This is a genomic window from Gelidimonas diazotrophica, from assembly GCF_055694025.1.
In genome coordinates, this window is sequence record NZ_CM146349.1 from 3,508,201 (window position 1) to 3,623,543 (window position 115,343).

The 115,343-nt window shown below is 57.5% G+C and carries 98 protein-coding genes, 1 tRNA gene and 1 pseudogene (1 of these 100 running past the window's edge); 34 read left to right on the top strand and 66 right to left on the bottom strand.

What is annotated here, in order from left to right:
* From KGFNPO_RS16295 to KGFNPO_RS16315, 5 genes are all read right to left on the bottom strand, one after another.
* On the bottom strand, positions 1-192 hold the 5' portion of the coding sequence (locus tag KGFNPO_RS16295) for a DUF1840 domain-containing protein (protein WP_472632275.1). It extends 135 nt beyond the left edge of the window; only the first 192 of its 327 coding nucleotides appear in the window; the start codon lies at positions 190-192; its stop codon lies beyond the left edge, outside the window.
* 79 nt (positions 193-271) lie between these two features.
* Complete coding sequence (fahA, locus tag KGFNPO_RS16300) at positions 272-1,573, bottom strand: fumarylacetoacetase (protein ID WP_472632276.1); 1,302 nt, start codon at positions 1,571-1,573, stop codon at positions 272-274.
* Between the two features lie 11 nt (positions 1,574-1,584).
* Entirely contained in the window at positions 1,585-2,127 is a 543-nt protein-coding gene (locus tag KGFNPO_RS16305; RefSeq protein WP_472632277.1) for a VOC family protein, read from the bottom strand.
* A 56-nt stretch (positions 2,128-2,183) separates the two neighbouring features.
* Positions 2,184-3,257, bottom strand: coding sequence for a 4-hydroxyphenylpyruvate dioxygenase (gene hppD / locus KGFNPO_RS16310; RefSeq protein ID WP_472632278.1), 1,074 nt, complete (start codon positions 3,255-3,257; stop codon positions 2,184-2,186).
* Positions 3,258-3,678: 421 nt separating this feature from the next.
* Positions 3,679-4,188 (bottom strand): Spy/CpxP family protein refolding chaperone, encoded by a 510-nt coding sequence (locus tag KGFNPO_RS16315; protein ID WP_472632279.1) that lies wholly within the window; start codon positions 4,186-4,188, stop codon positions 3,679-3,681.
* Positions 4,189-4,373: 185 nt separating this feature from the next.
* On the opposite strand from KGFNPO_RS16315, the gene KGFNPO_RS16320 reads away from it, so the two are divergent.
* Positions 4,374-5,102: a response regulator gene (locus KGFNPO_RS16320; protein ID WP_472632280.1), complete on the top strand. Its 729-nt coding sequence runs from the start codon at positions 4,374-4,376 to the stop codon at positions 5,100-5,102.
* Positions 5,099-6,442: an ATP-binding protein gene (locus tag KGFNPO_RS16325; protein ID WP_472632281.1), complete on the top strand. Its 1,344-nt coding sequence runs from the start codon at positions 5,099-5,101 to the stop codon at positions 6,440-6,442. The genes KGFNPO_RS16320 and KGFNPO_RS16325 overlap by 4 nt, the downstream gene beginning before the upstream one ends.
* A 151-nt stretch (positions 6,443-6,593) precedes the next feature.
* Here the strand turns inward: KGFNPO_RS16325 and KGFNPO_RS16330 are convergent, their stop codons facing one another.
* The 3 genes from KGFNPO_RS16330 to gstA all read right to left on the bottom strand — a co-directional run bounded on the left by KGFNPO_RS16330 (position 6,594) and on the right by gstA (position 10,806).
* On the bottom strand, positions 6,594-9,125 hold the full coding sequence (locus KGFNPO_RS16330; RefSeq protein ID WP_472632282.1) for a mechanosensitive ion channel family protein: 2,532 nt from the start codon (positions 9,123-9,125) through the stop codon (positions 6,594-6,596).
* An 84-nt stretch (positions 9,126-9,209) separates the two neighbouring features.
* Positions 9,210-10,016 carry a 4,5-DOPA-extradiol-dioxygenase gene (gene ygiD / locus KGFNPO_RS16335; RefSeq protein ID WP_472632283.1) on the bottom strand — a complete coding sequence of 269 codons (807 nt, stop codon included), beginning with the start codon at positions 10,014-10,016 and terminating at the stop codon, positions 9,210-9,212.
* A gap of 178 nt (positions 10,017-10,194) precedes the next feature.
* Positions 10,195-10,806, bottom strand: a complete 612-nt coding sequence (gene gstA, locus KGFNPO_RS16340; protein ID WP_472632284.1) for a glutathione transferase GstA — start codon at positions 10,804-10,806, stop codon at positions 10,195-10,197.
* A 392-nt stretch (positions 10,807-11,198) separates the two neighbouring features.
* Here gstA and KGFNPO_RS16345 point away from each other — a divergent pair, with 392 nt between their 5' ends.
* Positions 11,199-12,311 carry a lipid A deacylase LpxR family protein gene (locus KGFNPO_RS16345; RefSeq protein WP_472632285.1) on the top strand — a complete coding sequence of 371 codons (1,113 nt, stop codon included), beginning with the start codon at positions 11,199-11,201 and terminating at the stop codon, positions 12,309-12,311.
* A 268-nt stretch (positions 12,312-12,579) separates the two neighbouring features.
* Here the strand turns inward: KGFNPO_RS16345 and KGFNPO_RS16350 are convergent.
* A pseudogene (locus KGFNPO_RS16350) lies at positions 12,580-13,932 on the bottom strand (3-hydroxybutyrate oligomer hydrolase family protein); the annotation flags it as partial.
* Between the two features lie 236 nt (positions 13,933-14,168).
* Here KGFNPO_RS16350 and KGFNPO_RS16355 point away from each other — a divergent pair.
* The 3 genes from KGFNPO_RS16355 to KGFNPO_RS16365 all read left to right on the top strand — a co-directional run bounded on the left by KGFNPO_RS16355 (position 14,169) and on the right by KGFNPO_RS16365 (position 16,523).
* Positions 14,169-15,686: a B12-binding domain-containing radical SAM protein gene (locus KGFNPO_RS16355; RefSeq protein WP_472632286.1), complete on the top strand. Its 1,518-nt coding sequence runs from the start codon at positions 14,169-14,171 to the stop codon at positions 15,684-15,686.
* Between the two features lie 241 nt (positions 15,687-15,927).
* Positions 15,928-16,131 (top strand): hypothetical protein, encoded by a 204-nt coding sequence (locus KGFNPO_RS16360; protein WP_472632287.1) that lies wholly within the window; start codon positions 15,928-15,930, stop codon positions 16,129-16,131.
* 137 nt (positions 16,132-16,268) lie between these two features.
* Positions 16,269-16,523, top strand: a complete 255-nt coding sequence (locus KGFNPO_RS16365) for a hypothetical protein (RefSeq protein WP_472632288.1) — start codon at positions 16,269-16,271, stop codon at positions 16,521-16,523.
* A gap of 407 nt (positions 16,524-16,930) precedes the next feature.
* Here the strand turns inward: KGFNPO_RS16365 and gcvA are convergent, their stop codons facing one another.
* Entirely contained in the window at positions 16,931-17,833 is a 903-nt protein-coding gene (gene gcvA / locus KGFNPO_RS16370) for a transcriptional regulator GcvA (protein WP_472632289.1), read from the bottom strand.
* A gap of 113 nt (positions 17,834-17,946) precedes the next feature.
* On the opposite strand from gcvA, the gene KGFNPO_RS16375 reads away from it, so the two are divergent.
* Positions 17,947-18,312 carry a DUF2917 domain-containing protein gene (locus KGFNPO_RS16375; protein WP_472632290.1) on the top strand — a complete coding sequence of 122 codons (366 nt, stop codon included), beginning with the start codon at positions 17,947-17,949 and terminating at the stop codon, positions 18,310-18,312.
* Between the two features lie 303 nt (positions 18,313-18,615).
* On the opposite strand, the gene KGFNPO_RS16380 is transcribed toward KGFNPO_RS16375, so the two are convergent.
* Positions 18,616-19,050, bottom strand: coding sequence for a hypothetical protein (locus KGFNPO_RS16380; protein ID WP_472632291.1), 435 nt, complete (start codon positions 19,048-19,050; stop codon positions 18,616-18,618).
* Between the two features lie 177 nt (positions 19,051-19,227).
* Here KGFNPO_RS16380 and KGFNPO_RS16385 point away from each other — a divergent pair, with 177 nt between their 5' ends.
* Both KGFNPO_RS16385 and KGFNPO_RS16390 read left to right on the top strand, forming a co-directional pair.
* Positions 19,228-20,118, top strand: coding sequence for a DUF6502 family protein (locus tag KGFNPO_RS16385; RefSeq protein ID WP_472632292.1), 891 nt, complete (start codon positions 19,228-19,230; stop codon positions 20,116-20,118).
* Positions 20,115-21,530: a DUF5666 domain-containing protein gene (locus KGFNPO_RS16390; RefSeq protein ID WP_472632293.1), complete on the top strand. Its 1,416-nt coding sequence runs from the start codon at positions 20,115-20,117 to the stop codon at positions 21,528-21,530. Before KGFNPO_RS16385 ends, KGFNPO_RS16390 begins: the two co-directional genes overlap by 4 nt.
* Positions 21,531-21,607: 77 nt before the next feature.
* On the opposite strand, the gene KGFNPO_RS16395 is transcribed toward KGFNPO_RS16390, so the two are convergent.
* From KGFNPO_RS16395 to KGFNPO_RS16470, 16 genes are all read right to left on the bottom strand, one after another.
* A complete protein-coding gene (locus KGFNPO_RS16395; protein WP_472632294.1) occupies positions 21,608-21,736 on the bottom strand; it encodes a hypothetical protein in 129 nt (42 codons plus the stop codon).
* A 27-nt stretch (positions 21,737-21,763) separates the two neighbouring features.
* Positions 21,764-22,987: an MFS transporter gene (locus KGFNPO_RS16400; RefSeq protein ID WP_472632295.1), complete on the bottom strand. Its 1,224-nt coding sequence runs from the start codon at positions 22,985-22,987 to the stop codon at positions 21,764-21,766.
* A 1,002-nt stretch (positions 22,988-23,989) separates the two neighbouring features.
* Complete coding sequence (locus tag KGFNPO_RS16405; protein WP_472632296.1) at positions 23,990-26,635, bottom strand: DNA topoisomerase III; 2,646 nt, start codon at positions 26,633-26,635, stop codon at positions 23,990-23,992.
* A 211-nt stretch (positions 26,636-26,846) separates the two neighbouring features.
* Positions 26,847-27,323: a Smg family protein gene (locus KGFNPO_RS16410; protein ID WP_472632297.1), complete on the bottom strand. Its 477-nt coding sequence runs from the start codon at positions 27,321-27,323 to the stop codon at positions 26,847-26,849.
* Between the two features lie 340 nt (positions 27,324-27,663).
* Positions 27,664-28,617, bottom strand: a complete 954-nt coding sequence (gene fmt, locus KGFNPO_RS16415) for a methionyl-tRNA formyltransferase (RefSeq protein ID WP_472632298.1) — start codon at positions 28,615-28,617, stop codon at positions 27,664-27,666.
* 7 nt (positions 28,618-28,624) lie between these two features.
* Positions 28,625-29,842 carry a TerD family protein gene (locus KGFNPO_RS16420; RefSeq protein WP_472632299.1) on the bottom strand — a complete coding sequence of 406 codons (1,218 nt, stop codon included), beginning with the start codon at positions 29,840-29,842 and terminating at the stop codon, positions 28,625-28,627.
* Between the two features lie 12 nt (positions 29,843-29,854).
* On the bottom strand, positions 29,855-30,802 hold the full coding sequence (locus tag KGFNPO_RS16425) for an HpcH/HpaI aldolase/citrate lyase family protein (RefSeq protein WP_472632300.1): 948 nt from the start codon (positions 30,800-30,802) through the stop codon (positions 29,855-29,857).
* On the bottom strand, positions 30,795-31,904 hold the full coding sequence (locus KGFNPO_RS16430) for a cysteine protease StiP family protein (RefSeq protein ID WP_472632301.1): 1,110 nt from the start codon (positions 31,902-31,904) through the stop codon (positions 30,795-30,797). The genes KGFNPO_RS16425 and KGFNPO_RS16430 overlap by 8 nt, the downstream gene beginning before the upstream one ends.
* The gene (locus tag KGFNPO_RS16435) at positions 31,901-32,653 is read right to left on the bottom strand and encodes an HAD family hydrolase (protein ID WP_472632302.1); all 753 of its coding nucleotides are present in this window, start codon (positions 32,651-32,653) and stop codon (positions 31,901-31,903) included. Before KGFNPO_RS16435 ends, KGFNPO_RS16430 begins: the two co-directional genes overlap by 4 nt.
* Entirely contained in the window at positions 32,631-33,839 is a 1,209-nt protein-coding gene (locus KGFNPO_RS16440; RefSeq protein WP_472632303.1) for a phosphoribosyltransferase domain-containing protein, read from the bottom strand. The genes KGFNPO_RS16435 and KGFNPO_RS16440 overlap by 23 nt, the downstream gene beginning before the upstream one ends.
* Positions 33,836-34,858, bottom strand: a complete 1,023-nt coding sequence (locus tag KGFNPO_RS16445) for an ATP-grasp domain-containing protein (RefSeq protein ID WP_472632304.1) — start codon at positions 34,856-34,858, stop codon at positions 33,836-33,838. Before KGFNPO_RS16445 ends, KGFNPO_RS16440 begins: the two co-directional genes overlap by 4 nt.
* A 7-nt stretch (positions 34,859-34,865) precedes the next feature.
* On the bottom strand, positions 34,866-35,447 hold the full coding sequence (locus tag KGFNPO_RS16450) for a TerD family protein (protein ID WP_472632305.1): 582 nt from the start codon (positions 35,445-35,447) through the stop codon (positions 34,866-34,868).
* 270 nt (positions 35,448-35,717) lie between these two features.
* Entirely contained in the window at positions 35,718-36,419 is a 702-nt protein-coding gene (locus KGFNPO_RS16455; RefSeq protein ID WP_472632306.1) for a TIGR00266 family protein, read from the bottom strand.
* A 174-nt stretch (positions 36,420-36,593) separates the two neighbouring features.
* Positions 36,594-37,169 (bottom strand): TerD family protein, encoded by a 576-nt coding sequence (locus KGFNPO_RS16460; RefSeq protein WP_472632307.1) that lies wholly within the window; start codon positions 37,167-37,169, stop codon positions 36,594-36,596.
* 42 nt (positions 37,170-37,211) lie between these two features.
* Positions 37,212-37,790 carry a TerD family protein gene (locus KGFNPO_RS16465; protein ID WP_472632308.1) on the bottom strand — a complete coding sequence of 193 codons (579 nt, stop codon included), beginning with the start codon at positions 37,788-37,790 and terminating at the stop codon, positions 37,212-37,214.
* Between the two features lie 28 nt (positions 37,791-37,818).
* On the bottom strand, positions 37,819-38,880 hold the full coding sequence (locus KGFNPO_RS16470) for a DUF475 domain-containing protein (RefSeq protein ID WP_472632309.1): 1,062 nt from the start codon (positions 38,878-38,880) through the stop codon (positions 37,819-37,821).
* Positions 38,881-39,186: 306 nt separating this feature from the next.
* On the opposite strand from KGFNPO_RS16470, the gene KGFNPO_RS16475 reads away from it, so the two are divergent.
* Entirely contained in the window at positions 39,187-40,359 is a 1,173-nt protein-coding gene (locus KGFNPO_RS16475; RefSeq protein WP_472632310.1) for a transposase family protein, read from the top strand.
* 64 nt (positions 40,360-40,423) lie between these two features.
* Positions 40,424-40,500: transfer RNA gene (locus KGFNPO_RS16480), tRNA-Gln, on the top strand.
* Between the two features lie 315 nt (positions 40,501-40,815).
* Here KGFNPO_RS16480 and gabD read toward each other — a convergent pair.
* The 6 genes from gabD to gabT all read right to left on the bottom strand — a co-directional run bounded on the left by gabD (position 40,816) and on the right by gabT (position 48,873).
* Positions 40,816-42,270 (bottom strand): NADP-dependent succinate-semialdehyde dehydrogenase, encoded by a 1,455-nt coding sequence (gene gabD, locus KGFNPO_RS16485; RefSeq protein WP_472632311.1) that lies wholly within the window; start codon positions 42,268-42,270, stop codon positions 40,816-40,818.
* Positions 42,271-42,408: 138 nt separating this feature from the next.
* The gene (locus KGFNPO_RS16490; RefSeq protein WP_472632312.1) at positions 42,409-43,245 is read right to left on the bottom strand and encodes an ABC transporter permease; all 837 of its coding nucleotides are present in this window, start codon (positions 43,243-43,245) and stop codon (positions 42,409-42,411) included.
* A 21-nt stretch (positions 43,246-43,266) separates the two neighbouring features.
* Positions 43,267-44,559 (bottom strand): ABC transporter permease, encoded by a 1,293-nt coding sequence (locus KGFNPO_RS16495; protein WP_472632313.1) that lies wholly within the window; start codon positions 44,557-44,559, stop codon positions 43,267-43,269.
* A 111-nt stretch (positions 44,560-44,670) separates the two neighbouring features.
* Positions 44,671-45,720, bottom strand: coding sequence for an ABC transporter substrate-binding protein (locus KGFNPO_RS16500; protein ID WP_472632314.1), 1,050 nt, complete (start codon positions 45,718-45,720; stop codon positions 44,671-44,673).
* 39 nt (positions 45,721-45,759) lie between these two features.
* Positions 45,760-46,890: an ABC transporter ATP-binding protein gene (locus tag KGFNPO_RS16505; RefSeq protein WP_472632315.1), complete on the bottom strand. Its 1,131-nt coding sequence runs from the start codon at positions 46,888-46,890 to the stop codon at positions 45,760-45,762.
* 717 nt (positions 46,891-47,607) lie between these two features.
* Positions 47,608-48,873, bottom strand: a complete 1,266-nt coding sequence (gene gabT, locus KGFNPO_RS16510) for a 4-aminobutyrate--2-oxoglutarate transaminase (protein WP_472634514.1) — start codon at positions 48,871-48,873, stop codon at positions 47,608-47,610.
* A gap of 323 nt (positions 48,874-49,196) precedes the next feature.
* Here gabT and pdxR point away from each other — a divergent pair, with 323 nt between their 5' ends.
* Positions 49,197-50,690 carry a MocR-like pyridoxine biosynthesis transcription factor PdxR gene (pdxR, locus tag KGFNPO_RS16515; protein ID WP_472632316.1) on the top strand — a complete coding sequence of 498 codons (1,494 nt, stop codon included), beginning with the start codon at positions 49,197-49,199 and terminating at the stop codon, positions 50,688-50,690.
* Between the two features lie 72 nt (positions 50,691-50,762).
* Here the strand turns inward: pdxR and KGFNPO_RS16520 are convergent, their stop codons facing one another.
* Positions 50,763-50,933 carry a hypothetical protein gene (locus tag KGFNPO_RS16520; RefSeq protein ID WP_472632317.1) on the bottom strand — a complete coding sequence of 57 codons (171 nt, stop codon included), beginning with the start codon at positions 50,931-50,933 and terminating at the stop codon, positions 50,763-50,765.
* Between the two features lie 53 nt (positions 50,934-50,986).
* On the opposite strand from KGFNPO_RS16520, the gene KGFNPO_RS16525 reads away from it, so the two are divergent.
* Positions 50,987-52,105 carry a DUF4917 family protein gene (locus KGFNPO_RS16525; RefSeq protein ID WP_472632318.1) on the top strand — a complete coding sequence of 373 codons (1,119 nt, stop codon included), beginning with the start codon at positions 50,987-50,989 and terminating at the stop codon, positions 52,103-52,105.
* A 189-nt stretch (positions 52,106-52,294) separates the two neighbouring features.
* Here KGFNPO_RS16525 and KGFNPO_RS16530 read toward each other — a convergent pair whose 3' ends face one another.
* From KGFNPO_RS16530 to KGFNPO_RS16540, 3 genes are all read right to left on the bottom strand, one after another.
* On the bottom strand, positions 52,295-53,128 hold the full coding sequence (locus KGFNPO_RS16530) for a hypothetical protein (protein WP_472632319.1): 834 nt from the start codon (positions 53,126-53,128) through the stop codon (positions 52,295-52,297).
* Between the two features lie 293 nt (positions 53,129-53,421).
* Positions 53,422-54,642: a CaiB/BaiF CoA transferase family protein gene (locus KGFNPO_RS16535; protein WP_472632320.1), complete on the bottom strand. Its 1,221-nt coding sequence runs from the start codon at positions 54,640-54,642 to the stop codon at positions 53,422-53,424.
* 15 nt (positions 54,643-54,657) lie between these two features.
* Entirely contained in the window at positions 54,658-55,839 is a 1,182-nt protein-coding gene (locus KGFNPO_RS16540) for an acyl-CoA dehydrogenase (RefSeq protein WP_472632321.1), read from the bottom strand.
* Positions 55,840-56,202: 363 nt separating this feature from the next.
* On the opposite strand from KGFNPO_RS16540, the gene KGFNPO_RS16545 reads away from it, so the two are divergent.
* Positions 56,203-57,114 (top strand): LysR family transcriptional regulator, encoded by a 912-nt coding sequence (locus KGFNPO_RS16545; RefSeq protein ID WP_472632322.1) that lies wholly within the window; start codon positions 56,203-56,205, stop codon positions 57,112-57,114.
* A 13-nt stretch (positions 57,115-57,127) separates the two neighbouring features.
* On the opposite strand, the gene def is transcribed toward KGFNPO_RS16545, so the two are convergent.
* Positions 57,128-57,640, bottom strand: a complete 513-nt coding sequence (gene def / locus KGFNPO_RS16550) for a peptide deformylase (RefSeq protein ID WP_472632323.1) — start codon at positions 57,638-57,640, stop codon at positions 57,128-57,130.
* A 178-nt stretch (positions 57,641-57,818) separates the two neighbouring features.
* Between def and KGFNPO_RS16555 the strand changes: the two genes are divergently transcribed.
* From KGFNPO_RS16555 to KGFNPO_RS16580, 6 genes are all read left to right on the top strand, one after another.
* Complete coding sequence (locus KGFNPO_RS16555; protein ID WP_472632324.1) at positions 57,819-58,895, top strand: LysM peptidoglycan-binding domain-containing protein; 1,077 nt, start codon at positions 57,819-57,821, stop codon at positions 58,893-58,895.
* 25 nt (positions 58,896-58,920) lie between these two features.
* On the top strand, positions 58,921-60,054 hold the full coding sequence (dprA, locus tag KGFNPO_RS16560; RefSeq protein WP_472632325.1) for a DNA-processing protein DprA: 1,134 nt from the start codon (positions 58,921-58,923) through the stop codon (positions 60,052-60,054).
* Between the two features lie 432 nt (positions 60,055-60,486).
* Positions 60,487-61,935 (top strand): sigma-54 interaction domain-containing protein, encoded by a 1,449-nt coding sequence (locus KGFNPO_RS16565; RefSeq protein WP_472632326.1) that lies wholly within the window; start codon positions 60,487-60,489, stop codon positions 61,933-61,935.
* A 269-nt stretch (positions 61,936-62,204) separates the two neighbouring features.
* Complete coding sequence (locus KGFNPO_RS16570; RefSeq protein WP_472632327.1) at positions 62,205-63,509, top strand: acetate kinase; 1,305 nt, start codon at positions 62,205-62,207, stop codon at positions 63,507-63,509.
* Between the two features lie 80 nt (positions 63,510-63,589).
* A complete protein-coding gene (locus KGFNPO_RS16575; protein ID WP_472632328.1) occupies positions 63,590-64,465 on the top strand; it encodes a hypothetical protein in 876 nt (291 codons plus the stop codon).
* A gap of 14 nt (positions 64,466-64,479) precedes the next feature.
* Positions 64,480-65,544, top strand: a complete 1,065-nt coding sequence (locus KGFNPO_RS16580; protein ID WP_472632329.1) for a TAXI family TRAP transporter solute-binding subunit — start codon at positions 64,480-64,482, stop codon at positions 65,542-65,544.
* A 195-nt stretch (positions 65,545-65,739) separates the two neighbouring features.
* On the opposite strand, the gene KGFNPO_RS16585 is transcribed toward KGFNPO_RS16580, so the two are convergent.
* From KGFNPO_RS16585 to KGFNPO_RS16600, 4 genes are all read right to left on the bottom strand, one after another.
* Complete coding sequence (locus KGFNPO_RS16585) at positions 65,740-67,134, bottom strand: hypothetical protein (RefSeq protein ID WP_472632330.1); 1,395 nt, start codon at positions 67,132-67,134, stop codon at positions 65,740-65,742.
* A gap of 23 nt (positions 67,135-67,157) precedes the next feature.
* Positions 67,158-67,847 carry a C39 family peptidase gene (locus tag KGFNPO_RS16590; protein WP_472632331.1) on the bottom strand — a complete coding sequence of 230 codons (690 nt, stop codon included), beginning with the start codon at positions 67,845-67,847 and terminating at the stop codon, positions 67,158-67,160.
* Positions 67,848-67,849: 2 nt separating this feature from the next.
* Positions 67,850-68,212, bottom strand: coding sequence for a hypothetical protein (locus tag KGFNPO_RS16595; protein WP_472632332.1), 363 nt, complete (start codon positions 68,210-68,212; stop codon positions 67,850-67,852).
* Between the two features lie 235 nt (positions 68,213-68,447).
* On the bottom strand, positions 68,448-70,121 hold the full coding sequence (locus tag KGFNPO_RS16600; protein WP_472632333.1) for a hypothetical protein: 1,674 nt from the start codon (positions 70,119-70,121) through the stop codon (positions 68,448-68,450).
* A gap of 82 nt (positions 70,122-70,203) precedes the next feature.
* Here KGFNPO_RS16600 and KGFNPO_RS16605 point away from each other — a divergent pair, with 82 nt between their 5' ends.
* Positions 70,204-70,392, top strand: a complete 189-nt coding sequence (locus KGFNPO_RS16605; protein WP_472632334.1) for a hypothetical protein — start codon at positions 70,204-70,206, stop codon at positions 70,390-70,392.
* Positions 70,393-70,692: 300 nt separating this feature from the next.
* Here the strand turns inward: KGFNPO_RS16605 and KGFNPO_RS16610 are convergent, their stop codons facing one another.
* Entirely contained in the window at positions 70,693-72,063 is a 1,371-nt protein-coding gene (locus KGFNPO_RS16610; RefSeq protein WP_472632335.1) for a sigma-54 dependent transcriptional regulator, read from the bottom strand.
* Between the two features lie 679 nt (positions 72,064-72,742).
* On the opposite strand from KGFNPO_RS16610, the gene KGFNPO_RS16615 reads away from it, so the two are divergent.
* Positions 72,743-73,333 carry a uracil-DNA glycosylase family protein gene (locus KGFNPO_RS16615; RefSeq protein WP_472632336.1) on the top strand — a complete coding sequence of 197 codons (591 nt, stop codon included), beginning with the start codon at positions 72,743-72,745 and terminating at the stop codon, positions 73,331-73,333.
* Between the two features lie 121 nt (positions 73,334-73,454).
* Here KGFNPO_RS16615 and proX read toward each other — a convergent pair whose 3' ends face one another.
* Genes proX through proV form a run of 3 tightly spaced genes read right to left on the bottom strand, consistent with a single transcriptional unit; the run spans position 73,455 to position 76,997 of the window.
* Positions 73,455-74,474: a glycine betaine/L-proline ABC transporter substrate-binding protein ProX gene (gene proX, locus KGFNPO_RS16620; protein ID WP_472632337.1), complete on the bottom strand. Its 1,020-nt coding sequence runs from the start codon at positions 74,472-74,474 to the stop codon at positions 73,455-73,457.
* Positions 74,475-74,525: 51 nt separating this feature from the next.
* Complete coding sequence (gene proW / locus KGFNPO_RS16625; protein WP_472632338.1) at positions 74,526-75,764, bottom strand: glycine betaine/L-proline ABC transporter permease ProW; 1,239 nt, start codon at positions 75,762-75,764, stop codon at positions 74,526-74,528.
* Positions 75,765-75,782: 18 nt separating this feature from the next.
* Complete coding sequence (proV, locus tag KGFNPO_RS16630) at positions 75,783-76,997, bottom strand: glycine betaine/L-proline ABC transporter ATP-binding protein ProV (protein WP_472632339.1); 1,215 nt, start codon at positions 76,995-76,997, stop codon at positions 75,783-75,785.
* A 331-nt stretch (positions 76,998-77,328) separates the two neighbouring features.
* Here proV and KGFNPO_RS16635 point away from each other — a divergent pair, with 331 nt between their 5' ends.
* Positions 77,329-78,093, top strand: coding sequence for a class II glutamine amidotransferase (locus tag KGFNPO_RS16635; RefSeq protein WP_472632340.1), 765 nt, complete (start codon positions 77,329-77,331; stop codon positions 78,091-78,093).
* A 118-nt stretch (positions 78,094-78,211) separates the two neighbouring features.
* On the opposite strand, the gene KGFNPO_RS16640 is transcribed toward KGFNPO_RS16635, so the two are convergent.
* The gene (locus KGFNPO_RS16640; RefSeq protein ID WP_472632341.1) at positions 78,212-78,880 is read right to left on the bottom strand and encodes a flagellar brake protein; all 669 of its coding nucleotides are present in this window, start codon (positions 78,878-78,880) and stop codon (positions 78,212-78,214) included.
* 308 nt (positions 78,881-79,188) lie between these two features.
* Here KGFNPO_RS16640 and KGFNPO_RS16645 point away from each other — a divergent pair, with 308 nt between their 5' ends.
* Positions 79,189-79,533 carry a hypothetical protein gene (locus KGFNPO_RS16645; RefSeq protein ID WP_472632342.1) on the top strand — a complete coding sequence of 115 codons (345 nt, stop codon included), beginning with the start codon at positions 79,189-79,191 and terminating at the stop codon, positions 79,531-79,533.
* Between the two features lie 33 nt (positions 79,534-79,566).
* Here the strand turns inward: KGFNPO_RS16645 and metH are convergent, their stop codons facing one another.
* The gene (metH, locus tag KGFNPO_RS16650) at positions 79,567-83,379 is read right to left on the bottom strand and encodes a methionine synthase (RefSeq protein WP_472632343.1); all 3,813 of its coding nucleotides are present in this window, start codon (positions 83,377-83,379) and stop codon (positions 79,567-79,569) included.
* Positions 83,380-83,879: 500 nt separating this feature from the next.
* Here metH and KGFNPO_RS16655 point away from each other — a divergent pair, with 500 nt between their 5' ends.
* Complete coding sequence (locus KGFNPO_RS16655; RefSeq protein ID WP_472632344.1) at positions 83,880-85,268, top strand: FAD-binding oxidoreductase; 1,389 nt, start codon at positions 83,880-83,882, stop codon at positions 85,266-85,268.
* A 134-nt stretch (positions 85,269-85,402) separates the two neighbouring features.
* Here KGFNPO_RS16655 and KGFNPO_RS16660 read toward each other — a convergent pair whose 3' ends face one another.
* Positions 85,403-86,647 (bottom strand): MFS transporter, encoded by a 1,245-nt coding sequence (locus KGFNPO_RS16660; protein ID WP_472632345.1) that lies wholly within the window; start codon positions 86,645-86,647, stop codon positions 85,403-85,405.
* Between the two features lie 123 nt (positions 86,648-86,770).
* Here KGFNPO_RS16660 and KGFNPO_RS16665 point away from each other — a divergent pair, with 123 nt between their 5' ends.
* From KGFNPO_RS16665 to KGFNPO_RS16685, 5 genes are all read left to right on the top strand, one after another.
* Complete coding sequence (locus tag KGFNPO_RS16665) at positions 86,771-87,220, top strand: CBS domain-containing protein (RefSeq protein WP_472632346.1); 450 nt, start codon at positions 86,771-86,773, stop codon at positions 87,218-87,220.
* 161 nt (positions 87,221-87,381) lie between these two features.
* Positions 87,382-88,521 carry a PQQ-dependent sugar dehydrogenase gene (locus KGFNPO_RS16670; RefSeq protein ID WP_472634515.1) on the top strand — a complete coding sequence of 380 codons (1,140 nt, stop codon included), beginning with the start codon at positions 87,382-87,384 and terminating at the stop codon, positions 88,519-88,521.
* 165 nt (positions 88,522-88,686) lie between these two features.
* A complete protein-coding gene (locus KGFNPO_RS16675) occupies positions 88,687-90,333 on the top strand; it encodes an ExeA family protein (RefSeq protein ID WP_472634516.1) in 1,647 nt (548 codons plus the stop codon).
* Positions 90,333-91,046 (top strand): general secretion pathway protein GspB, encoded by a 714-nt coding sequence (locus KGFNPO_RS16680; RefSeq protein ID WP_472632347.1) that lies wholly within the window; start codon positions 90,333-90,335, stop codon positions 91,044-91,046. Before KGFNPO_RS16675 ends, KGFNPO_RS16680 begins: the two co-directional genes overlap by 1 nt.
* A gap of 200 nt (positions 91,047-91,246) precedes the next feature.
* Positions 91,247-91,945, top strand: a complete 699-nt coding sequence (locus KGFNPO_RS16685) for a Crp/Fnr family transcriptional regulator (RefSeq protein WP_472632348.1) — start codon at positions 91,247-91,249, stop codon at positions 91,943-91,945.
* 81 nt (positions 91,946-92,026) lie between these two features.
* On the opposite strand, the gene pstS is transcribed toward KGFNPO_RS16685, so the two are convergent.
* Positions 92,027-93,070 carry a phosphate ABC transporter substrate-binding protein PstS gene (pstS, locus tag KGFNPO_RS16690; RefSeq protein ID WP_472632349.1) on the bottom strand — a complete coding sequence of 348 codons (1,044 nt, stop codon included), beginning with the start codon at positions 93,068-93,070 and terminating at the stop codon, positions 92,027-92,029.
* Between the two features lie 85 nt (positions 93,071-93,155).
* The gene (locus KGFNPO_RS16695) at positions 93,156-94,427 is read right to left on the bottom strand and encodes a TIGR03862 family flavoprotein (protein WP_472632350.1); all 1,272 of its coding nucleotides are present in this window, start codon (positions 94,425-94,427) and stop codon (positions 93,156-93,158) included.
* A gap of 148 nt (positions 94,428-94,575) precedes the next feature.
* On the opposite strand from KGFNPO_RS16695, the gene KGFNPO_RS16700 reads away from it, so the two are divergent.
* The gene (locus KGFNPO_RS16700) at positions 94,576-94,866 is read left to right on the top strand and encodes a hypothetical protein (RefSeq protein ID WP_472632351.1); all 291 of its coding nucleotides are present in this window, start codon (positions 94,576-94,578) and stop codon (positions 94,864-94,866) included.
* Here KGFNPO_RS16700 and KGFNPO_RS16705 read toward each other — a convergent pair.
* From KGFNPO_RS16705 to KGFNPO_RS16770, 14 genes are all read right to left on the bottom strand, one after another.
* Positions 94,863-95,078 carry a hypothetical protein gene (locus tag KGFNPO_RS16705; protein ID WP_472632352.1) on the bottom strand — a complete coding sequence of 72 codons (216 nt, stop codon included), beginning with the start codon at positions 95,076-95,078 and terminating at the stop codon, positions 94,863-94,865. The genes KGFNPO_RS16700 and KGFNPO_RS16705 overlap by 4 nt on opposite strands.
* Positions 95,079-95,118: 40 nt before the next feature.
* The gene (locus KGFNPO_RS16710; protein WP_472632353.1) at positions 95,119-95,673 is read right to left on the bottom strand and encodes a YgjP-like metallopeptidase domain-containing protein; all 555 of its coding nucleotides are present in this window, start codon (positions 95,671-95,673) and stop codon (positions 95,119-95,121) included.
* Positions 95,674-95,688: 15 nt separating this feature from the next.
* A complete protein-coding gene (locus KGFNPO_RS16715) occupies positions 95,689-96,174 on the bottom strand; it encodes an asparaginase domain-containing protein (protein WP_472632354.1) in 486 nt (161 codons plus the stop codon).
* A gap of 114 nt (positions 96,175-96,288) precedes the next feature.
* Positions 96,289-96,954: a LysE family translocator gene (locus KGFNPO_RS16720; RefSeq protein ID WP_472632355.1), complete on the bottom strand. Its 666-nt coding sequence runs from the start codon at positions 96,952-96,954 to the stop codon at positions 96,289-96,291.
* Position 96,955: 1 nt separating this feature from the next.
* Positions 96,956-97,504, bottom strand: a complete 549-nt coding sequence (locus KGFNPO_RS16725; RefSeq protein WP_472632356.1) for a hypothetical protein — start codon at positions 97,502-97,504, stop codon at positions 96,956-96,958.
* Entirely contained in the window at positions 97,504-98,478 is a 975-nt protein-coding gene (locus KGFNPO_RS16730) for a DMT family transporter (protein ID WP_472632357.1), read from the bottom strand. Before KGFNPO_RS16730 ends, KGFNPO_RS16725 begins: the two co-directional genes overlap by 1 nt.
* A gap of 102 nt (positions 98,479-98,580) precedes the next feature.
* Complete coding sequence (locus KGFNPO_RS16735) at positions 98,581-99,306, bottom strand: M48 family metallopeptidase (protein ID WP_472632358.1); 726 nt, start codon at positions 99,304-99,306, stop codon at positions 98,581-98,583.
* Entirely contained in the window at positions 99,296-102,349 is a 3,054-nt protein-coding gene (locus KGFNPO_RS16740; protein WP_472632360.1) for a type I restriction endonuclease subunit R, read from the bottom strand. The genes KGFNPO_RS16735 and KGFNPO_RS16740 overlap by 11 nt, the downstream gene beginning before the upstream one ends.
* Positions 102,342-102,983, bottom strand: coding sequence for an ATP-binding protein (locus KGFNPO_RS16745; RefSeq protein ID WP_472634517.1), 642 nt, complete (start codon positions 102,981-102,983; stop codon positions 102,342-102,344). Before KGFNPO_RS16745 ends, KGFNPO_RS16740 begins: the two co-directional genes overlap by 8 nt.
* Before the next feature lie 32 nt (positions 102,984-103,015).
* Positions 103,016-103,732 carry an AlbA family DNA-binding domain-containing protein gene (locus KGFNPO_RS16750; protein ID WP_472632362.1) on the bottom strand — a complete coding sequence of 239 codons (717 nt, stop codon included), beginning with the start codon at positions 103,730-103,732 and terminating at the stop codon, positions 103,016-103,018.
* On the bottom strand, positions 103,729-104,922 hold the full coding sequence (locus KGFNPO_RS16755) for a restriction endonuclease subunit S (protein ID WP_472632363.1): 1,194 nt from the start codon (positions 104,920-104,922) through the stop codon (positions 103,729-103,731). The genes KGFNPO_RS16750 and KGFNPO_RS16755 overlap by 4 nt, the downstream gene beginning before the upstream one ends.
* Positions 104,919-107,324, bottom strand: coding sequence for a type I restriction-modification system subunit M (locus KGFNPO_RS16760; RefSeq protein ID WP_472632365.1), 2,406 nt, complete (start codon positions 107,322-107,324; stop codon positions 104,919-104,921). The genes KGFNPO_RS16755 and KGFNPO_RS16760 overlap by 4 nt, the downstream gene beginning before the upstream one ends.
* Positions 107,325-107,498: 174 nt before the next feature.
* Positions 107,499-109,019: a YifB family Mg chelatase-like AAA ATPase gene (locus KGFNPO_RS16765; protein WP_472632366.1), complete on the bottom strand. Its 1,521-nt coding sequence runs from the start codon at positions 109,017-109,019 to the stop codon at positions 107,499-107,501.
* Positions 109,020-109,023: 4 nt separating this feature from the next.
* The gene (locus tag KGFNPO_RS16770) at positions 109,024-109,263 is read right to left on the bottom strand and encodes an accessory factor UbiK family protein (RefSeq protein ID WP_472614041.1); all 240 of its coding nucleotides are present in this window, start codon (positions 109,261-109,263) and stop codon (positions 109,024-109,026) included.
* Between the two features lie 208 nt (positions 109,264-109,471).
* Here KGFNPO_RS16770 and KGFNPO_RS16775 point away from each other — a divergent pair, with 208 nt between their 5' ends.
* The 3 genes from KGFNPO_RS16775 to KGFNPO_RS16785 all read left to right on the top strand — a co-directional run bounded on the left by KGFNPO_RS16775 (position 109,472) and on the right by KGFNPO_RS16785 (position 114,057).
* On the top strand, positions 109,472-109,810 hold the full coding sequence (locus tag KGFNPO_RS16775; protein WP_472614042.1) for a P-II family nitrogen regulator: 339 nt from the start codon (positions 109,472-109,474) through the stop codon (positions 109,808-109,810).
* A gap of 70 nt (positions 109,811-109,880) precedes the next feature.
* Positions 109,881-111,206: an ammonium transporter gene (locus KGFNPO_RS16780; protein ID WP_472632367.1), complete on the top strand. Its 1,326-nt coding sequence runs from the start codon at positions 109,881-109,883 to the stop codon at positions 111,204-111,206.
* Between the two features lie 283 nt (positions 111,207-111,489).
* Positions 111,490-114,057, top strand: a complete 2,568-nt coding sequence (locus tag KGFNPO_RS16785; protein WP_472632368.1) for a chemotaxis protein CheW — start codon at positions 111,490-111,492, stop codon at positions 114,055-114,057.
* A gap of 73 nt (positions 114,058-114,130) precedes the next feature.
* Here KGFNPO_RS16785 and lpxO read toward each other — a convergent pair whose 3' ends face one another.
* Positions 114,131-115,030, bottom strand: coding sequence for a lipid A hydroxylase LpxO (lpxO, locus tag KGFNPO_RS16790; RefSeq protein WP_472632369.1), 900 nt, complete (start codon positions 115,028-115,030; stop codon positions 114,131-114,133).
* Between the last annotated feature and the right edge of the window lie 313 nt (positions 115,031-115,343).

Genomic DNA, 115,343 nt, shown 5'->3' on the forward strand with positions numbered 1-115,343 from the left:
CACTTTTTCCGACGCCGCGCGCAGCCGGCTGGCGGCGATTTCTGCTTCCAGCGTGGCAATCGCGCCGGCGGTTTCGGCGGCAGTGATGACGCCGCGGTCGAGATCCTTGTGCAGCAGATCGAGAATGCGTTTCGCGTGCTCCTTGTACATGATGACTTCGGCGGCGGCTTTGGATTTGAACGTGATCAGCATATCGATGCTCCGTGGGAGTTAATTCGTCCCAGTTATAGCACGACTTGCAATCCGCTTGCTGCGATTGCGCCGCGCGTTTTCATCCAATCGGGATGGCCGCCAATACGGTGCCCGAGCAGTCGCCAAAGCCGATGCGCCGCGCACCCGGCCGCTGGCAATAACCGCGCAGGATAACCGTATCGCCATCTTCGAGCCAGGTCCGGGTCTCGCCGCTGGCGAGCGTCAATGCCTGCTTGCCGCCCTGGCTGAGTTCCAGCAATGATCCGCCCTGCCCGGGCGTCGGGCCTGACAGGGTGCCGCTGCCGAGCAGGTCGCCGGCGCACAAGTTGCAGCCGCCTGCCGTGTGATGCGCGATCAACTGGGCCACGCTCCAGTAGGCGTCGCGGTAGTTCGAGCGCGTCAGGCGTTCGGCTGGAATTCCTGCGGCGCGCATCGCTGCGGTTTGCAGCCACACTTCCAGGCTGATATCGATGCCGCCGCTGGAACGATTTGCCGGCGAATCCAGATACGGCAATGGCTCCGGGTCCGCTTCCGGGCGCTGCAACGGGACCCGAAACGGTTGCAATGCTTCCAGCGTGACCAGCCACGGCGACACCGTGGTGGCAAAGTTTTTTGACAGGAACGGCCCCAGCGGCTGATATTCCCAGGCCTGGATGTCGCGTGCGCTCCAGTCGTTGAGCAAGGTGAAGCCGAACAGATGTTGCTCGGCGTCAAGCATCGAAATCGGCTCGCCCAGGGCGTTCGGGGTCGCGATAATCGCGCCCAGTTCCAGCTCGTAGTCGAGCCGTTTCGATGGCCCGAAAGTCGGCGTGGAAGCGCCAGCAATCATGGTCTGACCGCGTGGCCGGCGGAAGCTTTGGCCGCTGACGCAGATCGACGAGGCGCGGCCGTGATAACCAATCGGCACCCATTTGTAATTGGGCAGCAACGGGTTGTCGGGCCGGAATAGCTTGCCCACGGTCAGCGCGTGATGGATGCCGGTGTAAAAGTCGGTGTAGTCGCCAATCCGGCACGGCAAGCTCATCTCCACCTCAGCCTGCGGCGCCAGCGCGCCGCAGGCGCACCATTCGTCCTGGCGGGCGCTGCCGAGCGTAAGGCCTTGCGACACTGCCACGCGCAGCGCCTCGCGCACTGCGCGCCCGCTGCGCATCAGGCGGTTCATGTCGTCGGAATCGATCAATTTTGCGCGTTTCAGGTCGAGCACCTGGTCGCCGATCGCAATGCCGATGCGCCAGTCCATGTCGACGCCGGTGCTGCGGCGGAAGCGTCCGAACGGCAGATTCTGCAGCGGGAAATCGGTGGCCGGATCGTTGGCCGATGCCACCCAACTCAATAGCGCCGGATCGAGAGTACGGGTTAACGGTATGTTCGGTGTGTTCATTCGCGCCCTTTTCAGTGTTTTTTAAACTCGTTGGCATGCAGAAAAGCCGCATGTTTCGGTGCGCGCTTGGTGCGCGACCATTCTTCCAGCATGTCCCATTTCACCGCATCCAGTTTCACCAGCAGCGCCGCTTCTTCGGGATCGGGACAGGCCAGTTCAAGCCGGTGCCCATTCGGGTCGAAAAAGTAGATCGAATGGAACACGCCATGGTCGGTAACGCCCAACACTGCAACGCCATTTTGTTCCAGATGCGCCTTGAATTCGAGCAGCTCTGCGCGGTCCCTGACCCTGAAGGCGATGTGCTGGACCCAGTCCGGCGTGTTGGGGTCGCGTCCCATTTCGGGCTTGGTCGGCAGTTCGAAGAACGCCAGCACATTGCCCATGCCGGCATCCAGGAATACATGCATGTACGGGTCCGGTTCGTGGGTTGACGGCACCTCGTTTTCGGCAATCGCCAGCACGAAATCCATGTTGAGCATTTTCTGATACCACAGCACGGTTTCCTTCGCATCTTTGCAACGGTAGGCGACGTGGTGAATTTTTTCGATCTTCATGATGTTGATCCTCGGTTGGGCGCAGCGCATTGGCTGCGCCGGTAATAGGTTGATCGCTACGCAGCCTGAATCACGCCGCGTCTTATCTGATCGCGCTCAATCGACTCAAACAAAGCCTTGAAGTTGCCTTCGCCGAAACCGTCATCACCCTTGCGCTGGATGAATTCGAAGAACACCGGCCCCAGCTGCGTTTCGGAAAAAATCTGCAGCAGCAAGCGTTTTTCGCCTTGATTGCACACGCCATCGAGCAGAATGCCGCGGGCCTGCAACTCGGCGACCGGCTCGCCATGTCCGGGCAAACGACCTTCCAGCATTTCGTAGTAAGTAGCGGGCGGCGCGCTCATCAGCGGCACGCCGGCCCGGCGCAGGCTGTCGACGCTGGCGATCAAGTCATCCGTGACCAGCGCAATGTGCTGAATGCCTTCACCGTTGAATTGCATCAGGAATTCTTCGATCTGGCCGCCGCTACCGGCTTCCTCGTTCAGCGGAATGCGGATTTTGCCGTCCGGCGCCGTCATCGCGCGCGAGGTCAGGCCGGTGTACTCGCCCTTGATGTCGAAGTAGCGGATCTCGCGGAAGTTGAAGATGCGCTCGTAGAAACTGGCCCAGTAGCGCATGCGGCCGTGGTACACGTTGTGCGTCAGGTGGTCGATCAGCTTGAGGCCGTGGCCGACCGGATGGCGCGGGACGCCGTCGATGAATTCGAAGTCGATGTCATAGATGGCGCGGCCTTCCTCGAAGCGATCGATCAAATACAGCGGCGCGCCGCCGATGCCCTTGATGGCGGGCAGGCGCAATTCCATTGGGCCGGTCTGCAACTCCAGCGCTTGCGCCCCTAATTCCAGCGCGCGGGCATAGGCCTTGGGCGCGTTCTTGACCCGGAACGCCATGCCGCAGGCCGACGGGCCATGTTCGGCCGCGAAGTACGAGGCGACGCTGTGCGGCTCGTTATTGATGATGAAATTGATGTCGCCCTGACGATACAGCGCCACGTCCTTGGAGCGGTGCAGCGCGACCTTGGTAAAGCCCAGCAGCGCGAACACCGGTTCCAGCACATTCGGGGTAGGCGAGGCAAACTCGACGAACTCAAAACCCATGAGTCCCATTGGATTTTCGAAAAGATCAGCCATTTCAGTGTTCCTTGTTTAACGTAAAAATCGCGTAGCGATTCACTTCGCTCCCCTCTCCCGCAGGCGGGAGAGGGGTTGGGGGAGAGCATACAAGGGCGGTGCTCGCCTATCGGAACACGGGTGGCGCGCAGGAAATGCCGCGTACGCTGCGGGCCAGATGGTCGCCCACAAACAGCATGCTGCCCCGGCACGCCGCATTGCTCCTCACGCCCGAGAGCAGATGGCAGCAGAAGCGGCGGCGCGGAATGTGCATGATATTGACGGCAATCACCGGTTATTTAATGTGAATTGATATGAATATTATGCCCTTGCGCGATTCCTGGGTTAAGCGGCGCTTCGGCGTCTGTTTCCCGCAAAAAAAAACGGCGCTTTTCAGCGCCGTTTTGTATCAGGAGATTGGCTTACTTACCCTTACTTACCCTTACTTACCCATGCCGCCGCGATGATGCTTGCGGCCTTGGCCAAACTCGGCATCGAAGATTTTTTGCTGTTCTGGCGTCAGCACCGCATAAAACGTTTTCAATGCAGCCAGGTGGCTTTCCATCCGGGTCTGGCCTTGTTTCATCCGCTCAAGCATGGCTTCCATGCGTTGCGGAGCCGGCATCTTTTGCATCGCGGCGCGATCCGGACGCTGCGCCTGACGCTGCTCCATGGTAGGCGGCGTCATGCTGGCGGTGTAGGTTTTCCAGGCGGGCTCCTGGCTGGCGCTCAGTTTCAGCTTCGCATGCAGTTCCGTCTGGCGCTTGGCGCGTTTGGCCATGTGCTCTTGCATGCGCTCGCCGCGTTTTTCATATTGGGCCTGTTTATCTTGTTTGTCCTGCATCAGGCTGGTTTTGCCAGCGTTGTCAGACGGTGGGATTTGCGCCAGCGCGGTGCCGCCCAAACCCAGTACAGTCATGCCGATGATGATGCTCTTGGTAAATGTACGCATGGTATTTCCTCTTTTAAGTATGTTATGAACATGTGCACTGCACATGAAGCCACTCTGCGCCGCGGATGTATCTGGCAAGTGTCTGCTGTGCAGCTTTTTGTATCATTCTGTAATTTTTAGCGCGATTACAAGAAGATACAAAATGGCGCTTCCCTGCACGCGCAAGCCGCCATAATCTATCGCCTATGGAAACAATTTCTCACATTTTGATCGTCGATGACGATCGCGAAATCCGCTCGCTGCTGGCGGATTATCTGAACAACAACGGCTACCTGGCGCACAGCGCCGAAGACGGCCGCGCCATGTGGAAAACGCTGGAACAAGCACCGATCGATCTGATCGTGCTGGACCTGAACCTGCCGGGCGACGACGGCCTGACGCTGTGCCGCACTCTGCGCGCGAAGTCGCAGATGCCGGTCATCATGCTGACCGCGCGCAGCGAACCGCTGGACCGCATCCTGGGGCTGGAAATGGGGGCCGACGATTATTTGCCGAAACCGTTCGAGCCGCGCGAACTGCTGGCGCGCATCCGCAGCGTGCTGCGCCGCAGCCATGCGCTGCCGCCCAACCATGCCGACCTGAGCGCAGAGCGGCTGCTGTTTGCCGGCTGGACGCTGGACTTGACGGCGCGCCATCTGCTGAGTCCGGATCAGGTGGTAATCATGTTGTCGGGCGCGGAATTTCGCTTGCTGAAAATTTTCCTGGAACATCCGAACCGGGTCTTGAACCGCGACCAATTGCTGAACATGACGCAGGGCCGCGACGCCGATCCGTTTGACCGCTCGATCGATATCCAGATCAGCCGCCTGCGCCAAAAGCTGGGCGAAGATGCGCGCTCGCCGCAAATTCTGAAGACCGTGCGCAACGGCGGCTATGTGCTGGCGGTCACGGTGCAGGCGGAAAGCGCGCAATGAAAAATTTTTTCAACTCGATGACCGGGCGCGTGTTCCTGATTTTGCTGTGCGGCATGCTGGGGGCAATCGCGCTGACGTTCTGGCTTGCCGACAGCGAGCGGCAGCGCACCATCGGCCAGTTCCGCGAGGTGCATCAGGTCGAGCGGGCCGAACAATTGACGCTGGCGCTGGATGCGCTGCCGGGGGCCAACCGGCAAGCCTTTCTGGAAACCGCAAAACGGATCGGCTTGCGGGTCGAGTCGGCGCACTCCGGCGCCCGCGAATTAGCTGTGCCTTCGGCCTTCGCACTGGCGTTGGGCGCAGATCTGGGGCAGCAGTTCCGGGTCGCGTCGCTAGAGGCTAGCGGCGCCGATTGCCAGCCGCCGCACCGGCCGCGCACCGCACCGCGGCCGGCCCGCAGCCCGGACTGCGAAATCACCCGCATCACGCTGCGCGACGGCAGCTTGCTGCGGATGACGGTGTTGCCGCCGCGCAGCGGCATGCCGCCGCTGCACAGCGATTTTCTGCTGTATCTGGCGCTGTTCGTATGCAGCATCGGGGTGCTGGCGTATCTGGTGGCGCGCATGACGATGCGCCCGCTCAAGCAGCTGGCGCAGGCCGCCTTCGACCTGGGCCGCGACCTGAATCACCCGCCGCTGGCGCTGGCGGGCAGCAGCGAAATCCGCCAGGCCAGCAGCGCCTTCAATGCGATGCAGGGCCGCATCCGCGACCATCTCCAGCAACGCACCCAGATGCTGGCGGCCATCACGCACGATCTGCAAACGCCGCTGACGCGGTTGCGGCTGCGGCTGGAAAAAGTGGCCGACGACGCCTTGCGCGACAAGCTGATCGACGATCTGTCGGCGACCCAGGACATGGTGCGCGAAGGGCTGGAACTGGCGCGCAGCATGGCCTCAGCCGAGCCGATGCAGCGCCTCGATCTGGATTCGCTGCTCGACAGCGTGTGCAGCGACGCCGCCGATGCCGGCCAGCGCGTGCAGCTATCCGGACAGCTCGGCAAGTCGGTGCTGGCGCGTCCCAATACGCTGCGGCGCTGCCTGATCAATCTGATCGACAACGCGGTCAAATACGGCCAGTCGGCTGCGGTTAGCGTGGTCAGAGAAGCCGGCGGGGCGGTGATCCGCATCCGCGATCATGGCCCCGGCATTGCGCCCGACCAGCTGGCGCGCGTGTTCGAGCCGTTCTACCGGATCGAGACTTCGCGCTCGCGCCAGACCGGCGGCACCGGCCTGGGCTTGACCATCGCCCACAATATCGCCGAACAGCACGGCGGCAGCCTGACGCTGCGTAATCACCCGGACGGCGGGCTGGAAGTGGTGCTGACGCTGCCGCAGGGATAGAAAATACTATCCAATGTATTTTTATGGTGCGCATGAATATCATGCGCTACATGCCATGAAAATTCGCATACTCTCGTAGGGGCGGGTTCCAAACCCGCCCTCGCATTTTGACGGCGAAAGGGCGGGTTTGGAACCCGCCCCTACGGGCAGATTACGCTGGCGGCTCGTTTTGCAGCGTGCTGCGCAACTGCGTGAACACGCCATCGTCGACGCTGCGCAAATGCAAATCGCGCTGCTGGAATGGCATTTCAATCCGTGCTTCTGCCAGGGCCTTGCTGATGGCCACGCATAATTCGCTGCGAATCGGCAGAAAGCGCTCATATTGTCCGCTCCAGCAGCGCAACTTGAAATTCAGGGAATCGGTGCCAAACCCCTGGAAGTAGGCGTCCGGCGCCGGTGCATCGAGCACTTCCGGATGCGCGGTGGCCACCCCAATCAGCAACGCCAACACCTGTTCCGGATCGCTGCCATAGGCGATGCCGATTGGAATTTCGATCCGGCACTGGCGGTCCGACAGGGTCCAGTTGACCACATCGTTCGAGGTCAGGGCGGCATTCGGCACCACCACTTCGGAGCCATCCCAGGTGCGCAAAATACTGGCGCGAATGCCGATACTTTTGATCTCGCCGGAGCGCTGGCCGGTCTCGATGGCGTCGCCCACCTTGATCGGACGCTCGAACAGCAGCACCAGGCCGGACATGAAATCTTTGACCAGGCCCTGCAAGCCGAAACCGGCGCCGACGCCGAACGCGCTGATCAGGATCGTGAAACGGTCCAGATCGACGCCGGTGGCGACGATGGCCAGAATGAAGCCGGCCATCAGCAACACGTAATTCAACACCATCGACAGTGCATACGGGATGCCGCGGGCCAGCGCAATGCGCGGGAAGACGTCCTCTTCGAGCACGAAGCGCACCAGCCGCGAGAGCAGGAATGCGGCCCAGATAGTGCCGCCAAACGCCAGCACGTCGCCCAGCGAGATATGCAGCGCACCGATCGCGCTCTTGGTGGTGAGAATGCTGACAACGAAGTCGAAAAGCGGCTTGCGCAAGACAAAGATATCGAGCGTCGTCAAGACCCACCAGCCCAGCACCAGCCAGTGTGCAGCACGATGCAGCTGGCGTTCCAGCAAGTGTTTGTAGTGCCGCACCATGGCCAGCGAACGCAGCGGCCAGGTATACAGCGCCAGCGTGGACAGACTGACCAGCGCCCGCAACGCCGCATACAGGATCACGCCGGAATACAAGGTAGTCAGCATCGCCGCATTCAGGAAATGTCCGAGCTGCGAATAGCCCAGCACGTCGGCCGTCAGTGCGACTGCAAATACCAGCGTGGCGGCGCGCGCGATAAACAGCGACCACTTGTAATCCTTATCGCCGGTGACTGCGGCCGGCAGCCGGGACAGACGGCGCGGCCGCAGGAACCAGAACAGGAACAGCAGCGTGCCGGCCAGCTGCAGTTCGAACAGCAGCCGCTCCCCCAGCAGCGCCGCGCCGAATATTTCGCGCAGCCGGTTGACCACGTACAGCACCAGCAGCGCATACAGGAAAGAGGCCAGGTTGTGGTGGATCAGACGCCGCAGGATCACGATCGTCGGCGGCAGCGCCAGCGTCAGCAGCAACAGATTGAATTCGCGCGGCGCATACACCAGCACCGAGGGGCTGACGATGGTAAATAACAGCATCGCAATCGCGCCCGGATGTTCGAACACCCAGGCGGTGCCGGCCAGTTCCGGATCGGCCTCGGTGCGCAGCCGCATCTGGGTCCGGATGCGCCACAGCGCGACCAGAAACAGCGCCGCCAGCAGCAGCAGGAAAACGACGCTCTTATGGCTCGCCACCAGGTATTGCGCAATCGTCACCTGATTGGCTTGTATCGCACTCTTGAATTTTTGCAGACGGTCGAACTCGCCGTCGGCGCTGCTGTCAGCGCTCCAGATCGGCACGCTGTCGCGCAACAGCAAACTCTCCAGCGCGGCATCGGTGGCCCGCTTGAGCTGTCCGCGCTGCTCGGCCGCGCGGGTTTCGAAGCGGCTGACCTGGGCTTGCAGCGTCAGGATCTCGCCCCGCGCCTTGTCCACCAGCTGCTGCACCCGAGCGGCCTCGGACAGCACCGTATTCGACCGCTCCTGGACCGCGTCGGGGGCGCCGGTTTCACGCGCAACTTTACCCGTGGTCTGCCAAGTTTTTTGCAGGGCCTCCAGCTGTGCCAGATTGCCTTCGAGCAGGACGGCGCGGCCGGTGAGTATCTCTTCCCAGCGGCCCAGCCGGGCCAGCAGCGAGAGCCAGCGCGTATCGAGTTCGCGCAACTGCTCCTGCGAGTAAATCGCTCCCAGCGCCAGCGTGGTCTCTTTCCCGGTAGCCTCGAAATCGCGCCCGAATGCTCTCAACTCGGGGCCGATTGCGGCCACCTTCGGCACCGGCGCCAGGCCTGCGACGATATCGCGCAACAGCGCATCGGCAGTTTCTGCGGCGGCGGCAATATTCGGCACCGCGATCGGCTTCACCGGCGGCGGCGCAGCTGCCGCCGCCGGCGTGGCAGCAGGCGCGGCTGGAAGGATGGCGGTGGCGGCCAGCGCAACGCCGGAGCCACCAGCAACGCCGCCCAAAGTACACAGCAGCAATAACAACAGCAATACGCGGCCGGGGCCGGGGCCGCGCAACCAAGTGGTCAGATGCAACATAGGGAGTCTTTAAGTCAGAAAAGTCGGTAAAGTCGCGCAGGCCAATAGTGTAGTGCCTGGCTGGTGAAATCTGGCCAAAACCGGTTAAAGATTCACGCTCTGCGCGGGCAGTCCGAACCCCACCGACAGCATGCCGATCGAGCCCAGTTCGATCTGATCGTTAAATAGCGTGATGGTTTCATCCGGCTGCTTGCTGCCGACGATGTACAGCAAGGGCAAAAAATGTTCCGGCGTCGGCACGGCCAGCCGGGCATCCGAATTTGCTGTCATGGCGGCGCACAGTTGCACGCGATCATCGGCCAGCAGGCAATCGTGCATGCTGCGGTTGAAACGTTGCGCCCAGTCGAAGGCCGGCGTGGTGCCATCCCAGGTTATGGTGCGCAAGTTGTGCACCAGATTGCCGCTGCCGATGATCAAGACGCCTTCGTCGCGCAACGCCGCCAGGCGACGGCCCAGATCGAGGTGGAACGCCGCATCCTGCGTCAGGTCGAGGCTGAGCTGCACCACCGGCACGTCCGCCGCCGGATACATCTTGCACAACACCGACCAGCTGCCGTGATCCAGACCCCAGGACTGATCCATCTGGACCGGCGTCGGCGCCAGCAACGCGCGCACCCGCGCCGCCAGCGCCGGGTCGCCGGCAGCCGGGTATGTGATATCGAATAATGCCTGCGGGAAACCGCCGAAATCGTGAATCGTCGGCGGCGTCGCCATCGCCGTCACCGCGCTGCCGGACGTGGTCCAGTGGGCCGATATCGCCAATATCGCCTTCGGGCGCGGGATCTGTTGCCCCAGCCGCTGCCAGCTTTGGGTGAACTGATTGTCCTGCAGCGCATTCATCGGGCTGCCGTGGCCGATAAAGAGTGCCGGCATCCGTTGTGACTGGTTCATGGCGGGGCTTTCCTGGTTGTTGTTATTGTGTAGGAGGTACGCAAACAGTGCGGTTCTGTAGGTGCGAATTTATTCGCATTAGTTCGCTTGGGATAGTTAAGATAGTTAACAGTGCGAATAAATTCGCACCTACAAAAAACCGCTTCAGTTTAGAAGTCTGTATGGCGCAATTAACCTATTAATCCTGAATCAAGCCTTCGGCCAGCATCGCAGCACGCACCGCCGGACGCGCCGCGACGCGCGCCTGGTAGGCCGCAATAGCCGGCCAGCGGGCCATGTCGAGTTGCAGCATGCCGGCCCAGTTCAGCACCGTAAACAGATAAGCATCGGCCACCGTGAATTGCGCGCCCAGCAGATAATCGGCGCTTTCCAGCTGCCGCGCCACGATGCCGAAGCGTACTGCCAGCGCGTCGCGCGCCATTTGCTTGCTCTGCTCCGGCACCTCGGGGTTGAACAGCGGGCTGAAACCCTTGTGCAGTTCGCTCGCAATGAAATTCAGCCATTCCATCAGGCGGTAGCGCGCCATGCTGCCGGCTGCCGGCGCCAGCTGTTTTTCCGGCACCAGGTCGGCGATGTATTGCACCACGGCCGGGCCTTCGGTGAGGATCTGGCCGTTGTCCAGTTGCAGCGCCGGCACCGAACCCTTCGGATTGACGGCCTTGTAATCTTGCCCGCTGGCAGTAGTTTTCTTGCTCAAGCTGACCTTTTCAGTCTCGAACGCAAGGCCGGCTTCGCACAGCACGATATGGGGAGAAAGGGAACAGGCGCCAGGGGATAAATACAGTTTCATCAGAGCATTCTTTCGTAAATGTGGAACAACAGACACAGGACAATGCTGCATTCGGCAAAGCCTTGCCGCTGCTGCGGATGGTAGCGCATTGTCCACGAAAGACCTGCAAGGCACGAAAAAAGGCGGCAACGGGGTGCGTACAGGGATGCGCAGAAACCGCTGTCCAGGCTGGAATGAGATCCGGACGTATTTCCATACTAATTTAAGTATATTTAAAAGCACCAATAAACATATGCGGCGAATGCCATGAAAATGTTGATACACCCTATTTTTACCAAGCGCATGGTGTTGTGACGGCGGTTCGTGGCTGGCGTGGACAGTGTGCAACATCAGTTAACCGTTATCATGCGGGCTTGAAGCATTTACCTTCCGGCGATCAGATCATGCGCGTTATGTCCCATTTCACCTTTTGCCGCTTGCGCTGTGCCAGTGCGCTGGCGCTGGCGCTGGCGCTGACCGCAGTGCCCGGCCTGGCTCAGATCAGCAACGAAACCCTGATGGAGCAGGTATGCGGCAGCCCGACGCCGGACGTGGCAGCACTGGCGCAACACCCGGAAATCATCAATTTTTACCTGGAAAACGACTTGGTTGCCGGCTCCGACAACAATTACACCAGTGGCGTCAAGGTGTCATGGGTGTCGGCCAACCTGAAAGACTATATTAACGACCCGTGCCTGCCGAGCTGGGTGCGGGCGCTGAACCGGGCGTTTGAATCGGTCCATCCGGGCCAATACGCTTCGCGCAACATGGTGGTTACCGCCGGCCAGGCGATGTACACGCCACGCAACAAAAAAGCCACCGGCATCGTCGCCGATGATCGCCCGTACGCCGGCTGGCTGTATCTGGGATTGGGCTACAACGCCCGCAATGCGCGTCAGATGGATACCGTCGAAGTCAACCTCGGCATGATCGGCCCGGCCTCGCTGGCCGAGCAATCGCAGGATTTCATCCACAGCCTGCGCGGCATCGAGCGCTTCAACGGCTGGGGCAATCAGTTGCACAATGAACTGGGGCTGCAGATCGTGGCCGAGCGCAAAAACAAGATCTGGATCAGCGCCAATAAGTCTGGCCCGAAATTCGATGCGATCAGCCATTACGGCGTCAGCCTGGGCAACGTCGCCACCTACGCCAACGCCGGGCTGGAACTGCGCGCCGGCAGCCGGTTGCCGGACGATTTCGGCACCGCGCCGATCCGCCCCGCCAGCGACAGCAATGCGCCGCTGGCCGAAGGCGCAGCATCGCGCCGGTTGGCCGACAACGCGCTACACGTGTTCGTCGCGCTGGATGCGCGCGCAGTGGCGCGGGATATTTTTCTCGACGGCAATACTTTTGGCGACAGCCATAGTGTGGCCAAGAAAAATCTGGTAGGCGATGTATCGGCCGGGCTGGCCTGGCACTGGCCAGGCGGCAAGGTGACCTATGCGTATTACATGCGCAGCAAGGAATACCAGACCCAGAGCAAAGCGCCCCGCTACGGTTCGATCACCCTGAGCCTGGAATATTGAGTTTTACTCCATTAAAAATACACGGCAATGTATTTTTACATAGCGAGCAAAAGCTATGCGGTAAAGCATGTGTTTTTTCATATACCCCACTTAAATTATCGATGTTGGTAATTATTCAACCCACCATGGGAGAAGCCCAAACTGAAGCAAGTTTTTTGTAGGAGCGCACCAGGGCGCGAAAGCAGTCGCCAGACTGCAGCCGTTAATCGCGCCCGGGTGCGCTCCTACAAAATCGTACCATTTCGCTCTTAATTGCCTTGCCCGCTGAATAGTTACCGATGTACGTCATCGCGATTGCAGGGGTGGCAAATGCATACATCGCCGCCTGCAAATCCCGGCTTTCCGGCTGCCAGCCGGCGGTGACCAATGCCGCCATCGCATTCGCAGCCAACTCGGCGGTGTTGCTGCCGCTGATCAGGCCGTTCGCCTGCAGCGCGGTGCAGCGGTTCGCCGCCAGTGTCGCATTGACGGTATTGAACACGCTGCTGGTGGTCGACAATGCGGCGCACGGTTGCAGCAGATTGGCAAGGCTGAAATAGTCATACAGCGGCTTGCCGGTGCCAACCATGCTGGTGGCGCCGCGCTTGACCGTCAGACGGTTATCCGCCAGCAATTGGACGTGCGGCTCGCTCACTGCGACGCCGCTGATCAAGCCCTTGGTATCCTGTTCGGCCGCCGCCAGCGCAGCGCCGGCGCCATTCGAGATGCTGGACGCGATGACGATAGTGTTGCCCGGTTTGAATTTGGCCAGGTGCGTGACGCCATCCCTGGCCAACTCGCCGTATTTCTGGTTCAACACGTAATACGCGAACTCAACCGATTGCAAAGTCCACTGGCCCCAGTCTTTTTCCGGATTTTGTTGCGAGTGCGCATGCTTGACGGCAAACCGGTTCGGCGTTGCAGCATTGAAGGCCGCCAGTTCCGCCGGCGTCAGCTTGGCGCTAAAGTTCGAATTCTTGCCGGCCGCCGTGGCGTCGGCGCGCACGCCGTTTTGCAGATTGACCGTATTGTTTTGCAGATCATGGATGCCATTGCCGGTGCCCTTGTCGGTATACGCCACCGCGCAACCGTGCTTCAAGCCCCATTCGCCGGAGGAACCGATAGCGCCATACACGCCGCGCGAGCCGCTCGAAGCGCCGGTGATGATGCAGGGGCTGGCCGGATTAAACGAGGCCGGCAGCTGCACCATCATGGTCACGTTCTGGCTGCCGCTGCCGTCATCCGAGTAGGCAATGTGTTCGGTGCCGGCAATCTTGCCTTCGCCCAGCGTGTCTTTGCCGGCAATGTCGATGTTGGGGCCGTACAGGCGGCCGTAGCCGCCATTGGCGGAGATATCCAGCACCGCGCGGTAATTGTTCCAGATCGCTATTTTGCGCAACTCGGCCGCGCTTGGCTGCAGCGGATTGGCCGCCGTCGGCGACACCGCGCCGAGGCCGGTTTTGCCTAGCCCGCCAGTCAGCAAATCATCGCTGGCGCCGTCATAAGTAATGACAGACACCGCACCCAGATATACCGGCTTGGCATTCAAATCCTCTGCCCGGTCGCCGCCACAGGCTGCCAGCGACACCACTGCTGCCGCGACTGCGATTGTCATTGCCTTGCGCTGCATTGTTTGATTCATCATGTCATCCTCCCAAACTACGTTATAAGTATTGTGATTAACGATTGCTTGATTCGATTGCTTGATTCACTACAATTAAACAGTCAGTACACTGCAACCGGCGCCCACGCGGCATGCGCCGGTTGCACTCAGCATGACTAGAGACTTGCAATTCGGCAACACATCAATCAGCATCGCTTGCGAAAACGCATTACAGCACGCGTAAAATGTCCTTTTAACCGAAGACGCCACCCGCAATGACCATCATTCTGTCCACGCTAAACGCCCGTTACGCACACGCCTCACTGGGCTTGCGCTACCTGCTTGCCAACATGGGCGATTTGCAGCAGCAAACCCGGCTGCAAGAATTCATCATCGGCGCCAAGACCACCGATATCGTCGAGAAGCTGCTGGCGCAGAATCCGCGCATCATCGGTTTCGGCGTGTACATCTGGAATGTCGAGGAAACCACCAAGGTGGTGGCGATGCTCAAGCAGGTGGCGCCGCAGATCGTGATCGTGCTGGGCGGACCGGAAGTCTCGCACGAGTCGCAGCAGCAGGCGATCGTGCAGGCGGCCGATTATCTGATCACCGGCTGGGGCGACGTCAGCTTTGCCAAACTGTGCCGCGGCATTCTGGCCGGACCAAAACCGATCATGAAAATCCACGCCGGGCTGCAACCGCCGCTGGATGAAATTACGCTGCCGTATGCGCTGTATTCGGAGCAGGACATCAAGCACCGCATCCTGTACGTGGAAGCGTCGCGCGGCTGTCCGTTCAAGTGCGAATTCTGTCTGTCCTCGCTGGACAAGACCGCGTGGCCGTTCGACCTCGACCGCTTTCTGGGCGAGCTGGAAGCGCTGCATGCGCGCGGCGCGCGGCTATTCAAGTTCGTCGATCGCACCTTCAATCTGAACATCAAGACCAGCCTGAGGATCATGCAGTTCTTCCTCGACAAAATCGCAGCCGATCCGCTCGACCCGGTGTTCGCCCACTTCGAACTGGTGCCGGATCATTTGCCGGATGCGCTGAAAGCCGGCATCGTGCAATTTCCGCCCGGCGCGCTGCAGTTCGAGATCGGCATCCAAAGCTTCAACCCCGAAGTGCAAACGCTGGTCAGCCGCCGCCAGGACAACCAGAAAGCCGCCGACAACATCCGCTGGCTGGTCGAACATTCGCACGCCCACATGCACGTCGATTTGATCGCCGGCCTGCCGGGCGAAGACATGGCCAGCTTCGCTACCGGCTTCGATAAGTTGTATGCGCTCAAACCGCACGAAATTCAGTTCGGCATCCTGAAACGCCTGCGCGGCACGCCGATCATCCGCCATACCGAAACCTTCAAATTGGTGTTCGACGCCCAGCCGCCCTACACCATCCTGGCCACCGACCAGGTCGACTTTGCCACCATGCAACGGCTGGTGCGCTTTGCCCGTTACTGGGACTTGGTCGCCAATTCCGGCCGCTTCGCCCACACGCTGCCGCTGATCCTGGAACAAAGCCCGTTTGCCCGCTTCATGGCGTTATCAGACTGGATCTACGCCAAGACCGACGCCACCCACCGCATCGCGCTGGAACGGCTGGCCGCGCTGGTGTCAGAGTGGCTGCAAACCCAGGGCATCGAGGCGGCCGTTGCAGACCAGGTGCTGGCCAGCGATTACGCCGGACAGGCCAACCAGCTGCACATCAAATCCAAGGCGTCCCAGCAAAAAAAGGTGGCCAATAGCGCTGAACACGTTGCGCCGCAAAGGCAGGCGCGGCATCTGGCAGCCTGAGACCGAGCGACAACTTAAGTCCTCACTGAAACTTTCTAAACATATTTTTAGATGATTCTTTGACTTTCATCAAACAAATTCATCGAAGGATGGATAAACAACTGACTTTGCCTATCCTATACAAACACTGTCAGCCATTAAAGGAGGCGCGGAGGCGAAGATTTGGAGTGTTATCGTCATTGATGAATCTGTCTTCGGCGGGTTATTTTTTAATTTTTTAATTTTTCACTAAGGAATTAACATGAACTCGAACCAAAAAAGCGGTCAAGACCATAAACGAAGTAGCAGCTCCGACAAAAAGAGCCCAGGCTCCGGCAGCGGTTCTTCCAAGTCGCCGGGCGGCGCACACGAGCAGCACGCTGACGCGGGCCATCAAAGCCACAAAAAAGATAGCAGTAGTTCCGGTGGCAAGCAATCAGGTTCTGGTGGTTCTGGCAGCAAGTAGTCCGGAGTGGAACACGCGACCGCTGAAGGTTGGCTAAAGGTTGGCTCCAGGCCCCTGAAAGCGCTGGCATCGGCGGCGATCAGCAGCGCCGATGCCGGCGCTGCTGATCGCTGGATTGGACGAAAAGGTGACAGTTCATGGCTAACGAAACCGGGGACCACACGGTCAACACCGCTGCCTCGATCAAGAACGACGGTGTAACGCGGCTGCCGCACGAGCGCGACGAAGCGCCTGACGCGCAACCCACCACGCCGCGCGAAAGCATGAAGCAAGCCGCCAAAGATTTGGCCGACGGGCTGGTCGACACGGACCTGCATGGCATTCGCGGCGTGGAAAAGGTGGTGCAAGCGGACGACAAGGCTAAAACTACACGCGGCCCCAAACCTGCGTGACAGTTTGAAGCGCCTCCTTAGGTATTCACCGATGTCACGCACTTGTCTACGAAAGACACGAACAGGACACACGACACACGACACAAAGAATTTCAAAAAATAAGGAGTATCGTAATTTTTATGATATTTTCCGCATATATTTATTGCGCGTATGAAATATACATCGGCCACTATAGGAAGTTCGCCGAACCCTCGCTTGAATTTTTGAAGCTGTTCCTGCGCACTCCATTCCCCCCTTTTTTCGTGCCTTTCGTGTCTTTCGTGGACAATGTTTTTCATGTCTTGCATGCACCTTGCGCAACATCATTTATTCAGAATAGTTATCGAATTTTACGAACGCATGCTACGAACAGCAGCCCCGTAGTGGGTGCCGAGCGCTGCGAAGCCCAACATCCGCCGACCGTACATCAGACCGGCTCCTGTGCCTTGATTTCCTCCCATAGCCAGGCCCGGAAGCGCTGGACTTTACCGGTTTGCGCCAGCGCCGGCGGGCACACCAGGTAATACTCGACCGGGCTCGGTATGCTGAGCGAAAACAGCCGCACCAGCGCACCCCGCTGCAAGTCGTCGGCCACCATGGTTTGACGCGCCAGCGCAATCCCCTGCCCCTCCTTGGCGGCCTGCAATAGCGAGTGCGAATCGCTGTAAGTGACGCCGCGCGGTTCGGCCGCATCCACTCCCGCCGCCACGAACCACGGCATCCAGGGCTCTCCGGTCGAATTGAGCAAGTGCAGGCTCGGCAATTCGCTGGGTTTTTCAGGTAAATGACCCTGGTTGAAAGCGGGCGCGCAAACTGGGAAATAAATATCTCCGAACAAGCGTTCGCACCACAGGTCCGGCCAGTTCCCGTTGCCCATGCGCAAACCGACATCGACCGCTTCGCGCGAGAAATCGACCAGATGGCTGGCGGTCTGAACCACCAGTTGAATGTCGGGATTCTGTTCGATGAAGCGTCCCAGGCGCGGCACCAGCCAGCGCGCCGCAAAAGATGGCAGCACACTGATCGTCAATTGGCCGGCATTGGCGCGACGGCTGATGTCTTGCGCCGCGGTGGCGATATCGAGCCAGGCCGCGCGCACCCGTTCGGCCAGCATCCGCCCTTCCGGCGTCAGCGCCAGGCCGCGGCCGACGCGGGTAAATAGTTGCACTCCCAGCGACGCTTCCAGCGCCCGCACCTGATGGCCAACCGCGCCGTGGGTCAGGTGCAGTTCCAGGGCGGCGCGGCTGAAACTGTTGTGCCGCGCGGCGCTTTCGAACGCACGCAGGGCTGACAACGCGGGCATTCTCGGTAAGGCTTCTGCAACATTCATACGATAATTTTATTATCAGGTTGGCGAAAAGGTATCACTGGAAATCGTCAGCATCACGCACTACTATGACATTATGCCAGCGGAAAATGGCATCACACCCAAGGAGCACGATGATGGATCGCCACGACGACATGATAAGCAGATTCTCCATACAACGACTGGAAATGCGCGCCGGTGCAGTCACCAAGCTGCGGCTGGCGGCGGGAGACTGCCTGACCAACCGGCAAGGCAAACTGTGGATCACCCGCAGCAACGATAGCCACGATTACTGGCTGCTGCCCGGAGCCGGCCTGTCCTTCCCGCACGCCGGCGTGCTGTTGCTGGAAGCCTGCGGCGACAGCGCACTAACGATCGAATCGCGCCAGCCGGCCAAATCCAGTACGCGCTGGCTGAGTAAGGTGCTCCGCGCTGTCCTACGCGCTGCGCCAGAGCCGAGATGCAGGCCGGATTCACTGCGCTGCGCACCGCATGCACCATGAATTGCGGGGTGCGGCTGCAAGTTGATCAGTCGGCAGCGGACTTGCAGTAAGACATTGCGCGTCTGAGCGAATTAGGGAACGAGGGGCTGGGAACGGGCAGCGCTAATGGAACCATGGCGCGAGCCGGCACACGAAGTGGCAGCAAGAACGGCCGGTACCTGGCTGGCCGATTACATAAACTATTTACACCCTCGGCTGGCCAGGCAACGTATTACCAGATGACTGCGTAGCGGGGCTGAAGCCAAGGGCGTTACATCCACCCCGGTGCATCGGAGGCTTGGCGGCTGAGAGCCGCCAAGCCTGTTAGCGCACTGCGTCATCGGCCCCACTCACATGCCCGGCAGCGTCATCCGCGCCTTGACCATGGCGGGTATGGTCCGCCCCGTCATCGGCACCACTCACGTGTCCGGCAGCATCATCCGCACCTTGGCCACGGCGGGTATGGCCCGCCCCGTCATCGGCGCCACTCACGTGTCCGGCTGCATCATGCGCGCCTTGACCACGGGCGTGACCCGCCCCGTCATTAGAACTGCGGCCGCTGTCACCACTGCTACCCGATCGACCGCTGTCGCCACCACCGCTACTGCCTCTGCCACTACCACTACCGCTACCGCCGTTACCGCCGCCACTGCCACCACTACCACCGCCACTACCGCCGCGGGCCAATACGGGCGTAGCCACCATGCTAACAACGAGGGCGGCGATCAAGGCTAGCGAGGTTTTTCTGAAGTTCAACATGACATTTCTCCTAAAGGTTAAAAAGTTATCACTCCGTGTGGTGCGTCTAAAACGTGTAACTATTTCCCACGTTTGATTGCAGTATATGTGGGAAATATTTCCCCAGCAAGGAGAATGTGTAAATATTTCCCACGTTTTGTGCTAAAGTCAAATTCATAAATTACCAGGATTTCACTAATGCAAAACCCAGACACGCACACTGCCACGCCGTCGCCAGCATTGGTGCTGGCCGTGCGACGGGTTTTGCGGCCGCTGGTCGGGCTGATGCTAGCGCGTGGCGTGACTTTCCCCTACCTCACAGAACTGCTCAAAACCCTGTTTGTCGAGGTGGCCGACAAGGAATTCCGCATCGACGCCAAGCCGTCGACCGACAGCCGGGTCAGCTTGGTCACGGGCGTGCACCGCAAGGACGTGAGTCGCCTGCGGCAGAATCTGCATTCGAGCGCCGAGACCGTGCCGTCGGTGGTTTCGCTGGGTGCGCAGCTGGTGGCGGTGTGGCTGGGATCGCCCCGCTACCACAATGACGACGGCAGTCCCAGGCCGCTGCCGCGTTTTGTCAGTGAAGGCGGCGAACTGTCGTTCGAGGGCCTGGTCACCAGCGTCAATAGCGACATCCGCTCGCGCGTGGTGCTGGACGAGTGGCTACGTCTGGGCGTGGTGCACTTTGACGAGGAACGCCGCGTGTGCCTCAAAGCCGATGCCTTTGTGCCGGCCGAGGGCTTCGATGAAAAAGCCTTCTATCTAGGCCACAACCTGCACGACCATGCCGCTGCAGCCGCCCATAACCTGATGGGCGGCCAGCCGCCGTTTCTGGAGCGCAGCGTGCATTACGACGCGCTCAGTTCCGGCTCGATCCAGTTGCTGTCCAGGCAGTCCGAAGAGTTCGGCATGAAGGCATTGCTAGCCCTCAATAAGAGCGCGCTAGCCGCCGAGCAAAAGGACGCAGACGACGCCACGCCGCGCCAGCGCATGACCTTTGGCATCTATTTTTATTCCGAACCCAGCGATGCCGGCTCCGGCGCGCTCCCGGACCGGGCCGGGACGACGCCCGCAGGAGAGTCTGCATGATCCGGTTGATCAATATTCCTATAGCCCGCGCGGCCGGCAGCCTGTTGCTGCATCTGTTGCTGTATATGGCGCTGGGCCTTCACGCGCAGGCACAGAACCTATGCGCTACCCAAGCCTCACCGATCAATCCGGCGGCGTTCGCGTCATCGGGCGTGGGTGGCGTGGGCGGCACCGGAGCAACAGTGACCGAGTTGGCCAACCCATCCAAGGGTGCGGCGTTAGCCAGGGACGGCACCGGAGGAATCGGCGGCACGGGCGTGGTGGCCGGGCGGCCCGGACTTGGCGGCACCGGCGTCAGCGAAGGCGGCATTGGCGGCACCGGCATCGTCGGCATCATCACTGGCTTTGCCAGCATTTGCGTCAACGGGGTTGAAGTGTATTTCGACGCCAGCACGCCGGTGTCGGACAACGGGCAGCCGAGCTCGGCGCGGCAGTTGGCGGTGGGGCAGGTGGTCGCAGTACGGGCCGCAGGCGTCGGTGCGGAGGTTTCGGCGCGCAACATTGTTTTGATCCATGCCGCGGTCGGGCCAATGGACGCGCTTAACGCCAAAACCGGCGAGTTCCGGATTCTGGGCCAGACCGCCTGGGCTGATGACCCGGGCGAACTTTCCGGGCTGAAGACGGGGGATTGGGTCCGGGTCAGCGGGCACCGCCTGGTGCAGGGCGATATCGCCGCCTCGCGCATCGAACCGATACCCCCGCAGACGCAGGTGCAGCTGAATGGCACCGTGAGCCAGATCGACGCCGACACCTTCACGGTGTACGGCACCCGCATCCGGCTCCACGCGCCGCCACTACCCGCAGAACTTGCGCTGGGCCGGGAAGTCTTGGTGAGCGGGGCATGGGACGGCACTACCCTGCAGGCGCAGCACATACAAGTCGAGCCCACGCGGGATGGCTTAGGGCCAGTGGGCCGGGTCGTGATCGAGGGCTACGTCCATGCGCTGGGCGGGCGCGAACTCAACCTCGGCCTCGGACCGCTGACCCTGAGCCCCGACCTGCAGATCGTGGGGGGCAGCGCGGCACAACTCACCATCAACCAGCACGTTCAGGTTAGCGGCCGGGTCGGCACCGACCAGCGCGTGACGGTGGAACGCCTTGAATTTCGCAACGACCGTTCAGGATCGGACGGTCGCAGCAGATCGGGATCGCATCTGGGCAAAGGCGCGTCGGACGGCTCCGAGTCGTCCGATCATTCCGGTCCTTCAGGCAGTTCAGGGGCGTCGGATAATTCAGGCTCTTCTGGCTCTTCTGGCAGTTCTGGCTCTTCTGGCAGTTCTGGTAGGTCAGGTAGCTCCGGTAGTTCTGGAGACTCGGGCGGCTCCGGTAGCTCCGGCGGCTCAGGTAGCTCCGGCGGCTCGGGCGGCTCGGGCAGGTCTGGTGGCTCGGGGCATGGCGGCCGCGGCAAGTGACCGGCGGTACGGTGGCCGGGCTACAGGCTCAGGACCTCATGGGTTTCCTGTAGTTTCAAGCCCGTAAGCCGCGCACCTTAAAAGCACAAATAAATCCGGTTCGCCAGATCCAGCACGAAGCCGGGTTGCAAGTAAGCGCCGAAGATCAGCGCCAGCAATGCTGCGCCGGCGATACCAAACAAAATGCGTTGGAGGCTTTGTTTCATTTGCGGGTTTTATCGAATTGCATCAAATTACGCCATTGCCGGCTGCGACCGCGCGATGGCTTTTTCGTTGATCGGCAGATTGATCAGCGCCGCGAACAGGCCCAGCGCGATGGTGATCATCCAGACCGTATCGTAATTTCCCTGTTTGGTGAACAGGAAACCGCCCAGCCATACACCCAGGAAACTGCCGATCTGGTGCGACAAAAAGACGAAGCCGGACAGCATCGACAAGTAGCGCACCCCGAAGATCCCGGCAATCACGCCATTGGTCAGCGGCACGGTGGACAGCCACAGGAAGCCGATCGCGCTGGCGAACAGATACACCGAGACGGGCGATAGCGGGGCCAGCAGGAACAGGCCGATGACGATGGCGCGCGTGAGATAAATCCCCGACAGCAGATAGCGCTTCGGATATTTTCCACCCAGCTTGCCGGCCGCAAAAGAGCCGAAAATATTGAACAGACCGATCAGGGCCAGCGCGATCACCCCGACATTGGGGTCGAGCATGCCTTTGTCTTTCAGGTAGGCCGGCATGTGCACGCCGATGAACACCAACTGGAAGCCGCACACGAAATAACCGGACACCAGGTACAAAAAGGGCCGGTAACCGAACGCTTCGCGGGTCGCTTCCAGGACGCTTTGCTGGGGTTCGCTGGAGTGGGCCAGCGCCGGCTCGCGCAGGCGCAACGCCATCGGAATCATGACCAGCAGCACCAGCGCGGCCAGCACATAGAATGCATTTTGCCAGCCGGCGTGCAAGATCATTTGCTGCTCGACCGGCATCATCATGAATTGCCCCAGCGAACTGGCTGCGCCCGAAATGCCGAACGCCATCGAGCGTTTTTCAGCCGGCGCGATGCGCGCGATAATGCCGCTGACTGCGCCAAATCCGGTGCAGGCCAGCCCGCCCCCGATCAAGATTCCGGCGCCCAGGACGAACAGCGTCGGCTCGCTCACCAACGCCATCCACAGCAAGCCCGCCGCGTACAGCAAGGCACCGACGATGACCACCCGCATGGTGCCGTAACGGTCGGCCGCCATCCCGGCGAACGGCCCGAATACGCCCCACATCAGATTTTGCAGCGCCATCGCCAGCGAATAAGTCTCACGGGTCCAGCCTTGCGCCTGCGAAATCGGCTGCAGCCAGAAGCCGAAGCCATGCCGCACCCCCATCGCGATGGTCAGGATCAGGCCGGTGGCTATCAGAATGGTTTTTAGTTCGGGGGCGCGGGAAGCGCGGTCATGTTGCATGGCGTTAATCGTTTGGCAAAAAAAGCAGTGTAGCGCAAAGTGCCGCACAGGCGCACGCGCCCTAGCCAAACCAAGAGCCGGCGAACAGTATTATCCCGACGCCTTCTGCCCGATCAGATCAAAATATCCCGCTTATGCGCCGCACCTAAGCCGGCCACCCGCATTCAAAAAACAGCCATGGCATCAATCACACTACCTAAAGTCCGTCAACGCCCATACATATCAGAGTTGCGCTCCATGCCGCTAGTCGTCATCGGGGCTGGCGGCGACATCGATGATGATGATGGCGACATTGATGATGATGACGACATTGAACCGCAAGCGGTGACCATCAATGCGCACAGCACAACCGTAATCCATTTAGTATTTTTCATGGCGATTTTTCCTTAGAAGGGTTACGTCCGAAGCAAGCTCCATTCATTAATCTTTAATAGGCGCATTAATAGGCGGATGCATGCGTAGTTTGGAGCGCGTCGGCTGTCAAACGTTCGGCTGGAAAATCGGCTGGACCCTTGGTCTTTGATCTGCGTCAAACATGCGAATCATACGAATCATATGAATCGTGTGGGCAATTGGATTTTCCGGCACAAAACCAACACACGGCCGCCATGCGTCCGCTCCGAGCAGCTTGCAGGATGACATTGAAATCGAATCGGAGCACCGAATCCGCGGCGGCAGAACGCCGCCGCAAGGATTTTGCAAAATTAGAATAATGTGTTGGTATTATTTTTTACGCAGGAGATATATGCGGGAAACATGGCATTTTATGCCATACACCCCACATATCAGCGAAGAAAGCAATTATTCAGTTCGCAGCGTGGAATGGTTTTCTCCTCCCCTTTCAAGGGAGAGGCCGGGTGGGGGATGGGCTTGTTGTGCTGCAGAAAACCCATCCCCTCCCTAACCCTCCCCTTGAAGGGGAGGGAATATCCAGCGTAACTGCGTGCTTCACCATAGTGGGCTGAATAATTACCGCAGAAGAAGATCTGCGCGTAATGTGCTTCAGGCAGTTTTTTTGGCTGCCGTCTTGCGTACTGCGGGTTTAGCAGCCGGTTTTTTGGCAGCGACTTTCTTGGCGACTGCTTTTTTGGCCGCCGGCTTTACTGCTGCGCCCGTCTGCGCATCTGCATCCGCGTCTGTATCCGCTGCTGCCACCTTGCCTTTGGCTGGTGCTTTCGGCTTGCGCTCTTCAAACTCGAAGCTGACCTTGCCATCCTTGCCCTTGACCAGAAAAGCCTTGAACGGACGGCGGGTGCGCTGCGAGACGAAGCCCGGCAACAGATCGGTCTTGCCTTCATTCAATAGCTTGACCATCTGTTCCGGCAAAATTTCTTGCTGCAAGATGATGCGGCCGCTGCGGAAATCGCAAGCTTTCGGCTTGGCTACGGTTTTTTCGCAAACGTAACCCAGGCCCAATTCGTACACGCCGCTGCCGCATTTCGGGCAAGCGCCGAGTGCAGTCTGGCCGGTGAAATCGACCCCTTCGCCATCTTCAGATTCATCGTTCTGACCGAAGTCGAATTCCATTTTTTGATTCTTGTGCTCTTCGTCGGCGACGATGCGCAGGATGGCGGCAAACGGGCGGCCCATCTTGGAGCGGAAACCTTGCAGCGGGCCGATAGTGCGATTGGTCAACAATTCCTCGACCTCGGCCACCTCGAACTGGCGGCTGCCGGGAGTTTTGGAGATCGAGAATTCGCACTTGGTGCAGGCGAAACGGCGGTAATTTTCCTTCACCACCGCGCCGCAATGCGGGCACGGCGTGGTCAGCGTCGCGTAATTGCCGGGTATCGTGTCGTTGTCGTATTCCTTGGCGCGCTTGACGATGATTTGCGTCATCTGGGCAATTTCGCGCATGAATTCTTCGCGGCTGATGTTGCCTTTTTCGATCTGCGACAGCTTGTATTCCCACTCGCCGGTCAATTCCGGCGAAGTCAATTCAGACACGCCAAGGCCGCGCAGCAGCGTCATCAACTGGAACGCCTTGGCGGTCGGAATGATTTCGCGTCCTTCACGCAAAAAGTATTTTTCGCTCAGCAAACCTTCGATGATGGCGGCGCGCGTGGCTGGCGTGCCCAGGCCCTTGCCTGCCATCGCTTCACGCAAACCTTCATCGTCGAGCAGCTTGCCGGCACCTTCCATCGCCGACAGCAGCGTGGCTTCCGTGTAGCGCGCAGGCGGTTTGGTGACCAGGCCGTTGGCGGTGATCTTGTCGGTCAAGACTTTTTCACCCTTGGCTACCGGCACCAGATTGCCGGAATTCTCGCTATCTTTTTCCGCTATTTCCTTGCCGTAAATCGCCAGCCAGCCGGGGTTGGTCATGACCTTGCCTTCGGTCTTGAACTGGTGGCCGGACACTTCGGTGAAACGGGTCGTGACCTGGAATTCGGCCGCCGGGAAGAACACCGCCATGAAGCGCTTGGTCACCAGGTCGTACAGCTTCTGTTCCGGCTCCGACAGATTTTTCGGTGCTTGCGGAGTCGGGATGATCGCAAAGTGATCCGAAATCTTGCTGTTGTCGAAAATCCGCTTGTTCGGCTTGACCCAGCCTTTGTTCAGGATTTGCGCGGCAAACTGCTGATAATTATTGTTCTCCGATACGGTTTCCAGCGTTTGCTTGACGGTGTCGAGGTAATCTTCCGGCAAGTGGCGCGAATCGGTCCGCGGATACGTCAGCACCTTGTGCTTTTCATACAGCGCTTGCGCCAGGCCCAGCGTGTTCTTGGCCGAAAAGCCGAAGCGCGAGTTGGCTTCGCGCTGCAGGCTGGTGAGGTCGAACAATCCTGGCGCCATTGAGGTGGTCGGCTTTGATTCTTCGCTGACATTGCCTTGCCTGCCGCGACAGGCGGCGACGATGGATTCGGCGGCGGCTTTGCTCCACAGCCGTTCCGCGCGCTTTTCAGGGTCGATTTCGTCTTTTTTGTGCTTGGTATCGAGCCAGCGGCCTTCGTAAATCCCGGCCGCGCAGACGAATTCGGCGCGCACTTCCCAGAAATCACGCGGCACGAATTGTTTGATTTTCTCTTCGCGCTCGACCACGATCGACAGCGTCGGGGTTTGCACCCGGCCCACGGTGGTCAGGTAAAAGCCGCCTTCCTTCGAATTGAAGGCGGTCATCGCGCGGGTGCCGTTGATGCCGATCAGCCAGTCGGCTTCGGAGCGGCAGCGCGCGGCGTCGGCCAGCGGCAGCATTTCGGCGTCGCTGCGCAGGTGCGTGAAGCCGTCGCGGATCGCGCCCGGCGTCATCGATTGCAGCCACAGGCGCTGGATCGGCTGCTTGGCTTTGGTATGTTGCGCGATCAGGCGGAAAATCAGCTCGCCTTCGCGTCCGGCATCGCAGGCGTTGATCAGTGCGGTGACATCCTTGCGCTTGATCAGCTTGCTCAATACTTTCAATCGCGATTCGGTCTTGGCGATCGGGTTCAGCGCAAAATACGGCGGAATCATCGGCAAATGGGCGAAACTCCATTTGCCGCGCTTGACGTCGTGCTCTTCCGGCACCGCGATTTCAAGCAAGTGGCCGACCGCGGAGGACAACACGTACTGGTCGGATTCGAAGTACTCATCGTGCTTGGTGAAGCCGCCGATCGTCTTCGCGATATCGTTCGCGACCGAGGGCTTCTCGGCGATGATGAGGGTTTTGGTCATAGGTACATTCTCTAATGGGGTACAGATGGGCGCATTTGCAAAAGTGCCAAATGGCAAAACGGCAAAGCCGCCACTAACAAGCATCTGGATTGTCAAGCGGCCCATGATAAGCGCGTTGCAGCGAACTCTGCAAGCGCCCGAGCCCCGATCGCCCAGAAAGTGCCGCTCTGCAACGCAGTGCGGCTTTTAATCTGGGGCTTTTAATCCGAATCTAGTGCAGCCAGTGCTTTTGCGGCTGCGTATCGTCGGCGAACAGCTCGTCGAAAATCAGCGCATCAGGTTCCTGGCCCTGGCTCCACAGCATCATCAGCACGATGATCTTGAGCTTGTCGAGCGGCATCGGCGATTCATTCACTGCCAGCGCGCGCTCGATGACGATCTCGCGCTGGTTGGCGTCGAGCACTTTGGCCAGCTCCAGAAACTGAATGAAACCGATCGCATCCGGCCCCAGCACGCTGGACTCTTGCTCCGGATAAATGCGCAAGCCGAAAGAAAACGCGCTCTGCTGCGGATACGCGTTGGCGAATGCGTCGGTAGACTCCACCAGATGCCCGAGCCAGTCCAGCGCTTCGGAAATTTCTTCATGTTCAAAACCGACGGCTGATAATTTCTTGGTCAGCGCTACCGCATCCGGGCAGGCTTCCGGCCGGTAATACGTTTCGTAGAGATATACAAGTATGTCAAACATGGCTCTACTCCTGCGTTAGGGTTGCTTCGACACCAGCAAGGATTCTTGCGTCAATACTATGTCACATTATCGTGAAAAACGTGATCCACTCCCGGGGTTTAAATGTACTGCATTCAGTATTTTATGCTTCCGCATATAAAATATGCGGAAAGTGTGGTGTTTTTTGGCATACTCTACCTATTAATAACATAAAGCCAACCATTCATGGGTAGGGGCGGGTTCCCAACCCGCCTTCGCATTTCGGCGGCGAAAGGGCGGGTTTGGAACCCGCCGCTACAGCCTGAATAGTTACTGATGCGCAGTTGGCATTCCAGGCAATTTGCACAACTTTGTTCCAACCTCAGCCGAAGCAGCCGTTTTCCATCGGAAAACCTTGCAGAAACTCGGCTGCCGGCAAGCGTTTTCCACCCGGCTTTTGCAATACGGTCAAGCGCAATACGCCCTCTCCGCAAGATACCAGCACGCCGTCCTGCGCATTGGCGGCCAACACGTGTCCTGGCAAACCATCAGCGACATCAGGCAGCACCTGCGCTTGCCACAGCTTGAGCGTGACGCCATTAAACACTGCAAACGCGCCGGGAAACGGATTAAAGGCCCGGATCTTGCGCGCCATCACAGTTGCCGATTGGCTGAAGTCAAGCTGCGCTTCTTGCTTGCTGATCTTGGCCGCGTAATTGGCGCCTGCTGCCGGTTGCGGCGTGGCGACCAGACTGCCCTGCTCCAGTTGGTGCAGCGCTTGCACGATCATGTTCGCGCCCAGCGCGGCCAACTTGTCATGCAGGCTACCGGTGGTGTCGTCCGGCGCAATCGGCAAGCGCCCGATTTGCAGCATCGGTCCGGTATCGAGCCCTTCTTCCATCTGCATGATGGTCACGCCAGTTTCAGCGTCGCCAGCCTCGATGGCGCGATGAATCGGCGCCGCGCCGCGCCAGCGCGGCAACAGCGACGCGTGGATATTGATGCAGCCAAGGCGCGGCATATCCAGCACGCTGCGCGGCAAAATCAAGCCGTAAGCGGCCACCACCATCACGTCATGCGGGGTGGCGCGCAGCAATGCGTGGGCATCTTGTGCCTCTTGCGGATATTTGCCGTCGAGGCGCAACGATGCCGGCTGCGCCACCGCAATGCCGTGCGCCACCGCATATTGTTTCACCGGCGAAGCCTGCAACTGCATGCCGCGTCCGGCCGGACGGTCGGGCTGGCTCAATACCAGTGCAATCTCAAAACCGGCCTCGTGCAGAGATTGGAGCGCCACCGCGGCGAATTCCGGGGTTCCAGCGAAGATTATTTTCATGCGCAATTCAATCCTTCGAACCTTTCTTGAACCGCAGCCCAAATTCGAAACGGTCGTTTAGCAACTCGTGCGCGCTCTTGCCTGCGCTCTGTTTGAAATACTCGACGAGCTTGGTTATTTGCAAGTTGCCGCCGTTATTTTCAATCATTGCAATGGCGCACATCGAGGCGTCGGTTCCGTTATCGAGCCGGACTTCCACCGGCGCCTGGCCGGGCGCTTCGATGGTGACCACGCCGTTGGTCGCGGCCCAGTTGGGCGCACCGTCATAAATGAAGGTGAATATCACGATGCGCTTGATCTGATTGAACTGGTCGCCATTGATGAACAGATTTTCTCCCTCGGTGTTGGTGCCGGAGCGATCATCGCCTTCCAGATGGACGAAAGGCGCTTTATCGAAATTTCCCCAGCTGTTGCCGAGCGCCTGCACACAACCCGGACTGCCATCGAGCATTTGAAACATGCAGCCCAAATCCAGGTCGATGCCGCCGCTTGATTTTGGCCGCGCATTACTCAGCATTTTATTGAAGAAACCCTGTTTTTCGGGCGCAGCGGCCGGCAGCGCTGCCTGATTCCAGTTCAGGTTGACGCGGATGCGCCCAAAGCCGCGACTGCCGGTTTTTTCAAGCGAGACTTTGTCGCCGCGCTTCTCAAGTGTGATCTTGGAAAGCGATATTTTCTTTGGCGCTGGAGTTGGTGCCGGTGTTGGCATCGGCGAACTATCCGCCTCGGTGCCGCCGAAATGTTTCAGCAGCGCCGACATGCCGCCGTTGAAACCCTGTCCCACCGCGCCAAAGCGCCACTGACCATCGCGCTTGTAGACTTCGCCGACGATCACGGCTTTTTCATCCTGGAAATCGGCTCCCGAAAACTGGAATGCCGTACTACCGAGTTGCATCGAACTCGCACCCAGCTTGCGCATGGTGCCTTCGCCGCCGATGGTCGCGGCAAAAACCAGCTTGTGAATCGAATCCGGCAAGCGCGCCACATCCGTGGTGAAGGTCGATTTTCCGTCGCCGATCTCCAGCGTTACGCCATCGCCCGGACAGGATTTTTGGTTGAAAAAAATCATGTAGCGGTCATCGGATAACTTGTCATTGGCGTCCAGCCCGAAGCAGGCGATATCGACATCCATGCCCTGCGCTGCAACGTTCAGTACGATCGGGAATGCGCCGGTACATCCCATGTCGGCTAATTTTCCCTTTTGTCCTCGTGTGAAATCGGTCATTGTGTTCAATCCTTATATGGGTTGATTCTGCTGTAAATGTATGGCGGCAATATCATCAATATCACCAACACCGTCGCCGCCATGATGGATGCCAAACACTCGCGCTTGTTCTACGACACGATGCGCCCACGCCCGATGGGTGGCGACTTCGCACATGGAATCATGCATTTTGAATACTGCCGGACTGGCTGCATCCATGATCCGCAGCGCCACTTCGACATCGGTGCGTTGTACACGGTAATGGCGCTCAATTAATGCAACCTGACTCGGATGAATCGCGGTCTTGCCGATCATCCCGTGCGCCAGATCTTCTTCCATTTCCTGCGCCAGCAGGGCCGGATTGTCCAAATGTTCGAACACCGGCGCAGTCAGTGCAAAGCCGTAGGGGCGAAATGTCGTCACCAGCCTTGAGATGACCGGCCCCAGCGGCGTGCGGTAAATGGTCATGTTGCGCGGCCGCCGGATTCCCAGCAGCGCCAGCAGGTCATTGCCGCCGATGCGTAGCGCAAGAATATGATCGCGCACGCCCGGCTGTTCCAGGCATTGGCGAAACATCTTCATTTCCGCTTCGTCAAATACATCGGCTGTCTCCAGCGTCGGCATCAGCATGTAGTGTGTTTTGCGCACTTGGCGGAAATAGGCGTCGAAGTTGTGCCGCGTGGTTTTCGGCAACACGAAGCCAGTCAATTTTTCCGCGCCGGGCATTTCCAGCACGCGTTGCATCACGTCCGGATTGCGCACGCGCACGAAGCGTTCGGTAGTTGGCCGTTCAATCATTTGTTGCAGCACCAGCGACAAATTGAATAATGAATAACTCAATTCGCTATCCGCCACCGCATCTTCGGTACAAAAAATAACCGAGCGCAATTCACCGAGCAATTCGCCATCGGCGATCTGCTGCAAATCCTTATGCGTTGCCGGCACGTACAACGTAGCGCCTAGCGTTTTTATATTAGCCATCTATTGCACTCCTTATCAGAGATACGGCTTGGTAAGGCAAATCTGCATCGACGATCAGCCGAACGGATTTTTCTGTGGCGAGCACCTTCAAGTGCGCGACATCGGGCGCATCAGGGTCGCGCAGGATCAACAGACGCGGCACCCGGCGCAACAGCACTCGAGTCGCTTCGCCGATGCCGGGTTTTACCAGGTTCACGTCATTGATACCATACTGCGCCATCGTTGCATGCAGGAATTCAGTCGAGATTGTCGCGGCTTGCGCGCGGTCAATCGGCGTCGCTTTGGGTATGCCGTCGCGCTGCGCCAACGCCACGCCATCGGCAATCAATCCATCCGCAAACGCACGCGACTGATCGTGCTGCACGAACGCGTCGTAATACACACAGCCGTGAAAATCACCGGGGCCAATCGATTCGTTCAGCACCGAGCGGCTGACCAATCCGGATACGGTGGCATTCAGAATGCTGGACGGGATCAAATAGTCGGCAGACGAGGCTGCGCACGCAGCGGTGCCGGCCAGATCCGACAACACGTACAAGCCGCTGTCGATCGCTACCGCATTGCGTTGATTGAAATCATCCACGGCCTCTGTAAGCACGCGCGAGATCACGCCTTTACCGGTCCAGCCATCAATGAACACGATGGACTGCGGCGCATGGCCTTGATCCAGAATATGCCGTAGCGCCACTTGGTCGATGCCGCGATCGCGGATGATCGATACCGAATAATGCACCGCCTGACGTCCCATCACTTGCTGCAACAGATGCTTCAGGATGACGCCCACCGGCGTGCCGGCGCGCACCAGCGACACCAGGGTAATTGGACCGCTGCGCTGCGCTGCAATCAGCGCCGCCAGCGATAAACAATCGCGCGCCATCTGCTGTCGATTGGCGGTAAAAGCATCCTGGAATACTTGCAAATAACGCGCTGACGGCAGCGCTTCCGGCGACAACATTTCGCTGTAGTGGCGGGCGCCGGACTGGATCAGTTGCTCCTTGCGCGCTACATCGACAAACGGCTGCTGCGCCAGACGCTTGAGCAGAAATTCGACGTCGTCGGGCCGATAGCTTCCGCAAAAATTTGTTGCGTTCAAGGTACTCATAAAGCAGCTACCGTCAGTGCCGCGAGTTGGGTGCCGTTCGGAATAATCGCGTAATCGCATACGGCCATAAAGCGCGCATCCGATTTGCTGTCGCCCATGCCGAAGGTCATGATGTCGCCATGTTCGGCTTCCAGCCGTTGGCGCAAATACGCAACCGCCCGTGCCTTGTTCAGCGCCTTTGGCAGCACCGCCAGATTGTTGCCATTGCGATGGATTAAAAAATCTTTGCCGGCAGTCGCAATCCAGGGCGCGACGGCTTCGCGCTCTACTTGTTCGAGGCGCTCGGCTATTTTTTCCGGGTCCTTGACCACGATATAGAAAGGCGTCGAACAATCTTCAATCAAGCGCGCCCGCCCTTTCAGACCGACGCTTGCAGAGTAATCGTCAATAATCTGCATTACTTCCCGCAAGCCATTGAGCGCCTGCGCCATGTCCGCTTGCATCAGCGCCAGCCAAACCGGATCGACAGTGCCATCCGGCTCCAGGACGACACCGCCGTAATCGATGATGGAATAACTGGAGAACGGCAAATCTACCCGACTCAAGGCGTCGCGATTACGCGCAGTGGTGGGAATCAGCGTCATGTCACGCTGCATCAGCGCAAAGAAAGCGCGCTGGCGCGGCGTCGTGAAAGAACAGGCCGCGCCGTCTTTCAAATACGCCGCAGGACGCAGATCTTCTTCTTTTCCGCATTTACCCGGCGTTTGGAACAGGGTGTCGTCCAGGTCAACGAACAGGAATTTCTTCAATATTATTCTCAGACAAAAAATGGAACAAACGGCCGCCAACGGCTTTCGCAAGTTGATGCAGCGCTGCGTTAGGTGGTGTCTCGTGGCAAATGAAAACGTGATCGTACTGGCCGGGCGCGACGTTATAAATGAAATTCGCCACGCCCTCGCCGTAGTTATCAGGAAAGGTCAGCGCGTGGCCGACGGCGCCCCATTCCAAAATGGGAGAACGGGTAGTCGATTGCACCACCACGTCGATACCGCGTTGCTCCAGTGCGCGTCCCAGCAGAAAAGCCATGTGCATGAATTCGCCGGTGCCGAGTACCAGCGTGCGCTCGCCCTTGCTGATTGCAACGTGCAAACGATCAGCCAAATCATCCGGCACGGCTAACTTGCGATCCACGCCTAGCCGGCCGAATGCTGCGCTGGCGCCACGATCCGCGTGCGCTTCGAATAACTGGGCGGCGCTGGTTGCCTGCTGCAATTGACCGGCGGTGAATGCATATTCGCCGCTGAGTGCAGCGCCAATCGTGACCGCAATGCCGAACCGCTGCGACAACGCATCATTGGCTGCTTGCCCCATGAAGTTGGTTATCGTGGATAAATGCACGCGCTCGATGACCGGATTGAGCGCGCGACAGGCTGCAGTCAAATTCAGGAAGGTGTTACCGGTGCTGGCTTCATCATCGACCAGCACCAGCGAGCGTGCACGCAGTAAAAGATCACGCAAGTGCGCATCGGTGGGCATATGCAAAAATTGCCGCGGCGCGTGGCTGTGCGCCTCTTCAAACTCGATGATCGGCGTATCACCAACGTGATAGCGCGAGGTATGCAGGAACAGCGCCGCACGCTTTTTCGCACAATCCGGATGGGCATCCTGATACGCTTCAAAAACGCCCTGCCCCAATCCGATTGCTGTTTCTGCCATGGCGATGAATACCACCGGGCCCGGCAAATCCGCAGGGACTTGGGCGGCCAGCGCGACATGGATATCGCGCATCAATTGCGGCGTCACCGGCCAATGCTTGCCCAACACTTTGCTCATGAACAGGAAGCCGCGCTTGGCGTTGGCACGCGCAGCAAATCCAATCAAATCATCCAGCTGGAACGAACCGGCATCGACCTTGAGTTCCATCAAGCCGGTCGGTAGCGCGACCTTGCGCACTTCTGCAGGTACTGTGTGCGGTTTCTGCTTAAGCGCGTTCACTGCAGTTCCGTCGCGCGCGCCAACTCCACGACACGAATGCCGTTGCGAATCGCCGGTATTTCCAGACCGTCAAAACCGCGATCAAACCCGCGCAAAGCCAAGTACGGCAAGTTGGGTCCGGCAAGGCAAGCCATTGCAATGCCGCCGGACATGCGCGGATTAATCTCCAGCAAGCCGAGTCCGTTTTGGCCTTCGCGGAATTGCACATTGAATATGCCGTTCAATCCATAAGCGGCAGTGAGTTGTCGGGTGCTTTCCAGAATATCGTCACGCATGTCGATTATTTGTCCCTGACCGGCGACCAGCGCTTTTTTGCGCGGAACCGCACATACCAACCGTCCGTTGTCGCCGACGCAATCGACACTGTATTCGTGCCCATCCAGATATTCCATTACCAACATGGTACGGAATCCCTCCATCGCAGCGAATCCGCGCCGCAGATCGTCCAAACCGATGTGGTACTGAACGCCTTCGAGCAACAGTTGCGCGCTGGAACGTTCTTCATCGACAACGCTGAAGCCCAATCCATACACGGATACCGAAGGCTTGACGCACAGCTTCGCATGCGATTGCCTTAGTTCACGATAGGCAGCATCGAACTGTTCGACATTTTCAACCACGCGGAACGCGGCAGGCGGTGCCAGCTTCAAATCCACTGTTTGATAAAAACGTGCTTTGTCATGCAGCAGATGCAACACTTCCTGCGATCCGGCACACAACACGCGTGTGCCTTGCGCGGCAAACTGTTCGCGTGCGGCGCTGACCAGACTGGCTTCCTTGCCAGGCACAAAAATACCGATGCTTTTCTCGCGGCAAAAATGCAGACACCAGTCCAGGTAGGCTTCACCTTTCAGTCCACTGGGTTCGATGGCTGATTCGTGCGCGGCGAGAAAACCCGGCGCATGCGGATTGGTGCTGCTGCACACGATGCGATAGTCGCCAACAGCATCCGCCTCACGAATCAGGCGGATTGCTGCAGCAACCGATGAAAAAGTTTTATTAAACCAGACGCGTAGCATGGATTTCTTATAGGTGTGGAGTGATCTGCGGCATCAGTTCGGCGAAGGTGCGACCATTGCCGATTTCGCCGATCGCATGCATTTTCCATTCGGTGTCATGGCGATACAGCTTGGCCATGATCTGCGCGTTATGGTCTCCTAGAGTGGACAAATTGAAGCGTGCAATTTCCTTGTTGTCGTTTGCATTAACGATGCGGCAAGTTGCATTTTCGATTTGCGAGAAATTTTGACCGGTGAAGCTGTTGACTGTAAACACCAGGCTCTTGACGTTGGCAGGCACTTTCGTCAAGTCGACAACGATTTGCTCGTCGTCGCCATCCCCGGCACCAGTACGATTATCACCATTGTGGACGACCGAGCCGTCCTTCGACTGCAACTGTCGAAACCATGCTGCGTCGGTTTGATTGCCCTGCTCGTCGAACATGATGCAGGATGCATCGAGATCGATTTCCTGCGCCTTGCCGCCAAAGCCGAAGAAGCCTTTGGACTTCATTGCATCCCAGCCAAGTCCCATGATGATTTTGCTTAATTTAACGCCGGCCTCTTTGTCGAGGGATATTTTTTGACCTTTTTGCAGATTGATAGCCATGTGGTTCTCCTTGAATGATTGCGTTACTAATACTAAAAATTGTCCACGAAAGACACGAAAATCACGAATAGAATCAATGTTCAAGTTGTTTCGTTAAACTATGGAGTATTGGCATTTTCATGGCATTTCGCGCATGTTTTCATTGCGTATATAAATATACCCATACATTTATAGCGTCATGCGCCGCCAGCTTCCGCTCTTTTTTCGTGCCTTTCGTGTTTTTCGTGGACAAAGCTTTGCGCCATGATGGGCAGAGGCAACATCCGATGCCTATTTCTGCATCAAGCCGGCAAATGCCTTGCGATTGCGCGAGCATACGAAAACCTTGCCTGAGCCACTGAAGCGCAGCACGATGCCTTCGCCGCTGGTGGTGCTGTTGACCAGGTTGCCGAGCATGCCACTAATGCCGCCACCGCTGGCAGTGCCGGTGGTCACGGAAATTTCATATTGCAAAGTGCTATCCCAGCACACGACGTGGGAGTTATCGATGATTACATCCTTGCCGGGTGCAACTTCGAGTTCAAATATCGAACCAAAACCAGACACGACCACTTGACCGGTGCCGGATGTTTCCATCACGAAGAAGCCGCCAGACTGCGCAAATAAGGCATTCCCGATATTTTGGGTGCGTACCTTCATTTCGGTGCCCGATGTGGCGGCGAGGAAGGCACCATCGTTTAATAAATACTGGCGCTTGCCGACGTCGAGTATTTCCAGCGCGCCAGGCAACACCGGTGACAGCAAGCAGTCGCCATCGCCGCGCACTGCTTCGATATGTTGCTGAAAGAAAGATTCGCCATTGGCGAACCGGCGCATGAGAGCGCTGCCGATACCGCCGTTCATGCGACCCTTGAGGTCCAGCGCGGTTTCCATCATCACCATCGCATCAGACTCGCAATAGATCTTGTCGCCCTTTGTCAGAGCAACGTGCAGAAACGGATCAACCTCGCCGGTTGAAGTGAACACTGTCATGTCGGGAATTTTCTACTTGGGAAATATTTGGGTGGGCTGCGAAAGACACGAAAAGCACAAAAAATAGGCTGGACTAATGCTTTATCAGGCCAGCCTTGTGCGCAGAATGCTGGGCTGCGATGTTAGGCTGATACAGCGTTAGCCCAGCCTATGTCATTCGGTTCGTCCGGAGTATTAAGCGCTGATACCGAAAGAGCGTGCCAGAGGGCCGAGGCCACCTGCAAAGCCTTGTCCGACCGCCTTGAATTTCCATTCAGCGCCGGCGCGATAGACTTCACCGAAGATCATTGCTGTTTCAGTCGAACTATCTTCGGACAAATCGTACCGCGCGATTTCCTTGTCGCCATTGGCGTCGAGGCAGCGGATGTAAGCCTTGGCAACCATGCCGAAGTTCTGCTTGCGTGTTTCAGCATCGTGAATGGTGACGCCGATTGAGATTTTGTCGACATCAGCCGGAACCTTCGACAAGTCGATGATGATTTTTTCGTCGTCGCCAGCACCTTCTCCGCTGGTATTGTCGCCGGCGTGGGTGACCGAGCCATCGGTGGATTTCAGGTTGTTATAAAAAATGAAGTCGGCGTCGGAACGCGCCTTGCCATCCGCTTTCAGCATGAACGCGCTGCCGTCAAGATCGAACGCCGCACCATCAGTTGCACGTGGGTCCCAGCCGAGCCCGATCACCATCTTCGTGAGTGAGGGTGCTTCTTTACTCAGATTGACGTTGCCGCCTTTTTGCAGACTAATTGCCATGAAATATGCTCCTTGAGAAAGTTAACTACCGTGGTGACATTGTTACTGTACATCTACGCCATGATGAATTGCCAGCGCGCGCAGACCGCCCGCATAGCCTTGCCCTACTGCCTTGAATTTCCATTCAGCGCCGTAGCGATACACTTCGCCGAAGACCATCGCCGTTTCGGTTGAATAATCTTCCGAGAGATCGAATCGGGTAATTTCGACGCCCGTTTCGAGGTTCACAAGACGGATGAAAGCACCATGCACCATCCCGAAGTTTTGCTTGCGCTGCTGCGCTTCGTGAATGGTGACCGCTACCACCAGCCTGGTAATAACCAGAGGTACCTGATCCAGCTTGATTTTGAGCGCTTCGTCGTCGCCATCTCCGGCGCCGGTGCGGTTGTCGCCGGTGTGTTCGATCGAGCCGCACGACGAGCGCAGTTGACCATAGAATATAAAGTCGCTATCGGCGCGGACGCGGCCGTTTTCAGTGACCATAAACACACTCGCGTCGAGATCGAAGTCGGCGCCATCGGCAGAACGCGCATCCCATCCAAGACCCAGCAGAACCTGCTTCAGATTCGGATCTGTTTTGGAGAGATTGACGTTACCGCCTTTTTGTAAGCTGATTGCCATGCGTGATTATCCGTTTCGATGAATAAAACTATTTAGAGGATTCCAATACACCGGCATCCGCATCTGCGTTTTGATTCCGCTTGTAGCGAACCGAAGACCACAAAGACAAACCGATGAAGGCAACGCCCGACAAGCCGGTGAACCATTCTGAAATATGAAACTTCACACTTGCCAGCATGATGAACGCCAGGATACCGATCGCGTAATGCGCGCCATGCTCCAGGAAAACGAATTCTTCGAGGGTGCCTTTATGCACCAGGAAGACTGTCATCGAACGCACGAACATGGCGCCGATTGCCAAGCCTAACATGATGATGACGACGTCGCTAGTAATTGCAAAAGCGCCGATCACACCATCGAAACTGAAAGAGGCATCCAGCACTTCCAGATACAGGAAGCCACCGATGCTGCCGCGTTTGACCACGGTGCCGAGAGCCGGATCGCCTACTTCCTTGCCCAGCATATCGCTGAGGAAACTCACCGCCAGATACACTGCGATACCGCCAATGCCTGCCATCAGAACCGACAGCTTCTGCGCTTCAGGAACCAGCGCCACACAACCGAACACCGCCAGCAGAGCCAGCAAGGTCGACAAACCCTCGTTGCCGTGCTCGCCTAGTTTTTCTTCAATCCAGCCCAGCCAATGCAACTTTTTTTCCTCATCAAACAGAAAATTCAGAAACACCAGAAGCAGGAAAGAGCCACCGAACGCAGCGACCTGCGCATGATTTGCAGTCAGATGGCGCGAATATTCTTCGGGCGTATTCAAAGCCATGGTCATCACATCGATCAGTCCCAAGCCGGTCGCAATGGACACGATCAGAATAGGAAATACCAGGCGCATGCCGAACACCGCAACAATGATGCCGACCGTCAAGAACAGTTTTTGCCAGAACGGGTCCCAGTTGCGCAGCACGGACGCATTCACGACCGCGTTATCGAAAGAGAGTGAAACCTCCATGATCGACAGAATGGAGGCGACAAAGAGCGCCTGCGCTGCGCCGGCCGGGCCACCGATGCTGTAACCCCACCATGCCGCCAGGGCAAGTAGAACAATCGTAACTAAAAATGACATCCTGAAATGCTGCATGCTGACTTCCTAATTATCAATATAAGGGATGAAAAAGCGGTATTACAAGTTATTTTTGGAATGAATGAATCTCTGAATTGCGCTCAAGAGTATCACATCTAATTAATTTTAGAAAACAGGGGAGCTTCAAAAGATTGCGGATTAATTTATAGTTTTTAAAATTGATTATTTTTCGATGTAGCTGATTTTCCTTACAATTCCACTCTTATTCTGGCATAGATGGTGTTTTCATGAGATGATTCAAGCCTAAAATATACATAATATAATCCGTATTATTTTTAACAATTTCGGCTTGAGGATGACGCAATGCCTACACAAGCAGCGACCTGGAGCATGCCTTTAAAAGGCGTACGACTGCTCTATATGCACGAAACCGATGTTGAGATTTTGATTGGACTCGAAACCGAGAAAAAAGCGGTGGCATGCCCTGGCTGCGGTTCTGCCGCGGTGGTCGGATATGGCAAGATGAACTGGCGCATCCGTGACCTGCCGGTCAAGAAAAAAGCTGTTTTCCTGGAAATAAAGCGGCGGCGTCTGCGTTGCCGCGATTGCCTGGTGACCTTCAATGAACCGATATCCCAGATCTCTGCACATCACCGCGCAACCACGCGATTGGTGCAAAGCGTTTGGAAAATGGCCTTGCGCCAACCGTTCACCACACTGTCGAAAACGTTTGGCATGGACGAAAAAACCATCCGGAATATTTTCAATAACACGTTCGATGCCGCAGCAAGTCAATTCAAAATTCCGCCCCGGCCGCCGGCGCCATTGGCGTTGGAGATACGCCTGCTGACCATCCTGCGCCAGCAGCGCGTCATGTGGATCAACCTCGATCAGGGCACCCTGATCGACATGGATGAAAACATCAGCCCGGAATCGATTCATGAAACTTTGCAGCGCGTGGCCAGAGATGGCGCGCACCAGATCAGCGTGCCGCCCGACGCCGCGCTGATCGAGGCACTGCAAGCGTCAACCCAATCGCCGCTGATCCTGCATCTGCCATCGATGCGAACCGCATGCAACGATTTGATTGCGCTGGGCCGGACGATTGACAACGCTGCGTCGTATGGCGAAGCGTTGTCGCAATTCATCAGCGCAAAAAATGCAAGCGAAGCCAGCCGGTTGTGGCAGGATTTGATTTCTGCTCCAGCCGAGTTGCGCACGATAATGCATCCATTGATCGTGGCGGTGGAGTTGCTTGGGTCGGAACGCTTCGACGCATTTGGCCAGCCGGATCATGCATACGAGGCGCTCACCGATCAACTGGATAAAATATTGAGCACCGATTTTTCCAGAAGGTCCTACGATGTGATTTGCGCCATCGTGTTATTTGACAAGACACTGCAAAAGACGGCCAGAACCGGCGTGGCAGAGAATGGTGCGCACTTGGGCTACCAAAAGACCAACTATGGGACGTCAATACCGAAACTGGTGGCCAGGCTTGAGAAATTAACCCGTGACAGCGAGGCAAACGAATAATCACCGCACGCGTGTGTTATTCTCAGCACCTGCATATTTCTGTGTGCGTTATTACTTCTTCAGCAGGGGAGTCGCCAAGTTGGTTAAGGCACCGGATTCTGATTCCGGCATTCGAAGGTTCGACTCCTTCTTCCCCTGCCAATCCTGCCGGTCCTGCCGGTCCTGCCAATTCATAGCGCTGGATTTAAACTCCGCAGGCAATCAAGACTTTTCATCGTGCCCAAGCGTACCTGACAAAGTCAAACCACCACACTCAAACATCCGGTATTTTCCAGCGTCATTGCGCCTGTCAGCGTGCGCACAAAAATTCGCCAACACCACGCACTATTGAGAAAATAAGAAGGAGTATGCAGAAAAACACATGCTTATCCGCATGTGTTTAAAGGGTATCAAAAAAATACATAATTCAGTATAGGTAAAAGCAGCAGACGCTTGAAGCGTCTGCTGCGGCCGGAATTAAATCCCGCCCATGCACAGATACTTGATGATCAGGTAGTCATCCATGCCGTAGGTTGAACCTTCGCGTCCCAGGCCGGATTGCTTGACGCCGCCGAACGGCGCGACTTCATTCGAGATCAGACCGGTGTTGATGCCGACCATGCCGGACTCCAGCGCTTCCGCGACGCGCCAGATACGACCGATGTCGCGCGAAAAGAAATAGCTGGCCAGGCCGAATTCGGTATCGTTGGCCAGGGCGATGACTTCTGCATCGGTCTTGAAGCGGAACAGCGGCGCCAGCGGGCCGAAGGTTTCTTCCCTGGCTACCTGCATCTCGGACGTGACATCGGCGATCACGGTCGGCTGAAAGAAGCTGTGGCCCAGCGCATGGCGTTTGCCGCCGGCCAGCAAACGGCCGCCTTTGGCGAGCGCGTCGGCGATATGCTGTTCGACCTTTTCCACCGCTTTGGCGTCGATCAACGGCCCTTGCGTGATGCCCGCCTCGGCGCCGTTGCCGACGGTCAGTTTGGCCACCGCCGCCACCAATTTGGCGGCAAACGCATCGTACACGCCATCCTGCACGTAAATCCGGTTGGCGCAGACACAGGTCTGGCCGGCGTTGCGGTATTTGGAAATCATCGCGCCTTCGACTGCAGCGTCCAGATCGGCGTCATCGAACACGATGAACGGTGCATTGCCGCCCAGTTCCAGCGACAGCTTCTTGATGGTCGGTGCGCTTTGCTCCATCAGCAGGCGGCCGACTGCGGTGGAACCGGTAAACGTCAGTTTGCGCACAATCGGGTTAGCGGTCATTTCGCCGCCAATGGCGCGCGAAGAACCAGTGATGACGCTGAAAATCCCGGCAGGAATGCCGGCGCGTTCGCCCAGCACCGCCAGCGCCAACGCCGAAAACGGGGTCGATTCGGCTGGCTTGACCACCATCGGGCAGCCTGCCGCCAGCGCCGGGCCGGCCTTGCGGGTGATCATTGCGGATGGAAAATTCCACGGCGTGATGGCGGCGCAGACACCGATCGGCTCCTTGATCACCACCAGACGGCGGTCCGGCCACGGCGATTGCAGGGTTTCGCCGGCGATGCGTTTGCCTTCTTCGGCAAACCATTCGATGAACGAGGCGGCGTAGACGACTTCGCCCTTGGCTTCGGTCAGCGGCTTGCCTTGCTCGGCGGTCATCAGCAAGCCCAGATCATCGACATTGGCCAGCATCAGGTCGTTCCACTTGCGCAGGATGGCGCTGCGTTCTTTGGCGGTTTTCTTGCGCCAGGCGGGCCAGGCGGCGTTGGCGGCGTCGATTGCGCGTTTAGTCTCGGCAGCGCCCATCTTCGGCACGCTGCCGATGACGGCGCCGGTGGCCGGATTGGTCACTTGTATCGTGCCGCCGTCATCGGCATCGCACCATTTGCCATCCAAATATGCTTGTTGTCGCAATAGCGACGAATCTTTTAATTGCAGCATGCAGAAATCTCCGTAATGTGAATTAATGAGGAACTCGCGCAGCGAGCCTTCGTCCCCCTCTCCCGCTCGCGGGGGAGGGTTGGGGGTGGGGGAAACGGTCATGGCGAATTTTAAAATCGGGTGTGGCTGCCATGACCGTTAAATTTTGGCGGCGGCCTTATTGCGGCCGCGTAGCCACTCGAGAACCAGTAGCAAACAGGTGGAAAAGATGATCAGTATTGTCGCCAGCGCGGCAATGGTTGGGCTGATGTTTTCGCGAATGCCGGTAAACATCTGGCGCGGCAAGGTGGTCTGGTTAGGCCCGGCCACAAACAGGGTGATGACCACTTCGTCAAACGAGGTGGCAAAGGCAAATAGTGCGCCGGAAATCAGTCCCGGCGCAATCACCGGCAGCGTGATGCGGAAAAAAGTCTTCAGCGGACCGGCGCCCAGGCTCAGGCTGGCGCGCACCAGATTGTGGTTGAAGCCCTGCAGAGTGGCCGACACCGTGGTCACCACGAATGGCGCGCCGAGCGCCGCATGTATCAGGATCAGGCCGGTGTAGCTGTCGGCCAGACCGATTTCCGCAAAGAAGATGTACACGCCGACGCCGACCACCACCGCCGGCACCACCATCGGCGAGATCAACACCGCCATCAGCAAACCCTTGCCGGGGAAATCTGCCTTATTCAGGCCGACTGCTGCCAGCGTACCGAGTACGGTGGCGATCAGAGTGGCCAGCGGCGCGACGATGAAACTATTCTTGGCAGCGCGCACCCAGGCTTCGGAATGGATCAGATTCTCGTACCAGCGCAGCGAATAGCCGGGCATCGGATACGACAGGAAAGTGCTGTCCGAAAACGAGAGCGGAATAATCACCAGAATCGGTAGCACCAGAAATAGCAGCGCCAGCAGATTGAAGCCGCGCAGGAAAAAGAACCAGATGCGCTCAGTCAGCGATACATAGGGCGGGAATAAGGGCAAGGAAGTTTTCATGGTATTGGTCCCGGTTACTGATTACATGCTGACTTCAATTTTGGCGAAACGCCGATACATGCCGTACAACACCAAAGTTGCGGCGAACAACAAGGCGCCGAGCGCGCAAGCCATGCCCCAGTTGAGGGTCACGTTGGTAAAGTACGCCACGTAATAACTGACCATCTGTTCGTTCGGACCGCCCAGCAAGGCCGGCGTGATGTAGTAGCCGAGCGCGATGATGAATACCAGCAAGCTGCCGGCGCCAACGCCAGGAAAAGTTTGCGGCACATACACGCGCCAAAACGCGGCAAACGGATGGCTACCGAGCGAGATGGCGGCGCGCATATAGGTCGGCGGCACCGATTTCATCACGCTGTACAGCGGCAAGATCATGAACGGCAGCAGGATATGGGTCATCGAGATATACACGCCGATGCGGTTGAACAGCAGTTCCAGCGGCGCATGCGTCAAGCCCAGCGCCATCAGCGCGGAGTTGACCAGCCCTTCGGACTGCAGCAGCACGATCCAGGAGGCGACGCGTACCAGGATCGAAGTCCAGAACGGGATCAGCACCAGAATCATGAACAGATTGGAGCGCCGTTCCGACATCGTCGAGATCCAGTAGGCGAGCGGATAACCGATCAACAGGCAGCATAAGGTTGCCACCAGACTGATCATAAAGGTGCGGCCGAAAATCTCTTGATAGGCCGACTGGTCTGCCGGTTTTTTCTCTATATTTCCCATGCTGTCCTGTCGCATGTCGACTGAGGCCAGCAGGTAATACGGCGAATATTTCGAGCCGTTTTTGGCGATCACGCGCCAGTATTCCGGCTGCGCCCACTGTTCGTCGAGTTCGATCAGCGCTTGCCGAATGCCGGCAGCAGGGATCGGTTTGCCGTCGGCATCGACTGGCGGCATCGCACGCATCGTCTTCATGATGATCGAACGCGCCCCGGGAAGCTCGCTATTGACGCGCCGGGCCAGCGTGCCGGCGGTATTTTGTTCCTTGGCCAGTGTCAGATCCTGCGCCAGCGCGACAAAAGCGGCGGCGTCGGGTGCCGCTTTGCGGTCCCACTGCGACAGCGCGGCAACGGTGTGCGGCAGGGTGGATGCCACTTCCGGGTTATCGATGGCACGCTTGAGCAAGACGCCAATCGGCACCACAAAAGTAATCATCAAAAAAATCGCCAGCGGCGCAATCAGCGCCAGCGCCATGCTGCGCTTGCGCATTTGCGCCTTTCGCAAGTCGCGTTTGAGCTGCTGCACCGATGGCGCGATTAATGCCGCGTTTAGTGCAGGGTTCGGCGCAATGCCCGATGCCAGTGAAGTCATAATTTAGGATGCCAATAATAATAAAAATACCGCCCACAAAGCCGCCATGGGCAGCATCGAAACCCGTCATGTATCGCCCTTGCATGGGCACACGACGGGCGAGGAGACTCCTTATTGGACAGCCCAGGCAGTAAAACGCTGCTCCAGATCTTCGCCATGATCGGTCCAGAATTTCAGATTATTCCCAACCGCATCCTTCACATTTTTTGTCGAGGTCGGCAGGCCCGCCAGCGTTTTGGCATCCAGCAACTTCAGTGCAGTGTTGTTGGTAGGACCGTAGGCAATTTTTCCCGCATAGTTCTTTTGCGCTTCAGCTGAACTGGCGTAGGCGATGAATTTCTCGGCAGCGGCCTTGTTTGGTGAACCCTTCGGGATCGCCCAGTAGTCGAGGTCGTAGATGCTGCCGGCCCAGACTACTTGCAGGTTCTTGCCTTCGCGCTGGGCGGAATCAATCCGGCCGTTGTAGGCAGTGGTCATCACCACGTCGCCGGCCACCAGGAATTGCGGCGGCTGCGCACCGGCTTCCCACCATTGGATATTCGGCTTGAGTTCAGTCATTTTTTTGAAAGCGCGCTCCACCCCGGCCTTGGTCGCCAGTACTTTGTAGACATCCTTGGTCGGCACCCCATCGGCCATCAGGGCGAATTCCAGGTTATAGCGCGCACCCTTGCGCATGCTGCGCTTGCCGGGGAATTTTTTGACGTTCCAGAAATCGGCCCAGCCGGCAGGCGCCGTCTTGAGCTTGTCGGCGTTGTACGCCAGCACGGTGGACCAGACGAAGGTGCCGACGCCGCATTCATTGATCGCTTCCGGCATGTAATCGGCTTTCTTGCCGACTTTATTGAAGTCGATTTTTTCCAGCAAACCCTCTTCACAAGCACGGCCGATGACGCCGGCTTCGATTTCCAGCACATCCCAGCTGACGTTCTTGGTTTCGACCATGGCTTTGAGTTTGGCCAGCTCACCGTTGTATTCCACCATCACCACTTTATTGCCTGTGGTTTTTTCAAACGGCTGGATATAGGCTGCCTTTTGGGCGGCACCGTTGGCGCCGCCAAAATTCACGACCGTGATGTCCGCGGCATGTGTCTGGCCGACCAGGCCGACCAGACCAACGGACAATGCAGCTGACGCCAGGATAGGTTTGATTAACAGTCTCATTGCAACTCCTCTTTATTTTATGGTTTTGGGTGGTAAAAACTAGATGAAAATACGCAAACGGTCCGGGTTCAGGTCCAGCGCCACCTGTGTTCCCTCGGCCAATCCGGACAGCGCCGGGTCGCCCAGAGTCAGCTTGACGAAACAATCCTCCTGATGCGCCAATGAACAACGTACCCGCACGTGGTCGCCGAAATAGATCAGGCCGCTGACGCTGACCCGCAGCGCATTCGGAGCGCCCGCGTCCAGCGCAGCCAGCCGAATCCGCTCGGGACGGATGCAGGCGACTGCGGCTTGCCCCACCGATGCGGCATTCGCGTTGGTGCCGGTCAGCACCGAGCCATCCGGCAGACGCACATTGGCGAGCGGGCCCGACACCGATTCAAGCGTGCCGACAAAGCGGTTGTTGTCGCCAATGAAGCCGGCCACAAACTGGTTTTCAGGATATTCATACAGGCGATCGACCACCGCCAGTTGCTGAATGATGCCCTGATCGAATACCGCGACCCGATCCGACATCGTCAGCGCTTCGCTTTGATCGTGGGTGACATAGACGAAGGTGACGCCGAGCCGTTGATGCAGCGCTTTCAGTTCCAGCTGCATGTGCTCGCGCAACTGCTTGTCGAGCGCGCCCAGCGGCTCATCCATCAGCACCAGCTTGGGATCGAACACCAGTGCGCGCGCCAGGGCGATGCGCTGCTGCTGGCCGCCGGACAGCTGGGCCGGATAACGTTCGGCAAAATTACCCATCTGTACCATGTCGAGCGCTTGTTTGACCTTATCGGCGCGGGCGCTGGCGGCCATGCCGCGCACCTGCAACGGGTAAGCCACGTTCTGCCCCACCGTCATGTGCGGAAACAATGCGTAGTTCTGGAACACCATGCCGATGTTGCGCTTGTGCGGCGGCACCTTGTTGAGCAATTGCCCATCCAGCAGAATTTCGCCGCCGGTGGGAAACTCGAAACCGGCCAGCATCATCAGGCAAGTGGTCTTGCCGGAGCCGGACGGCCCCAGCAAGGTCAGGAATTCGCCGCGCTGGATCTCCAGATCCAGATGCTTGACGACCAGATTTTCACCATCGTAGGTTTTTTGGACGCCCTTAAATGCGACCAGCGTGTCGCGCTCTGCAGGTACTGGATGTGCTGTCTCTACTGCGGTATTTGCCTGATTCAAAATTGTATCTCCATGGCGCCAGAAATCTGTCGAACTATATGCATCAATTAAAAAAATGCTCACGTTTTTTTAATCGGGATGTCCCCGACTGTACTGCCACATCAGGACGTTTGATACTTCTTCAAAATTCTTTCTCCGGTCACCTGACATTGGCTGCTGATGCTACTTTTTCCTTGACTGCGTTGCCTTGATCAGCGACAAACCTGCTGGTGTCAGTGCGGTCAAAACTTTACGTTTCCAAAATCTATAACGCAAGAACCATGCCGTCCAGAATGCTCGGGTTCATCCAGACTGCCACATACCGGAAGTACATTTTTAAAGCGATCGATCCGCTTTACTGCTGCACCTGCGGGCCTGACGCGAGACATTGCGGCGCGCTCGGATGTGCGTGTGTATGTATGTGAGTGCGTGTGTGCGGAGTTTAATTTTGCGCGGTGTGCCGAACCAATGGCACAGGGCGAAACTCGGCCATGAATAGGGCTAATTGCGGGTGGGATTGTGCGTAGTGCATGTGTGTCGTCTCCATATGTAAGTAAGTCAAGGTGGGCAATTGCAATTGCTCTCTCCCTTGCATTCCGGTCAGCGAGCCGGATTGTGTAACTGTGTGATCAACTGATTTGCCCAATCACAGGGCTTGCTCGGTACTGCAACGTCCATGGCGGTGCGGCGTGGTTTTTAATGCACCACACCGCATCCGCCGATGGCGCTTATGTTTGCTTATGCTTTCAGGGCCAGCGCCAGTTTTTGCAATCCTTCTTCAAACACTTCCGGCTGAATCGTCAGCGGCATCAGGAAACGGATGACGTTGAAATAAATCCCGCAAGTCAGCAATACTAAACCTTGTTCGAGCGCCTTGGCCTGCACTTTCTTGGCGAAATCCGGGTTCGGCTGCTTGCTGTCGGGATGGTTGAATTCGACTGCGACCATCGCGCCCAGGCCGCGCACATCGGCGATTTCCGGCACCTCCGAACGCAAGCCTTCCAGCGTGCTGCGCAATTGCGCACCGAGCTGGTTGGCCCGCGCCACCAAGCCTTCCTCCTCGATCACGTCGATCACTGCCAGCGCCGCCGCCACTGCCAGCGGATTGCCGGCGTAGGTGCCACCCAGACCGCCCGGATTTGCCGCATCCATGATTTCCGCGCGGCCGGTCAGGGCCGACAGCGGAAAGCCGCCGGCCAGACTTTTTGCCATCATCAGCATGTCCGGAACTACGTCGTAGTGCTCGATGGCGAACATTTTGCCGGTGCGGGCAAAGCCGCTCTGCACTTCATCGATCACCAGCAGAATGCCGTGCAAGTCGCAGATCGCGCGCAGCTCGCGCATGAATTCCGGCGGCGTCGGATAGAAACCGCCCTCACCCTGCACCGGTTCGATGATGATCGCGGCGACCCGTTTCGGATCGATGTCGGCCTTGAACAGGCGATCCAGCGCTTGCAAGGAATCGTCCACCGTCACGCCATGCAGCGCCACCGGAAACGGTACGTGATACACGTCGGACGGGAACGGGCCGAAACCCACTTTGTACGGCACCACTTTGCCAGTCAGCGCCATGCCCATCATGGTGCGGCCGTGGAACGCGCCTGAGAAAGCGATGATGCCGCTGCGGCCGGTGGCGACACGGGCAATCTTGACCGCATTTTCGGCCGCTTCGGCACCGGTCGAGAACAGCGCGGTGCGTTTTGCATGGTTGCCGGGTGTCAGCTGATTGAGCTTTTCAGCCAGTTCGACATAACCCTGATACGGAAACACCTGGAAGCAGGTGTGGGTGAATTTTTGCAGCTGGGCTTCCACCGCAGCGATGATCTTCGGGTGGCAGTGGCCGGTATTGAGCACGCCGATGCCGCCGGTGAAGTCGATATAGCGTTTGCCTTCGACATCCCATACTTCGGAATTTTTCGCATGATCGACATAGATCTGGGTCATCACGCCGACGCCGCGTACGGTGGCGGCTTCTTTGCGCTGCTGCAGGGCTTGGTTGCTTATTTCCATGATATCTCCAGTAATGTTATTTTTGGCTGAGGCGCAAGCTGCGGGTCTAATGTAGGGCGGGTGAAACCCGCATTTTCGTGTGACCACATACTGTGGACGTCACACACACTACTACCTGTATTTTTAAGTACCGCATATGAATAATGCGGAAAGCATGGTGTTTTTAAGCATACTCCATGTATTTATTAAATCATCGAAGTGGCTGGCTGGCTTTTTGCCAGCGTCTCATCGACTCCGATGGTCATTCTGTGGAACTATATTAATAGGATTCTGGCGTTATACTTAAGAGCCAGTTTGATTTATTTGATGGAGCCACTTTGCGCATAGCCTCGTTACCGGATTTTTTATTGCAACGCATCGATCGCGCCACCGGCCAGCCGGTCAATCGCCAGATCTATCAAGTGCTGCGCGAAGCGATTCTGGCGCACAAATTGCCGGCCGGCCTGCAACTGCCATCCTCGCGCGAACTGGCGCGCGAATTGGCGATGTCGCGCAATACCGTAACCCACGCCTACGAACAATTGATCGCCGAGGGTTATCTGGAAACGCGCGCGGGCGCCGGCACCTTTATTGCCGATACGGTGCCGGATCAAATCGTCGATGTGCGCCAGAACAGCCGCAGCGATAGCGACCATCCCGGCCATGCCGGCTTGTCGACCCGCGGCGCGCAGCTGATCCAGCGCGCCGGCGTCAGCGCCTTGCAGTGGGGCGCGTTCATGCCGGGGGTGCCGGATGTCACGCAATTCCCCAGCAAGGTGTGGAGCCGGCTGCAGAATAAACACTGGCGCCGTTCGCGCGCCGATCTGCTGAGCTACGGCCAGGGCGGCGGCTACCTGCCGTTGCGGGAAGCGATTGCCGAATACCTGCGGGTGGCGCGCTCGGTCAATTGCCGCACCGATCAAATCATCATTACCACCGGCATCCACCAATCGATCGATCTGGCCGCCAAATTGCTGGGCGAGCATGGCGATCAGGCCTGGGTCGAGGAACCCTGCTACTGGGGCACCCGCAGCGTTTGCCAGTCGCTGGGCATCGAGCCGGTGCCGATCCCGGTCGACGCCGAAGGCATGCAGGTGCCCCAGACCGCGCTGTTACATCCTGCGCATCCGCCGCGCTTCATATTCGTGACGCCGTCGCATCAATATCCGCTCGGCACCGTGATGAGCCTGTCGCGCCGTCGCCTGCTGCTGGAATATGCGGCCGCGCATAAGGCGTGGATCATGGAAGACGATTACGACAGCGAATTCCGCTACGGCAGCCGGCCGCTGGCGTCATTGCAGGGCCTCGATACGCACGAGCGCGTGCTGTACATGGGCACCTTCAGCAAGACCATGTTTCCCGGGCTGCGCATCGGTTTTCTGGTGGTGCCGGAAGCCTTGTCGGAAGCCTTCGCCACCGGGCACTCCGAGCTGTATCGCGGCGGCCAGGTGTTTACCGAGGCCATCCTGGCCGATTTCATGACGGAAGGTTATTTTGCTTCCCACATCCGGCGCATGCGGGTGTTGTACGGCGAGCGCCTGCGCTTGCTGCAACAGGCCATCGAGCACCATTTCGGCGACGCCATCGATTTTTCCGACGGCGACGCCGGCCTGCATCTGGCGCTGCATCTGCCGCCCGGTTGCGACGACCTGGCCATCTGCAGCGAAGCGCGCGCAGCCGGCATCATCACCCGCCCGTTGTCCGGCTATTACATGCAGGCTGACAGCGCCAGACGCGGCCTGATGCTGGGTTATGCCTGCGTGCCGAACGAACAAATCGCGCCGGCGTTCGACAAGCTGGCCGGCATTATCAAGAGGCACTGGCCGGCGTAAGTTCATTCAAAAACACCTTGCTTAAAAATGCCTGAAAACGGGAAAGTGGAAATGGCACGCGATGAGCTGCAATCAGCCGCCGCTGCGGGTGTCCTGCAGGCTGGACATCTTGTCGTGTTGCAATAGTCTTGTGCTTTTAAAGCGCCACTGGTTGGTTGGATGGCGGCAATCGACCCATAAGAGCCGTTCAGGTTTTTCGCCCCAATGACAGCAGTGCAGCGAAAGCGGACCATTTGAGCCCATGGCGATCCGTTGAAATATCGTCATACAAACGAAAAAAACAGGAGGTATCCGATATGCCATACCCCGTTATGCAGTGGGCTCAGATTGCCGCCAACTACCACCGAGGCACGATTCTGCTGGGCAATGGCGCAAGCATCGCGGTGTCGCCGAGCTTCGCCTATGGCTCATTGCTGGCCCACGCTCAGCAAGGTGGCTTGCTCGCAGATGATGTGAATCGCCTATTCGGCTTCTTTGGAACATCCGATTTCGAGCTGATCCTTCGACTGGTCTGGCAAGCATCCAATGTCAACCGATCACTGCAGATACCGGACAACCGCACGCACCAAACCTACCTGAACGTCAGAGAGTGCCTGATCCAGGCCGTTCGCGATGTCCATCCTGACTACGAACTGGTGAGTGGGCAATTACCCAGCATGTATCTGTTCCTCAAGAGCTTCAATACGATCCTGTCGCTGAACTACGACCTGCTGGTCTACTGGACGATGACCTACGGGCTCAACGTCCAGGACGGTCACATGTTCAAGGATTGCTTCCGGAACGGCGCGTTCGATGATGCCTGGCAGAGATTCCGTGAACCTTATAGGGAGCAGACTAACACCTTGGTTTTCTACCCTCACGGAAGCCTCGCCCTGTGCCGCAATGCGGTGGAACAGGAGTCCAAGATTCATAACGATGGGACACGCTTGCTGGAGGCAGTCCTTCAGGAGTGGCGCAGCGAGCGGGTCGTGCCGCTGTTTGTCAGTGAGGGAACGATGCAGCAGAAGGTGTCCTCGATCCAGAACAGCTACTACCTTTCTACTGTGTACCGGGAGGTACTTACTTCGCAGCGAGTCACCTTGACACTGTACGGCTGGGGGCTCGGGAAACATGATAGGCATCTCTTGAAACGGATGCGCGGAACCGGAATCCAACGGGTTGCGGTCTCCGTTTATCGTGGCGATCAGGTCTATTGCAACTACGCGTGCCAGGTCATTCAGGATGATTTGGGGCCAGTCCATGTGGACTTCTTTGATAGCGAAAGCCCCGGATGCTGGATTCACGCCATGCCACCGCTTTTGCCGGGCTGGGTCAATTCTGGCGCTAATGCGGTCCTGCAGCCCTCCAGCACCGCAAAGTATGACCAGGAAGTGTGCATCCCGGACGTCCCTACAGCTAGCGCTAGCTGCAAATGAGACACCTGAGTAAGTTGAAGTCCACTTTCGTTAAGGTTTGCCCAGCGCCGGCCGGTAGCACTTGCGCACATCAATTCGGGCCTGTGGCGGCGGCCGGCATCGGACAACACTTAACGGTGGGGAACTAAAGCAGGCCACGGTTGTGACTATTTACTCCAGCTATTGGCGAAGTTAACCTATAACTATGGCCTAGTTATCGCCCGTCGAGGCAGGATGTAACGCGAAATGGATGGGCAATGTGTCCACCCGTCCGTCGCGATCAAAGACACCCAGATCGCCAGAAGGCAGGACCTCGTAATAGTCTCCAGAGCTGCTGCCGATGACAGAATAGCGCTTCCCTGGGCCGGTCTTCAGTATTTCGCCACGCTCACCACTCTTGCAGTAGGCACTACGCTGTACGCGATAGACTTTTGCTCCGACTTGTTCGAGGCTCAGGGTCAGATTAAAAGTGGAGTCAGCCCAGGTTCCGATGATCTTACGCTGGCGAATGGAGGGCAATCTCGGATTAATATCAAGACTGCGACCAGGCTCCACCTTGTCAACGCACGCATATTTATCCTTGCGCTCATCCTTGAGAAGATTGTGGTGAATCGTTGTTGCCGGGTTGCTGGCAGAGTCGTACCGAGCTATCCAATTTGCGCTCTCCCCTGCGGTTACGCCCGCTGGATAGAGGAACATCCGGGACTTTTTGATCGGGTTTTTGCGGCAGCTATCTGTGATCCGATCATACAAACGCTTGAGCACGCTCTTGACCTCAGCCTCGGTCAGTCGAGTCTTCGGATCTTGAAGTGTGAATGAAGCGTTGGCCCAGGACTGATCAGGGGCATCCGAGACCGTGTAATCGGACACTTCAATCTTTGCCTCTGGCAAGTCCAAAACGTCGCTACGGACAAGGGCATACTGACACTTGGGGGCTGCAGTAGTTTGCTGGCCGCCTGCTGGCTCCTTAGTATCTGGCGTTGAGCGACCACATGCCGACAGGAAGATCGCTACAGTGGCGACTAAGATCACGATCTTATTCATTGATTGCTTTCTATTGAAAAACGTTGTTGCTTTAAAACGGAGGCGAATGTCGGCTCTTGGCCGAATACTGTCGTTCGTCGCACCTCCGAATTCACAAAATAACGGATCAGGACCAAGCGCCGGCTAGTTGCCCATACAGCCGTGCGTATTTTTAAAGATGCAGAAGATACATGCGGAAAGATGCATGTTTTTACTGATACCCCACTTTATTGTGGAATACGGGCAATTATTAAAGTAACTATTAGCGCGCCTCCCTCTAAGGCAGCGTAAAGCATAGATCGGACAAATCTGCTTTACACCAACCCCTGCTGCCGCAACGCGGCAATCTCCTGCGCTGGCAGCCCCAGCATCTGCTGCAACACCTGGTCGGTATGCTGACCCAGCGTCGGCGGTGCCTGCATATCCACCGTCGCGTCGCCGGAAAAGCGCACCGGATGGCGAACCTGCGGCACGCTGCCGGCGCTCGGATGCGGCACATCAACCCGCATTTCCCGCGATTGCACCTGCGGATCAGCAAACACTTGCGCCAGATTATTGATCGGCCCGCATGGCACGCCGACCGCTTCCAGCGCTTCCGCCAGTTGCGGCCCGCGCCACGCTTGCAGCGTTTCAGTAATCAGCGGCAACAGCAGATCGCGGTGCTGGACCCGCGCCGGATTGCTGGCAAAGCGCGGGTCTGCACTCCATTCCGGCCGGCCCAGCACCCGGCACAAGCTGGCGAACTGACCATCGTTGCCGACCGCAATCACGATTTGTCCGTCGCCGGTTTCGAACGCCTGATACGGCACGATATTCGGATGCGCATTGCCCCAGCGCTGCGGCACGGTGCCACTGACCAGATAATTCATGCCAACATTGGCCAGCATCGCCACTTGCACATCAAGCAGCGCGACATCGATATAACGGCCTTCGCCGGTGCGTTCGCGATTGGCCAGCGCCGCCAGAATTGCGCTGCTGGCATACATGCCGGTCATCACGTCTACCACCGCAACGCCGACTTTTTGCGGACCGCCGCCGGGCAATGCATCGCGCTCGCCGGTGATGCTCATCAAGCCGCCAACAGCCTGAATCGCAAAATCGTAACCGGGCCGCGACGCATACGGGCCGGTCTGGCCGAAGCCGGTGATCGAGCAATAAATCAGGCGCGGATTGAGCGCCTTTAGAGATTCGTAATCCAGCCCGTATTTCTGCAGGCTGCCGACCTTGTAATTTTCGATCAGGACGTCGGCTTGCGCCACCAGTTGGCGCAGCAATGCCGCGCCTTCCGGTTTGGCGAAATCGAGCGTGACCGATTGCTTGCCGCGGTTAGCCGACAGGTAATAGGCGGCTTCGCTGGTCAGGTTGCCGTTGGCATCTTTGGCAAACGGCGGCCCCCAGTGCCGGGTATCGTCGCCGACACCCGGCTTTTCGATCTTGATGACCGTCGCGCCATAATCGGCCAGGATTTGCGTGCACCACGGCCCTGCCAGCACACGCGTCAAATCCAGCACTTTGATGTCGGGAAGCAGGCTCATGGCATCACCCCAATATCAGGAAAACGCCGGGATGCCGGTAATGGCACGCCCCAGAATCAGCGCATGGACGTCGTGCGTGCCTTCATAGGTGTTCACCACTTCCAGATTCACCATGTGCCGGATCACGCCGTACTCGTCGGAGATGCCGTTGCCGCCCAGCATATCGCGCGCCATGCGGGCGATATCGAGCGACTTGCCGCAGGAATTGCGCTTCATGATCGAGGTGATGTCGACGGCGGCGATGCCTTCATCTTTCATCCGGCCCAGGCGCAGGCAACCCTGCAAGCCGAGCGATATTTCGGTCAGCATGTCGGCCAGTTTTTTCTGGATCAATTGATTGGCGGCCAGCGGCCGGCCGAATTGCTGGCGGTCCAGCACATATTGACGGGCGCGATGGAAGCAATCTTCGGCTGCACCCAATGCGCCCCAGGCGATGCCGTAACGGGCGGAGTTCAGGCAGGTGAACGGACCTTTCAGGCCGCGCACGTCGGGGAAGGCGTTTTCTTCCGGGCAAAACACGCCGTCCATCACGATTTCACCGGTGATCGAGGCGCGCAGGCCGAATTTGCCGTGGATTGCAGGGGCAGTCAGCCCTTTCATGCCTTTTTCCAGCACGAAACCGCGAATCGCGCCTTCGTCATCCTTGGCCCAGACCACGAACACGTCGGCAATTGGCGAGTTGGAAATCCACATTTTGCTGCCGGAGACGCTGTAACCGCCCGGCACTTTCCTGGCGCGGGTGATCATCGAACCGGGGTCGGAACCATGGTTCGGCTCGGTCAGGCCGAAGCAGCCGATCCATTCGCCGGTCGCCAGTTTGGGCAGAAATTTTTGCTTTTGCGCTTCGGTGCCGAATTCATAAATTGGCACCATGACCAATGAAGATTGCACGCTCATCATCGAACGGTAGCCGGAATCGACCCGTTCGACTTCGCGCGCGATCAAGCCGTAACAAACGTAATTCAGGCCGGGGCCGCCGTATTGTTCCGGAATCGTCGGTCCCAGCAAGCCGAGTTCGCCCATTTCGCGGAAAATCCCGGGATCGGTTTGCTCGTTGCGGAACGCTTCCAGCACGCGTGGCTGCAGTTTGTCTTGGCTATAGGCGCTGGCAGCGTCGCGCACCATGCGTTCCTCGTCGCTCAGTTGCTGGTCTAGTAACAGAGGGTCGTCCCAATGAAATTGCGCTTTTTGGTGCATTTTGTTCTCCTGATGAATTTGGTAGTAGTGCTGGCCACTGTACGAGAATGACTGGCCGCATGCAAACGCGTAATATGCATCAGCTTGTGCGTTTTACGCACGCGTTAGGAGATGTACATTCATACAAAGCTGGTCCACGAAAAACACGAAAGGCACGAAAAAATGGACTCGGAATGCGCCGGAACATTGCACAACCTACAAACTGGTAGCAGTATATTTTATATACGCAATGAATATATGCGGTAAATGCCATAAAAATTACGATACTCCTTATTTTTTAAAATAATCCGGCTGTGATTTTGGTTCGTGCTTTTCGTGTCTTTCGTGGACAATAATTTTTAAATGGTGCCAATGGCATTCAACATGCGCAGAAAAATCCCCAACACCAAAGCACTGATGGCTTTTGAAGCGGCCGCCAGACACCAGAGCTTCACCCAGGCGGCGCTGGAACTGAGCCAGACCCAGAGTGCAATTTGCCGGCAGATTGCCAGCCTGGAAGATTTTTTAGGCGTACCCCTGTTCCACCGCAGCAAGCGCGGCGTGACGCTGACGGAAGCCGGCACAACCTATGGCCGCCAGGTCGCTCTGCGGCTGGATGAAATAGAACGCGACACGCTGGAACTGATGGCGCGGCGCGGGCTGGGCGGCAATTTGGAGCTGGCCATCGTGCCGACTTTTGCCTCCAAGTGGCTGATGCCCAGGCTGGCACGATTTCATCAGGCACACCCGGATATTTCGATCAATCTGACCACCCGCACCCGCCCATTTCTGTTCAACGAAACCGGGTTCGATGCAGCAATCCATTGCGGCGACACCCACTGGCCGGGAACCGAAGCGTGTTTTCTGATGCAGGAAGATATCGTTCCGGTATGCAGCCCGGGCTTGATCGCACCGCGCAAAAAGCTGACTCCGAAACAAGTGCAGGAATATCCGTTGCTGCAGCAAACCACGCGGCCGTATGCCTGGCATACCTGGTTCGCATCGTTCGATCTACAGGTGGAACATGACATGACCGGGCCGCGCTATGAACTGTTTTCGATGCTCACGCAGGCGGCAATGCACGATATGGGAATCGCGCTGATCCCGCGCTTTCTGGTGGAATCCGAACTGAAAAGCGGGCAATTGATCATTCCTGCCGACCATTATTTCGTCAACAACAAATCGTATTATCTGGTCTACCCTGAAAAGAAGGCGGAAAGCGCAGTCCTGAAACAGTTCCGGGACTGGCTTGAAAACGAGGCGAAATCCTATCGCCAGGGAATTGCTCAGAATTGATGTCGGAGGGTGATTATCCCCGCCGCTGCTGCCGCTCTTCCTTCAGCATTCTGGCCTTGATGCGGTTGCGCTTGAGCGGCGACAGATATTCGACGAATACCTTGCCCTTGAGGTGATCCATTTCGTGCTGGATACAGACCGCCAGCAAGCCATCGGCACTGACTTCGAACGCTTTGCCATCGGCGTCCAGCGCCCGCACCTTGACCTCGGCCGGACGCTCGACGCCATCATAGACGCCCGGCACCGACAGGCAGCCTTCGTCGTACAGCTTGGTTTCGCTACTGGCCCAGAGGATTTCCGGATTGATGAATACTTGCAAATCGTCTTGCGTATCCGAGGTATCGATCACCAGCAACTGTTGATGGACATCGACTTGCGAGGCGGCCAGGCCGACGCCGGGCGCTTCATACATGGTGTCGGCCATGTCCCTGATCAGTTTTTTCAGGCGCGCGTCAAACACCGTCACCGGCTTGGCGATCTTGTGCAGGCGCGGATCGGGATACAGCAGAATATTTAATAGTGGCATACGGTTTTTACACAACGGCACCACGGTGCCGAAAAAGATTTTCTCTTGCTAGTTCAAGGTTTTATGGGCAGAATTTGATTCAATTTGGCAAGTATTGCCGCGCATCCACTTGTGCGCACACACCACATTTGTGGCGCTGCATTCGACACCAACTCATGCCCACTCATTGGATAACATCGTGAAAAATTTTAGCACAATCGCTCTGAAATTGACCGCTGCACCTATTTTTGCTGCATTGGCTTTACTGACTGTACCGAATGCGCAGGCAGCCTCATGCGAATTTCTGTCGAATGCCCCAGATCAGCATACGGTTGTGCGCAGCGACACCCTGTGGGATATCTCCGGAAAATTTCTGCAACATCCGTGGTGCTGGCCGCAGGTGTGGGGCTTGAACCGCGACCAGATCCGTAATCCGCACTGGATTTATCCGGGCCAGATTGTGTATTTTGACCGCGCCGCCGGCCGCCTGCGGCTGGGATCAAAGACCGCTCTTGGCGGCTCGCCGAACGTGCGGCTGTTGCCCGGAATTCGCACCGAACGCCTGGGTCTGGATGCGGTGCCGGCGATTGCTGCGAGCAGGATTGAGCCGTTCCTATCGCAACCATTGGTAATCGAAGAAAACCAGTTCAACGATACGCCGCGTATTGTGGCGGCCCAAGAGGGGCGCGTGTTCCTTGGCAAAAATGACAAGGCGTATGTTCGGGGCGATCTGCAGGGTGGCACCTCGTTCCAGGCATTTCGTCCGGGCAAGCCCTTGAAAGACCCGGAAACCATGGCGGTCATCGGCTTTGAAGCGGTCTATCTTGGCACTCTGAAACTGCAGCGCGCAGCCAGTGCGGAAAATGAAGCGCACACTTTTACAGTAGTTACGTCCAAGGAGGAAATGGGAGTAGGCGACCGCTTGTTGCCGGTACCGCCAACGCCGATCCTGAATTACATGCCGCATCCGCCGGAACACCCGGTCGCCGCGCGCATCGTGTCAATCTACGGCGGCGTAACGCATGCCGGCCAAAATCAGGTGGTGGCGATCAACCGCGGCAAGAACGATGGCATCGATATTGGCACAGTGCTTGAATTGTCGCGCTACGGTCAACTCATCAAGGACCCGGCCGATAAGGGCAAGACCATCAAACTGCCTGACGAGCAATACGGTGCGCTATTTATTTTCCGGGTCTTCAACAAAATCTCTTACGGCCTGATCATGCAAGTCACCGATTCGGTCCAGGTCGGCGATGTGGTCAAGTCGCCCGAGTAACCGACTAACCGACATCAATTCCACGATGACAGATACCGCAGGCGCGGCGCGGCCGGAGGAACTGGCGCTCTGGTTGCGGCTGGAGCAAACGCCCGGCGTCGGCCCGGAGACCGCGCGCAAGCTGCTGGCTGCTTTCGGTCTGCCGGAAAACATCTTTTCGAGCAACTTTTCGGCGTTAAATAAGGTAGTGTCGCAGCGCGTCGCGCAAGCGCTGCTGGCAGCGCCGGCCGACGCCACCCTGGCCCTGATCGACAAGACGCTGGCATGGAGCGCGCAAGCCGGCAATCACGTGCTGACACTGGCAGACGATGGCTATCCGCCAGCGCTGCTGAATATTCCCGACCCGCCGCTGATGCTGTATGCGAAAGGGCGGCTGGCGCTGCTGTCGGCTCCGGCGCTGGCGGTGGTCGGCAGTCGCAATGCCACCGTGCAAGGGATTGCCAACGCCGACCAGTTTTCGCAGGCGCTGAGCCAGGCCGGGCTGACCATCATTTCCGGCATGGCGCTGGGCATCGACGCGGCCGCCCATCAGGGCGGTCTGCGCGGCGCCGGATCGACTGTGGCCGTGATCGGCACCGGCGCCGATATCGTCTATCCGGCCCGCAATCGCAGCCTGGCGCACCAGATTGCCGATGGCGGCTGCATCGTCAGCGAGTGCCCGCTCGGGATGCCGGCGATCGCCTCCAACTTCCCGCGCCGCAACCGCATCATTTCCGGACTGGCGCGCGGCGTGCTGGTGATCGAGGCGGCACTGCAATCGGGTTCGCTGATCACCGCCCGCATGGCCGCCGACCAGAACCGCGAGGTATTTGCGATTCCGGGTTCGATCCATTCGCCGCTGTCCAAAGGCTGTCATCTGCTGCTCAAGCAAGGGGCAAAACTAGTCGAGTCGGCCCAGGACATACTGGAAGAGTTGCGTGATTTCAAGCCGGCCTCTATTCCGGCAATAGTTGCAGCGGCTGGCACTGCCAGCGCCAACCCGAAAGACCCGCTCGCCAGCCGGCTGCTGGTTGCAATGGGCTTCGATCCGGTGCCGGTGGATCTGCTGGCGCAGCGCAGCGGCTTCGATATCTCCACCCTCAGCACCCAACTGCTGACACTTGAACTGGACGGGTTGGTGGAGCGGCTGTCGGATGGCGCCTATCGTCGCCTGGGCTAAACGCTTGGGCTAAACGCTTAGGCTACATTTATGCAGGCGTGCTGCTGCCATGCCAGTCCACTCCTGGCCCATGGCCCATTTCCCATTTCCCATTTCCCATTTCCAGCGGCTAAAATTTCCCCTATTCAACGCAAATATCTTGCCTCCCGGCATACCTTTCCGCGTTATCGAACCCAGCTTGAATGCACCTTGGAAACAACCTGTTCCTACCCCCAGGAAGAACGTTGATTTCAATCAATAAACACAATTAAATCAATGGCTTACAAGAAACTTTCAACTGATTGCAGATTGTTAAAAAAGAACACGCGTTGTAACCTGATTATTCAGTTATTAACTATTACGGTACACGAGTCAGCTGCAACCTGACCTCCATCCGAAGGGCCCTGCAGCGCGATAGGAGGGGATCATCCAGATGATCCGCTGCGGATACCGATGAGAATAGAAAAAGACAGAAAAATGCTATATGCCTCGACTTTCGCGCGGCGACTCCAGCCGGTATTGGTTTTGCGTTTATCCAGCCCGATCGGGCAGGCCTGTCCTTACGCAGACTTGCTACTCGATAACAACATTCAACTGATTGAGAAACCGACACTGGAAACAGCCTATCGTGCAATAAATGACGGCTGTCGTGTGGGTCTGGTGATCATCCGGGAAGAACAGGATTTGCATCAAATGGATGCCTATGAAAAATTCCTGAACATTAACCAAATTGCATGGGTCGGCCTATTTTCCCAAGAACTCATTCTGTTGCCCTCTATCAGGAAATTCATCAGCGAACGCCTGTTCAATTTCCTGACCATCCCGGCCGAGTGCGAACACATTGTCCTCGCGCTTCGGCATGCCTGGAGCATGGCATTCGTGCATGACGCCCACAAGATATCCGCCGATGAAGCTTCTGCCTCCAAACTCAATGCCACCATGGTGGGCAGGTCGGCGCAGATGCAGCGTCTCGCCAGGCAAATCAGGAAAGTGGCAAATACCGATGCGGCCGTACTGATTACAGGGCCATCCGGCACCGGTAAAGAGCTCGCCGCGCTGTCGATCCATCATCAGTCTTCACGCAATGACGCGCCGTTTGTAACGGTTAATTGCGGCGCAATTCCGGCAACTTTGTTCCAGTCTGAATTGTTCGGGTATGAAAAGGGGGCTTTTACCGGTGCCAACCAGCGCAAAATCGGCCGCATTGAAGCGGCCCAAGGCGGCACCCTGTTTCTCGATGAAATAGGCGACATGCCATTTGACATGCAGGTCAACATGTTGCGCTTCCTGCAAGAAAAAACCATTGAGCGCGTCGGTGGCACGGCGTCCCTGACCATTGATGTACGCGTCATCGCCGCGACCCATATCGACTTGGAGCAAGCAGTCAAATTAGGGCGTTTCCGCGAAGACTTGTATTACCGCATCAATGTCATTTGCATCACCACGCCGCGCCTGGTCGAATGCACCGAAGACATAGAACAGCTTGCATTGCATTACTTCAGGCAATTCTCGCAAGCACACAATAAAAGCTTGCGCGGGTTCTCCAAAAACGCGATGAAAGCGATGCTGCAGCATGATTGGCCCGGCAATGTCCGCGAATTAATCAATCGCATCCAGCGTGCGACGGTGATGGCGGAAGGCCGTTTCATCAAGCCGGAAGACCTCGGTTTTCGTGCCAGCGATACCGTAGAAGAGCAGATTTCATTGGAACACGCACGCGCCACCGCGGAAAGAGAAACCATCCAGCGCGCATTGACTCAGGCCCGCAATCAAATCTCCCGCGCGGCCCAGCTGCTGGGAATTTCACGGGTGACGCTGTACCGCCTCCTCGAAAAATACCAGCTCCGCGCTGCCATCACAGCACATGAAAGCGACACAACGATGGATGCCGCGCCGCAATAAATCGAATCCAATCATGCATGATCGCTGCCAATTTTTCTAACAGCGCTGCCCGCACTTATTGCAGACAAACTTTGATTTCGAACAACATTAAAAACAGCCCTTTCTTTACCATCCAACTACAAGGTGCAGGGTCCCATCTACGCTGCTGTAAGCGCAGGAGGTTATGCATTTGCACTTGTAAATCAATCGCGTCTGCAAAATCGGCGCGATGACGACCAACACTTCAAAATACAGCGTGCCCGAACGCTGGGGACATCAGGGGATTACACATGACGCAAAAGCTACGATACGTCGGTTATGCAGGTTGTTCCGCCCTGTTACTGGTAGGTGCGATAGCCTCCGCCGAACCGGTCACCGGCACGCAAGAGGAACTCGCCGCCAGACTGGAGTCGATGAAGCAACAACTGGCTGAACAAAGAGAATTGCTTGAATCCTTGAAGCTAACCGTGGCAGAGCAAAGGACCAGCCTGCGGGAAGTACGCCGTACCGTTGGCATCGATGTATTGGCCAGACAACGTGGCGCAGGTAAAGTCGGAGCGCCGGAAGAGTTGACCTTGGCCCAGGCCGAGCCACAGAATACCAAAGCGGTAGGTCAAGCACCTAGTCAGGATGGCCGGCCGCCAGAAGTGGCCCCGCTCTTTGAACAACCGGGTGTACTGACCCCCAAAGGAAAATATGTACTGGAGCCCTCGTTGCAGTTCGGGTACTCCTCCAGCAACCGGGTGGCACTGATCGGCTACACCGTGATTCCAGCGCTCGTGATCGGCTTGGTGGATGTGCGCGAAGTCAAGCGCAACACTTTCACCGCTGCATTGACCGGGCGCTTCGGCATCAGTAACCGCTTCGAACTGGAAGCCCGAGTGCCTTATGTATACCGTTCGGATACCGTCATCAACCGCCCACTCCTTGTGGGCACCGGAACAGACAGTGTATTCGACACCAGCGGCAAGGCGCTGGGCGATATCGAACTGGCCGCGCGTTATCAATTGAACGAAGGCGGGGTCGACCAGCCTTTCTATATCGGCAGCTTGCGCTTCAAATCGCGCACCGGCAAAGACCCGTTCGAGGTTGTGACCGATTGCAACCCGCGATGCATAGGTACCAATGTAACCGGTAGTGGCTTGCCAACCGAATTGCCGACCGGCTCCGGCTTTTATTCCTTGCAGCCGAGCCTGACCTGGCTGTTCCCTTCCGACCCGGCGGTATTTTTCGGCAGCGTCAGTTATCTGCACAACTTCAAGCGCACCGATGTCAGCCGCAAGACTCTGGGTGGCAACGAAGAATTCCTCGGCACCATCGCACCAGGTGATGTATTCGGATTCAATTTCGGCATGGGTCTGGCCCTGAATGAAAAATCCTCCTTCAGCATCGGCTACGACCATAGTTCGATCGGCAGGACCGAGCAAGATGGCAAGGCGGCGCCGCTCTCAGTCAGGACGCAGCTTGCCACTTTGCTGGTCGGCTACTCCTATCGTTTGAGTGAAAAAACGACATTGAGCGTGTCAGTGGGTGCGGGCTTGACACGCGACACACCAGACGTATCGCTCACCGTCAGATTACCGATGACGTTCTGACCAGAGAAATATGCGCTGGGAGGCTCGTGCATGCTGGAAGCTTGGTTACACGGAAAGTCTGCATACTGCGAGTAAGGTTGATGAAATACGTATTCCACCTGTCTGAACCCGGGCCAAAAACGCAGGTTCGCGACCACTGGGGCCTGCCCCTGAACCTGCAGGTCTGCCCCGGGTGCGGCGCCTTCAACCACAAGATGGCGACGATCTGTATTAAGTGCGGTCAGCCATTGTCTGCGGCAAAAACGGCAACCGCCCCTCCTGTCACCAGCGCTGACACCAGCGCTGACACGAGAGCAGCATCAGCAAGAGCCGCTGCAACGGGCGACATCCAGCCGGAAACACCCGACATCCTGAAGAGCCCGCCGGCCATGGCCGCGCCGTCCGCTGCAATCCCACCCCAGGCTGCGCCCGCCCCCGCCCCAAACACCTTCAACCCGATGCTGGCATCGTCAGATATTTCCCAGGAGCAGAAATGGCTGCGCCGGGCCTGGCTGGCGGCGCTGATTCTGGTCATATCAGGTGCGGCAGCTTTGCTCGTTTCCTCTTTCTTTCAGCCGCCGCCTGCAACGCCCTATGCTGAGAAACAGCCCAGTAAGAACGTCGTTCACAGCGTGGCAGCGCCACTCCTGGTCAAGCCAGAGCCTGCCGCCACGGCGACCCAAGCGCAGACAGAGTTGCCTGACAATCGACTTGCCGAGGCGGTTCCGGTCCCCCCTGAGCGTGCGGAACCGATGCCCATAGTGCCTCCGACTTTAGAGAAGAGGGCCCTGCCACGGACGGCAAAGGGCTTGAAAAAACAGCCGGCGCAAACCGGCAGCAAGCCGGGTCGCATCAACCGGGAAACCGCCGCCCCCGCAGTACCCACACAGGCGCCACCTGAAAAAGAACCCACTGCCCCGACCCATACTCCATGTTCCGAAGCCGCACAGGCGTTGGCACTATGCAATTTAAATTAAATGAGAGCGATATCATGAAAAAAATCTGCTTTATCGTCTGTTTTTTGCTGACATTGCTGGCGCTGCCGGGGCTGGCCCTGGCCAGAGCGGAGTACAAAATCGTGACTGCGTCCGAACGCGGCACTTACATCCAAATTGGCCGCGATCTCGCGAAGTGGGTTGCCGATCCGGCCGGTATAGACCTGGAAGTGCTGCCCTCGAAGGGTTCGGCGGAAAATGTGCAGCGACTGCGTTATGAGTCCGGCGTCAAGTTCGCGCTGGTGCAGTCCGACCTGTATCAGGCGCTGCTCGACCAGGCCGCGGCTGGAAACAATCCGGCAGGACAGCTGATCCGGCCCTTGCGCGTCATCCTGCCGCTGTATGACGAAGAAATTTACTTTGTCACGCGGGCCGATTCACCGCTCAAATTCATCCATGAAATGAAAGACAAAAAAATCAATGTGGGCCCGGTCGGCAGCGGCACCGCACTGTCAGCGACCACGCTGTATCGGCTTATGTTCGGCCAGGTCTTGCCTGATGCCAACGCGAGCTACCTCTCCAACGAAGAAGCGCTGCTCAAGCTCACCGGCGATAAATCGGTGGATGTGGTGGTCATCGTTGCCGGTCAGCCTGCCAAGTTGTTTGCGGATATGAAGCCTGAAGCACGACAACTCATCAAGTTGCTGCGCCTGGATGACAAGGCACCCGAAATCATGCGGGCCACCAAGACCTATTTTCCAGCCGTCATACGCAACACCAGCTATCCCAACTGGCTGGGCGAAGATATACCAACGCTGACGGTCAAGGCGTTTCTCGTGACCTACGACTACAACTTGAAACAGACCAAAGGTCAACTGAACCGCTTCGCACAAGCTCTTTGCCTGAATTTCGACAATCTGCAGAACCATGGGCACCCGAAATGGAAGCAGGTCAAAATGGAATTGCCGCAGCTCGGCAAGGGATGGACCTATTACCCACCGATGGAACGTGTGCTGCGCGCTTGCGTGGCACGGCGCGCCACGCAAGCCAAGGCCAAACCCACGCCGCTAGCCAAGGAATGTAGCCAGCAAGAGAGAGTGCTTGGACTGTGCGGCATCTGAGCCTGAAAACAGCAGCGCAGCGCTGATGTTACCCATTGTCCGCCCAAGACACGCCCATAAATAACAGGAGTATCACGATTTTCATGGCATTTCACGCACATATCCATTGCGGATATTAAATACACTCAGGATAGTACCGGCATGATGCGCAACCTCGGTTAATCGTTTGCGGGTTTCGATATAACGCGCATCTGCTCATCTGGTTCCCACTGAATTGCTAAGAGCGTCCCTCAGGGCAGACTGCGCATTGATGCCCTTGAGCAGGCCCAGACTGTTAGTTGTGGTATCGATGATCGTCAGGTTCTGGATGCGCTGGTTGTTCAAGGTATTCTGGATCACTGTGGCGCCGACGGCCTGGGATAACGCACCTGACTGAAGCGTGTTGCCCGAACCATTTTGAACCAGGTTGACCGTACTTGCGGCAGCACTCAGCATTGCGGCTTGAGTGCCGGTAACCTTGCCGACATCCGGGATGTTGAAACTGGTGGTAGTTGCCAGGTTGCCGTTGATATACACCGCGCGCTGGATGCCAAAGGAAACCAGCAGCCCTGACCCGGCATCGAAACCGCCGCGCAGCTGATCGAGATTGGTGTCGCTGACGGCGGCGACCCATTTATCCGTCGTCGGCCTTTGTTTGCTACCGCCTTGTTCGCTACTGCTCTGCTTGACTTCAACCATGCTTACTGGCTGTGGCTGCGCCGGCTTCTCCGCTGCCATCTCTTGTTGCGCCACTGGCAGTACGGGTCCGGGCTCCAATGCAGTGATCGCCTCCACTCCTGGCAGAGGCGATTCCACTGCTTGCGCGTCAGATGCGAAGGTCTCTGGCTGGTTTGCTGCTGCTTCTGCTGCTGCTGCTGCTGAGGCTGCTGATGCTGCAAACGGCAGCTTATTTTCTGCCTGTCCCGCAACTGCTGCGAACGGTAATAGCTCCCAGTTATCGGACACGGCGACGGGTTCGGATCGTTCCCAATTGTTGGCTATCGCCTGAGTATCGGTGGTTGCGGATTGCAAGTCGATGGTTGGCATCCGGTCCAGGCTGAGGGAAAGCGTCTGCGCCAGTTGCGCCGGTTCACGCCCGTCGGTTTCCTGTTTCAGCAAAATAGCGTTGGTCGACCGCAGCCCGTCATACTGGGATAACGGCGGCGGTAGCGGTGGCGATGGCGGTGGCGCGCTTTTATCTTCGAGCAGGCTCAGGATAAGTTTATCCATTGCTTCTTCGTCATATGCGGGGAGCGCCGTGTGGTTTGTAACAACGGTGGATTTGTCGTCGGACGGCGGCTTAACTGCTGGCACTGCCGGATGGGCTGCAGATGCGATGTGCAACTGTTCGATGCTGTGGTCACTGCATACGGTCACGTATTGGTTAATTGCCAAAGCCTCTGCCAGCGCCGGCAGTGCGCAGCCTGCGGGCGCTGGCGCGGCGGCAGTTGCCGACCGGGTTGGCGCAAAGCCGCTGGCCGTATCTGCCACATTCCCCGCACTGGGACCGGTCAAGCTGCCATCTTCCGCCAGTGCGACGCCCAGGCAAGATATGCTGGCACCAATCAGCGCGCAGAGAGTCGCAATTTTTTGATGCGCATGCTGTTTCATATAATCCTGTCAAAAAAATCCTGTCAGAAATCGCCCGAACCCATTTTGGGTAAGGTCACATTGCTTAATCCATCGTTGTTGATGCCGGCGCTCAAAGGCGCCCTCGGGGCGACGCGCCAATCGGCCGTATCGTTGAATTTAACCGCTCCCTGTGGTTGATTGTGGATGACAAACAGGAGCTTATTCACCCATGCCGCTTCAAAACTGGTGCGTGGAATCGCCCGCGTTCCACTGGATGGATCGCCGATCAGAATCCGGCCGTCACGCATCCCTTTAATCACGACAAAATGGTGGTAGCCCTTCTCCTCAATCAGCACAATGGCTGGCAAGCCAGTATCGGCCAGCTTTTGCAACGGTTGCTCAAAGCCGTCTGCCAGGAAACCGTGGTTAGCCAGATACTGCTTGATATCCAGCAGGGAAAATCCTTCCTTCTGAATTTTTTGCTGATTGCCGCGGGCGAACATTTCTTCAAACACTTGCTGCTCGCTGACCGGGTAACCATATTGGTGGGTGAGCAAGGTAGCAACTGCCGCTGAACCACAGCTGAAATCATATTGCTGCCGCAATGTCGCCTTGAAACGGGCTTCTTTCAAGCTGGTTACAGGCACCGCATATTTCCCGCCAGAATAGCCGGGCAAATCCAAAGCACCCACTTGCAGCGGCGTCAGTGCCAGCGTTGCAGAGGTCATTACCAGCGCCAATAAGTTATTCATGATTATTTGAATTGCACGTTAACAACAGTCGCGTTCTGGATCAATACATTGGCGCCTGTATTCTGAATCACGGTGGCAAAACCGTTGGAATTGGCAAATGCAGCGCCGTTGATGGTATTGCTTCCGGTGATCACATCGCTGGCCGAATTGCGCGCTACGGTGCCGCTCAAGGTCATGTCATTGATGACTGTATCGGTGCCGCCACGATAATTTTCCAGTTGACCGGCAGTCAACGCCCGCCCCATTCCAATGACGACCGGTGGTGGCGCTGCGCCGGCTGGCGACAGTTTTGCCGACACGGCCAGGTCGGGTGCACATATTGCCAGTGCCAATAAGGCCTTTACCGCATAGTTGATTGATTGCATGTTGTTCTCTCCTTGTTGACGCCTGACCGATAAGTTGACCGATAAGTTGGCTGATTCTGCATGCCAACGACATCTGCCCAAATGTCTGGAAATCACGGGCTTAAAGGTCCGTTTTCTTGTCTGATCGAAAATGGTTAATCTTTTCGCTCTGCGGCTTCCACCCTGTTGCCGATCCAACCCCGCCGCTGGGTGCGCATATAACGCACCCAATCCACCCAGCAGCGGGTAACGCTACTTACCTGCCTACGTTCAGGTTGGCTTGGACGTTCACACTTTGCTGTACTAGGGAAGCGAAGCCGCTGTTCTGGCTTATTACCATGACGCCTGCAGCAGATTGCGCTGCGCCGGTCATGGTGTTGGACATGTTGAAAGTACCGGCATTGACAGCGATGCTGCCGCCTGCGCCGCCAGCTCCGCCGCTGCCAGCGCCACCGGTACCGGCTGCGCCAGCACCACCGGCTGCGCCAGCTGCGCCAGCACCACCAGTGGCAGCGCCATTGCTGGCAGTATTGGTTGCGCTGCCGCTGGTTGCCGAACCGCCAGCACCACCAGCACCACCTGTGTTGCTGGCAGTACCGCCAGCGCCGCCGGTGCCAGTTGCTGCGCCGCTGCTGGCAGTTGATGCGCCTGCCGTTGCCGCACCACCAGTGCCGGTTGCTGCGCCGCTGCTGGCTGTCGCGGTGCCGGTTGCTGCGCCGCCGGTGCCGGTTGCTGTACCGCTAGTTGCTGTCGCGGTGCCGGTAGCTGCACCACCGGTGCCGGTACCTGTGCCGCTGCTGGCCGTGCCGGTTGCCGCGCCACCGGTACCGGTTGCTGCACCACCGGTGCCTGCACCTCCGGTACGAGTGGCGTCAGCACCACGGTTGCCCCTGCCATTAGCGCCACCACCGTCGCCATTGCCACCCCAAGCCTTGGCGTAACCACCGCTAGACTTGTTGCGAGCGTCGCCGGACTCACCCTTGGCAAAACCGCCTACAGATACGTTGAGGGCCCCAGCTTTGCCGGAGTCGCCCGCACCATAGCCGCCTTTGGCGGTGTTGTCGGCGCTGGCTTTGCCGGAGTCACCCGCACCATAGCCACCTTTGGCGCCGCTGAAAGCAACAGCCTTGCCGCTAGTGCCGTCGCCGTTGCCGCCATTACCGCCACGGGCGTGTTTGGCGTTGCCGCCGTCGCCGCCGTCACCACCGGAAGCTTTGCCGCTGCTGGCAGTAGCCTTGACGCTGCCATTCTTGGCGTAGCCGCCGTCACCGCCACTGCCGCCTTTAGCGCCGTCACCACCGATGCCTTTAGCGCCAATGCCTTTGCCGCCATCGCCGCCATTGGCGTCACCGTTGTTGTACGCGTGGTTACCGATGCCATAGATCGTGTTGCCGCTTACGCTGCCGTCCAGCTTGCTGACTGCGATCGCCTTGTTGGTATTGAAGGCGTTACTGAAATTGGCGGTGGCGGTAGAGCCATTGTTGGCTGCTGCCGTACCGTACCCTTCAGCGTGCGCTTTGCCTTTGTTCTGGTTGTGCGAATCGTTCTTGGAGATGGTCTTGTTGTGTGAATCGGTTCTGGTGTCGGTATCAGTCTTGGTAAGGGTAATGGTCTTAGTGTCGTTGTCGTTCTTGGTGATGGTCTTGTTGTGCGAATCGGTTTTGGTGTCGGTATCAGTCTTGGTGATGGTAGTGGTCTTGGTATCGTTGTCGTTCTTGGTAATGGTCTTGGTATTGTTGGTGTTATCCGTTGCGGTTGAGAATTCATTCGCCTGCGGACTGCCGTCGCCGCCTTGTTTTGAGGCTGCAACAGCGACTGCAACGTTTTTGTCTGCACCGGCCTGATCACCGTTGTTGGTCGGATTTGCCATTGCCTGGCCCGCAAGGCCGAAAGCAACAGCGATGGCCGACGCCAATAAAGTCTTTTTCATGATAGTTCCCTTACCGAGAGTTGAAGAAGATTGTTCAAGAATTGGCCTTGCAAGCCAACCCATGCACACCTGAGCAAATTCGATGCCAGAAAAACTTCAGCCAATTCAAGCCTTTGAAAAATATGAAAAAAATCTATTTTTACCGTCAAAAATCGGTTCTTTTTCAGATAAAAAAAGCGCCATGCGCCGATCGAAAAAACAGTCCCGTCACATCCACGTTACAGTCCGCCTGGATTCCATATTCCTCGCATTTGCGTTGCCACAAAGTTAACAATATTTCGTCAATGAATTCAAGCGCCTAGTCAGCCCTGTCAACCACTACGCCAGGCAAAAACAGCTGTCTCAAATCTGTTACGTTAAAACCGGTTTGGCACAGATTCAAGGGGCCGCAAGGATCGTCAATGCAGGCCTCCCGCGGCACCGCACTGCTTTGAAAAAGCTGTTCTTCATGGGGGAAATCCGCACTCGACGCGCTAAAAATCCTGCTGTGATAGCAAGCGCAATCACGCCAATAACGTATTCAGCACAGTGTAAAAAATTCGCGATGACCTCGCATCCAAAGATGCGCCTGCTACACGATGTCGGTTTTTGCGTCAGCCTTATTCGCATCAGGATGAATCCCGTGTTTTTCCATCAACCGATACAGGGTCATGCGCGAAATGCCTAAGTCATGCGCTGCGTGGGTAATGTTTTTGCCGGTGCGTTGCAAGCTGACGTGAATTGCGCTGCGCTCGGCGCGAATGCGGGCATCGCCGAGCGCATCGCCACTGCGCAGCCCGCTGCGCCGCTCCAGACCGAGGTCCTGCGGTGTAATCAAACGGCCTTCCGCCATCACCATCGCACGCCGCACCCGGTTGATCAGCTCACGCACATTGCCGGGCCAGTCATGCGCCTTGACCGCATGCATGGCTTTGCCGCTGAACCCTCTTAACCTTGGGTTTCTGTCCTGTGCAAACACCTTGAAAAAATAGTTGACCAATAATTCCAGATCTTCCTTGCACTCCCGCAACGGTGGCACATCGAGCGGCAGCACACTTAATCGATAAAATAAATCTTTCCGAAAAAGTCCTGCCGCCACCGCCTTTTCCAGGTTCACATGGGACGCTGCAATCACATGCGCATCCACCTCGATGCTGTGGGTGCCGCCCACACGATTGATGGTTTTTTCCTGCAGGAAACGCAATAGATTGGTCTGCAGCTCCATCGGCAAATCACCGATTTCATCCAGAAATATGGTGCCGCCCGCAGCAGACTCGATCAGGCCACGCTTTTCCTTGGCGGCGCCGGTAAATGCGCCGCGCTCATAGCCGAACAGTTCCGACTGAATCAAATTTGCCGGAATCGCGCCGCAATTGACCGCTATGAAAGGACCGGCCGCACGTGCCGAATTCTTGTGTATGGCCTGTGCCGTTAGCTCTTTCCCGCTGCCGCTCTCGCCCCATATCAGGACCGGCGCATTCGCACTGGCGATTTTCAAGATCCGCTGACGCAGGTTGTTAATGGCCGCGCTCTGGCCGACAAAACCCATATTCCGACTGTGCTCAGCCGCTGCATCGGATTCGTGATGCAAGCCTGCATACCCAAAAGCATGGCCCAGCGTATGGTTCAAACGTGGTTCATCTATCGGCCAGGTATGGAAGTCAAACAAGTGTTCGAGTATCAGTTCGCGACACGCGCACGACTGCATCGCATTCGGATGAAACACTCCGACCCATTGCATCGACCAATGCATTTTCAGAAAGCTATCGATTTCACCATACGCCTGGGCATCAATCTGATGCAGCAATAAAATGCCGACCCGCAACGGCTGATCGCGCAATATCCTGCCGGCAGCCCTGACATCGGCGGCACAACACACCTCCCAGGCCGCTGACGAGTGCAACGACGCTGACATCTCGGCAGGGCTACCCAAAGTAATGCACAGCAGTTTCCGTAAGGCCATAACCATCCTTATTTGCGTTCACTGATGCGAGCAGACAGCCAAGACATCGCCTGCTGTGCGTTGGAAGCTCTGTCAATGCGGACCTCGCGCGCATCTGATTCCACGCTCATGCCTTGACTTGCCATTATTCGAGCAAACTCCATGCCATATAGGCAAGCCATTGATTTAAATGTATTTTTATGTGTACATCGCGAAATTTCTGTCCGTGGATGTGCGCTCTTTGAGGCACCTATCGCGCTGCCAGAGAGAAGATGGCGCACGCACGTATCCGCCATCAGTGCAGACTCTGCAGTTCTGAAGGTTTGACAAAGAACGTACAGAAAACTGACAATTTTCAATGGCCCATGCGCACGGATTCCCTGCCGGCGCTTGCTTATGTCCTATTTCAGGCTCCGTCCCGGGTTGTCTCATGCGAAGCCAGATAATGTGTGGCCGGATTGTTGCCTGGCCCGATAGTATTTTTAGTCAGACTGTAAAATGTGACATCCGCTGAATTCCCGATTCATGCAGACCAGTCACCTGTACTCTCGATACGCATGAAAACAACCTTGCCCGTAATGCAACAGATCCCGCCAATCATGAAAGGAAACCCAATCAACGAGCGCTACCAGAGCACCAAACGGCCCAGTCCGACCATCTGTTTGCATCGTGATCAGAGTGTCCACAGAGGGGATAACGCATGAACCATAGTCCCGACCTGGAAACGCTGCTAAACGACGTGCGCGCTTGCCGCGCATGTGCATCCGATCTGCCACTGGGTCCGCGCCCGGTGCTGCGCGCCAGCGCAACCGCGCGCATTCTGATCGTCGGGCAAGCGCCCGGATTACGCGTACACACCAGCGGGACCCCGTGGGACGACCTGAGCGGCGAGCGCCTGCGTGCCTGGATGGGAGTCGATAAGGAAATATTCTATGATGCTTCGCGCATCGCCATTATCCCGATGGGCTATTGTTATCCAGGCCGCGGCAAGGGTGGCGATTTGCCGCCGCGCCGCGAATGCGCGCAACTCTGGCTCGATCAGTTGCTGGCGCGCATGCAGCAGATTGAGTTGACGCTCCTGATCGGTCAATATGCACAGCGCCACTTTTTGGGCCAACGGCGCAAAGCGTCGCTGACCGACACGGTCAGCGCCTGGCCGGAATACGCACCACAATACATTCCACTGCCCCATCCATCGCCGCGCAATCAGCCGTGGTTCAAGCGCCATCCCTGGTTCGAACAGCAATTGATTCCAGTCTTGCGCACACGCATCGACGCACTCCTGGGCTGATCCTGGAAAAAGTGGCTGGACAGGCGTGATGGGGTATTTTTTCGTTGTCCATGCCGAACGCACAAAAAAAACTGCCAGCGCCCCTGAACCGGGCGCTGGCAGCCAATTTCTCTGATTCGGCTTATTTCCTGGCTGCTGCCAGTGCTTGTGCAATCCAGCTGTCGAAGGTTTTTTGGTGCGCCTTGATCCAGCCGTTGGCGTGGCGCTCGATGTCATCGGACTTGTTCTCGCCCGCATTCATGCGCATGTTTTGCGCGCTGATGTCGCTAATAGGCAGTTGCATCACTTCAAACAGCTTGCCGGCGGCCGGGTTGTCCTCGACGAACTTCTTATTGGCCACGATTTGCTGCTTGTTCACGACAAAGCCATAATTCTTGCCATTCGGCAGCTTGGTGTCGAGTTTGGCCTGCTCGCCTGGCAGCGATGAAAAAGGCACTTCCAGCCAGACCACATCGCGTCCGGTGCGCAACTGGGCGCTGACCCAATAGGGTGTCCAGGTGTAGTAAAACACCGGCTTGCCCTCTTTGAAGCGCGTAATGGTGTCGGCAATCAGTGCGGAATAGCTGCCTTGCTTGTGCGTCACCGTATCGCGCAACTTGTAGGCGGTGAGCTGGTGCTCGATGACGGCTTCGCAGCCCCAGCCAGGGTCGCAGCCGGTCAGGTCGGCCTTGCCGTCGCCGTCGGTATCGAACAGCTTGGCGATTTTGGGGTCGGCGAACTGGCTGATGTTGGTGATCTTGTATTTGGTGGCGGTGGCCTTGTCGATCAGGTAGCCTTGGGCCGCGTTATCCGAGTACACGCCCTTGCGCGAAAGCTTGGCGTCGCCGCCGGCGTTCTTGTAGAAGTCGGCGTGCAGCGGATTCCAGTGGTCGGCCACGAAGGTGGCGTCGCCATTGGCAATCGCAATGTTTGCGGTCGGAGGCGCGACTTCCTTGATCGGCTGCACATCGTAGCCGAGCTTTTGCAGCGCCTTCGACACCAGCAGCGTCTGGAAGGTTTCTTCGGCAATCGAGTTCTGCAGCGGCTGTACTTTGACGCCCTTGCCGGGCAAGGTAGCGGCCGAGACTTGCGCCAGGCCCAGCGCCAGCAGGCCGCCGGCCAGCAGCCTGCGTGTCAAGCGCCGTGTGGTCATTGTTGTCATGAGGTTGGCTCCTTTAGTTCAGGGGTGGGGAAAACAGTTGGGTTGCGTCGGTTACTGCGCACGGGAGGTGGGGGCCGGGGGTGCGGGCGGTTCAGCCGCTGCGCCGCCGGACGGCTTATCGCTGCTGCTGCGGCGCAGCAAGCGCCACACCAGCCCAGCCGGGCCGGTGTGCCACCAGTGCCGTACGCCGCGACGCGGCTGGCCCGCAGCCTGCGTAATGCGGTCCAGCGAAATTGCCAGCAGCACGATGCCCAGGCCGCCCACGGTGGCCAAGCCCATGTCCAGCCGACCAATACCGCGCAACACCATCTGACCCAGGCCGCCCACTGCAATCATGGAAGCGATCACCACCATCGACAGCGACAGCATCAGCGTCTGGTTGACCCCGGCCATGATGGAGGGCATGGCCAGCGGCAGTTGCACCTTGAGCAGCAGTTGCCAGGGCGAAGCGCCATAAGCGCGCGCCGCCTCAATCAAATCGGGCCGCACCTGACGGATGCCCAGGTTGGTCAGACGCACCAGCGGCGGCAGCGCAAAGACGATGGTGACGATCACGCCGGGCACGTTGCCGATCCCGAACAGCATCACCACCGGCACCAGATACACGAAGGCGGGCGTGGTTTGCATGGCGTCCAGCAGCGGGCGCATGATGCGCTGGGTGCGATCGCTGCTGGCCAGCAGAATACCCAGCGGCAGACCGACCACCAGGCAAAACACCAGCGAGGTCAACACCAGCGACAGCGTGACCATAGCCTCGGGCCAGATGCCCAGCATCACCACCACCAACAACGAGATCACCGTGCCGAGCGCCACCGCACGGCCGGCAAACTGCCAGGCCAGCAGGCCGAACAGCGCCACCATTGCCAGCGAAGGCACGCTTTGCAGCAGAGCTTCGACCCAGGTCAGCGTGCTGTCGATGGGCGCGCGCACGGTCTGAAAAAAAGGACGGAAGTGCAGCACCACCCAATCCAGACCCTGATTGATCCAGGATTCGATCGGCAGCGAGCCGTCCCACAATTGCTGAATCTGCCAACCGCTTACACTGCCGCTGCCGCCATCGGTGGGCACGGCAGCGGTTGGCGCGTCCAGCCAATTGCTTGCTGCCGCAGCGCTGTCGTCCACGGAGCCGGTCGGCGCCGGGCTACTCAGCCAAGGGTCGGCGTCTGCTGGTGCCGCCGCCGGGCTAGCCGGCGCGGCGCTGTCCCAGGGAGAAGAACTGGCGTTGGAACTGGCGTTGGAACTGGCGCTGGCATCGATCGGGGGCGCCTCTGGCGTGGATGTGTTTTGCATGAGGGGAACCTTTCAGAGTCAGGACGCGGGCACCGCTGGGGTGTCGCGGTCCAGGAATTTCAACAGAGTGGTCTTGCTGATGGCGCCGCAAAAACGTCCGTCTGCGGCCACCACGGGCACCGCGTAGGGCGCCTGCGCCACTTGGCCGAACAATTCGCTGACCGGCGCATCCGCGGCAATCGGCGTCACGTCCGGCAAGTAGGCGTGCACCAAGCCGAGGGGGCCGACATGATCGTGCAGCGCCGCGTGCAGCGAGTCGGCCGAGACCACGCCCAAATACTGCTTGGTTGGGCTGACCACGTAAGCGTAATTGCGATCCTGATCCTCCAGCATCTTGAGCGCGGCGCGCGAACCCCAACTGGAATGCTCGGATACCACGATCTGTTTTTTCTGCGCAATATCGACAGCCTTGAACACGGCCGCAGCATCCACCCCATATATGAAGCTGCGCACATAATCGTCAGCCGGATTGCGCAGAATTTCGTCGGGCGTGCCGACCTGCACCACATGGCCGTCCTTCATGATGGCAATGCGGTCGCCGATGCGCATCGCTTCATCCAGATCGTGCGAAATGAAAACCACGGTGCGGCGCTTGACCTGCTGCAGCCGCAACAGCTCCGACTGCATCTCGGTGCGGATGATCGGGTCCAGCGCCGAAAAGGCTTCGTCCATCAGCAGGATCGACGGGTCCGAAGCTAGCGCCCGCGCCAAACCGACGCGCTGCTGCATGCCACCGGAAAGCTCGTCCGGGTAGCTCGCGCCCCAGCCGGCGAGGCCGACTTGCTCCAGCGCCTGTGCCGCCTGAGAAGTGCGCTCGGCGTGACCGACGCCGGCCAGTTCCAGGCCGAACGCCGTATTGTCTTGCACCGTCAGGTGCGGCATCAGCGCGAAGGATTGGAACACCATGCTGATGTCCTTGCGGCGCAACGCACGCAACTGGGCGTCGGACAGATCGTTGATGTCGGAGCCGTCGACCAGGATGGTGCCGGCAGTGGGTTCAATCAGGCGGTTGAGCAAGCGCACCAGGGTCGATTTGCCCGATCCGGACAGTCCCATGATGACGAAAATTTCGCCCGCCTCGATGGTGAAGCTGGCGTCGAACACGCCGATGGTGTTGCCGGTGCGTGCCAGGACTTCTTCTTTGGTGCAGCCCTGGCGGACCAGTTCGAGTGCATCTTGCGGTGCATCGCCGAACACTTTGAACACATGGTTGATGCAGATTTGTTTTGCCACGGTGTATGCCTCCCTTGGTTGATTAGTTGAACACAAGGCCCGGCCGCTTAGGCGTTTTGGCCAAAGCACGAACCGGATGATAGCACAGTACAGTTATTGATACTAGATAGGGGTATATTGCCATATGCTAGTTGCCCGCACACAATACGCGGCACTCCATGAATACTGCCGTAAAACGTGCCATCCTGACGGCCTGATCCGGGCTCGCCGGTGGCGCCGCGATACACCTACGAGCACACTATAACCCCGCGCGCTATACGGCGTCGGCAGCGCGTGTTACCGTAGTCGCGCACCCTTTCTCAATGCGTTTTTTTTGATTCGACCTCAAGCCATGTGCCAACTTCTCGGGATGAATTGCAACGTTCCCACCGACATCGTTTTCAGCTTCACCGGCTTCGCCACGCGCGGCGGCCGCACCGATGAACACAAGGACGGCTGGGGTATCGCCTTTTTCGAAGGTAATGGGGTGCGCCATTTTGTCGACCACCTGGCCGCCGTGGAGTCCCCGATTGCCGAGCTGATCAAACGCTATCCGATCAAGTCCAAGAGTGTCGTCGCGCATATCCGCAAGGCCACCCATGGCGCGGTGGCGCTGGAAAACTGCCATCCGTTCGTGCGCGAGTTGTGGGGACATTACTGGGTGTTTGCGCACAATGGCGACCTGAAAGACTTCGCCCCGGCGCTGACGGGCGCTTACCATCCGGTCGGCAGCACCGATAGCGAGTATGCGTTTTGCTATATTTTGCAGCAATTACGGCAGCGCTTCGGCGAACAACGGCCGGCCAATGCGCAACTGAAAATCGCACTGCAGCAACTATGCAGCGAGATCGCCCGCCATGGCACTTTCAACATGATGCTGTCGGACGGCGATGCGCTGTTCGTCCACTGCTCGACCAAACTGCACTACATTGTGCGGCGCTATCCTTTTGCCACTGCAAAACTGTCGGATGAAGATGTCAGCGTCGATTTCTCGCAAGTCACCACCCCGCAAGACTGCGTCGCCATCATCGTCACCGAACCGCTGACGGCCAACGAAAACTGGCTTCAGTTTGCTCCGGGCGAGCTGAAAATATTCGTTGACGGGATACCGGCATGACAGCGAAAGCTGCCGGAATAGTTTGCTGAAGTTTGCTGAATATAGATATACACCAAATATGTATTTTCTTAATACTAATGTTTATATGCGTAAATATCGCTGAATTTAGACATACTCCCTATAAATCCAATCCAGACTTCAGACCAAGCAGGGATTCGTAGACCAGGTTTTGCAGCATCACCTGGTTGGTCGGGGCGATATCATCGAACAACACGCCATGCGAAAAGCGTGCTGGCGCGCCCTTTCCTGCAGCAGGCAACTCACGCACGCTGCGGATCGTTGCACTGGTTTCGATCAGCACTTCCTGATTGGTCGGTTTGATCTGAAACGTGAAAGACAGCGCAATCTTCGCTTCCGCTGCGCCCAGCGCGCTGTCTGCCGTGATCTGCGCCCCGTCCACACTGATATCGACAATGGTGCCGCGCTCCGCTGCCCCCTTGATCTGCACCGGAAAATCCACCTTGACCCTGAACGCCTTGCGCAATGCCGTGACCAGGATTTCAGTCGGAAAAGTGAGATGCATGTAGAGCCAGGGGCTGAGGAAAACGGATTCCACGTCGCAGACAAAAGTAAACACGTCCATCCCGGAAAATACGCGCAAGGTGACGCGCTCGCCGCCCTGTATCGGAACCGAAAGCCCATGCTCCAGCGGGATTCTCATCAGCAGGTACTCGCCATTCACATAGCCGATGAGCGTGGTGTAATAAATCAACGATTGCACGCCGCGCTTGAGCATGATCTGCAAACGGGTGCCGACTTGCAGCTTGATATCGTCAAAATTTATCATGTCGTGGCTTGAAATTTCTTAAGTGTGTATTAGTTGATAATACGCACTGTTGCCACCATAGAACTTGCCATTAAACAATCTTATGCCAGATATTGTGCGACGCAATATTATTCAATTGACACCAACACGCATTTTTTCTAAAATGCAACTATTAATAAAAAGCAAATTTTAAACAGTCCAGATCATCCGTGCTCGCGCTGACGTTGCACGCGGCAGATCTGGGGCAAATACGCGTGAAACGCGGCACTGCGAATACAACGCGGCAGCGCGGGCCGCCACCACCTGTTTCACCATTGAGTAAAGAGATCATGGCCTTCAAATCCTGTTCTTTGCGATTGAGCCTGCCGCTCGCCTGCGCGCTGCTGGCAGGATGTTCCGAGATGCCGGCGGCGCAACCTGACGGCCGGAATGCAGTCGAACGGAGCCACACGTTGCGGGAGAAAGCAATGCGGTTGGCTTGGGTCGGTCATCCGTACGAAGACCTGATCAAAGCGCTTGGCGCACCGGGCATGATCATGAATATTCCTGCTTACCGCCCGTGGAAATCCTCAGTGGTGGTGTATGAAGGGCTCGACACCGCTTCGGGCTGTATCGATGCGTTTGCCGTGGAACACGGCGGCAAGCCGGTGGTCTACGATTACTTTTGCCGCTAGCTTATCTGTGTCACTTCTGCCCCATTTTCCGCCTTACAAATTCGGCGCCAGCCAGCGCTCGACATCTTCCTTGCTAGCACCGCGCCGCGCCACCATATCGTTGAGTTGATCGCTGCCGATCTTGCCGACGCTGAAATATTTCGATTCCGGATGCGCGAAGTAAAAGCCGGATACCGCAGCCCCCGGAAACATCGCGAACGATTCGGTCAGCTGCATGCCGATTTCGTCGCATTGCAGCAGCTTGAAAATGTCGGCCTTGACCGTATGTTCCGGGCATGCCGGATAGCCGGGTGCAGGACGAATGCCTTTATAGCTTTCCTTGATCAGCTCTTGCTTGTCCAGCCGTTCCTGCGACGCATAACCCCACAAGTCGGTGCGCACGCGTTCGTGCAAATGTTCAGCCAGCGCTTCGGCCAGACGGTCGGCCAGCGACTTCAGCAGGATCGACGAATAATCGTCCTGCGCCGCTTCAAAACGCTTTTCGTATTTCTCGATGCCGATACCGGCGGTGACCGCAAACATGCCGATGTAATCTTTAACGCCGGACGCTTTAGGCGCGATGAAATCGGCCAGACATTGATTCGGCCGCTGGATTTTTTCGCCATCCCTGCCCTCGATCACCGGCTTCACGCCTTGCTGACGCAAACCGTAATAAGTGAACGCCACTTCGGTACGGGTTTCATCGGTGTAAATCTCGATGTCGTCGTCATTCACGCTATTGGCCGGCAACAAGGCGGTCACGCCGTTGGCGCTCAGCCAGCGGCCTTCGATAACCTGCTTTAACAACGCCTGGCCTTCGGCGAATACTTTGGTGGCGATCTCGCCGACCACGTCATCCTGCAAAATGGCAGGGAAAGGCCCAGCCAAGTCCCAAGTTTGGAAGAACGGCCCCCAGTCGATGTATTGCGCGAGCGTCGCCAGATCGACATTCTTGAATACGCGGCGGCCGATGAATTTCGGCTTCACCGGCGCAAAATCGCCCTCGAACGATACCTGCATTTTGTTGGCGCGGGCCTGCGCCAGCGTCAGGATCGGCAGCGCTTTCTTGTTCGCGTGCTGGACCCGGATGCGCTCGTAATCGGTCGCAATCTCGGCCAAATACTGGTCGCGACTTTCCGGCGTCAGCAACGATTGCGCCACCGCCACCGAACGCGAAGCATCCGGCACATACACTACCGGCCCTTCGTAATTGATGGCGATCTTGACTGCGGTATGGGCGCGCGAAGTGGTGGCGCCGCCGACCATCAACGGGATTTTCAGCGTGCGGAAATGCGGGTCGCGCTGCATCTCGCGGGCGACGTGCGCCATCTCTTCCAGCGACGGCGTGATCAAGCCTGAAATGCCGACGATGTCGGCGCTTTCAGCCTTCGCCATCGCCAGGATTTCCGAGCACGGCACCATCACGCCCATGTTCACGACTTCGAAGTTATTGCATTGCAAGACCACCGACACGATGTTCTTGCCGATATCGTGTACATCGCCTTTCACGGTGGCGATCACGATCTTGCCCTTCGGCTTGGCGACGATGCCAGTACGCTGTTCTTCCAGCAGTTTTTCGGCTTCGATGAACGGGATCAGATGCGCCACCGCCTGCTTCATCACACGCGCCGACTTGACCACTTGCGGCAGGAACATCTTGCCCTGACCGAATAGGTCGCCGACGATATTCATGCCGTCCATCAGCGGCCCTTCGATCACATGGATCGGGCGACCGCCGTTAGCCAGCAATTGCTGGCGCGCTTCTTCGGTATCTTCGACGATCCAGTTCGTGATGCCGTTGACCAATGCGTGCGACAAGCGTTTTTGCACGGTGTCGTTGCGCCACTCCAGCGTTGCTTCTTCTTTCTTGTCGCCGGCTTTCAGGCTGCTGGCGCATTCGATCATGCGCTCGGTCGCATCTTCTCTACGGTTCAGCACCACGTCTTCGGCCCGCTCGCGCAATTCAGCGGGAATGTTGTCGTAGACGCCGACCATGCCGGCGTTGACGATGCCCATTGTCATGCCGGCCTGAATCGCGTGATACAGGAAAACGGTATGGATCGCTTCGCGCGCCGGATCGTTGCCGCGGAAGCTGAAAGATACGTTCGAAACCCCGCCGCTGATCTTGGCGTGCGGCAGATTCTGCTTGATCCAGCGCGTCGCGTTGATGAAATCGACCGCGTAATTATTGTGCTCTTCGATACCGGTCGCAATCGCGAAAATGTTCGGGTCGAAGATGATGTCTTCCGGCGGAAAATCGAGTTTTTCAATCAGCAAATCGTAGGCGCGCTTGCAGATCTGGGTCTTGCGCTCGTAAGTGTCGGCCTGGCCTTTTTCATCGAACGCCATCACGATTGCCGCCGCGCCGTAACGGCGGCACAGCTTGGCCTGACGCAGGAATTCTTGCTCGCCTTCTTTCATCGAAATCGAGTTCACCACCGCCTTGCCTTGCACGCATTTCAGGCCGGCTTCAATCACCGACCATTTGCTGGAATCGATCATGATCGGCACCCGCGCAATGTCCGGTTCGGACGCAATCAGGTTCAGAAAGCGCGTCATCGCGGCCACTGAATCGAGCATCGCCTCGTCCATGTTGATGTCGATGATCTGAGCGCCGTTCTCGACTTGCTGACGGGCCACCGCCAGCGCATCATCGAATTGCTCGTTCAAAATCATCCGTGCAAACGCCTTGGAGCCGGTGACGTTGGTGCGCTCGCCGACATTGACGAACAGCGAATCCTGGTCGATCACGAACGGCTCCAGCCCGGCCAGCCGCATCGTGTGGTTCGACTCTGGAATCAAACGCGGCGAAATCTCCTTGAGCACTTCGGCAATCGCCTTGATGTGGGCCGGCGTGGTGCCGCAGCAACCGCCGGCGATGTTGATGAAACCGCTGTCGGCGAAGTCCTTCAGTAGCGAAGAAGTGTCAGCCGGCAACTCGTCAAAGCCGGTGTCGCTCATCGGATTGGGCAAGCCGGCATTCGGATAAATGCAAACGAAGGTATCGGCGATTTTCGACAACTCTTCCGCATACGGACGCATCAGCGCCGCGCCCAGCGCGCAGTTCAAACCTATCGTCAGCGGCTTCGCGTGGCGCACCGAATTCCAGAACGCCGGCACGGTCTGGCCCGACAAAATGCGGCCCGATGCATCGGTCACGGTGCCGGAAATCATGATCGGCAACTTCTTGCCAGACTCTTCGAAAAAAGTGTCGATGGCGAACAGTGCCGCCTTGCAATTCAGCGTGTCGAAAATGGTTTCGACCAGCAGCACATCCGCACCCCCTTCCACCAGCGCACGGGTCTGTTCCAGATACGCGGCCACCAATTGATCGAAAGTCACGTTGCGCACCGAAGGGTCGTTGACGTCGGGCGAAATCGATGCGGTTTTCGGCGTCGGCCCCAGCGCGCCGGCGACGAAACGCGGTTTGTCGGCACTGGAAAATTTGTCACACGCTGCACGCGCCAACTTGGCCGCCTGCAGATTCATCTCATAGGCCAGATGCGCCATGTGGTAATCGTCCTGCGCCACCGAGGTCGCGCCGAAAGTATTGGTTTCAATCAGATCAGCACCGGCCGCCAGATACTGTTCGTGGATTTCGGAAATGATCTGCGGCTGCGTCAGCGTCAGCAATTCGTTATTGCCCTTGACGAACAATTCACGCGGATTTGGCGTGCCATCGGCCAACGCCGGTGCGGCAAAATCGGCGAAACGCCCGTTCGGGCCGCCGCGATAATCCTGCTCAGTCAATTGATATTGCTGGATCATGGTGCCGGTTGCACCGTCCAGGATCAGGATGCGTTTGGTGAGCAAGTCGCGCAGGATGGTTTCGGTGGCGGAAATATTGGAGATGGCGGTGCGTGTCATAGTTTCATTCTCAAAAAGCAAAAAACCCGACTAGCCAGGAGTAAATTCATCTCCTTAAAGCGGGTCGGGTCATTTTCCACTTTAGCTGTATTTGTAGTGGCGTAGTTTTCACTACTCCGTGCGCCCGCAAGATGATTCTCAAATCGGCGCTTAATTATCTGTGTCTGTTTCTGCCGAAATTATACGATGAATCAAGTATTTTATTTTTCCAGCGGCAGAACAGGAATCGTTGCCAATGGTAAATATGGCGGCTTTCTGCATCCAGCAAAGTGTGATGATGCGCAGCAATATGCCCCATTAAAATTATGTCTCTGCCACCGAAAACGTGCTTAACTTGCCGGTCGGCTAGACCAATATCGATTCGGCAAACGCAGTGCTGATAAATATCAAAAGCGGTGCAAAAACCATCACCATACTGGCATCAGAGTTACGGCCTTGCGCTATGGCTGCGGCGACAGCGCACTTGGTTCCGAGCATGTCCAATTCTGTGGAGGGTCATCATGGTCAGCATCGAAGCGAGTGTTATTGAAGATTTCAGGGCAACCTTGCGCGGGCCATTATTGTTGCCGGACGCACCCGGTTTCGATGCAGCCCGCGCAGTCTGGAACGCGATGATAGACAAGCGACCGGCTATCATCGTGCGCTGCGCCGGTGTGGCCGATGTAATGGCGTCGGTCAACTTCGCGCGCGAGCACAATCTGCTGCTGGCGGTGCGCGGCGGCGGCCACAATATCGCCGGCAACGCAGTCTGCGACGGCGGCATGATGCTCGACATGTCGCTGATGAAATCGGTCTGGATCGACCCGGAGGCGCGCCTCGGTTACGTGGAAGCCGGTGCCACGCTGAGTGACTTCGATCATGAGGCGCAAGCCTTCGGGCTGGCGACGCCGCTGGGCATTAATTCCACTACCGGCGTGGCCGGCCTGACGCTGGGCGGCGGCTTCGGCTGGCTCAGCCGCAAGCACGGCATGACGGTCGACAATCTGGTCGCAGCCGAGATCGTCACTGCCGACGGCAAGCGCTTGTGGGTCAGCGCCGCCAAACATCCGGACCTGTTCTGGGCGATACGCGGCGGCGGCGGCAACTTCGGCGTGGTGACACTGTTCGAGTTCGCGCTGCATCCGGTCGGGCCCGAAGTGCTTAGCGGGCTGGTGGTGTTCCCGTTCGATCAAGCCAAACAAGTGCTGACCCGCTACCGCGATTTCGTCGCCGCCATTCCGGAAGAATTGAGCGTGTGGGCCGTGTTGCGCAAGGCCCCGCCGCTACCGTTCCTGCCGCCGGAAGTGCATGGCACGGAAGTCGTGGTGTTCGCGCTGTTGTATGCCGGCGATATCGAAGAAGGCCAGCGCGCCATCGAACCGCTGCGCAATTTCGGCCAGCCCTGCGGCGAACATATCGGGGGCATGCCTTACAGCTCCTGGCAAAAAGCCTTCGACCCGCTGCTCACGCCGGGTGCGCGCAATTACTGGAAATCCCACAATTTTTCGGCGCTCAGCGACGACGCGATCGACACCGTGATCCGCTACGCCGGCACTCTTCCGGGGCCGCAGTGTGAAATTTTCATGGGACTGATTGGCGGGCAAGCCAGCCGGCCGGCACCCGACGCCACCGCGTATGCGCACCGCGATGCGCTGTATGTGATGAACGTCCACGCCCGCTGGGGCGATCCGGCCGAAGACGCCAAGTGCATTGCGTGGGCGCGCGAATTTTTCGATGCGGCAGCGCCCTTCGCCAGCGGCGGCGTGTATGTCAACTTCCTCACCGAGGATGAAAGCGGCCGGATCGAGGCCGCCTATGGACCCAACTACGAACGACTGGTGCAGGTGAAGAACCAGTACGATCCGCACAACCTGTTCCGACAAAATCAGAACATCAAGCCGTCGATTTAGCGCAAGCGCCATTCCAGTGCAGCGAATTGGCTTACCTGGCTTTCCACTGCAGATATACTACACATTGTATTTTTTATATCCGCATTTTAATTATGCGGAAAATGCTTGCTTATTTGGCATACTCCCGTTTTTTATCAAACACGCATATGCAATTTGCACAAAGCAAAAAATGCCGCCAGCGACAATCCGCCGGACAGCAGCAATGCCGGCTTGACGCCGCCGCCATCCAGTATCAGCACGAAGGCGAACGGCGCGGCCGCTTGCATGGTGCGGGCAAAAAGCGCCAGTGTGCCGGTCAGCGCACCGTAGCCGACCGGCCCGAACAGCGCCAGCGGCAGCACGCCGCGCGCAATTGAAATCATGCCGTTGCCGGCCCCGTGCAGCAGCGCAAAACAGGCTCCCGCCAGCGGAACAGTAGCCAATCCGCCCAATCCGCCCAGCACCAAACAAGCAGCCGGATGCAGGACGGTGGCGATGCGGGCGGTGGTCAGCGGACGAATTTTGGTGTACTGGGTCAGCCCGTATTCGGCCAGCCGGTCCGCCACTTGTGCCGGACCCAGCAGCGTGGCGGCAAACAATGCCTGTGCCGCGCTTGCGCCACTCAGCGACAGCAGCGCCGGCAAATGCACCGCCATGGCCGAAGTCACAAACGCAGTCGCACCGGAAAACAGGCACAGATAAGCGACATCGCGCCGGCCCGGCTGCGGTTGCTCGGGGATCTCGGGCGACGCTGGTTTTACGCCGCAAGCCGAAGTTGGAGTCGGAACCGCATCCGCGCTGCGGCTGTTGCTGGCATAACGGTAATGCAGCGGCAGCGCGACGCACAGTTGCAGCAACGCCCACGCCGCGCAACACCAGCGCCAGCCCCAGTGTTCCAGCATCCATGACGACAACGGCCAACCCACGGTGCTGGCAAAACCGCCGATCAGCGTGACCCCGACGATCAAGCGCCCGGCGGATTTGCCATATTGATGCACCAGCGTCGCGAACAGCGCATCGTACAAGCCCAAACCCATGCCGACCCCGATCACGCACCAGGCCGCGTACAGGCTGAAAATGCCGCTGGCGAACGCCAGCATCAGCAAACCGCTTGCCAGCGCCAAGTTCGAACACAGCAGCACGCGACGCCCGCCGGCACGGTCAATCCGACGCCCGACCGTCGGCCCTACCAGCGCCATCACCACCAGCGACAGCGAAAATGCCGCGAAGAAAGTGCCGCGTGAAATCTGCAATTCGGCGGCGATGGCAGTACCCACAATCGCCGGCAGGTAAGTCGATGATGCCCAGGCCAGAACCTGCGCAGTGCCCAGCGCAACCAGCTGCACCAGCTGGCGGTCGGGCCGGCGGATTATCGGAACGGCGCGGATGGAGGATGTCATCGAGGTTCGGCAACGATTAGTGGCGAAGCCAGCATTATTGCGCCAGTCCCGCTTGTTTGAGAAAAATCAAAATTGCCGGGGCCGACAAACGCTAGTGTTTCATCATCTGATGAGGAGACTGATATGCGAATCGGTGGAATTTCCACGCTTGAGGCAGTGCATTGCAAGCGCGAAGCGAGTGTGCTGGAAGCCGCGCTACTGATGCGCCAGCACCATGTCGGCGACCTGGTCGTGGTCGATGCAGCGGATGAAAAATTGTTGCCCGTCGGCATTTTGACCGACCGTGACATCGTGGTCTCTATCGTTGCCGAAGGGCTGGACGCCAAGAGCATCGAAGCGGGCGACATCATGAGCGCGGAACTGCTGTCTGCCGGCGAAGACGACGATGTGCACGAAACCATAGAACGGATGCGCTTCAAGGGTGTGCGCCGGATGCCGGTGATCAATAGCCACGGCCACCTGGTCGGAATTGTCAGTGTCGATGACTTAATGCAATTTCTGGCCGAAGAGATGAGCGAACTGTCGCGCATCAGCCTGCGCCAGCAATCGATCGAAAAACAGGTCCGAAAGTAAGGCCGGCAACAGACGGCCGTCATGCTTAAACCGCGCGTTGCCGGCAGTCTGCCCAAGCGCTTGCCCGCCTTTGCATGTTCCGGATGAAGAGGTGATCGATGCGCGTATTTTGTGGACAGCGTTGGGTTTTCCGTTGGGTCGTCTTGCCGGGCATGACCGCAATGTGCGCCGTGGTCGGCGCCCAAACTACGACGGCCGACCCACAAGCGACCGTTTCCACCCCGGCGTTGCAGACTGAAGTCTTAGTCCGGGATCTGGAACACCCGTGGGCGCTAGCCTTTATCGGCGACGGCCGCATGCTGGTCACCGAACGCCCCGGGCGCTTGCGGCTGGTGCAACCGGACGGCGCGCTGGGGCCGCCGATTGCCGGCGTGCCGGAGGTCGATGCGGTCGGCCAGGGCGGTTTGCTGGACGTGGTGGCCGATAGCGATTTTGCGCACAACCGCACCATCTATTTTTGCTATGCGGAGCCGGCCGCGGGCGGCGCCGGCAATTCCACCGCAATGGCATCGGCCCATTTGTCTACCGATGCCAGGCGGCTGGAGCAGGTCACGGTGCTGTTCAACCAGCGCCCCAAGGTCAGCAGCAATGCGCATTTCGGCTGCCGCATCGTTGAAAATACCGACGGCACGTTGTTTTTGACGCTGGGCGAGCGCTTTTCCCGCATGCAGGATGCGCAAACGTTAACCAACCACCACGGCAAAATAGTGCGGCTGCGCAAGGACGGCAGCGTGCCGCCGGACAACCCGTTTATCGGCAAAAGCGCTGCGCTGCCGGAAATCTGGAGTTATGGCCATCGCAACATACAGGGCGCCACGCTAGGCCCCGATGGGCGGCTCTGGACCCATGAGCACGGCCCGCAAGGCGGCGATGAAATCAACCGGCCCGAGGCCGGCAAGAATTACGGCTGGCCCATCATCACTTATGGCGAAAACTATGGCGGCGGCAAAATCGGCGCAGGCTTGCGCGCCAAACCCGGCATGGAAGCGCCGTTGTATCAATGGACGCCGTCGATTGCGCCCTCCGGTATGGCCTTCCTGCACAGCGCGCGTTACGGCAAGGCTTGGCAAGGCAGCCTGTTCATCGGTTCGCTCAAGTTCCATTACCTGGCCCGCCAGGAATGGCGCGCTGGCAAGCTGGTGCGCGAACAACGGTTGCTGCAAGACCTCGACCAGCGCATCCGCGACGTGCGCGAAGGGCCGGACGGCTTGCTGTATGTATTGACCGACGCCAGCCGCGGTCAGCTGCTGCGCTTGCGGCCGGAGCGGCAACCGCGCCTTCAGCGCATCCGGAAGGATTAAATACTATGCATTGTATTTTTAAAGTGCCAATATAATATTGCGGAAACTCTATTGTTTATAGCCATACTCCGCATAAATATATCTTTATCCGAGGATGCGCGGAAGCCCTGAACGCGCTCGAATGCCTTTATGCTAGCCTTGGCGCTGGACTATTCACTGACTGCCATGTACACCCAATTCTTCAACTTGCAACAAGCACCGTTTTCGATCGCCCCCGATCCGCACTATCTGTTCATGAGCGAGCAGCATCGTGAAGCGCTGGCGCATTTGCTGTATGGCGTCGGCAGCGGCGGCGGTTTCGTCTTGCTGACCGGCGAAATCGGGGCCGGCAAGACCACGGTGTGCCGCTGCTTCCTGGAACAGATTCCGGACGACTGCAACGTCGCCTACATCTTCAATCCGAAGCTGACGGTGCCGGAGTTGCTGCAATCGATCTGCGACGAATTTGGCATCGGCATCGACTTGCCGCACGGTGCCGATGTCGATGCAGCATCGGTCAAGGATTACGTCGATGCGCTCAATAGCTATTTGCTGGCCGCCCACGCCGAGGGCCGGCACAACGTCCTGATCATCGATGAAGCCCAAAGCCTGTCGGCCGGCGTGCTGGAACAATTGCGGCTGCTGACCAATCTGGAGACCAGCCAAAGCAAGCTGCTGCAGATCATCCTGATCGGCCAGCCCGAACTGCGCGGCATGCTGGCTCGGCCAGAGTTGGAACAGCTGGCCCAGCGCGTGATTGCCCGTTACCATCTGGGGCCGCTGGCAGCGCCGGAAACCGCGCGCTATATCCGGCATCGGCTGGCGGTGGCCGGCATGCTTGACGCCACGGTGTTTCCAGCGCCGGCGATGCAGCAGATTCATCGCCTCACGCAAGGGGTGCCGCGCCGCATCAATCTGCTGTGCGACCGCGCCCTGCTGGGCGCATATACCGAAAACAAACACAGCGTCGATCGCGCGATAGTCAGGCAGGCGGCGCGTGAAGTGTTCGGCGATTTTGCGCCGGCAGCAGCAACCGCCACTGCTGCAGCACCTGCCATCCGCCCGGCCCTGGTGTGGCTGATGGCGGGCACCCTGGTTGTCGTCGCGCTGGCATTGGGCTGGAATCTGCAGCAAGAGCACAGTAAACGTGATAACCGAGGCAAGACCGTCCAGACCGCGCCCGCCAAAGCCGATCACACCCCACCCATCGTAACGGCGGCGCTGCAGGCTGACGCCGGCTGGCCGGATCGCCGTGACGCGTACCGGCAACTGGCGCAGTTGTGGGGTTTTACATTGCCGGAAGGACCGCCCTGCCAAGCCGCGCAGCAACAGCGCGTGGCCTGTTATGTCGCCGGCGGGGTCGGATTGGCCGCGCTGGCGCAACTCGATCGCCCTGCGATCCTGACCCTGCAGGACCAAAACAATACGCCGAACTATTACGCGCTGCTGATCGGGCTGACACCAGGCAGCGCTACCTTACGCACAGGCAACGTCAGCAAAACCGTGCCGCTGGCGGTGCTGGAGGCGCAATTTCGCGGCCAGATGGTGACTTTCTGGCGCACCCCGACCGCGCGCGACATCGCTGGCATGGTATTTGGCGCGGGCACGCAAGGCGCCGAGGTCGACTGGATCGCAGCCCAGCTGCAGCAACCAACCGGCCAGGGATTCAACCAGGCCCTGAAACTCCAGGTGCAACAGTTCCAGCGCGCCCATGGATTGGCCGCCGACGGCATAGTCGGCCCGATGACCTTCATGTACCTCAATCGCGCCGCCGGCATCGATGAGCCGCGCCTGCATCAGGCTGGCGTCGCCACTGCGGAGTCGGGAAAATAATGTCATACATTCTGGATGCCCTGAAAAAGGCTGAAGCGCAACGCACGCTGGGTGCGCTGCCGAATATTCATGCGCCGGCGATTTTCGCCGCCGCCTCCGCTGACCGCGCGCCGCTTTGGCGGCGCGCATGGCGCTGGGGTGCGCTGACGGCGCTGGTCATGATCCTGATCGCGCTGGCCTGGTTTCGACCCTGGCAGCGCGGTACCGTGCTGCCGACGAAAGCAGCGCCCAGCGCGCCGACGCAATCCGCTGCGCCGGCAGCATCGATTGCGCCGGCACTGCCGCCGCCCGTGCGCGCTGTGCCAACCCAGCCAGCGCCGCCGACGCCCAAGGCCACGCCCAAAGTTGTTTCGCCGGAAGCCAGTAAGCCGAAGGCTGCAGCCAGCAGCGTGCCAACGTCGCTGCCACAGCAACGGCCGGCCGTAACCATCACCCCGCCCGCAAAAAAACCGGCGCCGACGCCATCCGCCAATGCGGCCGAACCGGAACTGCAGACGCTGCGCGAACTGCCGCCCCAGATTCAAAGGGAGATTCCGCCACTGGTCATCAGCGGCTACATCTATTCCAGCAACCAGGCCGAGCGGTCGCTGCTGATCAACAACCAGTTATTGCGCGAAGGTGATGCCGTCGCGCCCGGCTTGATCCTGGAAAAAATGCTGCGTGGCGCAGTGGTGCTGAATTACCAGGGATACCGTTACCGGATGCCGTATTAATTGAAATGGATACGACGGATGCGCAATCGAGCACATCCGCAAAAAATTGATCCACATCATGTATGCGGCAATACCATATCGCTAGTATCGTCGTCCATGATCTTGCGCAATTTTTACGGTATTTAGATCGAAAAATAGGCGCATTAATGCACTTAAACATTGAACCGCACAATGTACAAGGATGAAAAAAGGATGAAATTGTGATACCCGCGTTATCCAAGACCAATGACTACAGCACTAATCTAAAAAGCATTATTGCCAAGACCAGCTTGTTCAGAATGCTGGACGAGAAGCAGCTCGACGACATCGTATCCGGCACCCGATCCACCCAAACCAAGGCAAATACAGCGATCGTCAGTCACGGCGACGCCGCCAATGGCGCATTCTGGATCGTCTACGGGCAAGTCAAAATCGTTCTGCATACCAAACAGGGCACCGAAAAAATCCTCGAAATCCTGGGTCAGAACACCTGTTTCGGCTTGGGCGAGATGCTGCTGGAGCGCCCGCATATTGCGCTGGTCAAGACCACCACCGACGCCATGCTGCTGCATATCGATCGCACTGCGATCATGCGTGTGGCGGCGCAGAATTTCGATTTTTCGCGCGAACTGATGACCTGCGTCGGACGTCAGTTTTACAGCCTGGTGCGCGATATCGAAGCCTATTCGCAAAGCGCCAAACAGCGGCTGGCGGAATACCTGCTGCGGCAAAGCCGGCGCGAAACCAGCGACGATATAGAACTGGTGGCCAAAAAATCGCTGATCGCTTCCCGCCTCAGCCTGACGCCGGAAACCCTGTCGCGCCTGTTTCACGACCTCTCTGCCGAAGGCATGATTGCGATTTCCGGCCGCCGCATCAAGATACTCGATTTTGAGCGGATGTCGGCGGTAATGCCGTAATGACAAAGAATGCGCCGGCCTGAGGCAGTTTCCGCGAATTTTCCGCAATTTTGATCCGCCGCCTGAAATCGCCAGCGCCGCTTACAATTCCGACCAGTGCAGCGGCTTGCCGTTTTGATCGGTTACCTTCAGCATTTCTGCATAAATCTTGGCCTGCACCCGATCCGGCAGGCGCACAAAATCCAGGCCTGCCACCAGGTGGTCGCCATGCATGAATGCCCAATTGAAAAATTTCAGGGTGGCGATGGCGTTTTCAGGTTTTTGGGCAACCTGGGCAAGGATGATGAAAGTGCCCATCGTAATCGGCCAGCTGTCGGCCCCGGATTTGTCGGTCAGCATTTCCTCGAATGCAGCCCGGCGCAACCAGTCGCTGTTTTTTAACGCTGAAGCAAAGCTTTGCGCGTTCGGCGCGACAAAATTGCCCTGCCGGTTCCTGAGCCTGACGTAGGCCAGCTTCTCTTGCACCACATAGTTGTAATCGACATAACCGATCGCGTTGTCGGTTTGCTTGACGCCAGCGGCCATGGCGCTGCTGCCTTTGACCGGCACCACGCCGGCCGGCCAGGCGATGGTAAAGCCGCGGCCGAATTTTTCCCGCCAGTTGATCTGCATCTTGCTCAGATAATCGCTGAAGTTATAAGTGGTGCCGGAACCGTCCTGACGCACCACGACCACGATAGCCGCGTTGGGCAGCGGCAGTCCGGGGTTGAGGGCGGCTATCGCGGCGGCATCCCAGCGAGTGATTTTGCGCGCAAAGATATCGGCCAGCACTTCCCCGGTGAGCAATAACGCACCGGGCTTGATGCCGGCCAGATTGACGACCGGCACCACGCCGGAAATCGCACTGGGAAAGCTGATCAGCCGGTCTTTCTTCAGCTCTGCCGCAGCCAGCGCCACATCGCTGGCGCCAAAATCGACCGCGTGTTGCCTGATCTGCAGCAAGCCCTTCGATGAGCCGACCGGCGCATAGGCAATCTTGACGCTGGTGCGCTGCCGGTAGATCTCTGCCCATTTTTCATACAGCGGTTTGGCGGCAGACGATCCGGCGCCGGTTATGTCGCCAGCCAGCACGCGACCTGCAGCACACAGAAAAAGCAATGCAAATACAGCGTTTTTGATGGACATAAGAGGCTTGGATGCAATCGGGCAACGGGAGCTACATCATGCCCAATAATTGTTACCGGGTAATGAATCGCGCACTCCGCAGTCGTTAGCCGTTGCGCTGCAACCATTCCAGCGCGCCCAGCCCGGCTGCACGGCCGCTGGCAAAGCTGGCCGTCAGCAGATAACCGCCGGTCGGCGCTTCCCAGTCCAGCATTTCGCCGGCGCAGAAAACACCGGGCAGCGCACGCAACATCAAGCCTGGCTCCAGCGCATCAAAGCGCACCCCGCCGGCGCTGCTGATGGCTTCATCCAGCGGGCGCGCCGCGTTTAGCGTCAGCGGCAACGCCTTGATTTTGGCGGCCAGCACTGCCGGCTGGGCGAAGTCCTCCTTGCTGACCAGTTCGCGCAGCAGGCCGGATTTGACGCCGGTGATGTTGAGCCGGCTTTGCAGGTGGCTGGACATCGAGCGTGCGCCGCGCGGCCGGCTGATTTCTGCTGCAACCCGTTCAGGCGTCCAGTCAGGCGCCAGATCGAGGGTGACAGTGGCGCTGCCGTGGGCGGCAATGGCGTCGCGAATCGCGGCTGAAAAAGCATAAATCAGGCTGCCTTCGACTCCGCCTTCAGTGATCACGAACTGGCCCTTCTTGCGCGGCATGGGCGCGTTGCCATCGGCAAAACTGAGCGCTACCGGACTCAGCGGAGCACCGGCGTAGCGGCTGCTGAAATGCGTACTCCAGACACAATCGAAACCGCAATTGGACGGCTGCAGCGGCGCCACCTCGACCCCGCGTGCGGCCAGCAATGGCAGCCATGCGCCATCGGAGCCAAGCCGCGCCCAGCTGCCGCCGCCCAGCGCCAGCACTACCGCGTCCGGCTTGACCGACGTGCTGCCATCATTGCCGTCAAAACGCAGCGCGCCGTCAGCATCCCAACCGAACCAGCGCTGGCGCATGTGAAAGCGCACTCCGGCCCCGCGCAAGCGCTGCAGCCAGGCGCGCAGCAAAGGCGCAGCCTTCATGTCGGCCGGGAACACGCGGCCGGAACTGCCGACGAAAGTCGCCACGCCCAGGCCATGCACCCATTGCCGCAACGCATCCGGCCCGAAAGCCTCCAGCAGCGGCGCAATCTGCGCCCGGCGCGCGCCATAGCGCGACAGGAACGCATCCATCGGCTCGGCGTGGGTAATGTTCATGCCGCCCTTGCCGGCCAGCAAAAACTTGCGCCCGACTGAAGGCATGGCGTCGTACAGATCAACCTGAATTTGCCCCAAGGCGCCACCTTGGGCCAGCGCCTCGGCCGCCATCAGCCCGGCCGGACCGCCGCCGATGATGGCGACACGGCGTTTGCTGGTATCGGAACAGATCATAAATTCTTTCATATTGAAATTAAGTGGTGAGTGGGCATGGCGGCGGTGGTGTTGCGTTGAGTGCGAAACCCTGTTTTGCGCAACAAAACAGGAATGCCATTTGACAAAACAATTGTCATGTCCTAAACCACAGTCAGACCAACTAAAAAAGGAGACTGTCATGACTACCGATATCGCTTATTTTCGCACTGCCATGTCGACCGGCGCCGAGTTTCAGTGGACGTTATTCTGGAACGGCGTCGCCTGGGAAATCCACGCCTATCGGGATCTGGAGCAAACGCCCTGCCCGTTGCATACCGCGCGCGAAGAAATCCGCGCATTGCAAACGCTCGATGCGGCCGCCGGCGTCCTCAAGACCCTCGGCGTCGGCAGATTTTCAGTCGATCAGAATCGCAGCCTGCCGCACGAGGAACGTGTCCTCGCCGGCGGCAACCAGTGCATCGGCTCTTAAAACCAGCCCAGCAATCTGGCCAGCGCCATCAGCAAAAAGGCCGCGGTCAGGAAAAAACAAATACTGCGATTGAACACGAACGACGGCAGTTTCTGCCGTGCCTTGATAGAAAAACTGCCGGCGGCGAGGCCGAAGTACAGGCACAGGCAAGCCAGGAAAACCATGCTGGCGATGTCGTACCAGGGAATCGGGATGCCATTGATGGGTTGCATAAGCGGGTGATCCGAGGTGAATAGAGGTGAGCAGATAAGGTTATATTTTTTCCGCCGCTGAATCGGCACTGGCAACGGCGACGCTGCCCGGCCACAGCAGCTTGCCGTGCGCATCGACCTGCGTCAAGTACAGGCGCAGGTCGAATTCGTACTGGTGGTAATCCGGCTCCATGTGGGTGCAGAGTTGGTAGAAGGCTTTGTCGTGCTGCGTTTCTTTCAGGTGCGCCAGTTCATGCACGGTGATCATCTTCAGGAATTCCAGCGGCACTTCCCGAAACAGCGAGGCAATCCGGATTTCGCGCTTGGCCTTGAGCTTGCCGCCCTGCACCCGCGAAATCGCGGTATGCAAGCCCAGCGCATGCTGGATGACTTTGATCTTGCTGTCGAACGCAACCTTGGACAGCGGCGCGGCATTGCGCAAAAATTCATTCTTCAGCGCAATCACATAGTCGTACAACGCGCGGTCGGTGCGCACCTCGTGCAAGCGGCCGTACTTTTTCAGCAGAATCGCGCCCAGCCGATCCTGTTCCAGCAGCGTGCGCACCTGGGTCTTGGTGTCTTCCGAATAACCGGTCAAGTATTTCAATGCGTTCATGTGTGGCATATTTGTTCAACCAACCTCAAAAACCCCTGCGCTGCGGTTTTTGCTGACCTTGTCCCAATCGAACACGCGGCCATTCATCGCCACATACACGCCCCCCGGCAGCGTTTGCGCCACGCCGATGGCAAAGCCAAGATTGAACAACGCGTCGGAATTGGCGATTTCGTACGGGATCATCGCGCCGGTCAGGATCACGGTCTTGTCGAGCGCGACCGCGCCCAGCACTGCCGCGCTTTCGCGCATGGTGTCGGTGCCGTGGATGATGACAATCGCGGTTTCAGGCGCTTGCCGGCAACTGGCCAACAAGCGCTGGCGGTCGGCGTCCTGCATCTCCAGCGAATCGAGCAGCGGCAGCACTTCGAGCGTGTGCGCTTGCGTAATGCGGCTGCGCTGAAGTGCTGCCGGCAGATGACTGGCGCCAAAGCCGAGTTGGCCGGCAAGCTCGTCGTAATGCTTGTCGAAGGTGCCACCGCTGGCAATAATACGTAGTGTCATGTTACAATCCGGTTAACTGGCATGATTAAAAATAGTGGGAGTATATGCATTTATCATGCAATTCACGCAATTTTTCTGTGCGTACACTAAAAATACAACCGAGTGTATGCAGTCTCACGCAGTCGGCGCGCGCTTGACGAAAAACAGCGCGGTGCCGACCGCCACCAGCACGCCGCCAAAGAAACGGTTTTGCCGCCGGACCATGCGCGGATCGCGAAAAAATCGCTGCATCCCGGAAGCCGCAAAAGCGTAACTATGCATCACCGTCAAATCAATCGCGCACATGGTGAGGCCCAGGATCAGCAATTGCGGCAGCAGCGGCGCTTGCTGCGAAATGAACTGCGGCAACACGGCCACCATGAAGATGATGCCTTTCGGGTTGGTCGCATTGGTAAAAAATCCGGTCAGGAAGCGGCGACGCAAAGTCGGCATGGCGCTGTGCTGCAGCTCTGGCGGCGACAGCGCAGTGTCAGTTTCAATATCCGGACGCGCCACAACTTTGGCGCGCCATTGGCTCACGCCCAGATACACCAGATACAAGGCGCCGATGGTCTTGACCAGATTGAAGACGACTTCGGATGCCAGCAAAATCGAGCCGACGCCGGCACCGGCAATCAACAGAATCAGCAGCAGGCCGGCTTGCAATCCGAGAATGGTGGCACTGGTTTTTTTGACGCCGTACGACAAACCGTGCGACATCGACAGCACCGCGCCGGAGCCGGGCGAAACAGCGATGATGCAGGCGGCAAAAAAGAATGTGATCCAGGTCGCAAAAGTCATATCAGTGCACTTTGAAAGAAGTAAAAAAGGTATCGGCGGCATCCACGCTCATGCTGCTGATTGCGCTGCTGGGGCCGACGATGATCGCTTGATAAACCCGCTGATCGCGGGCCGCGAAATGCGCCAGCAGCCGGGCCGGTTCCTTGCTGCGGCCGATGCTGCCGGTAGCGACAATATCGAAGCTGTTACTGGTATTGTTCACGCGCTCGCTCTCGATGCTGCCGTTGATATTGCGCACCAGCGCCAGTTTCATCGCTTGCAGCGCCTTCGGTGCCAGCGCTGCGTCCGGCAACGCGATTACGCCGACGGCGAAAGTGACGCCGTCGACTTCGGTTGCGGTCATCGACATCGTGACCTGCATGCCGTCGAGGTCAATCGGACGCGACAGCGTGGTCGGCTTGGCCGGCAACAACACCACAAACGGCGCATCGACACCTTCCACCTGACGCCAGTTCAGGCTCGGGCTGCAGCCGGCGAGCATCAACAAAACTGCCAGCAACATCGGCAGCGTCAGGCGGAGGATGGACGGGGAAAGTGAAAACGCAGTCATCAATTATTCAGTGTGCTAACCAGTGTGGAAACTTTAGCAGAGCGGCGAAAAGTCCGGATCGCCAATATTACCCCAACGATCAGCAGCGCGATGCCCGCCAGCACTTGCACCGACGGCATTGCGCCGCGCCAGAGGAATGCATACGCCAGCGCCGACAGCGTTTCGAACACGATCAACTGGCCGGCCAGCGAAGTCGGCAGGCGCTGGCTGGCATGATTCCACAGCATGGTGCCCAGCCACGAAGCGCACAAGCCGATCAGCAGCATCATGCCGACGAACAACGCCGGGCGCGGCCCCAGCGGGAACGCGTAACTGCCGCCGCCGGCGTGCGCAATCAAGCCATACAGCACGAATCCCGGCAGCACTACCGGCAACATCGCCAGACCCTGGGCGGTGGCCCAGGTGGACGAGCGAATCTGCGGATGCGCCTTCATGAAGCGCGCATTGTTAATCGGATACCAAGTCCAGGCGCACAGCGCCAGCAGCGCCAGCGCGCAACCCTGCAAATATTGCGTCAGCGTGCGGCTGCCATCGAGCTGCTGCAATTCACTGGCATTGACCAGCAGCAAACCGGTGGCGATCACCGCCAGCGCCGGCAGCAACCGATGCCAGGCCACTGCATCCGCAGCGTGGCCCGGCGCGGTATTGGACACGATCGTAATCACCACCGGCAAGGTGCCGATCAGCAAAGTCGGCAACGGCGCGCCGGAAAGCTGGATCGCGCTGGCCAGAGCCGCGTAATACAGCAAATTGCCCACCAGCGAGAGCCGGAACGCCACCCCCCAATCGGCCCGCGACAGCGCCGCGATTTGCCGGCGGCCGAGCCAGGCCGGCACCAGCGCAATCAGACCAAACGCAATATAGCGCCCGAACGACAGCACGATGCCCGGATAATCCGGCAGCAATACCGGCGTCACAAAAACCAGGCCCCACATCAGGCCAGCGCCCAGGGCGCACAAAATACCAATCAACATAAATAGTGTCGCAAAGAATGGGGAACAGCGATGATGCACGACTTTCGGCGCAGGGTCTTGTAAAGGATTGCGATTGTGAAGGGTGTTGTTGCACCCGCCATCTCAATAAATCCAGTTTTCATGTCGCACTGGCAATCGATTTAATTCGTCCTTATGAAAACGCCATTTGGGCATGAATTGATCAAGGAGTGCAACGAACCGATCGTTATGGCTAGGCTCCAATAAATGCGCCATTTCATGCACCACGATATATTCCAGGCATTCAGGTGGTTTTTTGGCCAGTTCCAGGTTGAGCCAGATCCGTTTCGCTTGGGGATTGCAGGTTCCCCATTTCGTTTTCATTTTCCTGATGCCGAATTCGGCAACCTGAACCTTCATGCGCTTCTCGTACTTGGAGATCAGCTCGGGCAGGGCGTCTTTCAGTTGCTGGCGATACCATTCGTTGAGAACGGATTGGCGGGCTTCCGTGCTGGATTCGGGACGCACATGCAGCTCTATCATCTTGTGTTTGAGCAACACTTTGGCAGCGCCATGATGCCCGACGATTTTTAGCAGATAACGTTGCCCGTTAAAAAAGTGGCTTTCCCGATTGATGAATTCACGCGGCGCTTCGCGCTCCTGCGCTCGCAGCTTGGCCTGCTGCTGCTTGATCCAGCCCAGTTTTGAAATGACAAAAATCCGAATGGTGTCGAGTTCCATGGCGCGTGGCGCTGACACGCGCACACTGCCTTCAGGTGGATAAACACTGAGATGGACATTCTTGATAGCCTTGCGCACAACCGATACCGCAATCTTGCCGAGGTCAAAATAATCGACTTCAATATTCATTCTGTTGTTTCAATACTGGAAAAATCGCTTCCACTTTATCTACATCGTTCAGCACTTCATACAATTTTCCTTTGACGATTTGCTCCTTGGCAATGCTACCTCGCCAGTTGTCCGGGCAATAGGTCGCCATCGTCTGATGCACTGAGAGGGCGACAGTCTCGTCTTGCCCGAGATTGTTGTAGATCGCCCGCTTGCCCGGTGTATCGAGTGCTGCAGGCGTCGTCGCTGCAAAACCCCGCACGACTTTATTTGCCAGTTCGGCGACCTGATTCAGATATTCCTGATAGTCGATGGCGCCCTGCTTGCGCTGCTTGATGATCTCACCCAGCAGCTTGGACATTTTTTCAAAATACGCGGGGTCCAGCAAATGGTCCTTGATGATCTTGCTGCGCACATTATTTTCGATGGTTTCGGCGACCGCATCCTGGTTGCCCTTGATCCCATCGGGCTGGGCGTTGATGGCTTCGGCAATCCCGCTGTTGACGATCACATCGATCAGCGACATCTCGGAAAACGGCGAAATCACCACCGAGTCATCGGCCTGAATGTAGTTATCGATCAGGTGCCGCATATCGGCTTCATAAGCTTTCAAATCCAGCGTTTCGCCGCTGGCCTTGCGGATGATTTCGCGCAATTTCAGGTAGCGATCGAGCGCGTGTTCGATCTGTGCAATCTCGGCTGCGCTGTAACCGGCCGCTTCCAGCTCATCTGCGATATTGGCATAGGCACGGATCAGTGCCACGATCGCCTTGTACAAGGCGGTGCGCTGCATCTCGCGCAGCTTGAGGTCTTCCGGGATCTCGGTGTTGCCACAAAAATAGTGAATATGTTCCAGATCGTCCTTGGGTAGCTGCACCGGCTCGCACAGCAGCGCCAGTTGTTCCAGTGCACTGTCCAGACGCTCACGCCCCATGGTCAGGCGGTCTTTCAGCAGGATGTCGCAGTCGCCCTGCTCGAAGTTGTCGTAGTCCAGCTCGGAGGTGTACACCGCTACCGCGTTTTCCACCTTTTTGAACAAATCCTTGTAATCGACGATATACCCGAAGTCCTTGTCCTCGCTATCGAGCCGGTTGACGCGGCAGATCGCCTGAAACAAGCCATGGTCCTGCATCGATTTGTCGATGTACAAATAGGTGCAGCTCGGCGCGTCGAACCCGGTGAGCAGCTTGTCCACCACTACCAGCAGCTTCATGCTCGCAGGTTCCTTGCGGAACAGGGTTTTCACCGCTTCTTCATAGCTTTCGGTCTTGGTCATACCCGGTTTTGCCGCCACGTCCTTCAGCAAATCGGTATAAATCTTGTAGATGTATTCCTTATCCGTTTCGGTATTGGCGCCGGTATCTTCGGTGGTGATGTCCCTGGTTTGCGGGTTGTACGAAGTGACAATCGCGCATTTTCCCTTGAACGATGTAGATTGAAAAAACTCGAAATAACGGCAAGCCTCATAAATACTGGAGGCTACCAGAATTGCGTTGCCGGCCTGTGAGCTTAAACGCGGCTTCTTTTTAAAGTCATAAATCACGTCAAGAACGATCTTGCTCATGCGGTTTTTCGAACTGAGCACTTGCTGCATCGTGCCCCATTTCTTTTTCAGCTCGAATTTCTGGAAATCGTTCAGATCTTTGGTCGCTTCCTCAAACCACTCATCGATCTTGTTTTGCGAAGAAAGACGCTGGTCGATGTCGCGTGCTTCATAGATCAGATCCAGCACCACGCCGTCTTCCACCGCTTCGTTGAACTTATAGGTGTGGATGTATTTGCCAAACACTTCCAGGCTGGTCGATTTGTCCTTTTTCAACAACGGCGTGCCGGTAAAGCCGATGAAAACCGCGCCCGGCAACAGCGCCTTCATCACGCGATGCAGCTTGCCGGTCTGCGTGCGGTGGCATTCATCCACAAACACAAACAATTCGCCCACCGCGTGGCTGGGCTGGCTTGCCAGTTCCTTGATGAATTGCTCGAAATTGTCGACGCCTTTCTTGCCGAACTTGTGCACCAAAGAACACAATAGCCGGGGCGTAGCTTCGCCCAATTGCGTCATCAGGTCGCGTCCGCTGCTGGTGCGTTTAATCGGCTCGCCGGCATCATTGAATACCCGCTCAATCTGCTTGTCCAGCTCGTCGCGGTCGGTCACGATCACCACCCGCGCATGCGGATTGTTTTCCAGAATCCACTTCGCCAGCAGCACCATCAGGATGCTTTTTCCGCTGCCCTGGGTATGCCACAGAATGCCACCCTCGCGCCGGCGCACATGCTCTTGCGCCGCCTTCAGACCGAAATACTGATGCACTCGCGGCAGCTTCTTCATGCCGCCGTCGAATAGCACGAAGTCATGCATCAATTCGATCAGGCGCTGCTTGTTGCAGATTTTGGCAAGGTATTTGTCGAGCTTGTAGCCGCTGTTGTCCTGTTCGTCTTCTTTCCACTTCAGGAAGAATTTTTCCGGCGTGCCGATCGTGCCGTATTGCAGTCCTTCGGAATCGTTACCGGCAAAAATAAACTGCACCGTGCTGAAAAACGCACCAATGAACCCCGCTTGCTGGTTGACCCGGCTCTGACGTATGCCTTCGCCGATTGAAGTCCGGCTGTTTTTCAGCTCCAGCACCGCAATCGCGATGCCGTTCACATATAGCACGATGTCGGGCCGCTTTTCGTGGTTGCCGAACACCGTCACTTCTTCGGCAATGTAAAAATCGTTTTGTAGCGGATCGCGCCAGTCGATCAGCATCACCGACTCTGTCGGCACGCCAACTGCCACCTTGATCGGCACACCGTAGCGCAACAGTTCGTATACTTTTTTGTTGGTGTTGTAGAGGCTTTGGCCGTGGTGGTTGGCCGCGATGCGCAAGTCATAGATCGCTTTGCTGATGGCATCGTTAGCATAGCCTTGCTTGCTCAGGTAATGGGCAAGCAAATTTTCATCGATATTGGTATTGTCGGGACGGTCTTCCAGGCTCCCGAGATTGGTGTAGCCCAAATGATTCTGGAATAAAGCAAGCACGCGATGTTGCGTGGCACGTTCGGACTTGCCGATATCAGACATCATTTTCTCCTGTGACTTGCCAATGTCCACCCTTGGCCGGGCCAATACGTTTAAGGCGTCCTTCAGACTTCAGCTTTTCCAAATGGTATTTCACACCGTTTTCGGTGATATCCCCTAAGACAACAGCGATTTCCCGGCGGCTGACTGATGGGTTCTTACGCAGCAGTTCCAGGATTTTCTGGGTAGTTTTCTGGGTAGTTTTCTGGGTAGTCTTCTCTGCCCCTCTCTCCGAAGCTTTCTGGCGAGCCTGCGATTCACCCAAGGCTTTCACCAGATGCTGGGGGTTAGCGTGCAAGGTAAGCATCAAGCCAGACATACTCGCATCGTAAAGCGGTGGCTCGATATCGTGAGCACGGCATTCATCGTTAATTTTTTCGATGCCGCGCCCCCATGACTCGATATAACCCGCCCGAAAAAAAGCATTCGCAATTAGCGGATTGTAAGGGGCAGAGGGATGCTTTCCCAGCAAGCGGTCTATCGTCCAGTCTGGTGGCAACTGCCCAGAACCCCATAGGACGATCCTATCTTCATAGACACTGATCTGTATCGGGATGCCGCTGCTGTAATCCTTGTGTACGACGGCGTTGAGCAACGCTTCGCGCAAGGCCGCGCGGGGAAACAGGAAGGTCTCCACGCGATGGATACCCTCGTAACTGATATAGGCCTTCAGGTACTTGGAGAACAAAAAATCCAGCGTGTGCTCGACCTGTGCGAACAGGTTGCCGTGGATTTCGTCTTGATAACGAAGATCATGGTCACTAACAAAAAAGCCGATCTTGATAAAAGCGCCGCCAACGAATTTTTCCGGTGTCTCGGAAAACAGCAAGGACGCGGCCTGCTTGTGAGATACTTACCTTCCCGGAGCTGCAAATTGTCCAGCAGGGAGTCAACACTGTCATTCAATACCTTGTCGCTCATGCGGCCGCTCTTGGCGGCATTGGCCTTAAACAGTTGAAAAGCCGCGGGGCTACAGTCTTGCACATCAAATCCCGGTACCGGCACGCCATCCCAGCGTTTGCCGCGCTTTTGCAGCAGGAACTTCTCCAGCGCCGTGCCTTTCAGTTCTTGTTTGGTGCTGCCGCTGCGGTAATGGTATTCGCCCTTGTAGCTGATGGGGCTGGGGTAAGGCTCAACCACGATTTCCAGATACTCCAGCGCCTGCTCTGTTTTCAGATTCACGTCAACCATGATGCCGAGGATGTCGCGCACCTTGTTGGGTATATCTTCCAGTAATTTTTTGGCATTGGGCAGGCCGACTATCCTGCCGCTATCATTTTTACCGACGATCAGCGTACCGCCCTGCGCATTGGCAAAACCGCAGATCCATTTCAGGTATTCATCGCGCCAGGATTCTTTCCATTCAATGTTCTGATGCTCTTTCATACCAAACGTATCTTCCCGGTGAGCAGGTTTTGCATCATGCCTTGTTTGATTTGCTGGTATTTGGCGAGCTTGGTTTCCAGTGCGGCGATGTCGGCGTCCATGTCGGCGAGGATGGTGGCGATGCGGGTTTGTTCTTCCAAGTCTTGTGGAATCAACACCTCAATTTTTTTAACAACGTCATTCATTATTTTGGGGTTGGCTAAGTTTCTTGAAACGTACTTAGGCATTTCCTTCAGAAGGATATTTGTCAAGAAAAGAGCATTGTCCCTTTTCAGCTTAATTGTTCCACAAACGTTAGTGCAATTAAATTTGCCGATGCGGTAAAAAGCCGTTCCAGCTTTTTCACCGTCTGTTGTCCATGTGATGTACTCGCCGTCAAAATCATAGGTATCTAAATAACCCATGATTCCTTTGTTTGTTGTTTGTGATGAATAGACAGGATATTTCGCACTGATTGACGCGCCAATATCACGATGGCTAATAACTCTCCCACGTCCAATCTGCGCGATTTCCCCCAACGTCTTCACCACCCAATCCGTTTTCAATGTTCCATTTTCAAAGGGATCGAGCAAGGTCTGCATCGCGCCTTGCTTGATCTGGCATTTTTTGGCGATGAGTTTTTGCAGCGATAGTATCAACGCATCGGCATCGCTCAATGCATTGGCGATCGCGGTTTGTTCAATGAGCGGTGGAAATTTAATGCTTAGACCACTTAAAGTTCCTTGATTTAAGTTGATCATCGTTGAACCTACTGATGTGTCTGTTATTGCAGATACAACTTCAGGACTCGACAGTATTCGTTGAAGAAATTCAGGATTTACGGAAGCCGCAGGTCGAACAATCATTGAACCTGTTCCGCAAAGCCATCCAGCATGTTGTGAACGCACGACCGCACAGCGGCCCATGTCACCACGTCTACCAATAATGATTTCTTGATTGGAGAGCCTAAAATCCGAAAGCTTGTTCGCTATCGTTTTAGATACCGTCATTGATAGGCTAGGATTAATCTGCCCATCAATAATGTGCATTGGATTAATTACTGGGACGCTGTCGTAAGTGTAATCAGATTTATGCAGCGCACTACCAAAAGGGCCGGTTCGAAAAGACGCAACGTCTCTCAATTTTTTTACATTCCAGTCGCTTGGAATTACCCCAATCTCAGTTTGCTTGTAACCAGTCCTTAGTTTCATACAAACCCCATCTTCGCCAAATGCGCCTGCAACATTTGCTCCAAGTCCGCGACATGTTGCGTTTGCTGCGGCAACGGCGTTTCATAGCGCTCGGCGAGTTCCTTGATGCGCCGGGTTAAGCGCTGGCTGATTCTATCCATTTCGGTGTGGATATCTTTATCCATCGTCGCCATCCATTTGTCACCCACCACCAGGGTCTTGATCTTGGCTTCGGACAGCTTCGGATAAACGCTAAACAGCTTGGCATCGAGCGCGGCGCGAGCTTCCTTCACTTTTTTGTTGGTCTCTAGCTGCTGGTTCACCAAGACCAGGTACTGCTTGAGTACCGCGATTTCTTCCTTGGCGTCCTTGTCGTCTTTGAGTTCCTTCAAGCGCGCCGCGACATTGGCTTTATTAACCTTATCGAGCTCGACAAAAAAACCTTCGTCGCCGCCGTGCTCTTCTTCCAGTTCGGCGATCTGGCTGGCGAGCGTTTCGCTGGCGGCTTCCAGTTGTTCAATTACTTGTTTATCGACTGAAAAATAGCGATTGATTACCAGTTCTTTCGGGATCAGGTCACAGGCCCAGCCTTTATCGACGACTTTTTTGCTTTGCTTGTTTTCCACTAGCACGCGGTGGATAGTCGCCTTCCAGCCATCGGCGGCGATCAGGTAGCAATCATCCTGCATCACCGCAAACCAGTAATTCATTAGGTGCTGGTACACATCGTAGTTGTCGATCAGTGCCTTACCGGTATAGGCGGCGAGCAGGCTTTCGCCGATCTGGTGGATCACTTCTTTCGGATGGTGGCCGGCCTGCAGGTCTTTGAGCGTGGTGGCGGTATCGTGTTGCCACTGCGCAAACAAGGTATTCATCTCTGCCACAAAGCGCACGAATTCGGGGTGCTGGTAAATCGCTGGCTTGATCGAGTCTTTGCCGATTTTTAGTGTGTAGAAATCGGCGCTGCGTTGGGAACTAGCAAACAAACTTGCTTTTAAACTAGGGAGTACATCCCAGTAGCCTTGCAGTGCATCGATATCCGCCTTGGGAATGTCACCCAGAAGGTGGGCGGCGATGTCTTGCAGGTCTTCCGTCTCGGAACTGTCGATATAGCGCGGGATGTTGAGGTTGAATTCATTCTTTTTAATTTCGGCAAACGGCACGATACGGCTGTATTTGGCTATTTCGGTTTGCTTGTTGAAGACATCAACAATTTTATGCAGGTCCATGTCGCGCAGGCGATTCTTGTTGCCGTCCTTGATGTAGCCCTTGCCGGCGTCGAGCATGAAAATGGCTTTACGGTTTTGGGCATTTTCCTTGTCGATCAGAATAATACAGGCGGGGATGCCGGTGCCGTAGAACAGGTTGGCGGGCAAGCCGATGATGCCCTTGATATAGCCCTTGCGCACCAGCGACTCGCGGATGACGGCTTCGGCATTGCCACGGAACAGTACACCGTGCGGCAAAATACATGCGCCTTTGCCGTTGCTCTTGAGCGAGCGCACGATGTGCAGCAGATAGGCATAGTCGCCATTCTTGGCCGGCGGCACGCCGAAGTCAGAGAAGCGTCGATGCGGATCGTTCACCGCATCGACGCCATTGCCCCAGCGTTTGTCGCTGAACGGCGGATTGGCAACTACATAGTCAAAAGTTTGCAAGCTGCCTTGCGCGCTGATGAACAGGGGGTTGGCGAGGGTATTGCCTTGCCTGATCAGTGCGCCCGGATTGTTGTGCAGGATCATGTTCATGCGCGCCAGGCCGCTGGTGGCCGCATCTTTTTCCTGTCCGTACAGGGTGACCTCTGTCTTGGCTTCGTCTGCAACTTTTAATAGCAGCGATCCCGACCCGCAGGTCGGGTCGTATACGGTGGTTTTGGCGCTGGTTTTGGCACGGTTGATACCGATGATTTTTGCCATGATGCGGCTGACTTCGGCCGGCGTATAGAACTGGCCCTTGCTTTTGCCGCTTTCGGTGGCGAAGTGGCGCATCAGGTATTCGTAGGCGTCGCCCAGAATGTCGTCGCCGTCGGCGCGGTTCTTACTGAAATCCAGCGCCTTGTTTTCAAAGATGGAGATCAGGTTGGTGAGCCGTTCTACTTTTTCCTTGCCGTCGCCGAGTTTGGTGGCGTCGTTAAAGTCGGGCATGTCGGCCAGTTTGTTGGCGTCGGCCAGTGGTGCAATGATTTTCTTGTTGATGTCGTCGCCTATGGTCGGCGTGCCTTTGAGCGCGACCATATCCTTGAAGCTGGCGCCTGCCGGGATTTTGATCGGAGCGTAAGGCTGGCCTGCGTATTTGTCGCTGACGTATTTGATGAACAGCATTACCAGCACGTAGTCTTTGTACTGGCTGGCATCCATGCCGCCGCGCAGTTCGTCGCAGCTTTGCCACAGGGATGCGTAGAGTTCGGATTTTTTAATTGCCACTATGTACCTTGGTTCAATACGAAATCGTATAGCGTTGTGATGTATTTTTTATGAAATTGGCAACTGATCTGAAAGATCACGCTGTTATTTGAAGAAAATCTGAAGCGCTATTTCTCTCACTCTGAAATGCCTGGTTATATATTTTGACCGTATTCGAGCGTGCCCCAACCGCAATCAATGCTCCCGCAGCGCCCGCCGATACTGGATTGCCTCGGCTATGTGGGCGCTGCCGATGTTGGTTTGGCCGGCCAGGTCGGCGATGGTGCGCGCCACTTTCAGCACCCGGTGATAGGCGCGGGCGGACCAGTTCAGGCGGATCATGGCGGCGCGCAGCAGTTGTTCGGCGCTAGAGTCCGGCTTGCAGTGGGCATCGATTTCGCCGGTGGAGAGCGCATGGTTGCCTTTGCCTTGGCGGCTCAGTTGCAGCGCAAAGGCGCGCTCAACCCGGGCATGTACGGCGCTTGATGGTTCGCCGTCGGCTTGCCTGAGCAAATCTTCGTGCGGCAACGCGCCGACCTGGATTTGCATGTCGATGCGGTCCAGCAGCGGGCCGGAGATTTTGTCCTGATAGCGCGCCACGATATCGGGCGTGCAGCGGCATTTGCCGGACGCATGGCCGAGGTAGCCGCACGGGCACGGGTTCATCGCCGCGATCAGCTGGAAGCGGGCCGGGAAATCGGCTTGCCGCGCTGCTCTGGAAATGGTGATGTGGCCGGACTCCAGCGGCTCGCGCAAGACTTCCAGCACGCTGCGGCCGAATTCCGGTAATTCATCCAAAAACAACACGCCGCAATGCGCCAGCGAAATTTCGCCGGGACGCGGCACGCTGCCGCCACCAACCAATGCGACGCCGGAAGCGGTGTGATGCGGGGCACGATATGGCCGCACTTTCCAGCGGTCAATCGAGAAGCCGCTGGTAAGCGATTGCACCGCGGCTGATTCCAGCGCTTCGTCCTCTGTCATCGACGGCAAGATGCCGGGAAAGCGCGCTGCCAACATCGACTTGCCGGTGCCTGGAGAACCAACCATCAAGACGCTATGACCGCCGGCGGCGGCCACTTCCAGCGCCCGCTTGGCCTGTACCTGCCCTTTGACCTCGGAAAAGTCCGGATATTCGGGCCGTATCTCCAGCGCGCTCACCACATGCGGCTTTAGCCTTGCATCTGTATCGATAGCACAGAAATGGGCGCACACCTGCAATAGTGAATCGGCCGGCAATATCGTCACATCCCGCACTAACGCCGCTTCATCGGCGCTGGCGCGGGGCAGGATGAAGGCGCGCTGGCGACCGCCTGCGCTAGTTTTATGCATCGCAAAAGTCATCGCCAGCGCACCGCGAATCGGGCGCAACGCGCCGGACAGCGACAGTTCGCCGGCGAACTCGTATTGATCCAGCGTATCGCCCGGAATCTGGCCGGAGGCGGCCAGGATGCCGAGCGCAATCGGCAGGTCGAAGCGGCCGGATTCCTTCGGCAGATCGGCTGGCGCGAGGTTGACGGTGATGCGTTTGGCGGGGAATTCAAAGCGCGCATTCTGCAATGCGGCGCGAACCCGGTCCTTCGATTCCTTGACCTCGGTTTCCGGCAAACCGACTATCGTAAAACTTGGCAGGCCATTGGCCAGATGCACCTCGACGGTGACTTCCGGGGCGTGCATGCCGGTCAGTGCGCGGCTTTTCAGGACTGCCAGGCTCATCCGCTTATTTGGTCAGTTGCGCTTCGAGTTCGGCCACGCGGGTTTCCAGCGCTTCCAGTTTGGCGCGGGTTTTAGCCAGCACCTGGGTCTGAATATCGAATTCTTCGCGGGTGACCAAGTCCATCTTGGCAAAGCCCTGGTTGAGCATGGCCTTGACATTCTTTTCCATTCCCTTGGCCGGCGAATTTTCCAGCACCTGGTTGATCTTGTTCTGGAAATCGTTCAAAAAATTGCCTTTGTTCATGATATTTCCTATCGTAGTCAGGCGCACAACTTTGGTGCAATGATGGGTCGATACTGGCACCAGCGCCCAGCTATGGTGCGCAATACTGTCCGGGCCAGGCAGGCATCACGTTTGGAAGCCAGCCAAAATCATACATCAGGGAGCTGGCACGAGTTCTGCTAATGATGGTTTGAAACAGTTTATTTCACCCTGCCCAATCGAGGTTCCCATGAAAATCATTACTGCAATCATCAAACCCTTCAAACTCGACGAGGTGCGCGAAGCTTTGTCGGATATCGGCGTGCATGGCATCACGGTCACTGAAGTCAAGGGTTTCGGACGCCAAAAAGGTCACACAGAGTTGTATCGCGGTGCCGAGTACGTGGTCGACTTCCTGCCAAAAACCAAAATCGAAGCGGCCGTCGATGACGCCATCGTGGAACAGGTTATCGAAGCCATCGAAAAAGTGGCGCGCACCGGCAAAATCGGCGACGGCAAGATTTTTGTCCAGGATTTGTTGCAAGTCATCCGCATCCGCACCGGCGAAACCGGCCAGGACGCGCTTTGAAGTACGCAAGCGCCCGTCAAATCAAGCACTTCAAGTAAATAAATTAATAAATTTAGCCAAGGGAATCCAGATGAAAAAAATACACGCAGGATTTGGGGCGCTGATCGCCCTGCTGGCAGCGTCGGGGGCGCAGGCCGCAACCGAAGTGGCCGCAGTGGTGGCAGCCACCGTCGACAAGGGCGATACCGGCTGGATGATGACGGCCACCGTGCTGGTGATTGCGATGACGATTCCCGGCCTGGCGCTGTTTTACGGCGGCCTGGTGCGGGCCAAGAACATGCTGTCGGTGCTGATGCAGGTGTTCGTGGTGTTTTCCCTGATCGTTATCTTGTGGGCCGCATACGGCTACACCCTGGCGTTTTCCGGCACCAATGCTTTTATCGGCAGCTTAGATAAACTGTTTCTGCTGGGCGTGGGCAAGGATTCGCTGGCGGACACATTTACTGCCGGGGTAAAAATTCCTGAATTCGTGTTCATTGCATTCCAGGCCACCTTTGCCGCCGTTACCTGCGGGCTGATCGTCGGCTCTTTCGCCGAACGCATCCGCTTTAGCGCGGTGCTTCTGTTCGCCGCGATCTGGTTCACTTTCAGCTATTTGCCGATCGCCCACATGGTCTGGTTTACCGAAGGTTTGCTGTTCAAAATGGGGGCAATCGACTTCGCCGGCGGTACCGTGGTGCATATCAACGCGGCGGTTGCAGGCTTGATCGGCGCTTACATGGTCGGCAAGCGGATCGGCTTCGGCAAAGAATCCATGACGCCGCACTCGCTGACACTGACTATGGTCGGGGCGTCGCTATTGTGGGTCGGCTGGTTCGGTTTCAACGCCGGCTCCAACCTGGAAGCCACTTCGGGTGCGTCGCTGGCGCTGATCAACACCTTGCTGGCACCGGCTGCGGCGACTCTGTCATGGATTGCCGGCGAAGCTTTGTCGAAAGGCAAATCGTCGATGTTGGGCGCGGCCTCCGGCTGCGTTGCTGGCCTGGTGGCAATCACGCCAGCCTGCGGCACGGTGGGTCCGATGGGCGCGATTGTGATCGGCTTGCTGGCGGGTGTGCTCTGTCTGTGGGGCGTGAATGGCCTGAAACGCATGCTCGGCGCTGACGATACGCTTGACGTGTTTGGCGTCCACGGCGTCGGCGGCATCCTGGGCGCGCTGTTGACCGGCGTGTTTACTGCGCCGTCGCTGGGCGGCACTGGCGCAGTCGATTTCTCGATTGCCAGCCAGGTCGCGATCCAGGCCAAGGCAGTACTGCTGACCATCGTCTGGTCCGGCGTGGTATCGGTAGTTGCCTACAAACTGGTGGATATGGTGCTTGGCTTGCGGGTGGCGGAAGACGCCGAACGCGAAGGCCTGGACGTTACCAGCCACGGCGAATCGGCGTATCACTATTGATTTGACTGGATTACATCCAGCGGCCCGGCGCAATCCGGGCAGCGCCGCTGGATGAAATCAAAAAAACGGGAGTATGCCAATAAATATGGCATTTACCGCATTAATCAATTGCGATATCAATAAATACGCCGCCTGGTATATATACCATTGCTGGCGCAAAATATATTCGCAGGCGGATGCGCCGCGCGCACCCGCCGATTGATTCATTTTTCGCCAGTCATCCATGTCCAACCTATTGCGTTGATTGCTTGGTACCTGCCCTCTCTTTCACAGGACGCGCAAAATGCATCACACCGCCCAGCTTCAGATCGACACCTTTCTGCCCTACATGCGCGACGTGATCCGTTGCGAGCAATCGCTGCACGAGCTCAACCTGATGTGGCGCATCATCGAAGCTTCGGCCAAGATGAATTGTCCGCTGGAAGCCAAAGCTATTCTGCCGACCATGGCCGCCACGCGTGCCGGTTTCAACCGCCTGGAGCAGGAACTGGTAACCAGCCTGGTGCGTGAAAAAGTGGCGACAGTGCAGAGCGAAATCGGCACCAAGGCCCAGTACGTGATCGACATCGTGGTGCGCAATTTGTACGAGCGTACCGCCGACGTCGGCTTTCTTGCCACCGACAACGCGTTGTGCGCGTTCGCCGCCGGGCTGCATGAAAACCAGGATATGATCCGGGCCCGCTTGCGCGCCTACCGCAACAAGTACACGGTCTACGACGAGATCATTTTGCTCGATGTCGCCGGCAATGTATTGGTGCAGATTGACGACGCCACGCCGCTGGAAGGCAGCGCCGACGCGCTGCTTGCGCTGACGCTGGCATCGGATAATTATGTCGAAACTTTTCGTGCCAGCGACTTGCGTCCAGGCAAGCAGAAGGCATTGATTTACTCGCGCCGCATGCTGCATCCGGACACCGGTGTCGCGGTCGGCGTGCTGTGCCTGTGCTTTAACTTCGAGCAGGAAATGGCAGGCATTTTTCATTCGCATCGCGATCCTGCGGGGCGCTCGAACATGCTGTTGCTGGATGGCGATAATTGCGTCATCGAAAGCGCAGATCCACTCTGGATTCCGCTCGGCGCCAAGGTGCCAACCAATCAAAATGCAGCGCCCGAACTGATGATGTTGGGCGGCCGCGAATACCTGGTCCAGACCTTTGCCGCCGTCGGCTATCAAGGTTATATGGGGCCAAACGGCTGGAAGGGGCAAGTCATGATTCCGGTCGAAGTCGCATTTAGCGGCGGCGGCAGCAATGCACTGGAGGCGCTCGACCCGGCGGTTTCCGACGGGCTGTTGTCGCACGCGCAATCGTTTTGCCCGCCGCTGTATGAAATCATGACTGCCGCGGAAACGATCCGGCGGGTAGTCTGGAACGGTCAGGTAATGACGGCGGGTCAGCACCACGAGCTGCTGAAACTGAAAACCATCCTGGACCAGATCAGCGAAACCGGAGCCCGTAGCAACGCGTTATTTACCCAATCCATCAACGCCCTGTACCAGACCGTGCTGGCGTCCAGCCTGCGCGATTCCGAGTTCGTCTCGCATCTGCTGGTCGATCTGCTGGATCGCAATTTATACGAGCGCTCGGATGATTGTCGCTGGTGGGCGCTGGCGCCGGAACTGCGGGCTGCGCTCGCAGCCCCGGAGTGCGATTGGGAAACCACCTCTCGCATCAACGGCATTCTGGAATACATCAATCGTCTGTACACGGTGTACACCCGCATCTTTGTCTACGATCACAACGGCTGCATCGTCGCCTGCACCCATCCTGAGCAGGACGGCAGTTCGGTGATCGGCACCAGCATTGACGCCGCAACGCTGGAACAGGTACGGGCGCTACGCACCGAACAGGATTATCACGTCTCGCCCTTTGCGCCGACGCCGCTGTATGGCGCTGCGCCGACCTATATTTACCATGCGGCGATTCGCGCTCCCAACGCTCCCAATGATGAGCGGCTGGTAGTCGGCGGTATCGGCATTGTGTTTGACGCCGCGCCTGAATTTTCAGCCATGCTGCACGGCGGACTGGCGGGCAAGAAAGACAGCACCGCTTTTTTCATCAATCGTCAGGGCATCGTAATTTCCAGCACCGACCCGAGCCGCCCGGTTGGCACGCACCTGGAAATCGACGCCGCCTTGCTGGCACTGCCGAACGGCTGCAGCGCCTCGCGCATCGTGATCCACAATGGGCATTACGCGATTCTGGGCTGCACGGCATCCTGCGGTTACCGAGAGTTCAAGGTCTCCGATGGCTACCACGAAGATGTGCTGGCGGTGGTGTTCGATAGGTTCGGCGCAGTGCGCGAACGCAGCGCACGCGGGATGGTCGCCAAGGCCGACACCGCCCTGATGGCTGATTTTACGCAAACCAACGGCCGCGAGTTTGCCACTTTCTTTATCGATGGGGTCTTGTTCGCGCTGCCGGCAGAGTTTGCGATGGAGGCATTGCCGGCGTCGCAAGTGTCGCCGGTATCGATGGATGGCCGCGCCGAGCGTATCGGCTTGCTCGCGCCGCAGCGTGACAACGAAAGCGAAAAATTCGTATGGGTGTTCGATCTCGGTCATCTGATCCGCGGCACGCCTTCCGTGATCGACAGCGGCAGCCAGGTCATCATCGTGCGCTACCGCGATCAGACGCTCGGCTTGCTGGTCGGCGAATTGCATGGCGTGCCGCAGTTCAACCCAGAGCAGATCATTCCGACTCCCTTTGCCGGCCACGCCGACGGCATGCTGGTGGCGCAGGTTATCAGGGCCAATGAAGGCCGATTGCTGATTCAGGCGGTGGATGTCGCTTATCTATTTAACAAATTGATGGATCGGGAACAGCCGCCAGAGATAAAAATTGCGGCCTGATCCGGTTGAAATAAAAACCATGATGGCGGTCGCATCGGTGCGCAGCAGCGCCGGGCGCGTTTCAAGTGATTACTCAGAGCAGCACAATCAGCGCCACCACGCCCACAATCAAGCCAAACTTAATCACGTAGTACAGCGACCGGTTCCAGTTCTTCAACTTGCGCCGGTACTGGCCGGCCAACCAGACGAAGCGGAACAGTTTGTTGATCGCGCCGGTCTGGTCGCCGTGGTCGTTGGGCGAACTGGCGGCGGTCATCATGGTCTTGCCGAGCCAGCGGTTGATGGCTTGCGCCCAGCGCCAGCGCATCGGGCGCTCGATATCGCAGAACAGGATGATGCGGTTGCTGTCGCTGCCGTTGTAAGCCCAATGGATGAAAGTTTCGTCGAACACCACAGCCTGGCCGTCGCGCCAGCTATAGCGCTGACCGTCAACTTCGATGAAACAGCAATCGTCGTTGGGCGTGACGAGGCCCAGGTGGTAGCGCAGCGAGCCGGCGAACGGATCGCGGTGCGGATTGAGTTTGCCGCCGGGGCCGAGTTCGGCGAACATCGCGGCCTTGACGCTGGGCAACTGGCGCAGCAGCGCGACGGTCTTCGGGCATAACGCTGCGGCCGACGGATGGCTGGCGTCATACCATTTCAGGTAGAAACGTTTCCAGCCATTCTTGAAGAAGGAATTGAAGCCGGCGTCATCGTTCTTTTGCGCGGCGCGGATCTTTTGCAGGCGGCTCAGGTGGAGCGCCTCGGCGCGAATGGTTTCCCAGTTGTCCTGGAGTAATTGCAACTCCCTGAACTGACTAAGATTGAAGTAAGTCGTCGCCGGCACGCCCGACAGCGCATACATCAGCAGATTGAGCGGCGCCATGATCGACGAGTGGTCGAGCAACTGGCGCAACAGCGGCAGCCGTACCGTGCCGCGAAAATGCAGGTAGGCGATCGATAGCAGATACAGCGCAACTGCGGTCCATTTCATTGCAACGCCCTCATGTCTGACTTGGCGGCCGGTCGTCGGTGCCGGCCTGCTACAACCTTGGACTATATGGGCCTGAGGCGACACCGTGTTGCGAGGCATCAAATCCGGTGCAATATATTTTAGAGTCATATCCGGCCCGCAATCGGCATCCATTATTCAAAAAAAATAATGGGGAGTATGGTAAAAAATACCTGTGTTACCGCATATAAATATTGCGGCAACACGAAATACAATAGCCAGTACATTGTGTGCAGCGCAGTTCGCGCCGGCACCTCGGCGGCAGCCTTGACAAACCCGCCTCCTATCCCAAAAT

What these genes read in the sequence shown, in the direction of transcription:
- fahA (WP_472632276.1), bottom strand. Translation starts at nt 1,573, where the DNA reads ATGAACACACCGAACATACCGTTAACCCGTACTCTCGATCCGGCGCTA.
- KGFNPO_RS16305 (WP_472632277.1), bottom strand. Translation starts at nt 2,127, where the DNA reads ATGAAGATCGAAAAAATTCACCACGTCGCCTACCGTTGCAAAGATGCG.
- hppD (WP_472632278.1), bottom strand. Translation starts at nt 3,257, where the DNA reads ATGGCTGATCTTTTCGAAAATCCAATGGGACTCATGGGTTTTGAGTTC.
- KGFNPO_RS16315 (WP_472632279.1), bottom strand. Translation starts at nt 4,188, where the DNA reads ATGCGTACATTTACCAAGAGCATCATCATCGGCATGACTGTACTGGGT.
- KGFNPO_RS16320 (WP_472632280.1), top strand. Translation starts at nt 4,374, where the DNA reads ATGGAAACAATTTCTCACATTTTGATCGTCGATGACGATCGCGAAATC.
- KGFNPO_RS16325 (WP_472632281.1), top strand. Translation starts at nt 5,099, where the DNA reads ATGAAAAATTTTTTCAACTCGATGACCGGGCGCGTGTTCCTGATTTTG.
- KGFNPO_RS16330 (WP_472632282.1), bottom strand. Translation starts at nt 9,125, where the DNA reads ATGTTGCATCTGACCACTTGGTTGCGCGGCCCCGGCCCCGGCCGCGTA.
- ygiD (WP_472632283.1), bottom strand. Translation starts at nt 10,016, where the DNA reads ATGAACCAGTCACAACGGATGCCGGCACTCTTTATCGGCCACGGCAGC.
- gstA (WP_472632284.1), bottom strand. Translation starts at nt 10,806, where the DNA reads ATGAAACTGTATTTATCCCCTGGCGCCTGTTCCCTTTCTCCCCATATC.
- KGFNPO_RS16345 (WP_472632285.1), top strand. Translation starts at nt 11,199, where the DNA reads ATGTCCCATTTCACCTTTTGCCGCTTGCGCTGTGCCAGTGCGCTGGCG.
- KGFNPO_RS16355 (WP_472632286.1), top strand. Translation starts at nt 14,169, where the DNA reads ATGACCATCATTCTGTCCACGCTAAACGCCCGTTACGCACACGCCTCA.
- KGFNPO_RS16360 (WP_472632287.1), top strand. Translation starts at nt 15,928, where the DNA reads ATGAACTCGAACCAAAAAAGCGGTCAAGACCATAAACGAAGTAGCAGC.
- KGFNPO_RS16365 (WP_472632288.1), top strand. Translation starts at nt 16,269, where the DNA reads ATGGCTAACGAAACCGGGGACCACACGGTCAACACCGCTGCCTCGATC.
- gcvA (WP_472632289.1), bottom strand. Translation starts at nt 17,833, where the DNA reads ATGAATGTTGCAGAAGCCTTACCGAGAATGCCCGCGTTGTCAGCCCTG.
- KGFNPO_RS16375 (WP_472632290.1), top strand. Translation starts at nt 17,947, where the DNA reads ATGGATCGCCACGACGACATGATAAGCAGATTCTCCATACAACGACTG.
- KGFNPO_RS16380 (WP_472632291.1), bottom strand. Translation starts at nt 19,050, where the DNA reads ATGTTGAACTTCAGAAAAACCTCGCTAGCCTTGATCGCCGCCCTCGTT.
- KGFNPO_RS16385 (WP_472632292.1), top strand. Translation starts at nt 19,228, where the DNA reads ATGCAAAACCCAGACACGCACACTGCCACGCCGTCGCCAGCATTGGTG.
- KGFNPO_RS16390 (WP_472632293.1), top strand. Translation starts at nt 20,115, where the DNA reads ATGATCCGGTTGATCAATATTCCTATAGCCCGCGCGGCCGGCAGCCTG.
- KGFNPO_RS16395 (WP_472632294.1), bottom strand. Translation starts at nt 21,736, where the DNA reads ATGAAACAAAGCCTCCAACGCATTTTGTTTGGTATCGCCGGCGCAGCA.
- KGFNPO_RS16400 (WP_472632295.1), bottom strand. Translation starts at nt 22,987, where the DNA reads ATGCAACATGACCGCGCTTCCCGCGCCCCCGAACTAAAAACCATTCTG.
- KGFNPO_RS16405 (WP_472632296.1), bottom strand. Translation starts at nt 26,635, where the DNA reads ATGACCAAAACCCTCATCATCGCCGAGAAGCCCTCGGTCGCGAACGAT.
- KGFNPO_RS16410 (WP_472632297.1), bottom strand. Translation starts at nt 27,323, where the DNA reads ATGTTTGACATACTTGTATATCTCTACGAAACGTATTACCGGCCGGAA.
- fmt (WP_472632298.1), bottom strand. Translation starts at nt 28,617, where the DNA reads ATGAAAATAATCTTCGCTGGAACCCCGGAATTCGCCGCGGTGGCGCTC.
- KGFNPO_RS16420 (WP_472632299.1), bottom strand. Translation starts at nt 29,842, where the DNA reads ATGACCGATTTCACACGAGGACAAAAGGGAAAATTAGCCGACATGGGA.
- KGFNPO_RS16425 (WP_472632300.1), bottom strand. Translation starts at nt 30,802, where the DNA reads ATGGCTAATATAAAAACGCTAGGCGCTACGTTGTACGTGCCGGCAACG.
- KGFNPO_RS16430 (WP_472632301.1), bottom strand. Translation starts at nt 31,904, where the DNA reads ATGAGTACCTTGAACGCAACAAATTTTTGCGGAAGCTATCGGCCCGAC.
- KGFNPO_RS16445 (WP_472632304.1), bottom strand. Translation starts at nt 34,858, where the DNA reads ATGCTACGCGTCTGGTTTAATAAAACTTTTTCATCGGTTGCTGCAGCA.
- KGFNPO_RS16450 (WP_472632305.1), bottom strand. Translation starts at nt 35,447, where the DNA reads ATGGCTATCAATCTGCAAAAAGGTCAAAAAATATCCCTCGACAAAGAG.
- KGFNPO_RS16455 (WP_472632306.1), bottom strand. Translation starts at nt 36,419, where the DNA reads ATGACAGTGTTCACTTCAACCGGCGAGGTTGATCCGTTTCTGCACGTT.
- KGFNPO_RS16460 (WP_472632307.1), bottom strand. Translation starts at nt 37,169, where the DNA reads ATGGCAATTAGTCTGCAAAAAGGCGGCAACGTCAATCTGAGTAAAGAA.
- KGFNPO_RS16465 (WP_472632308.1), bottom strand. Translation starts at nt 37,790, where the DNA reads ATGGCAATCAGCTTACAAAAAGGCGGTAACGTCAATCTCTCCAAAACA.
- KGFNPO_RS16470 (WP_472632309.1), bottom strand. Translation starts at nt 38,880, where the DNA reads ATGCAGCATTTCAGGATGTCATTTTTAGTTACGATTGTTCTACTTGCC.
- KGFNPO_RS16475 (WP_472632310.1), top strand. Translation starts at nt 39,187, where the DNA reads ATGCCTACACAAGCAGCGACCTGGAGCATGCCTTTAAAAGGCGTACGA.
- gabD (WP_472632311.1), bottom strand. Translation starts at nt 42,270, where the DNA reads ATGCTGCAATTAAAAGATTCGTCGCTATTGCGACAACAAGCATATTTG.
- KGFNPO_RS16490 (WP_472632312.1), bottom strand. Translation starts at nt 43,245, where the DNA reads ATGAAAACTTCCTTGCCCTTATTCCCGCCCTATGTATCGCTGACTGAG.
- KGFNPO_RS16495 (WP_472632313.1), bottom strand. Translation starts at nt 44,559, where the DNA reads ATGACTTCACTGGCATCGGGCATTGCGCCGAACCCTGCACTAAACGCG.
- KGFNPO_RS16500 (WP_472632314.1), bottom strand. Translation starts at nt 45,720, where the DNA reads ATGAGACTGTTAATCAAACCTATCCTGGCGTCAGCTGCATTGTCCGTT.
- KGFNPO_RS16520 (WP_472632317.1), bottom strand. Translation starts at nt 50,933, where the DNA reads ATGGGCTCAAATGGTCCGCTTTCGCTGCACTGCTGTCATTGGGGCGAA.
- KGFNPO_RS16525 (WP_472632318.1), top strand. Translation starts at nt 50,987, where the DNA reads ATGCCATACCCCGTTATGCAGTGGGCTCAGATTGCCGCCAACTACCAC.
- KGFNPO_RS16530 (WP_472632319.1), bottom strand. Translation starts at nt 53,128, where the DNA reads ATGAATAAGATCGTGATCTTAGTCGCCACTGTAGCGATCTTCCTGTCG.
- KGFNPO_RS16535 (WP_472632320.1), bottom strand. Translation starts at nt 54,642, where the DNA reads ATGAGCCTGCTTCCCGACATCAAAGTGCTGGATTTGACGCGTGTGCTG.
- KGFNPO_RS16540 (WP_472632321.1), bottom strand. Translation starts at nt 55,839, where the DNA reads ATGCACCAAAAAGCGCAATTTCATTGGGACGACCCTCTGTTACTAGAC.
- KGFNPO_RS16545 (WP_472632322.1), top strand. Translation starts at nt 56,203, where the DNA reads ATGCGCAGAAAAATCCCCAACACCAAAGCACTGATGGCTTTTGAAGCG.
- def (WP_472632323.1), bottom strand. Translation starts at nt 57,640, where the DNA reads ATGCCACTATTAAATATTCTGCTGTATCCCGATCCGCGCCTGCACAAG.
- dprA (WP_472632325.1), top strand. Translation starts at nt 58,921, where the DNA reads ATGACAGATACCGCAGGCGCGGCGCGGCCGGAGGAACTGGCGCTCTGG.
- KGFNPO_RS16565 (WP_472632326.1), top strand. Translation starts at nt 60,487, where the DNA reads ATGAGAATAGAAAAAGACAGAAAAATGCTATATGCCTCGACTTTCGCG.
- KGFNPO_RS16570 (WP_472632327.1), top strand. Translation starts at nt 62,205, where the DNA reads ATGACGCAAAAGCTACGATACGTCGGTTATGCAGGTTGTTCCGCCCTG.
- KGFNPO_RS16575 (WP_472632328.1), top strand. Translation starts at nt 63,590, where the DNA reads ATGAAATACGTATTCCACCTGTCTGAACCCGGGCCAAAAACGCAGGTT.
- KGFNPO_RS16580 (WP_472632329.1), top strand. Translation starts at nt 64,480, where the DNA reads ATGAAAAAAATCTGCTTTATCGTCTGTTTTTTGCTGACATTGCTGGCG.
- KGFNPO_RS16585 (WP_472632330.1), bottom strand. Translation starts at nt 67,134, where the DNA reads ATGAAACAGCATGCGCATCAAAAAATTGCGACTCTCTGCGCGCTGATT.
- KGFNPO_RS16590 (WP_472632331.1), bottom strand. Translation starts at nt 67,847, where the DNA reads ATGAATAACTTATTGGCGCTGGTAATGACCTCTGCAACGCTGGCACTG.
- KGFNPO_RS16595 (WP_472632332.1), bottom strand. Translation starts at nt 68,212, where the DNA reads ATGCAATCAATCAACTATGCGGTAAAGGCCTTATTGGCACTGGCAATA.
- KGFNPO_RS16600 (WP_472632333.1), bottom strand. Translation starts at nt 70,121, where the DNA reads ATGAAAAAGACTTTATTGGCGTCGGCCATCGCTGTTGCTTTCGGCCTT.
- KGFNPO_RS16605 (WP_472632334.1), top strand. Translation starts at nt 70,204, where the DNA reads ATGCCAGAAAAACTTCAGCCAATTCAAGCCTTTGAAAAATATGAAAAA.
- KGFNPO_RS16610 (WP_472632335.1), bottom strand. Translation starts at nt 72,063, where the DNA reads ATGGCCTTACGGAAACTGCTGTGCATTACTTTGGGTAGCCCTGCCGAG.
- KGFNPO_RS16615 (WP_472632336.1), top strand. Translation starts at nt 72,743, where the DNA reads ATGAACCATAGTCCCGACCTGGAAACGCTGCTAAACGACGTGCGCGCT.
- proX (WP_472632337.1), bottom strand. Translation starts at nt 74,474, where the DNA reads ATGACAACAATGACCACACGGCGCTTGACACGCAGGCTGCTGGCCGGC.
- proW (WP_472632338.1), bottom strand. Translation starts at nt 75,764, where the DNA reads ATGCAAAACACATCCACGCCAGAGGCGCCCCCGATCGATGCCAGCGCC.
- KGFNPO_RS16635 (WP_472632340.1), top strand. Translation starts at nt 77,329, where the DNA reads ATGTGCCAACTTCTCGGGATGAATTGCAACGTTCCCACCGACATCGTT.
- KGFNPO_RS16640 (WP_472632341.1), bottom strand. Translation starts at nt 78,880, where the DNA reads ATGATAAATTTTGACGATATCAAGCTGCAAGTCGGCACCCGTTTGCAG.
- KGFNPO_RS16645 (WP_472632342.1), top strand. Translation starts at nt 79,189, where the DNA reads ATGGCCTTCAAATCCTGTTCTTTGCGATTGAGCCTGCCGCTCGCCTGC.
- metH (WP_472632343.1), bottom strand. Translation starts at nt 83,379, where the DNA reads ATGACACGCACCGCCATCTCCAATATTTCCGCCACCGAAACCATCCTG.
- KGFNPO_RS16655 (WP_472632344.1), top strand. Translation starts at nt 83,880, where the DNA reads ATGGTCAGCATCGAAGCGAGTGTTATTGAAGATTTCAGGGCAACCTTG.
- KGFNPO_RS16660 (WP_472632345.1), bottom strand. Translation starts at nt 86,647, where the DNA reads ATGACATCCTCCATCCGCGCCGTTCCGATAATCCGCCGGCCCGACCGC.
- KGFNPO_RS16665 (WP_472632346.1), top strand. Translation starts at nt 86,771, where the DNA reads ATGCGAATCGGTGGAATTTCCACGCTTGAGGCAGTGCATTGCAAGCGC.
- KGFNPO_RS16670 (WP_472634515.1), top strand. Translation starts at nt 87,382, where the DNA reads ATGTGCGCCGTGGTCGGCGCCCAAACTACGACGGCCGACCCACAAGCG.
- KGFNPO_RS16675 (WP_472634516.1), top strand. Translation starts at nt 88,687, where the DNA reads ATGTACACCCAATTCTTCAACTTGCAACAAGCACCGTTTTCGATCGCC.
- KGFNPO_RS16680 (WP_472632347.1), top strand. Translation starts at nt 90,333, where the DNA reads ATGTCATACATTCTGGATGCCCTGAAAAAGGCTGAAGCGCAACGCACG.
- pstS (WP_472632349.1), bottom strand. Translation starts at nt 93,070, where the DNA reads ATGTCCATCAAAAACGCTGTATTTGCATTGCTTTTTCTGTGTGCTGCA.
- KGFNPO_RS16695 (WP_472632350.1), bottom strand. Translation starts at nt 94,427, where the DNA reads ATGAAAGAATTTATGATCTGTTCCGATACCAGCAAACGCCGTGTCGCC.
- KGFNPO_RS16700 (WP_472632351.1), top strand. Translation starts at nt 94,576, where the DNA reads ATGACTACCGATATCGCTTATTTTCGCACTGCCATGTCGACCGGCGCC.
- KGFNPO_RS16705 (WP_472632352.1), bottom strand. Translation starts at nt 95,078, where the DNA reads ATGCAACCCATCAATGGCATCCCGATTCCCTGGTACGACATCGCCAGC.
- KGFNPO_RS16710 (WP_472632353.1), bottom strand. Translation starts at nt 95,673, where the DNA reads ATGAACGCATTGAAATACTTGACCGGTTATTCGGAAGACACCAAGACC.
- KGFNPO_RS16715 (WP_472632354.1), bottom strand. Translation starts at nt 96,174, where the DNA reads ATGACACTACGTATTATTGCCAGCGGTGGCACCTTCGACAAGCATTAC.
- KGFNPO_RS16720 (WP_472632355.1), bottom strand. Translation starts at nt 96,954, where the DNA reads ATGACTTTTGCGACCTGGATCACATTCTTTTTTGCCGCCTGCATCATC.
- KGFNPO_RS16725 (WP_472632356.1), bottom strand. Translation starts at nt 97,504, where the DNA reads ATGACTGCGTTTTCACTTTCCCCGTCCATCCTCCGCCTGACGCTGCCG.
- KGFNPO_RS16730 (WP_472632357.1), bottom strand. Translation starts at nt 98,478, where the DNA reads ATGTTGATTGGTATTTTGTGCGCCCTGGGCGCTGGCCTGATGTGGGGC.
- KGFNPO_RS16735 (WP_472632358.1), bottom strand. Translation starts at nt 99,306, where the DNA reads ATGAATATTGAAGTCGATTATTTTGACCTCGGCAAGATTGCGGTATCG.
- KGFNPO_RS16740 (WP_472632360.1), bottom strand. Translation starts at nt 102,349, where the DNA reads ATGTCTGATATCGGCAAGTCCGAACGTGCCACGCAACATCGCGTGCTT.
- KGFNPO_RS16750 (WP_472632362.1), bottom strand. Translation starts at nt 103,732, where the DNA reads ATGAAAGAGCATCAGAACATTGAATGGAAAGAATCCTGGCGCGATGAA.
- KGFNPO_RS16755 (WP_472632363.1), bottom strand. Translation starts at nt 104,922, where the DNA reads ATGAAACTAAGGACTGGTTACAAGCAAACTGAGATTGGGGTAATTCCA.
- KGFNPO_RS16765 (WP_472632366.1), bottom strand. Translation starts at nt 109,019, where the DNA reads ATGAGCCTGGCAGTCCTGAAAAGCCGCGCACTGACCGGCATGCACGCC.
- KGFNPO_RS16770 (WP_472614041.1), bottom strand. Translation starts at nt 109,263, where the DNA reads ATGAACAAAGGCAATTTTTTGAACGATTTCCAGAACAAGATCAACCAG.
- KGFNPO_RS16775 (WP_472614042.1), top strand. Translation starts at nt 109,472, where the DNA reads ATGAAAATCATTACTGCAATCATCAAACCCTTCAAACTCGACGAGGTG.
- KGFNPO_RS16780 (WP_472632367.1), top strand. Translation starts at nt 109,881, where the DNA reads ATGAAAAAAATACACGCAGGATTTGGGGCGCTGATCGCCCTGCTGGCA.
- KGFNPO_RS16785 (WP_472632368.1), top strand. Translation starts at nt 111,490, where the DNA reads ATGCATCACACCGCCCAGCTTCAGATCGACACCTTTCTGCCCTACATG.
- lpxO (WP_472632369.1), bottom strand. Translation starts at nt 115,030, where the DNA reads ATGAAATGGACCGCAGTTGCGCTGTATCTGCTATCGATCGCCTACCTG.